Source organism: Paraburkholderia sp. 22098 (genome assembly GCF_052045935.1).
GTDB lineage: Bacteria > Pseudomonadota > Gammaproteobacteria > Burkholderiales > Burkholderiaceae > Paraburkholderia > Paraburkholderia caledonica.
Map to the genome: position 1 here is coordinate 1 of NZ_JBQEPV010000021.1, position 90,575 is coordinate 90,575.

General features: G+C 59.4%; 71 protein-coding genes, 7 pseudogenes and 1 other annotated feature. Of the genes and pseudogenes, 57 read left to right on the top strand and 21 right to left on the bottom strand.

Features of this window, described 5'->3' with window-relative positions; translation table 11 throughout:
- Nucleotides 1-296 (bottom strand): annotated as a pseudogene (locus tag ACTJLB_RS30055) (TRAP transporter substrate-binding protein); the annotation flags it as partial.
- 196 nt (nt 297-492) lie between these two features.
- Between ACTJLB_RS30055 and ACTJLB_RS30060 the strand changes: the two are divergent.
- The 4 genes from ACTJLB_RS30060 to ACTJLB_RS30075 all read left to right on the top strand — a co-directional run bounded on the left by ACTJLB_RS30060 (nt 493) and on the right by ACTJLB_RS30075 (nt 4,188).
- Complete coding sequence (locus tag ACTJLB_RS30060; protein ID WP_440785388.1) at nt 493-1,401, top strand: LysR substrate-binding domain-containing protein; 909 nt, start codon at nt 493-495, stop codon at nt 1,399-1,401.
- Nucleotides 1,402-1,582: 181 nt separating this feature from the next.
- Nucleotides 1,583-2,941: an NAD(P)H-dependent oxidoreductase gene (locus tag ACTJLB_RS30065; RefSeq protein WP_440785389.1), complete on the top strand. Its 1,359-nt coding sequence runs from the start codon at nt 1,583-1,585 to the stop codon at nt 2,939-2,941.
- Nucleotides 2,942-3,010: 69 nt separating this feature from the next.
- Complete coding sequence (locus ACTJLB_RS30070) at nt 3,011-3,298, top strand: putative quinol monooxygenase (protein WP_408470111.1); 288 nt, start codon at nt 3,011-3,013, stop codon at nt 3,296-3,298.
- Entirely contained in the window at nt 3,295-4,188 is an 894-nt protein-coding gene (locus tag ACTJLB_RS30075) for an NAD(P)-dependent oxidoreductase (RefSeq protein WP_440785390.1), read from the top strand. The genes ACTJLB_RS30070 and ACTJLB_RS30075 overlap by 4 nt, the downstream gene beginning before the upstream one ends.
- 253 nt (nt 4,189-4,441) lie before the next feature.
- Here ACTJLB_RS30075 and ACTJLB_RS30080 read toward each other — a convergent pair whose 3' ends face one another.
- Complete coding sequence (locus tag ACTJLB_RS30080; RefSeq protein WP_408470116.1) at nt 4,442-5,464, bottom strand: DUF535 family protein; 1,023 nt, start codon at nt 5,462-5,464, stop codon at nt 4,442-4,444.
- A gap of 355 nt (nt 5,465-5,819) precedes the next feature.
- Here ACTJLB_RS30080 and ACTJLB_RS30085 point away from each other — a divergent pair, with 355 nt between their 5' ends.
- The 11 genes and pseudogenes from ACTJLB_RS30085 (at nt 5,820) to groL (ending at nt 13,481) form a co-directional block, all read left to right on the top strand.
- Nucleotides 5,820-6,974, top strand: a complete 1,155-nt coding sequence (locus tag ACTJLB_RS30085; protein WP_440785391.1) for a DUF3182 family protein — start codon at nt 5,820-5,822, stop codon at nt 6,972-6,974.
- On the top strand, nt 6,971-7,735 hold the full coding sequence (locus ACTJLB_RS30090; protein WP_440785392.1) for an alpha/beta hydrolase family protein: 765 nt from the start codon (nt 6,971-6,973) through the stop codon (nt 7,733-7,735). The genes ACTJLB_RS30085 and ACTJLB_RS30090 overlap by 4 nt, the downstream gene beginning before the upstream one ends.
- 392 nt (nt 7,736-8,127) lie before the next feature.
- Entirely contained in the window at nt 8,128-8,337 is a 210-nt protein-coding gene (gene ligD, locus ACTJLB_RS30095; RefSeq protein WP_440785393.1) for a non-homologous end-joining DNA ligase LigD, read from the top strand.
- Nucleotides 8,324-8,464, top strand: coding sequence for a non-homologous end-joining DNA ligase LigD (gene ligD / locus ACTJLB_RS30100; protein ID WP_408201332.1), 141 nt, complete (start codon nt 8,324-8,326; stop codon nt 8,462-8,464). The genes ligD (ACTJLB_RS30095) and ligD (ACTJLB_RS30100) overlap by 14 nt, the downstream gene beginning before the upstream one ends.
- A gap of 29 nt (nt 8,465-8,493) precedes the next feature.
- On the top strand, nt 8,494-9,063 hold the full coding sequence (locus ACTJLB_RS30105; protein ID WP_440785395.1) for a hypothetical protein: 570 nt from the start codon (nt 8,494-8,496) through the stop codon (nt 9,061-9,063).
- Between the two features lie 30 nt (nt 9,064-9,093).
- Nucleotides 9,094-9,523: pseudogene (locus ACTJLB_RS30110) on the top strand (DUF1810 domain-containing protein).
- A gap of 127 nt (nt 9,524-9,650) precedes the next feature.
- Nucleotides 9,651-9,788: a hypothetical protein gene (locus tag ACTJLB_RS30115; protein WP_440785456.1), complete on the top strand. Its 138-nt coding sequence runs from the start codon at nt 9,651-9,653 to the stop codon at nt 9,786-9,788.
- A gap of 82 nt (nt 9,789-9,870) precedes the next feature.
- On the top strand, nt 9,871-10,320 hold the full coding sequence (locus ACTJLB_RS30120) for a hypothetical protein (protein ID WP_440785396.1): 450 nt from the start codon (nt 9,871-9,873) through the stop codon (nt 10,318-10,320).
- A gap of 377 nt (nt 10,321-10,697) precedes the next feature.
- Nucleotides 10,698-10,967 (top strand): annotated as a pseudogene (locus ACTJLB_RS30125) (site-specific integrase); the annotation flags it as partial.
- A gap of 530 nt (nt 10,968-11,497) precedes the next feature.
- Nucleotides 11,498-11,788, top strand: coding sequence for a co-chaperone GroES (gene groES / locus ACTJLB_RS30130; protein ID WP_006047749.1), 291 nt, complete (start codon nt 11,498-11,500; stop codon nt 11,786-11,788).
- 52 nt (nt 11,789-11,840) lie between these two features.
- Nucleotides 11,841-13,481 (top strand): chaperonin GroEL, encoded by a 1,641-nt coding sequence (gene groL, locus ACTJLB_RS30135; RefSeq protein ID WP_020069817.1) that lies wholly within the window; start codon nt 11,841-11,843, stop codon nt 13,479-13,481.
- Between the two features lie 163 nt (nt 13,482-13,644).
- Here groL and cysC read toward each other — a convergent pair whose 3' ends face one another.
- The 3 genes from cysC to ACTJLB_RS30150 form a co-directional block, all read right to left on the bottom strand.
- On the bottom strand, nt 13,645-14,256 hold the full coding sequence (cysC, locus tag ACTJLB_RS30140; protein ID WP_440785398.1) for an adenylyl-sulfate kinase: 612 nt from the start codon (nt 14,254-14,256) through the stop codon (nt 13,645-13,647).
- Between the two features lie 18 nt (nt 14,257-14,274).
- On the bottom strand, nt 14,275-14,574 hold the full coding sequence (locus tag ACTJLB_RS30145; protein WP_440785399.1) for a hypothetical protein: 300 nt from the start codon (nt 14,572-14,574) through the stop codon (nt 14,275-14,277).
- A 977-nt stretch (nt 14,575-15,551) separates the two neighbouring features.
- A complete protein-coding gene (locus ACTJLB_RS30150; protein WP_440785400.1) occupies nt 15,552-16,412 on the bottom strand; it encodes a hydroxymethylpyrimidine/phosphomethylpyrimidine kinase in 861 nt (286 codons plus the stop codon).
- A gap of 285 nt (nt 16,413-16,697) precedes the next feature.
- Between ACTJLB_RS30150 and ACTJLB_RS30155 the strand changes: the two genes are divergently transcribed.
- The 8 genes from ACTJLB_RS30155 to ACTJLB_RS30190 all read left to right on the top strand — a co-directional run bounded on the left by ACTJLB_RS30155 (nt 16,698) and on the right by ACTJLB_RS30190 (nt 23,737).
- On the top strand, nt 16,698-16,868 hold the full coding sequence (locus ACTJLB_RS30155; RefSeq protein WP_006047743.1) for a rubredoxin: 171 nt from the start codon (nt 16,698-16,700) through the stop codon (nt 16,866-16,868).
- A 244-nt stretch (nt 16,869-17,112) separates the two neighbouring features.
- Complete coding sequence (locus tag ACTJLB_RS30160) at nt 17,113-18,522, top strand: hypothetical protein (protein ID WP_440785401.1); 1,410 nt, start codon at nt 17,113-17,115, stop codon at nt 18,520-18,522.
- Nucleotides 18,523-18,786: 264 nt separating this feature from the next.
- Entirely contained in the window at nt 18,787-19,365 is a 579-nt protein-coding gene (locus tag ACTJLB_RS30165) for a YqgE/AlgH family protein (RefSeq protein WP_020069822.1), read from the top strand.
- 10 nt (nt 19,366-19,375) lie between these two features.
- Nucleotides 19,376-19,816, top strand: a complete 441-nt coding sequence (ruvX, locus tag ACTJLB_RS30170) for a Holliday junction resolvase RuvX (protein ID WP_020069823.1) — start codon at nt 19,376-19,378, stop codon at nt 19,814-19,816.
- Nucleotides 19,803-20,342, top strand: coding sequence for a bifunctional pyr operon transcriptional regulator/uracil phosphoribosyltransferase PyrR (pyrR, locus tag ACTJLB_RS30175; RefSeq protein ID WP_020069824.1), 540 nt, complete (start codon nt 19,803-19,805; stop codon nt 20,340-20,342). Before ruvX ends, pyrR begins: the two co-directional genes overlap by 14 nt.
- Nucleotides 20,343-20,428: 86 nt before the next feature.
- A complete protein-coding gene (locus ACTJLB_RS30180) occupies nt 20,429-21,454 on the top strand; it encodes an aspartate carbamoyltransferase catalytic subunit (RefSeq protein WP_440785403.1) in 1,026 nt (341 codons plus the stop codon).
- A 93-nt stretch (nt 21,455-21,547) separates the two neighbouring features.
- Nucleotides 21,548-22,828 (top strand): dihydroorotase, encoded by a 1,281-nt coding sequence (locus ACTJLB_RS30185; RefSeq protein ID WP_440785404.1) that lies wholly within the window; start codon nt 21,548-21,550, stop codon nt 22,826-22,828.
- 69 nt (nt 22,829-22,897) lie between these two features.
- A complete protein-coding gene (locus ACTJLB_RS30190) occupies nt 22,898-23,737 on the top strand; it encodes a lysophospholipid acyltransferase family protein (RefSeq protein ID WP_440785406.1) in 840 nt (279 codons plus the stop codon).
- Nucleotides 23,738-23,749: 12 nt separating this feature from the next.
- Here the strand turns inward: ACTJLB_RS30190 and ACTJLB_RS30195 are convergent, their stop codons facing one another.
- The gene (locus ACTJLB_RS30195) at nt 23,750-24,634 is read right to left on the bottom strand and encodes a symmetrical bis(5'-nucleosyl)-tetraphosphatase (RefSeq protein ID WP_440785407.1); all 885 of its coding nucleotides are present in this window, start codon (nt 24,632-24,634) and stop codon (nt 23,750-23,752) included.
- Nucleotides 24,635-24,837: 203 nt separating this feature from the next.
- Here ACTJLB_RS30195 and ACTJLB_RS30200 point away from each other — a divergent pair, with 203 nt between their 5' ends.
- From ACTJLB_RS30200 to ACTJLB_RS30260, 13 genes are all read left to right on the top strand, one after another.
- On the top strand, nt 24,838-25,749 hold the full coding sequence (locus ACTJLB_RS30200) for a GDP-mannose 4,6-dehydratase (RefSeq protein ID WP_440785408.1): 912 nt from the start codon (nt 24,838-24,840) through the stop codon (nt 25,747-25,749).
- Between the two features lie 407 nt (nt 25,750-26,156).
- On the top strand, nt 26,157-27,218 hold the full coding sequence (gene rfbB / locus ACTJLB_RS30205) for a dTDP-glucose 4,6-dehydratase (protein WP_440785409.1): 1,062 nt from the start codon (nt 26,157-26,159) through the stop codon (nt 27,216-27,218).
- A gap of 10 nt (nt 27,219-27,228) precedes the next feature.
- Nucleotides 27,229-28,122, top strand: a complete 894-nt coding sequence (gene rfbA, locus ACTJLB_RS30210) for a glucose-1-phosphate thymidylyltransferase RfbA (RefSeq protein WP_440785454.1) — start codon at nt 27,229-27,231, stop codon at nt 28,120-28,122.
- The gene (gene rfbC, locus ACTJLB_RS30215; RefSeq protein WP_440785410.1) at nt 28,107-28,658 is read left to right on the top strand and encodes a dTDP-4-dehydrorhamnose 3,5-epimerase; all 552 of its coding nucleotides are present in this window, start codon (nt 28,107-28,109) and stop codon (nt 28,656-28,658) included. Before rfbA ends, rfbC begins: the two co-directional genes overlap by 16 nt.
- Complete coding sequence (gene rfbD, locus ACTJLB_RS30220; protein WP_440785411.1) at nt 28,651-29,550, top strand: dTDP-4-dehydrorhamnose reductase; 900 nt, start codon at nt 28,651-28,653, stop codon at nt 29,548-29,550. The genes rfbC and rfbD overlap by 8 nt, the downstream gene beginning before the upstream one ends.
- 54 nt (nt 29,551-29,604) lie before the next feature.
- On the top strand, nt 29,605-30,600 hold the full coding sequence (rfaE1, locus tag ACTJLB_RS30225; protein ID WP_440785413.1) for a D-glycero-beta-D-manno-heptose-7-phosphate kinase: 996 nt from the start codon (nt 29,605-29,607) through the stop codon (nt 30,598-30,600).
- A gap of 31 nt (nt 30,601-30,631) precedes the next feature.
- The gene (gene rfaD, locus ACTJLB_RS30230) at nt 30,632-31,618 is read left to right on the top strand and encodes an ADP-glyceromanno-heptose 6-epimerase (RefSeq protein WP_440785414.1); all 987 of its coding nucleotides are present in this window, start codon (nt 30,632-30,634) and stop codon (nt 31,616-31,618) included.
- Between the two features lie 2 nt (nt 31,619-31,620).
- A complete protein-coding gene (locus tag ACTJLB_RS30235; RefSeq protein WP_440785415.1) occupies nt 31,621-32,520 on the top strand; it encodes a glycosyltransferase family 2 protein in 900 nt (299 codons plus the stop codon).
- Nucleotides 32,521-32,580: 60 nt separating this feature from the next.
- Complete coding sequence (locus tag ACTJLB_RS30240; RefSeq protein ID WP_440785416.1) at nt 32,581-33,363, top strand: ABC transporter permease; 783 nt, start codon at nt 32,581-32,583, stop codon at nt 33,361-33,363.
- A gap of 9 nt (nt 33,364-33,372) precedes the next feature.
- The gene (locus ACTJLB_RS30245; RefSeq protein ID WP_440785417.1) at nt 33,373-34,122 is read left to right on the top strand and encodes an ABC transporter ATP-binding protein; all 750 of its coding nucleotides are present in this window, start codon (nt 33,373-33,375) and stop codon (nt 34,120-34,122) included.
- 103 nt (nt 34,123-34,225) lie between these two features.
- On the top strand, nt 34,226-36,016 hold the full coding sequence (locus ACTJLB_RS30250) for a glycosyltransferase family 2 protein (RefSeq protein ID WP_440785418.1): 1,791 nt from the start codon (nt 34,226-34,228) through the stop codon (nt 36,014-36,016).
- Between the two features lie 30 nt (nt 36,017-36,046).
- The gene (locus ACTJLB_RS30255) at nt 36,047-39,478 is read left to right on the top strand and encodes a glycosyltransferase (RefSeq protein WP_440785419.1); all 3,432 of its coding nucleotides are present in this window, start codon (nt 36,047-36,049) and stop codon (nt 39,476-39,478) included.
- Nucleotides 39,479-39,480: 2 nt separating this feature from the next.
- Nucleotides 39,481-41,421 carry a glycosyltransferase family 9 protein gene (locus ACTJLB_RS30260; protein ID WP_440785420.1) on the top strand — a complete coding sequence of 647 codons (1,941 nt, stop codon included), beginning with the start codon at nt 39,481-39,483 and terminating at the stop codon, nt 41,419-41,421.
- 66 nt (nt 41,422-41,487) lie between these two features.
- Here the strand turns inward: ACTJLB_RS30260 and ACTJLB_RS30265 are convergent, their stop codons facing one another.
- Nucleotides 41,488-42,663 (bottom strand): acyltransferase family protein, encoded by a 1,176-nt coding sequence (locus tag ACTJLB_RS30265; protein ID WP_440785421.1) that lies wholly within the window; start codon nt 42,661-42,663, stop codon nt 41,488-41,490.
- Between the two features lie 784 nt (nt 42,664-43,447).
- The gene (locus ACTJLB_RS30270) at nt 43,448-44,230 is read right to left on the bottom strand and encodes a sulfotransferase family protein (protein WP_440785422.1); all 783 of its coding nucleotides are present in this window, start codon (nt 44,228-44,230) and stop codon (nt 43,448-43,450) included.
- 202 nt (nt 44,231-44,432) lie between these two features.
- Here ACTJLB_RS30270 and ACTJLB_RS30275 point away from each other — a divergent pair, with 202 nt between their 5' ends.
- From ACTJLB_RS30275 to ACTJLB_RS30300, 6 genes are all read left to right on the top strand, one after another.
- A complete protein-coding gene (locus tag ACTJLB_RS30275; RefSeq protein WP_440785423.1) occupies nt 44,433-45,206 on the top strand; it encodes an N-acetyltransferase in 774 nt (257 codons plus the stop codon).
- Nucleotides 45,207-45,290: 84 nt separating this feature from the next.
- Nucleotides 45,291-47,057 (top strand): glycosyltransferase family 61 protein, encoded by a 1,767-nt coding sequence (locus tag ACTJLB_RS30280; RefSeq protein WP_440785424.1) that lies wholly within the window; start codon nt 45,291-45,293, stop codon nt 47,055-47,057.
- A gap of 19 nt (nt 47,058-47,076) precedes the next feature.
- The gene (locus ACTJLB_RS30285; protein ID WP_440785425.1) at nt 47,077-47,523 is read left to right on the top strand and encodes a sugar 3,4-ketoisomerase; all 447 of its coding nucleotides are present in this window, start codon (nt 47,077-47,079) and stop codon (nt 47,521-47,523) included.
- Entirely contained in the window at nt 47,520-48,626 is a 1,107-nt protein-coding gene (locus ACTJLB_RS30290) for a DegT/DnrJ/EryC1/StrS family aminotransferase (protein ID WP_440785427.1), read from the top strand. Before ACTJLB_RS30285 ends, ACTJLB_RS30290 begins: the two co-directional genes overlap by 4 nt.
- A gap of 33 nt (nt 48,627-48,659) precedes the next feature.
- The gene (locus ACTJLB_RS30295) at nt 48,660-49,616 is read left to right on the top strand and encodes a glycosyltransferase family 2 protein (RefSeq protein WP_440785428.1); all 957 of its coding nucleotides are present in this window, start codon (nt 48,660-48,662) and stop codon (nt 49,614-49,616) included.
- A gap of 33 nt (nt 49,617-49,649) precedes the next feature.
- A complete protein-coding gene (locus tag ACTJLB_RS30300; RefSeq protein WP_440785429.1) occupies nt 49,650-50,231 on the top strand; it encodes a GNAT family N-acetyltransferase in 582 nt (193 codons plus the stop codon).
- Nucleotides 50,232-50,423: 192 nt separating this feature from the next.
- Here the strand turns inward: ACTJLB_RS30300 and ACTJLB_RS30305 are convergent.
- From ACTJLB_RS30305 to tnpC (ACTJLB_RS30325), 5 genes and pseudogenes are all read right to left on the bottom strand, one after another.
- Nucleotides 50,424-50,938 (bottom strand): annotated as a pseudogene (locus tag ACTJLB_RS30305) (integrase core domain-containing protein); the annotation flags it as partial.
- Between the two features lie 178 nt (nt 50,939-51,116).
- A pseudogene (locus ACTJLB_RS30310) lies at nt 51,117-51,347 on the bottom strand (transposase domain-containing protein); the annotation flags it as partial.
- Nucleotides 51,348-51,410: 63 nt separating this feature from the next.
- Nucleotides 51,411-52,181 (bottom strand): IS21-like element helper ATPase IstB, encoded by a 771-nt coding sequence (gene istB / locus ACTJLB_RS30315; protein WP_440785431.1) that lies wholly within the window; start codon nt 52,179-52,181, stop codon nt 51,411-51,413.
- Nucleotides 52,178-53,824, bottom strand: a complete 1,647-nt coding sequence (gene istA, locus ACTJLB_RS30320; protein ID WP_440785432.1) for an IS21 family transposase — start codon at nt 53,822-53,824, stop codon at nt 52,178-52,180. The genes istB and istA overlap by 4 nt, the downstream gene beginning before the upstream one ends.
- Before the next feature lie 146 nt (nt 53,825-53,970).
- Nucleotides 53,971-54,441, bottom strand: a pseudogene (gene tnpC, locus ACTJLB_RS30325) (IS66 family transposase); the annotation flags it as partial.
- A 511-nt stretch (nt 54,442-54,952) separates the two neighbouring features.
- Between tnpC (ACTJLB_RS30325) and ACTJLB_RS30330 the strand changes: the two are divergent.
- Nucleotides 54,953-55,960, top strand: coding sequence for an acyltransferase family protein (locus tag ACTJLB_RS30330; RefSeq protein WP_440785433.1), 1,008 nt, complete (start codon nt 54,953-54,955; stop codon nt 55,958-55,960).
- Between the two features lie 508 nt (nt 55,961-56,468).
- On the opposite strand, the gene tnpC (ACTJLB_RS30335) is transcribed toward ACTJLB_RS30330, so the two are convergent.
- The 4 genes from tnpC (ACTJLB_RS30335) to ACTJLB_RS30350 form a co-directional block, all read right to left on the bottom strand.
- Nucleotides 56,469-58,049: an IS66 family transposase gene (tnpC, locus tag ACTJLB_RS30335; protein ID WP_440785435.1), complete on the bottom strand. Its 1,581-nt coding sequence runs from the start codon at nt 58,047-58,049 to the stop codon at nt 56,469-56,471.
- A 63-nt stretch (nt 58,050-58,112) separates the two neighbouring features.
- Nucleotides 58,113-58,451: an IS66 family insertion sequence element accessory protein TnpB gene (gene tnpB, locus ACTJLB_RS30340; RefSeq protein ID WP_440785436.1), complete on the bottom strand. Its 339-nt coding sequence runs from the start codon at nt 58,449-58,451 to the stop codon at nt 58,113-58,115.
- Between the two features lie 210 nt (nt 58,452-58,661).
- Nucleotides 58,662-59,836 (bottom strand): IS3 family transposase gene (locus ACTJLB_RS30345; protein ID WP_440785437.1). Its coding sequence is split into 2 segments (ribosomal slippage): nt 58,662-59,563 and nt 59,563-59,836, totalling 1,176 coding nucleotides; the frame shifts between segments, so codons are not numbered across the junction.
- A gap of 47 nt (nt 59,837-59,883) precedes the next feature.
- Nucleotides 59,884-60,111 carry a transposase gene (locus ACTJLB_RS30350; RefSeq protein ID WP_440785438.1) on the bottom strand — a complete coding sequence of 76 codons (228 nt, stop codon included), beginning with the start codon at nt 60,109-60,111 and terminating at the stop codon, nt 59,884-59,886.
- Nucleotides 60,112-60,165: 54 nt separating this feature from the next.
- Between ACTJLB_RS30350 and ACTJLB_RS30355 the strand changes: the two genes are divergently transcribed.
- Nucleotides 60,166-61,535, top strand: a protein-coding gene (locus tag ACTJLB_RS30355; protein ID WP_440785439.1) for an IS3 family transposase whose coding sequence is annotated in 2 segments (ribosomal slippage) — nt 60,166-60,634 and nt 60,634-61,535 — 1,371 coding nt in all. Because the reading frame shifts where the segments join, the coding sequence is not laid out codon by codon here.
- Between the two features lie 202 nt (nt 61,536-61,737).
- On the opposite strand, the gene ACTJLB_RS30360 is transcribed toward ACTJLB_RS30355, so the two are convergent.
- Nucleotides 61,738-62,844 (bottom strand): AGE family epimerase/isomerase, encoded by a 1,107-nt coding sequence (locus ACTJLB_RS30360; protein ID WP_440785440.1) that lies wholly within the window; start codon nt 62,842-62,844, stop codon nt 61,738-61,740.
- Nucleotides 62,845-64,096: 1,252 nt separating this feature from the next.
- On the opposite strand from ACTJLB_RS30360, the gene ACTJLB_RS30365 reads away from it, so the two are divergent.
- From ACTJLB_RS30365 to ACTJLB_RS30380, 4 genes are read left to right on the top strand one after another with little or no spacing between them, the layout of a single operon-like run.
- Nucleotides 64,097-64,942, top strand: coding sequence for a glycosyltransferase family 2 protein (locus ACTJLB_RS30365; protein ID WP_440785441.1), 846 nt, complete (start codon nt 64,097-64,099; stop codon nt 64,940-64,942).
- Nucleotides 64,939-65,910 carry a UDP-glucose 4-epimerase family protein gene (locus ACTJLB_RS30370; RefSeq protein WP_440785442.1) on the top strand — a complete coding sequence of 324 codons (972 nt, stop codon included), beginning with the start codon at nt 64,939-64,941 and terminating at the stop codon, nt 65,908-65,910. Before ACTJLB_RS30365 ends, ACTJLB_RS30370 begins: the two co-directional genes overlap by 4 nt.
- Nucleotides 65,904-66,926: an MraY family glycosyltransferase gene (locus ACTJLB_RS30375; RefSeq protein ID WP_440785443.1), complete on the top strand. Its 1,023-nt coding sequence runs from the start codon at nt 65,904-65,906 to the stop codon at nt 66,924-66,926. Before ACTJLB_RS30370 ends, ACTJLB_RS30375 begins: the two co-directional genes overlap by 7 nt.
- 11 nt (nt 66,927-66,937) lie before the next feature.
- A complete protein-coding gene (locus ACTJLB_RS30380; protein WP_440785444.1) occupies nt 66,938-68,821 on the top strand; it encodes a polysaccharide biosynthesis protein in 1,884 nt (627 codons plus the stop codon).
- Nucleotides 68,822-69,259: 438 nt separating this feature from the next.
- Nucleotides 69,260-69,376, bottom strand: a sequence feature (AL1L pseudoknot).
- 1,167 nt (nt 69,377-70,543) lie between these two features.
- Here the strand turns inward: ACTJLB_RS30380 and ACTJLB_RS30385 are convergent.
- A complete protein-coding gene (locus tag ACTJLB_RS30385) occupies nt 70,544-71,839 on the bottom strand; it encodes a helix-turn-helix domain-containing protein (RefSeq protein ID WP_440785445.1) in 1,296 nt (431 codons plus the stop codon).
- A gap of 2,685 nt (nt 71,840-74,524) precedes the next feature.
- On the opposite strand from ACTJLB_RS30385, the gene ACTJLB_RS30390 reads away from it, so the two are divergent.
- Nucleotides 74,525-75,571, top strand: a complete 1,047-nt coding sequence (locus ACTJLB_RS30390; protein ID WP_440785446.1) for a hypothetical protein — start codon at nt 74,525-74,527, stop codon at nt 75,569-75,571.
- Here the strand turns inward: ACTJLB_RS30390 and ACTJLB_RS30395 are convergent.
- Nucleotides 75,565-75,960 (bottom strand): transposase, encoded by a 396-nt coding sequence (locus tag ACTJLB_RS30395; RefSeq protein WP_440785447.1) that lies wholly within the window; start codon nt 75,958-75,960, stop codon nt 75,565-75,567. The two genes, ACTJLB_RS30390 and ACTJLB_RS30395, sit on opposite strands and share 7 nt — an antisense overlap.
- A 225-nt stretch (nt 75,961-76,185) precedes the next feature.
- A pseudogene (locus ACTJLB_RS30400) lies at nt 76,186-76,948 on the bottom strand (glycosyltransferase family 9 protein); the annotation flags it as partial.
- Between ACTJLB_RS30400 and ACTJLB_RS30405 the strand changes: the two are divergent.
- The 8 genes from ACTJLB_RS30405 (at nt 76,887) to ACTJLB_RS30440 (ending at nt 90,505) form a co-directional block, all read left to right on the top strand.
- Nucleotides 76,887-77,027 (top strand): hypothetical protein, encoded by a 141-nt coding sequence (locus ACTJLB_RS30405; protein WP_440785457.1) that lies wholly within the window; start codon nt 76,887-76,889, stop codon nt 77,025-77,027. The pseudogene ACTJLB_RS30400 and the gene ACTJLB_RS30405 overlap by 62 nt on opposite strands.
- A 470-nt stretch (nt 77,028-77,497) precedes the next feature.
- Nucleotides 77,498-77,911 (top strand): hypothetical protein, encoded by a 414-nt coding sequence (locus tag ACTJLB_RS30410; protein WP_440785448.1) that lies wholly within the window; start codon nt 77,498-77,500, stop codon nt 77,909-77,911.
- Nucleotides 77,912-81,169: 3,258 nt separating this feature from the next.
- A complete protein-coding gene (locus ACTJLB_RS30415) occupies nt 81,170-81,466 on the top strand; it encodes a hypothetical protein (RefSeq protein ID WP_440785449.1) in 297 nt (98 codons plus the stop codon).
- 1,036 nt (nt 81,467-82,502) lie between these two features.
- Entirely contained in the window at nt 82,503-83,684 is a 1,182-nt protein-coding gene (locus ACTJLB_RS30420) for an integrase domain-containing protein (RefSeq protein ID WP_440785455.1), read from the top strand.
- A 162-nt stretch (nt 83,685-83,846) separates the two neighbouring features.
- A complete protein-coding gene (locus ACTJLB_RS30425; RefSeq protein ID WP_408492804.1) occupies nt 83,847-84,242 on the top strand; it encodes a hypothetical protein in 396 nt (131 codons plus the stop codon).
- A 1,513-nt stretch (nt 84,243-85,755) separates the two neighbouring features.
- Nucleotides 85,756-88,437, top strand: coding sequence for a type VI secretion system Vgr family protein (locus tag ACTJLB_RS30430; protein ID WP_440785450.1), 2,682 nt, complete (start codon nt 85,756-85,758; stop codon nt 88,435-88,437).
- Nucleotides 88,437-90,152 carry an esterase/lipase family protein gene (locus ACTJLB_RS30435; RefSeq protein ID WP_440785452.1) on the top strand — a complete coding sequence of 572 codons (1,716 nt, stop codon included), beginning with the start codon at nt 88,437-88,439 and terminating at the stop codon, nt 90,150-90,152. The genes ACTJLB_RS30430 and ACTJLB_RS30435 overlap by 1 nt, the downstream gene beginning before the upstream one ends.
- Before the next feature lie 83 nt (nt 90,153-90,235).
- Nucleotides 90,236-90,505 (top strand): hypothetical protein, encoded by a 270-nt coding sequence (locus ACTJLB_RS30440; protein ID WP_440785453.1) that lies wholly within the window; start codon nt 90,236-90,238, stop codon nt 90,503-90,505.
- The last annotated feature ends 70 nt before the right edge of the window (nt 90,506-90,575 follow it).

The window sequence follows — 90,575 nt, forward strand, 5'->3', positions numbered from 1 at the left end:
TTGAGCAACTCGACGGCGCCCGAGCGCGTCTGCGACAACAGGTCGGTGTCCGAGCCGAGTTGCGATGCGGGGAAGAAGCGGATCTCGAGCCTGCCGCTGCTCGCCTCGCGAATGCGATCAACGGCTTCCTTCAGCCGCGCATTAATCGGTTGATTAAGGGATTGCCCGGTAGCGAGCTTGTAGGTGAACTCGGCAGCGCGTGCAGGCCGGGTCCATATTGTTACCAGCGGAAGGGCGGCCGCAGCCTTCAACACCGCGCGTCGCGAAATGCGGCGCGGCGAGTTCGACGTGCTCATGATGCTGTCTCCATTTATATGAACTTACCGTGGCGCGCCACTTTGTCGGTATGGCGTCGAGGCACGTCGCGATGCTTGGTTCGTTGACTGCTTATCCAGGCACCGCCGGTCCTGCATGTGCAAAATATATGAGGCTTGTTGGTGAAGGACAATTCAATTATTTTGCGAAAAGGTGTAGCCAATCTAAAGGGTGATCATGTATCTGCCACTGCGGGCCATCAGTGTTTTTCATGCTGCGGCGAGTTCGGGAAGCATCTCTCGGGCAGCAGCGGAATTAAACGTCACGCCATCGGCCGTCAGCCAACAGATCCAGTCGCTTGAAACGCATCTGGGCACGGCGTTGATGACTAAGGTTGGGCGAGGCGTTGCATTGACCGAAGCGGGCGAGCGCTACTTCGCGATGATTTCAGAGGAGATCGACCGCATCGCGGACGCGACTCAGCGGATACGCGGGTTGCGCTCCGTTACGCTCCTGACCGTGCGCGCCACGCCAACGCTCTCCACCAAGTTTCTTCTGCCGCGTCTGCGCTCGTTCCTCGACGGCCATCCCGATCTTGAAGTGCGGCTGAACGGCACCAATGAAATGACCGACTTTGCGCAAGAAGCAGTCGATATCGAGATCCGTCACGGCACCGGGCAATGGCCGGGCGTTTACGTGGAGGCGCTGACCGAGGAGTCGTTCCTGCCGGTCTGCTCGCCCGCCTACTGCGCGCCGGCGAGTCTCGACGCCGCCGATCTGCAGCGGCACCGCCTGATCTACTCGATCAAGTCGCAAGTCCAGTGGCCGCACTGGTTCTCGTTGGCGCGCGCGGCGCCGCTCGATCCCGGACAACGCGTCCTGTTCGACCACAGTCACATGGCAATCGATGCCGCCGTCGACGGCATGGGCATCGCGCTGGAGAGCACGCTCATGATGTGGCGGGAGCTGCGCGACGGGACGCTGATCTGTCCTGTGCGCGAGCCGCCCGCCATCCGCCTGACGACGCAGTGGATCGTCTGCCCGCTCGAGCACCTCCACAAGAAAAAAGTGATCCTGTTCCTCGATTGGCTGCGCGCCGAGCGCACCGCCTGGCAATCCGGTTCCCAACTTCCCGTCTCCCGGTGATGTTGAAGCCAGGCTAACAAATCGACTCGGAAATGTTAATTGTTCTGGCGCAAGGCCCTGACTACACTTGCTCGCAAGTAAGGCGCACCGCTGTTCTGCCTTCGATCACGCCAACCCCGGCCACTCACCGCGCGCCGCGCTCGCGGCCACGATCCACGGTCTCGACAACAAAGGATTGCAAATGAATCTCTCCAGTCTGCTCCAGGCACGCAACGCTTCTGGACGTCCCGTTCGCGTCGGCCTGATCGGTGCCGGCAAGTTCGGCTCGATGGTGCTATCGCAGGCGCGCCATATCGAAGGGCTGCACGTCGTGGGCGTCGCCGATCTCGACGTTGGCAAGGCGCGCGCATCGCTTGCACGGGTTGGCTGGCCGGCCGAGCAATACGGCGCACGCACGCTCTCCGACGCTGCGAAGACCGGCGCCACCTGTGTGCTCGACGATGCCGCCGCGCTCGCCGCCTGCGGCGAGATCGAATGCATCATCGAAGCGACGGGCCACCCGATCGCGGGCGTGCGTCACGCGCTGGCCGCAATCGAAGCCAACAAGCATGTGGTCATGGTCAACGTCGAGGCCGACGCGATGTGCGGCCCGCTGCTCGCCGCGCGTGCCCGCGAGCGTGGTCTCGTCTACAGCATGGCGTACGGCGACCAGCCCGCGATCATCTGTGAGCTCGTGGACTGGGTGCGCTCCTGCGGCTTCGAACTGACATCGGCTGGCAAGGGCATGAACTTCGAGCCTCGCTACCGCTACTCGACCCCGGACACCGTGTGGAGCTTCTTCGGCTGGACCGATGAAGAAGTCGCCAAGGGCGATTTCAACCCGAAGATGTACAACTCGTTTACCGATGGCACCAAGGCCGCGATCGAAATGGCTGCGGTTGCGAACGGCACGGGCCTCGATTGCCCGGACGACGGCCTCGCCTTTCCGCCTGCGGGCCTGCACGATCTCGCGCGCGTCTTCCGGCCAGCGGAAGACGGTGGTCGCCTTTCGCGCAGCGGTCTCGTGGACATCGCCGCCAGCCAGGAACCGGACGGCCGCGAAGTGTTCAACAACATCCGCTATGGTGTCTTTGTCACGTTCAAGGCACCGAACGAATACGCGCGTGCGTGCTTCAAGCAGTACGGCCTGCTCGTCGATCCAACCGGCTGGTACGGCTCGATGTGGCGCCCGTTCCACATGATCGGCCTCGAAACCAGCGTGAGCGTGCTGTCCGCCGTGCTGCGCGGCGAGGCGACGGGCTCGTCGAAGGAGTTCCGCGGCGACGCCGTGGCGACTGCCAAGCGCGACCTCAAACCGGGCGAGTTGCTCGACGGCGAAGGCGGATACGCGGTCTGGGCCAATGCGATCCCGGCATCGAAGAGCCTTGCTATCGGCGGTCTGCCGATTGGGCTTGCGCACAACGTCAGGCTGAAGCGCCCGGTCGCCAAGGACACGATCGTGCGCTTCGAGGACGTCGAACTCGAACGCGATCTCGATGTCGTCGCGCTGCGTCGCGAGATGGAGCAGAGCGCGCTCGGTAAGCCGGCGAAGGCAGCGTGAGGCGCGCACATCATGGCATCGGTTCGAGAGAGTGGAGAGTCCAGCGTGGATAGCGGAACCGAAGCGTTCGTGGTCATCGCCGAGTTCGAAGTGAAGGCCGAGCGTGTTGGTGACTTCCTCGCGCTCGCGCGCGACGACGCGCGGCACTCACTGGCCGACGAGCCGGGATGCCGGCAGTTCGATATCGTCCGGCTCGACGAACTGCCGGCGCGCGTCATGTTCTACGAGGTGTACGACGATCGAGCCGCGTTCGACGCGCACTTGCGGACGCCGCACCTCGATCGCTTTCGGGCCGGCTTTCCCGCGCTGATTGTGGCGGAGCGCCCGGTGCGCTTCGGCCATCGCGAGCCTGCATGATGCGCACGAGCCTTGCTGTGGGCTTTATCGGCACCGGCATCATGGGCTTGCCCATGGCCCGGCGCGTGGCAGGCGCCGGGTACCGGGTCGCGGCGTGGAACCGCACCCGGGACAAGGCGGTGCCGCTCTTCTCGGTGGGAATCGAGGTGGTCGGTCATGCAAGCGAAGCCGCGCGCGACGCGGATGTCGTCATCTGCATGCTGAGCTCGGGTCCCGCATGCGACGACCTCCTGCTCGGCGACGACGGGATCATCGCCAACATGCGTGCGGGCAGCGTGCTGATCGTGATGAGCTCGATTCCTGTTGAGACGGCGCAACGCCACGCCGGGGTCGCGGCGGCACGCGAAATCGGCTATCTCGACGCGCCCGTTTCAGGCGGGGAGAAAGGCGCGCAGGACGGCACGCTCGCGATCATGGCCGGCGGCGAGGTGGAGGTGTTCGAACGCGTGCGCTCCGTGCTGCAGACGATGGGCCGTCCGACGCGCATCGGCCCGGCGGGCACGGGTCAGCTCGCGAAGCTCGTCAACCAGATGATGGTAGCGAGCACGATCGCTACGGTCGCCGAAGCGATGCTGCTCGCGGAAAGCGGCGGCGCCGATCCCGCGCAAGTCCGCGCGGCGCTGCTCGGCGGGTTCGCCGACTCGACGATACTCCGCCAGCACGCGGCACGCATGATCGCGCGAGACTTTGCGCCGGGCGGCCCGGCCAAGTATCAAATCAAGGATACGAAGACCGCGCTCGGTTTTGCGCAGAGCGTGGGGTTGGAGTTGCCGGTACTGGGGCTCGTCGATGGGCTCTTCACCGACATGGTCGAGCATGGCGACGGCGATCTGGACCACAGCGCACTTATTCGAGAACTGCGTAGGCGCAACGGTTTGCCGGTGTCATGACATTGTGACGAACGGATTTTGATTCAAAACGAACCATGTGTCGTTGGACGATCAGGCCGGTATTGATATATACCAAGCTGTATCCGCACGCTTGCGCCGTGTACCCACGCGCGGCTTATTTCCCAATTGGAGAACGTTCACCAAGTGATCGTTCGGCCGTTCAGACGTCCGATCCACCCCAACAAGCGGCGAACTCATTCGCGAGGGTGAACGTTGCTTCATCGGAGCCTGTGCCGACGTTCATCGTTTCAAATCAAGTCGCCGAGTCGCCGCAAATACCAGGTGCTAGTGGCTCTTGCCGACACGGTTGATGTCCATCGTGTAGCCTGCATGTCGATGCATGCTCGCTGCTCTGGCCGTAAAGTCCCGTCTCTTTGACCTGTCCCATTCCTGACAGCTCCGGTCCTAGGCTCGCCTGAATCTGCGCCAACACCTCCGCGATCAAAGCATGTTTCCGCCGGAACGCGGCTCGTTTGTTAGAAGGCACCTGACCGATCTCCCGATGGTGCAGGATGCGAGGTAGGATGAAACGAGCACCACACTCCACGCCACCCATTTCACGCCAGAAAGCGTCGTAGTCCGCGTGAAACCCCTCATCCCGAGCGTGTGACACGTGCGAGCTCTTCGCGACAGCTGCGAGCACCGGGATGTTCAGCAAGCGGCACAACTCGCAAAGCGCCTCCATCACGGCCGCTTTGGGACGAAGACCATGACATGTTTTCGTCGCGTCACGTACACGTTCCCGATCAATTCCGGCTGGCCCCTGTAGGCCGCCAATCAAAAGCACCCACGAGCGGGTCTCCGCCGTGTACTCGATGCTTACCGTGGCCCACGCAAGATCGACCCTTGTCTGCCGGTCCATCCACGCCACTGTCAGCAGGCCCTCCCGCCAGCATCGCGTGGGTTCTCGCAAAACGATGTCGTATTGAAGCGTGGACGACAGTGAGACCGATTCACCAAGCAGGTAGATGCGGGCCGTGAGCGCGTCGCCCAGCATTTGCTCCATCGCCGCATAGTGTCCGCAAATCAGCGCGGCCCGACTGCGGGCGGACAAGTCCGCCTGCCCGAAACGATGGAATGGTTTTTCTACGAAGCGCCGGTTGTGGACCGCGAGATCGGTCAATAGCGATCGCCTGCTCAGCGCCTGAAACCAAAGCCATGCCGCGCGTGGATAGATAACGGAATACATCAGAATCCGAACCCTTCGGAAAAGGGACTGTGGTCTCGTCGCAAAAACGGCCTTTCGAAGTAGCGCGTACTTGCTTGAAAATGTCATCAATCGGTCCAACAGCGGGATGGCGCTGCAATGTCAGTGGCAAGTGTCATATGAGCGAGGCTTGGTCCCGTGCGGCGCCAAGGGGACAACAGCTTTTTTCATGTTTTTTCGCGCCCGATTTCCGCGGGCGACGGTGGGCTGCTGGCCGCGATTGTAACTGAAATATTACGAATTATTACGGGACCGCCCTTGGACGTCCCATTAAGAGCCGGAGTCCAAACCGGCGAGCAGAGACACGGCGCGGACGGGCTAACGGAAGGCACAGCTTTTGCTCGCTGCAAAAATGACGGCCTTGCCCGTTCACGTGAGCGCCAACCACATACGTCGGCCGTGCGACGGCGCAAAGGAGCACGAAGTGGACCCATCGGTGCTTTCGCCCCCTGCGATACCACCCGTTCCCGTTGTGCTGGTCCATCTGGAGGAATGCAGGGCAGCGCGGGCTGGTCACGAGGTGGGCACGCTTCGGGAACTCGCCAGGCAGATTGCTGAGCTGAAAGGCACGGGGGTTGCGGGGGAGTCCGACCCAACGCTTACTTGTGCTGCCCATCGTTACCTGATTCCGGACCACACGCTAACGCTTACCGAAGCGCATAGGCTCGGCGTGCGTTCGGTTCGCGATCTGTTCGGCGGGGTCGTGCCGTTCCCGTTCGTCGCGACAAAGCTCATTGCACACCCGTTGACCGAAGACGCCCAAGTCGCTCCGCCTGGTTGGTCGAGGTTGTTCGGCGAGCACACTGCCTCGCTGGTTCTGCCGGGCTACTCAGCCTTTTCGCACGATGACGCTCGCAACGCGGCTCGCCGGCTGTGGCGGGATGGGCTCGTACGGATCAAGCGGCCATCGGGAATTGGTGGAGCGGGCCAGTCGCTGGTCGCGAATATGGATGAACTCGAAACGGAGCTTGCGGCGCTCGGCGAGGCGGCGTTGCGAACTGAAGGCATCGTCGTGGAGCGCAATCTCGATCCGATTGAAACGCTGAGCGTCGGCCAGGTCACGCTTGACGAACTCGTGGTGAGTTACTACGGCGTGCAGCATCTGACCATGAACAACCACGGGCATCGCGTGTATGGCGGCACGGATCTCATCGCCGTGCGGGGCGGTTTCGACATGCTTGCGCGGCTCGACCTGACAAGCGACATCAATGAGGCCATCCGCAAAGCGCGTGCGTTCGATGCCGCCGTGCAAAACGATTATGCGGGCTTCTTTGCATCGCGGTGCAACTACGACGTCGCGTGGGGCACCGACGCGCAAGGCGCGCGCCAATGCGGCGTGCTCGAGCAGTCGTGGCGGGTCGGCGGTGCTACGGGCGCCGAAATTGGTGCGCTACGCACGTTCAGGGCAGATCCGTTGGCGTATGCGGTGAGCGCCTCGACACGCGAGATCTATGGTGACGATGTGCAGCTACCGGACGGCGCCTCGATCGTTTATCAGGGCGTCGATCCGCACGCGGGCGCCATCACGAAGTACTACACGGTGGATCGCCATATATTGCAAGGGAGTGCCGACAGATGACAGCAGAACGTTACGGCGTTCAGATAAAGCTGGAGCGCGGATACCTCGACGGTACCGTCCTCGCGCCGAAGACTGCCGTCCCGGGTGTTCTTTTCGTGCATGGCTGGGGGGGCAGCCAGGAGCAGTATCTGGAGCGCGCCAGGCAGGCGGTGGCACTGGGCTGCATTTGCCTGACGTTCGATCTGACGGGACATGGACGAACACAGGACGAACAGCAGAACGTGACCCGGGAGACCAATCTGCAGGACCTGCTCGCTGCATACGATGCGCTCGTTGCGCACCCGTCGATCGACCGTGACGCGGTCGCCGTAGTGGGCAGCAGCTATGGAGGCTATCTCGCGACCATTCTGACCGAGCTGCGACCCGTGCGTTGGCTGGGTCTGCGCGTGCCGGCGCTCTACCTCGACGACGGATGGAATACACCAAAGCGCGCCCTGCATGTCGAGCACGACCTGGTGGCGTATCGCAAACGGGTTGTGGCGTCGTCAGACAATCGCGCATTGCGGGCGGCCGCCCGCTTTGGCGGTGATGTGTTGCTCGTTGAATCGGAGCACGACAAGATTGTGCCGCACCCTGCAATTGCCAGCTATCTGCAGGCGTTTTTGAATGCCCACTCGCTCACCTACCGGATCATCGCTGGAGCAGATCACGGGCTGTCGGACGACGCCAGCCAGCGGGCCTATGCCAGCCTGCTGATGAACTGGCTGACGGAGATGGTTGCCGGCGAGCGCGCAGGTGACCGGGGAGGCGCGCCACATTAGGCACGCCATGGGAAGCGCACGGGTGTCCCGGCGCCCGACTGCGATGAGCCGGAAGGTCACCCTTCGGGCGAAGGCATTCACTCCCCGCCTTCCGCTCGCTGTACTGAATGGCGCGGTCTATACCTGGATTCGCACATTTTTTCCGTGTGCTCGAGCGTGGTCGGGGCTCCCGACGGTGTTAGCTCGATGACTGCGCCGCAGGGAACTGTAGGTCGTCCAGAATCCGAAGAAGCGCCGTGATCCGTGTGTGGTAGGTTCGGTGATCGTGAGCCCATTCATGAGCTTCGTGGTCACCTTCAGCTTCCGCCTGCTCAGCCATCGTAAGCAGGCGCGTAGCTTCGACGTGAGCCTGACGGAGTCTTTTCGCCTTTTCACCCTCGCCCTTTACTGCCATGCTCGAAGCCGCCGAGCTTCTAAAGGACGTGCTGGACGAAGTTGGCCTGCGCTCTTTTCCCAAGACGAGCGGCGGGAAGGGCTTTCGCGTCGTTGTGCCGTTGACCCGCCGCCAAGGGTGGGACGAGACCAAAGCCTTCGCGCACGCGGTACCACCGCACATGGCGCGGGTCGCGTTCCGCAAAGGTTTGTACCGTGCTCGGGCCTAAGAATCGCGTCGGAAAGATTTTCATCGACTACCTGCGCAATAGGCGCGGCGCGAGCACTGTCGCTGCGTTCTCTTTACGCGCCCGGTCGGGGATGGGGTATCGATGCCGGTTTCGTGGGACGAACTGAAAGAGGTAAGTCGCGGTGACGAGTGGACCATGCAAAAAGCCATTCAGCGGCAGCGTTCCCTCAAGGTGGACCCTTGGCAGGGGTACTGGCAGATCCGGCACGGCATCACTGCGGCGATGCGACGCGCGTCGCCATGGACGCGAGGCGTCGATGAGGCCGCAGGAAGGAGCGCACTGCCTGGTTGTGTCCTCTCGAAGCGCTGCATCATAGGGAAGCAGGCACTAACCATGCTCGTCTTTCACGGTGTTGGACCATGGGGATGCATCGTGAAAAGACATACGATATTCAACCTGTTGTGCCCGTGCGGACATCGGGGCTGCATCGTGGAAAGCGCAGACGAAAATGCGGTGCCAGCATGGCACTTCAACTTCGTAAGGAGCCTGTCGCACGCTGGCGATTACGAAGGCCTCGACCCGATATTCGCCGATGTAAAGCCCGCTTGCCCCGCTTGCGGAAAATCGCTCGGCCCAGAACATGTCGTCGCGCGCGTTGAGAAAACCAGTGCCGTCGGCGACATGCCCGGCGCCACCGCAGTCAACCTTATGTCCGACAGTTTTCGAGCTGCCGCGAGCCCGAGTAGCAGTGACGTCGCAGGCTGAATGGGAAGTTGACGGAAGGAGGGCTTCGCTATGCGCGACCGATACGATCTACAACGGTTCGTGGACGCGCAGCAGCCGGTGTATGGGCGAGTGACCGACGAACTGCTCGCCGGCGACAAGCGCAGCCACTGGATGCGGTTCATCTTTCCGCAGATCAAGGGGATCGGCAGTAGCCCGACAGCGCAGCGCTACGCGATATCCGGGCTTGATGAGGTGCGCGACTATCTCGATCATCCCGTGCTCGGCCCCCGTCTGCGGGAGTGCACGGCGATCGTCAACGGCATTGAAGGCAAGACGCTCGATGAAATTCTTCGGCTATCCGGACAATCTCAAATTCTGCTCATCGATGACGCTGTTTGCCGGCGCCGCGCAAGACAGTGCGCTATTCAAAGCGGCGCTTCGAAAGCACTGCGGCGACGAGCCAGATCCGCTCACGCGCGCGAGACTGGTGGACGGCTGATTTCGCAATGCATGCGGCAAGTACGCGTGCGCGCCGGCGAGTGGAAATGCCGCGCAGTTCTACGTACACACCATATCCGGGTGCAGACATTCTTCAAGTCCGTTGTCAACAAAGAAAAGGAGGTTGTATGGCAGACCAGCATAAGCCCGGCGAGACGGTGAAGGCGTCCGCTATCTACAAGGTCGTGAAGGAGGGTGGTGGTGGCCCCGAATTCGAAGTCACGTGCGTGGAAGGCGAGCACTTTCCGCCGACGGGTGGCCGGTAGGGTGATCGACTACATCGTTGGCAAGGTCGGATTGATTGCGCGCCGCAGTCCAGTTCTGTGGACTGCCGGCGCGCTATTGCTTGTGAACAGCGCGATGTCCTTCGCCAAACGTCCCGTCCACATTCCATCCCAAACGCATTATTCGACGTCAGTTCTTTTCTATTCGTATCCCGTCGCTGCATCACCGGCCTACACGCTGTTTCGCCACGTACGCCGCTATGTGGTCCAGAATGCGATGCAATGGAGTGCTGTGGCTTACGGGCCGCCCAATATCAACAATATCGTGCAAGGCAAACAGCGCTTCCGTTATGGGAATGCGCCGGGCAACCCTTACCTGGCCCCGCTCGACGGCGCTCAGGCCGCCCATTCACCCTTGCCCCTCTTTGGCTTCGGCCTTCCGTCCGATCCGCAGAGCGTTCCGCCCACTGCCGCAAGCGGTGACGACGACTGGAGCTTCAGGGCCAATCCGCTTCTGAACCTCAATCACGCGCATGAGCGCGGCGCAACCTTCTCGATTCGACACGACTTCTGAAGAGCGGCATTTACCATCGCGTGAATAAAAACGGCGGTGCAGGAACGCGGCGCTCGCCATTTTTCCCGTGCGAACATGACGGCCGGGACGCCGGCACACTCCAACCGCCGGAAACCTCCCCGGTATGCCGGTGATGTCAATGCCGCTCACCCTCCGGCATTGCGTTTCATGGCATGAAAATGCCGAGTGGCCGCATCCTTCATGCCGCGCAACGGAATGGTAGCCACGCCGACTGGCCGGCCGTTAAACTTCGTTGGAGTAAACCCCTCGCGCGGCATGAGCTTCGATCGGCGGTAACAGCAATGGAGAGGGAAGCGACTCTGTTTTCATTTCGAAAGGCGAGGCAATCCGCTTCGTCGTTCAGCGGGAGCAGAGTCATGACTCACACCCTCCAGCCTGTCAGTGCGCTACGTCAGCGCATGACCGACGACATGCGCATGCGGCAGCTCGCACCGAAGACGCAGGCCAGTTATCTGCGCATCGTGCGCGAGTTCACCCGGTTTCCCGGGCGCTCGCCCGATACCGCCACCGTCGAGGACCTGCGACGCTACCAGTTGCACCTGGTCGACCACGGCGTGTCGCCGGTGTCGCTCAATGCGGCGATCACCGGCCTGAAGTTCTTCTTCGAGATCGCGCTCCACGAACCTTCGCGATTCTTTTGCTACTACGTCCGTCTTTGAGCGGCGTGCCGCGAAGGCCAACTCGTCGCAGTTCCGTCGCCTCGCTGTCTTCCTCGAAAGGTGCCATCCCCATTCGTGCGCCGAGGCGCGACGCGCATCAACAGCCCGAGCATCCTGCGCCTGGCGCTAGGGTGAGGGTTTTACCTAGGCTGGGGAGATCGCCCAGCGAGCGCGACCCAGCGTCGTCAGATTGGGCGTTACGTGGGACTGTGCGTACGACGCGGCCGAATAACAGATTCGACTCTAAGTCATTGTTTTTTTGGAAAGTCATCGGCTGATTCGGTAGGCCGAGTGCACTGGGAGTTCAAACTTAAGTGAACGAAGTTCGAAGTTGAGTGAATCTCGGCATCAACTGTCCCCACATTCCTTCTTGAATTTGTCACCACCCGTCCATATAATTAGCACTCGCTGCACGAGAGTGCTAACAACTTCGCCGGTTGGCTCGGCCAGCCGGGTTTTCCAAGCGTTCTTCAGTCTCAATCAAGAGAGGAGTATGTATGAACCTTCGTCCTTTGCATGATCGCGTGATCGTCAAGCGTCTGGATCAAGAAACCAAGACCGCGTCGGGCATCGTGATCCCCGAAGCCGCAGCAGAAAAGCCGGATCAGGGCGAAATCCTGGCAGTCGGCCCGGGCAAGCGTGACGACAAGGGCGCACAGATCGCCCTCGACGTGAAGGTTGGTGACCGCGTCCTGTTCGGCAAGTACGCAGGCCAGACCGTAAAGGTCGACGGCAACGAACTGCTCGTGATGCGCGAAGAAGACATCATGGCCGTGGTGAACAAGTAAGCGCAAGCCGCTACTTCCCCGGTTATATCCCAAGAATTCAAGGAGTTAGAAGATGGCAGCTAAAGACGTCGTATTCGGTGATTCCGCCCGTGCCAAGATGGTCGAAGGCGTGAACATCCTCGCGAACGCTGTGAAGGTCACGCTGGGTCCGAAGGGCCGCAACGTTGTCCTGGAACGCAGCTTCGGCGGCCCGACGGTCACCAAGGACGGTGTGTCGGTCGCAAAAGAGATCGAACTGAAAGACAAGCTCCAGAACATGGGCGCGCAAATGGTCAAGGAAGTGGCTTCCAAGACCAGCGACAACGCAGGTGACGGCACCACGACCGCAACGGTTCTGGCTCAGTCGATCGTCCGCGAAGGCATGAAGTACGTTGCATCGGGCATGAACCCGATGGACCTGAAGCGCGGTATCGACAAGGCCGTGGGCGCCGCGATCGAAGAACTGCGCAAGATCAGCAAGCCGTGCACGACGAACAAGGAAATCGCACAAGTCGGCGCGATTTCGGCAAACAGCGACTCGTCGATCGGCGATCGTATCGCTGAAGCAATGGACAAGGTCGGCAAGGAAGGCGTCATCACCGTCGAAGACGGCAAGTCGCTGCAAGACGAGCTGGACGTCGTCGAAGGTATGCAATTCGACCGCGGCTACCTGTCGCCGTACTTCATCAACAACCCGGACAAGCAAGTTGCCGTGCTCGAGAACCCGTTCGTGCTGCTGCACGACAAGAAGGTCTCGAACATCCGCGATCTGCTGCCGGTTCTGGAACAAGTCGCCAAGGCTGGCCGTCCGCTGCTGATCATCGCAGAAGACGTCGAAGGCGAAGCACTGGCAACGCTGGTGGTGAACAACATCCGCGGCATTCTGAAGACGGTTGCCGTGAAGGCTCCGGGCTTCGGCGATCGCCGTAAGGCCATGCTGGAAGACATCGCGATCCTGACCGGCGGCCAGGTCATCGCTGAAGAAACCGGCCTGACGCTCGAAAAGGCAACGCTGGCAGAACTGGGCCAGGCGAAGCGCATCGAAGTGGGCAAGGAAAACACGACGATCATCGACGGCGCTGGCGAAGCTGCAAACATCGAAGCGCGTGTCAAGCAAGTCCGCACGCAAATCGAAGAAGCTACGTCGGACTACGACCGTGAAAAGCTGCAAGAGCGCGTTGCCAAGCTGGCAGGCGGCGTTGCAGTGATCAAGGTTGGCGCTGCGACCGAAGTCGAAATGAAGGAAAAGAAGGCACGTGTCGAAGATGCACTGCACGCAACGCGCGCAGCTGTGGAAGAAGGCATCGTTGCTGGCGGCGGCGTTGCGCTGATCCGCGCACGTACGGCGATCGCAGGCCTGAAGGGCGCTAACGCCGATCAGGACGCAGGTATCAAGATCGTTCTGCGCGCAATGGAAGAGCCGCTGCGCCAGATCGTCACGAACGGCGGCGAAGAAGCCAGCGTCGTGGTGGCGGCAGTCGCTGCTGGCCAGGGCAACTATGGCTACAACGCAGCAACCGGCGAGTACGTCGACCTGGTTGACGCTGGTGTCGTGGACCCGACGAAGGTCACGCGCACTGCACTGCAAAACGCAGCATCGGTGGCAGGTCTCCTGCTGACGACCGACGCAGCTGTTTGCGAACTGCCGAAGGAAGACGCACCGATGCCTGGCGGCATGCCCGGCGGCATGGGCGGCATGGGCATGGACATGTAATTTCATGTCCGCTCGCCGGTTGCGCCTCGCACAGAGGTTCGATCGGGAGCCCATGGAAAAGCGCGCCGCGAGGTGCGCTTGCCAAAGAAAAAACCCGCAGAAATGCGGGTTTTTTCTTTGGTTCGGCGTTTACGGGAGAGGGAAGGCGTTCAGCGTCTTACGACTATGCCGGCTGCGCCAGGCAGTGCTCGCGCAAGTGCCGGGAGATGCCCGCTACGCTTTCGGCCGGCGTCAACGTTGCGGTGTCGATCGTGATATCCGGATCGAGCGGTACTTCGTAGGGCGCTGATACGCCGGTGAACGACGCAATCTCGCCGGCCAGCGCCTTAGCATAGAGACCTTTGGGGTCGCGTCGCGCACATGTTGCGAATGGTGCCGACAGGTAAGTCTCAATGAAATTGCCGGCGCCCACGATATCGCGCGCCATCGCCCGGTCGGCCCGCATCGGCGAGATGAGTGCGGTAATAACGATGAGGCCTGCGTCGTTCATCAACTTGGCGACGTGTGCGACGCGGCGGATGTTTTCGTGGCGGCCCTGCTGGCTGAAGTCGAGGTCGCTGCCCAAACCGTGGCGGATGTTGTCGCCGTCGAGTACGTAGCAGGCCTGGCCTTGCGAAACGAGTTGCCGTTCGAGTTCGAACGCAATGGTCGACTTGCCTGCTCCCGAGAGGCCGGTGAGCCAGATGGTGACCGGCCTTTGGCGGAGAATCCGCATTCTGTCCGCGAGCTTGATGGTGCCGTGGAAGCGTTGTACGGGGCCGCAGGGTTGCTCCATTCTCTTACTCCTCAAAACTTAAACGCAGTGCCAACCTTGGCGCCATACGCCGGCGTTGTGCCGCCGTTCCGCCGAATCGGCGAGGGCGAGGCGGAATCCGTCGGCCGCGCCTGGCGGTAAAGCGATGGAAAAGCCGGCGTAGGCGCTCGGATAGCCCGCTTGGGCGCCGTCCGGCCTATCGCCACCGCTCGAGCCGCGAGCAATGACTTCGTTGCCGATCCGCACCTCGAGCGATACCTTTTGTTCCGGATGACTGAGGTTCACCGCCCAGCCGGAGACAATGCCGTCGCGCACCGAGTCGACAAATCCGTCGTACATGTCCGCAATCGTTTGCGTTTCGCTGTATGCGAGCCGCAATATTCGTCGATCGGCGCGAGGGTAAAGCGGCCGATCACGCCATGCACCTTCGCGAGAAACGCTTCGTCGAAGCCGAACACCACCGACTTATGCAGATTCGAATTCTCAAACCGATTGATCTCTGCCTGGATCACCTTGACCAGTTCAAGCTTTCGCAATGACGCTGCCGGGCCTGTGCGCATCGCTTTCATCTGCGCGCTTGCATGCTCGAAAATCGCGTAATTGAGGCTGTTGTCTTGGACAGAATTTCTGTCTCGCGCTTTCGCTCAGCTGCCCAGTGTTTTTCGACTAGCCGCTCGTCGTGTTCGTCTCAAAGTAAAACGGCAATTTCAATCCGGTCTTTGCACAAAGCCGGAGTAGAAATTCGCTCATGTTTTCGCAAATACCCACCGTACTGCAGTGATGCCGCAAGTTGGCTGTCGCAATCTCGAGACTGAGCTTGTCGGGCGTCGAATGCCCGCTCAGCATTCTGCATAAAGACATTCCTGCCGCCCAGTCATTCGCTCACCCACTCGTCAAGGGAGAGCGCGCCGCGCCGCACGAGCGCTTCCGTCGCCGACACACTGGCGCCGCGCGAGAGGACCACGCATGGTGCAATAGCCGGGTGGGGTCTTCAGGCTTCTATGGAGGCCGTACGGCTGGTGGCCGCCGCAGATGCCTGTTTCGAGTAGCCTGGCGGGGCGACTAACCCAACCTTCTCCGTCCCATTCGAAGACGACGAATTGGTCTTTACCTTTGTTGAAGTCGAAGTACGAGATCACCGTCGGTTTCCCGCTCTTGAGCGGGTGGACGAAAAACGTGGGTGCAAACATATAACGATATAACGAATTGCGAGTTGGAAGTGTAGCCCGCGCGTTGTCCCGGCGTTGTAACGTTTGATTACGCGAATAAGGTTCTCTGAACGTTCGCCGCGACGCGCGACTGACGTCGAAATGAGGTCAGTGCCGGGCTTCCCCAGGCGCGGCATCCTTTGCGCTAGCCGGCGGCGCCTCCTCGTCGCTGCTACGAGCCCAGAAGAACCGGTCCGGCATATACGCGCCCATGCCCGGTCGGAACGCGGCGCGCACCGCCTGGTACAGATACTCCTGAGCCTCGCGCACGGCCTCGGCCGGTTCCTGGCCATTGGCGAGGAGTGCCGCGATGGCCGAGCCGAGCGTATCCGTCAGGCCCATGATGCGGTGACTGCCGCGATCCCACATGTCCTGGCGCAACTGGCCGTCTTCGCTGAAAAGCGTATTGACCAGCCGGTGCGTGCCAGTTTCCGTCGACAGAATGTATTCGCAGCCCTGCGACAGCAGATGCGAGATCGCGGCGTCGAGGCTCGGTGCTTCGGCGTCGCCGTCTGGCTGAGCGAGCGCGAGCAGGGTGGCTGAGTCGGCAACCAGCAAGGTGGTTTGCGGCGCGAGCAGGTCGGCAATGGCTTCACGCAGTTCATCGGCGGCGAGGACGTGCTCGTCGTCGAGTGTGAAGTCGGGGGCAAGAATTAGTGGAATGTCGTCGTAATCGGCCACTACTTCGGCGATCGCGCTCACTACCTCGGCGCGCGTGCAGGCGCCCACCTTGAACGCTGCAATCGGCATGTCCTCGAGCAGCATGCGCGCCTGGGTCGCTACAACCTCTGGGTCGAGCCCGTTGACTTCGTCGCAGCTCGCCGAGTCGCGCACGGTATAGCCGGTAAGCACGGAGACGCCATGACAGCCCATGCTGGCAAGTGTCATCAGGTCGGCTTGCAGGCCAGAGCCGCCGGTAGGATCGGAGAGGCCGAAGGTGAGGACGATCGGAGGCGTGTCGCTGGGCATGAAGATGTACGAGGAGCAGTATTTTTGGCGCGGTGAGTGCGCAAGCGGCTCAATTATGCGTCCTAAAACGGCGCAGGGGCGTTTTTTCGCATCGCGGGTGGCTTCGTTCCCGGCTTCCGGGCTAACCCGTGGCGCGACGTCGCACGCAGCGGCACTTTTCCCATCCAGCATTGCCGAAGGTCGTTGCGCAAAGGGACTGGGCGTTTTGCGATTGCTAGGCATTGGGGCGGCAACACGGTACCATCATGGCTCCTGTTTCCACGGACTTCACGACGCGATACAAGAATGGAATATCAAAGCTGGATGTGCCTGATTTGCGGCTGGATTTACGACGAAGAAGCCGGTTTGCCGGACGAGGGCATTGCGCCGGGCACGCGCTGGGAAGACGTTCCCATCAACTGGACGTGCCCCGAGTGCGGCGCGCGCAAGGAAGACTTCGAGATGGTCCAGATCTGAAGTCGAACGGCGGCCGGCGTCGCCCCGCCGGGGTGTGGCATGGCGGCGGAACGTCCTCGTGCTGGCCGTGTCCCAACCGCAGGTTGACGTTGCGTAGTCTGTCATGGCGCATTGGTCGTTCTGCATGTGTCACTGTGCAGAAGTCATCGCGCATTTGTCATTGTTCAGTTGCCGGTCCGCGCGTTAGGCGCTCAGTCTGCGCGCGGCGCCCATCGGCGGCCCGCCGACTTTCCGTCGCCAACTCATGACTCTTCGATCCGCAGCACCTGTTTCCTTCGACGCATTGCCCAACCCGCGCGGCGGCGCTGTTCGCCCGGCGGAACTTGCGCTAGCCGAAGCGCTGCTGGCGTTCGAGCAGCACACCGGCTGCACCACCGCGCTGGTGCGCGCCTCGCACGCACTGCGCAGCGCGGGCTGGCTGAGTGCCACGCGTTTCGCCGACGCGCTCGTGCGTCTTTCGCCGCTGGCCGCGGGCGATCCGGCCGAGGCCGATAACGTGCGGCCGGCGTTTGGCGCCGCGCTGCGCGACTTCCGTGCGGCGCTCGAGCGTCACAATCTGCGCGAGCTCGCCTGTTCGCCCACGCTCTTTTGTCATTACCGCGAGTTGTGTGCCGATCTCGGCGAACACCCAACTGCTTCTCCGGTGGCTTTCGAAGACCTCGCGCTGACCGCGCGGCCCGTGCCGCCCGTTTCGTTTCATGCACAGTCGGCCGAGCAGCTGGCTCATCTGCGTGCGCGCTATGAACGCGCGCTGCTCCCGGTGCTGCGCTCGCAGCCGGATACCGGCAGCGTGGCGGCGCGAGCGGCCACCAACGCCGCGCTCGACGAACTCGACGCGGTGTTCACCGAACTCGCCGGTCCCGATCCCTATGACTTCTGGCGTCTTGCCAAGGCCTGCGCCCGTGCATTGCGGGTCAGCGGACGCGCGGCGGGTGAGCCCGACGCGCGGCGTTTTTACGCGCGCTGCAATCTCGCGCTAGCCGACCATGCGCGCGGCATCGAGCGCGCGCAGCGCTCGCTGGTGCGAGCTACCCTCGCGCTGCTGTGGCGCGATTACGCACTGTTTGGCGCCGCCGCTGAAGATGCCGACCAGGTCGAGGTGCTGCACGATTACGGCTTGACGGTCGATTGGCACGTGGCAGGCACGCAGGCATCGGAAATGCTTTGGGAAGCCGGAGCCGTGGAGGCGCAGTCATTCAGCGCACGCACTTCCATGACACGCGAACTGGGCGTGCTGAGCGTGAACACGCATGCGTACGAAGATTTTCTGCAGACGGCCGACGCGGCCATCTCCGCGCTCGCCGAACATGCGCGCGCCGCGGATCAGCCTGAGAGGGCCGATCCGAGCGAAGCGCTCCAGGCGGGCGACGCCGCGTACCGACTCGGGTCCGCAGCTTGCGCGCTCGGTCTCGGCCATGTCGCGCTGCTGGCCGATGCGCTGGGGCTCGCCTGGCGCCGTCGCGCTCATGCCGGCGTGTCGACGCCTGCGGTGCGTGCGCATGTGATCGTCGACGCGCCCGCGGCCAGTGCGCTGGAAGGCGCGGCCGAGGCATTGCGCGCCACGCTGCACAAGGTGGCGGCGGGCGTGGCGCCGCCGGCCAGCGGCGCGGCGCTGAGCGCGCTTACGCGGGCGATCGAGCAGGGCGGCGCGTAACGGGCGTCACGTGCGCCCGGGCCGCGCAGCGAGCGCATGAGGTACGCAACTACGCAGGCAACGAAGCAGGCAACGAAGTAGGCAACCAGGCGGGCTACCAGGCAGTCAAGCGCGCAGGCCCAAGCTGCACCGTGGCAAGGCCCGCGTGCGTGATAGAGTGCAACATGAATCGCCGTCGATGGCTTGCGGCACGCTCCATGACTCGCGTCGCCAATCCACGCTCAAAGCCCGCCATCCTGCACCGTCTTTGCTAAAATCCGAACTATGTCCAAGAGTACCGATCGCATCAATCTGACCAACCAGTTCCTGATCGCCATGCCCAACATGGCCGATCCGACGTTTTCAGGAACGGTGGTCTACCTTTGCGATCACAGTGAGCGCGGCGCGCTCGGCCTCGTGATCAACCGGCCGACCGATATCGACCTGGAAGCGCTCTTCAGTCGCATCGACCTCAAGCTCGAAATCGAGCCTCTCCTTCATGTTCCCGTGTATTTCGGCGGCCCGGTGCAAACCGAGCGCGGCTTCGTGCTGCACGACCCGAAAGACGGCAACACTTATACGTCGTCCATGTCGGTGCCCGGCGGTCTTGAGATGACCACGTCAAAAGACGTGCTTGAGGCGGTTGCCAGCGGCACCGGGCCCGAACGTTTCCTGCTCACGCTCGGTCATGCCGGCTGGGGCGCGGGTCAGCTCGAAGAAGAGATTTCGAAAAACGGCTGGCTGACGGTCGAGGCCGATCCGAAAATCGTGTTCGACGTGCCGGCCGAAGAGCGTCTCGAAGCCGCGCTGGCGCTGCTCGGCATTTCGCTGTCCATGCTGTCGGGCGAGGCGGGGCACGCATGAGGGGCGCCGCATGAGCCTGCCGGCCGGACGTGAGGCGACGCTGCTTGCGTTCGACTACGGTGAAAAGCGCATCGGCGTGGCGGTCGGCAATTCGCTGACGAAGAGCGCGCGGCCGCTCGTCATCGTGCAGAATCGCAGCCGCGAATTTCGCTTCGCGGAGGTCGGCAAACTGATCGCCGAATGGAAGCCGGACGCGCTCGTCGTCGGCTTGCCAATGCATCCGGACGGCACGCCGCACGAAATGACGCAACTCGCCAAGCGCTTTGGAAACCAGTTGAACGGCCGCTTCAATTTGCCCGTCACGTGGATCGACGAGCGTTATTCGTCGGTCGAGGCAAAGTCGGGTATCCGCGAGGGCAAGGGCCGTGCCGACATGCTCGACGCCGAAGCCGCCAGCATCATCCTTCAGCAATATCTAGACGGACTTTCCGACAATCATGAGTTCCATTGACGCCGAAGCGCTTTATCGCGCGCTGCTCGACCAGATTCGCGCCGCCTACGGCGACGAGTTCGGTGCGGCGCAAAACGGTGCCGAGGGCGCCGTGCTCGCCGGCATTTACAGCGGCGGTGCGTGGCTCGCCGAACGGCTCGCGCATGATCTGAAGCTCCCGAGTTTCGGCGTCGTGAATGTCGCACTGCATCGGGACGACTACGCGAAGAAAGGTCTGCATTCGCAGGCGAGTCCGACATCGCTGCCGTTTTCCGTCGACGGCCGCCGCATCGTGCTGGTCGACGACGTGCTGTACACCGGCCGCACGATCCGCGCAGCGCTCAATGAACTCTACGACTACGGCCGCCCGGCGGCTGTCGAACTGGCGGTGCTCGCCGATCGCGGCGGGCGCGAGTTGCCGGTAGCGGCACGCTTTGTCGGCGGCGTGGTGGATGTGCCCGCGGACGCGACGCTGGTGCTCGCGCGCGACGAGAGCAGCGCAGGCCAGCCGCGTTTCACCTTTCACACCGAAGCCCGCGCCGATTGAGCACGGCATCGGGCGCGAATGCGCACGCACCGCGACTCGCAGCCCGCCGCACACACGTTGAAGTCCGTATCTCCAGCAGGTAACTCATGAACACCGCGAACCAGGCCTCTCACGACCAAGTCGATAGCGCCACCGAGCGCTTCCGCTACGGCTTCCTGAGGGGCAACCCGCAGCTCACGAAAAACGGGGAGCTCAAGCATCTGTTATCGATTGAAGGTTTGCCGAAGGCGATCGTCAACCACATCCTCGACACGGCGAGCCAGTTCGTCAGCGTGACGGATCGCGAGGTCAAGAAGGTCCCGCTCCTGCGCGGCAAGTCGGTCTTCAATCTGTTCTTCGAGAATTCGACGCGCACACGCACCACATTTGAAATTGCGGCGACACGTTTGTCGGCCGACGTGCTGAATCTGAACATCAACGCTTCGTCCACGAGCAAGGGCGAATCGCTGCTCGACACGATCAACAATCTGTCGGCGATGCACGCCGACATGTTCGTCGTGCGTCATGCGTCGAGCGGCGCGCCGTATCTGATTGCCCAGCACTGCGCACCGCACGTGCACGTGATCAATGCCGGCGACGGCCGTCATGCGCATCCCACTCAGGGTCTGCTCGACATGTACACGATCCGCCACTACAAGAAGGACTTCACGAATCTGCGTGTGGCGATTGTCGGCGACATTCTGCATTCGCGCGTCGCGCGCTCCGACATTCACGCGCTGACCACACTCGGCGTGCCCGAAGTGCGCGCGATCGGCCCGCGTACGCTGCTGCCGGGCGGCCTCGAACAAATGGGTGTGCGAGTGTTCCACAACCTCGACGAAGGGCTGAAGGACGTCGACGTGATCATCATGCTGCGTCTGCAGAACGAGCGGATGAGCGGCGCGCTCCTGCCTTCGGCGCAGGAGTATTTCAAGAGCTGGGGCCTGACGCCCGAGCGGCTCGCGCTCGCCAAGCCCGATGCAATCGTGATGCACCCGGGCCCGATGAATCGCGGCGTCGAAATCGATTCGCAGGTGGCCGACGGTCCGCAATCCGTGATTCTGAATCAGGTGACGTTCGGCATCGCCGTGCGCATGGCGGTGATGGGGATTGTCGCGGGAAATAACGATTGATCCGGCAAACGCATGCGTGCGGACCCAGAACGACGCACGCGCGGCAGACGACGCAGAACCTGGCCGAATCCGGCTGAAACATTAAGGTAGCGCATGACGATTCATATTCAAGGCGGCACGCTGATCGATCCGGCAGCGGGTACCGAACAGCAGCAGGACGTTTTCATCGAGGCGGGCAAGATCGTCGCGCTCGGCAACGCGCCCACCAGTTTCGAGGCGACGCAAACCATCGACGCGCGCGGTCTGCATATCGCGCCCGGTCTCGTCGACCTGTCCGCGCGTCTGCGCGAGCCGGGCTATGAACACAAGGCCACGCTCGAATCGGAAATGGCCGCGGCGCTCGCTGGCGGCGTGACGAGCCTCGTGTGTCCGCCGGACACGGATCCGACGCTCGACGAACCCGGTCTCGTCGAAATGCTGAAGTTCCGCGCCCGTAATCTCGATCAGGCGCATGTGTATCCGCTCGGTGCGTTGACGGTCGGCCTGAAGGGCCAGGTTATCACCGAAATGGTCGAACTTACGGAAGCTGGCTGCATCGGTTTTTCGCAGGCCGACTCGCCGGTGGTGGATACGCAAGTGCTGATGCGCGCGCTGCAATACGCGAAAACCTATGGCTACACGGTGTGGCTGCGTCCCGTGGATGCCTATCTCGGCAAGGGCGGCGTGGCGGCGAGCGGCGCGCTGGCGTCGCGGCTCGGCCTCTCCGGCGTGCCTGTCGCGGCGGAAACGATCGCGCTGCATACCATCTTCGAACTCGTGCGTGTGACGGGCGCGCGGGTGCATCTGTCGCATGTGTCGTCGGCGGCGGGCATCGCGCTCATGCGCGAGGCCAAGGCCGAGGGCTTGCCGGTTTCGTGCGACGTCACCGTGAACCATGTGCATCTGATCGACCTCGACATCGGCTACTTCGACGCGCAGTTCCGGCTCGACCCGCCGCTGCGTCAGCAGCGTGATCGCGAAGCGATCCGCGCGGGTCTCGTCGACGGCACCATCGACGCGATCTGCTCCGACCACACACCGGTCGATGACGACGAAAAGCTGCTGCCGTTTGGCGAAGCCACGCCGGGCGCTACCGGCCTCGAACTGTTTCTGTCGCTAACGGTGAAGTGGGCCGACGAAGCCGGTGTGCCGCTTGCAAAAGCGCTCAACCGCATCACCGCGGCGCCAGCCGCCGTGCTCGATCTGCAAGCGGCGGGCAGCGTTGCGGTAGGCAGCGTGGCCGACCTCTGCGTGTTCGACCGTCACGCGCATTGGCGCGTCGAGCCGCGTGCGTTGAAGAGCCAAGGGCATAACACGCCGTTTCTCGGTTACGAATTGCCGGCTCGCGTTCGCGCGACCATCGTGGCGGGCCGCGTCGCATTCGAGCAGCGCTAACGTGCCCGGCATGGCTCACGCATTGGTCAGTCTGGATTTCGCATCGACCCACAACGGAAAGCTCCGAACATGAAGCTCGCGTTACGCAAGGCTCGTCTCATCGCGCATCTGCTGCATGGCATGTGGATCGTGGCGACGCGCTTTCCGAAAGCTGACGCGGACCGGCGTCACGCGCTCAACCGCGAATGGTCGCTCAAGATGCTGCGCCTGTGCGGCATGCGGCTCGTCGTGCATAACGACGGCGCACGGCTCGATCGCGGTGCACTGGTCGTGGCCAATCACATCTCATGGATCGATATCTATGTGATCAATGCGTGGCGGCCCACCCCGTTCGTGTCTAAGGCTGAGATCCGCCAATGGCCGTTGGTCGGCTGGCTCGCGCAGCAACTGGACACCGTGTTCATACAGCGCGAGAAGCGCAGCGACGCAAAGCGGATCATGCATGAGCTGTCCGACCGTTTGAGCGCGGGCGAGCTGATGTGCGTGTTTCCGGAAGGCACGACGTCCAATGGCCTCGCGCTGCTGCCGTTTCACGCGAATATGTTTCAGGCGGCGGTGTCGGCCGCAGCGCCGGTGCAGCCGCTTTGCATCATGTACGAAGACGCGCACGGCCGGCAGTCCACGGCGCCTGCCTATATCGACGATGTCTCGCTCGCGGACTCGCTAGATATGCTGCTGCGCGGCGGGCCGTTGACCGCACATGTGTACGTGTGTGCGCCGCTTGCGGCGGGCGCGGACCGCCGTGCGTTGGCGGCGCAAGCGCAAGGCGTGATCGAAGCGGCGCTGCGGGAGATGCAGGGCGGTGCGGCAACAAGCGGCGCGCTCGTCGTGGAGCAGGCGGAATCGTCCGCATCCGCCGAAACAATGATTGAACCCGCCGACAGCTCGGCCCGCTCGCCAGGCGTCTAGATCCCGTACCGCCTAATTGCCCCCGCTCGACCGGCAGTTGTCGCATTGGACCTGAGTGAGTGTGCGCTGCCCCGGATTCTGCGCGAGCCGCACCGCTGACAGCTTTTCGCCCCACACGCAGCCAGAGTCGAGTCCGATCAGGTTGTCGCGCAACATCAGCCCTAGCGCCGCCCAATGGCCGAACACCACGGTCACGTTCGCAGTCTTGCGCCACGGCACGTCGAACCAGGGCATGCAGCCGGGCGGCGCGGCGTTCAGGCCGCCGCTGCTGCTGAAGTCCATCGCGCCTTCCGCATTGCAGAAGCGCACGCGCGTCAACGCGCTGCACGTGACGCGCAGCCGTTCGATGCCCTTCAGGTTCGGCGTCCATAGGCTCGGCTCGTTGCCATACAGGCCCGCGAGCGTCTCCTTCCAGTTCGGCTCGCGCAGCGCCCGCTGCAATTCGTCGGCCAGTTCGAGCGTGAGGCTCACGTCCCATTGCGGCACCACGCCCGCATGCACCATCAGCATGCCGTTCTCGAAATGCGCGATAGGGCGGTGACGGACCCAATCGAGCAGATCGGCGGCATCGGGCGCGGCCAGAATGTCGTCGATCGTATCGCCCTTTTTGGACTTGCGAATTCCCGCCGACACCGAGAGCAGATGCAGATCATGATTGCCCAGCACCGGCACCGCGCGATCGCCGAGCGCGATGATGTCGCGCAGCGTGGCAAGCGATTCGGCGCCGCGGTTAATCAGATCGCCCGCGAACCATAGTGGCGTGCCGGCTGGCGGCGCGGCCTTCGCGAGCAGTCGCTGGAAAGGCGTGCGGCATCCTTGCAGATCGCCGAAGGCCAGAGGCACGGGTTGCTGCTGCAAAACTGACGAAGGGGATGAAGGCGCGGTGGAGGGTGTCATCGAGGGAATGTTTGCGGTTCGATACACGCGGCGGCGCACGGAGCGTGCCGCGTTGGGCAATGCAGCAAGCGAGCGTGACATAATAGCCCGTTTGAAGCGCCGGTATCGCGCCACGCTCGCACTGCCGCTGTTGTCGTGGCACGCAATGAACGACCGGCGCGATATTGCATCACAACAAGATGACTCTCGTGAACGGAGAAAGCATGTCGTCTTCCCATGCGAAGCAACGGGTCCGCACGCTCGTCACCGGGGCGAGCGGCTTCACGGGCCGCTATCTGGTCGATAACCTGCTTGGTCGCGGCCATACCGTGATCGAAACCTTCGCCGGCCGCGGCGAGCGGGAAACGCCCACGCGTTTGAGGCTCGATATCACCTCGCCCGAAAACTGCCGGCGCGTGATCGAAACGGCGCGGCCCCACTTTATCGTTCATCTCGCTGCGATCAGCTTTGTCGGTCACGACGATCCGCTCGACTTCTACCGCGTCAACGTGATCGGCACGCTGAACCTTCTGGAGGCGTGTGCGGCGACCGGCCATTCGCCGCGCAAGGTGCTGATTGCGAGCAGCGCCAATGTGTATGGCAACGTGACGAGCGATGCGATCGACGAAAGCTTTCCGCTCACGCCGGTCAATCACTACGCGGCCAGCAAGGCGGCCATGGAAACGATGGTGCACACCTGGTTCGACCGGCTGCCTATCCTGATCGTGCGTCCGTTCAACTACACGGGCCGCGGACAGGCGTCGAACTTCCTCGTACCGAAGATCGTCGAGCACTTCGCGCGGCGCGAGCCCTCTATTGAACTCGGCAATATCGATATTGCACGGGATTTTTCCGACGTGCGCTACGTGGCGAGCGCTTACGAGGCGCTGCTCGATTCCGAGGCCGCCTCCGAGACCGTGAACGTGTGCACTGGCACGCCCTATACGTTGCGCGAGATTCTGTCGGCCGCAAGCGACCTGACCGGCCATGAGTTGCAAGTGCACATCAATCCCGCTTTCGTCCGGCAAACCGATGTCAAAGTGCTCGCCGGTTCGCCCGCGAAGCTGCGCTCGTTAGTGCCCGAGGTGCAAGCCATCCCATTCATCGATACGCTGCGCTGGATGCTTGCGGCCTGAGCGCGTGAAGCGGGCGCTCCGTGTGCTTCAACTCCACCGGGCCTGGAAGCGGCGCGGCATACACCCGTTCCCCCTTCGACCCCGTTCCCGATCACGCCGCTGTGCGTAGTGAGGAGGTCGCGTCTAGACCTCGTGTTGTGCGCGCGGTGGTGATGCGGTAAATGCGATGTTTGGCACGCGACTTCGGCAAAATATACCCGACGACAGACGTCAAGCTGTTTCAAGCTGTTAGGATTCTCGTTTTTGTTCCGTGCAGCTATATAATCTGGGGTTCATAAGATCGGCGTCTGAGCGTCTGCCTGCTGTGCGCTGGCAGCGGGCGGCGAATTAATTGGACTCCACAACGCGGGGCGAGCGGGACGGCGAATCAATGCCGGGGCTATCGCCAACATCTGGAAGGGAATTACATGATCCTGGTAACGGGCGGTGCCGGCTTTATCGGCGCCAATTTCGTGCTCGACTGGCTGAATACGTCGGACGAAGCGGTGCTGAATGTAGACAAGCTGACCTATGCCGGCAATCTCGGCACGCTCAAGTCGCAACAGGACAATCCCCGGCACGTGTTCGTGCGCGCGGATATTTGCGACCGCGCCGCAATGGACGCGCTCTTCGCCGAGCACAAGCCGCGCGCTGTGCTGCACTTTGCGGCCGAAAGCCACGTGGACCGTTCGATTCACGGCCCGGCCGATTTCGTGCAGACCAACGTGGTCGGCACGTTCACGCTGCTCGAAGCCGCGCGAAGCTACTGGAACACGCTTGGCGACGCAGACAAGGCCGCATTCCGCTTCCTGCATGTCTCAACCGACGAAGTCTTTGGCTCGCTTTCCGCTACCGATCCGCAATTCTCCGAGACCACGCCGTACGCGCCGAACAGCCCTTACTCCGCGACCAAGGCTGGCTCCGACCATTTGGTGCGCGCCTACCATCACACGTACGGCTTGCCCACGCTCACTACAAACTGCTCGAACAACTACGGTCCGTACCAGTTCCCCGAAAAGCTGATTCCGCTGATGATCGCCAACGCGCTCGGCGGCAAACCGTTGCCCGTTTATGGCGACGGTCAGAACGTGCGCGACTGGCTGTATGTCGGCGACCATTGCAGCGCGATCCGCGAAGTGCTCGCGCGCGGCACGCCGGGCGAGACGTACAACATCGGCGGCTGGAACGAGAAGAAGAACCTCGACGTCGTGCACACGCTGTGCGATCTGCTCGATCGCCTGCGCCCGAAGGCGGGCGGTTCGTACCGCGACCAGATCACCTACGTGAAGGACCGCCCGGGCCACGACCGCCGTTATGCGATCGACGCTCGCAAGCTCGAACGCGAACTCGGCTGGAAGCCGGCGGAAACGTTTGAAACGGGTCTTGCAAAGACGGTGCAGTGGTATCTCGACAATCAGGCGTGGTCTGACGAAGTCGCTTCGGGAGACTACCGGAAGTGGGTTGAGACCAACTACGCGCAACGCGCGTAAGGGCACGGCAATGGCGCGCAAAGGCATTATTCTCGCGGGCGGTTCGGGCACCCGGCTCTATCCGATCACGCATGTCGTCTCGAAGCAGTTGCTGCCTGTCTACGACAAGCCGATGATCTATTACCCGCTCTCCACGCTGATGGTGGCGGGCATTCGCGACGTGCTGATCATCTCTACGCCGCAGGACACACCGCGCTTCGAAGCGATGCTCGGCGACGGCAGCCAGTGGGGCATGAACATTCAGTACGCGGTTCAGCCTTCTCCGGACGGTCTCGCGCAAGCGTTCATCATTGGCCGCGAGTTCGTGGGCAACGACCCGTCGGCGCTGATTCTCGGCGACAACATTTTCTACGGCCACGACCTCGCAAAGCAGCTCGAGCGTGCAAACAATCAGGCCGAAGGCGCGACCGTGTTCGCGTACCACGTGCACGACCCGGAACGCTACGGCGTCGTCGAGTTCGACCAGCAGTTCCGTGCATTGTCGATCGAGGAAAAGCCCACCAAACCGCGTTCGAATTATGCGGTCACGGGCCTGTACTTCTACGACAAGCAGGTATGCGACATCGCGGCGGACACCAAGCCGTCGCCGCGCGGCGAGCTGGAAATTACCGACGTCAATTCGCGTTATCTCGCCAATGCCGCGCTCAACGTCGAGATCATGGGGCGCGGTTATGCGTGGCTCGACACGGGCACGCATGATTCGCTGATCGAAGCCGCCACCTTCATCGCGACGTTGCAGAAGCGCCAAGGTCTCGTGGTCGCATGTCCCGAGGAAATTGCGTACCGCCAGCACTGGATCGGCGCCGAGCAGTTGCTGGCGCTCGCCGCGCCGCTCGCGAAGAACGCCTACGGCAAGTATCTGCAAAACATTCTTACGGATCAAGTTGCATGGCCATCCAAGTAACCGCTACGGTGCTGCCCGAAGTCAAGATCATCGAGCCGAAGGTATTCGGCGATGCGCGCGGCTATTTCTACGAGAGCTTCAATGCCGTCGAGTTCGCGGAGCACGTGCATAGCGGCGTGACGTTCGTGCAGGACAATCATTCGCGCTCCGCGAAAGGTGTTCTGCGCGGTCTGCATTATCAGATTCAACATGCGCAGGGAAAGCTCGTGCGTGTGGTCGAGGGCGAAGTGTTCGACGTTGCCGTGGATATTCGCAGGAGTTCGCCGAATTTTGGGAAGTGGCTGGGCGTGACGTTGTCGATGGAGAATCATCGGCAGCTGTGGGTGCCGCCTGGCTTTGCACATGGTTTTGTGGTGCTGTCGGAGTCCGCACAGTTCCTCTATAAGACGACGGACTACTGGTTCCCGGAGCACGAGCGCAGCATCGTGTGGAACGATCCGGACATCGGTATCGAATGGCCTGTCGATCTCGAGCCGCTGCTTGCGGCGAAAGATGCGGCGGGGAAAACGCTCGCCGAAGCGGAAGTCTATGCGTAAGGGTGTGATGGATCAGCAAGCCACCATTCTCGTGACGGGTGTCAACGGTCAGGTCGGGTATGAGCTGCTGCGCTCGCTGCAGGGGCTCGGGCGCGTGGTGGGGCTTGATCGTGCTGCGCTGGATCTCGGTAGTCCGGACGCGATTCGTCGCGTCGTGCGCGAGGTGAAGCCGACGATCATTGTCAATCCGGCCGCTTATACGGCGGTGGATAAGGCGGAAAGCGACCTCGAAGGTGCGCAGCGCCTGAACGTGCGGGCGCCTGCCCTGCTCGCAGAAGAAGCGAAACGCTTGGGTGCCGCGCTCGTCCACTACTCGACGGACTACGTGTTCGACGGTACGAAGGACACGCCTTATGTCGAGACCGATTCGGTCAATCCCCAGAACGTCTATGGCAAGACCAAGCTCGAAGGCGAGCACGAGATCGGGGCCAGCGGTTGCGATCACCTGATCCTGCGCACGAGCTGGGTGTACGGCACGCGCGGCAAGAACTTTCTGTTGACGATGCTCAAGCTAGGGGCGGAACGCGACGAACTCAGCGTCATCGCCGATCAGATTGGTGCGCCGACGTGGTCGCGTACGATCGCTGCGTTGACCGCTCACGTGCTCGTGCAGGCGACGCGTGCCGGGGAGCGCGGTCAGTGGTGGGCGCAACAGTCGGGTGTCTATCATCTGACGGCGGGTGGCGCGACATCGTGGCACGGATTTGCCGAGGCGATCTTCGAACTGTCGTCGCTCGCGAAGCGGCCCGTCGTCAAGCCCATTCCCGCATCATCGTATCCGACTCCGGCAACGCGTCCGGCCAACTCCCGCATCTCCAACGACAAGTTTGCTGCGGCGTTTGGCGTGCGTGCGCCGGACTGGCGTGAGGCGCTGACGTTGTGCATGCAGTAAGGGCCAGGCGCATTCAGCGCCCTGTGCAGCGATTCCTCTTTCCCCCGGAAGCCTATGTCCGTCATTGAAAGCGTCGTGATCAGACCGAAACTGGAACACTCGCTTCCAACAGTTTCGCGCGAGCGGCTCGCCGACGCTTCGGTGCTGGTGGTGGGCGACGTGATGCTCGACCGCTACTGGTTCGGCGACGTGAATCGCATTTCGCCTGAAGCGCCGGTTCCCGTCGTGCACGTGCAGCGCAGCGAAGAGCGGCTAGGCGGTGCGGCGAACGTCGCCTGCAACATCGCGGGACTGGGCGCCGACGCCGCGTTGCTATGCGTGGTGGGAATGGACGAACCGGGTGAGCGGCTCATGACCCTGCTCACTGAAAGCAACGTCAAGGCATGCGCCGAACGCGACCGTTCGATCTCGACGATCATCAAGCTGCGCGTCATCGCCCGGCAGCAGCAATTGGTGCGCATCGACTTCGAGGAAACGCCGACGAAAGAAATCCTACTCGCCGGCCTCGCGCGCTTCGACGCCATGGTCGAGCACTCGCGCATCGTGCTGCTCTCGGACTACGCGAAGGGCGGGTTGACACACGTTTCCAGCATGATTGCGACGGCGCGCCGTCTCAACAAGCCGGTGCTGATCGATCCGAAGGGTAGCGACTGGGAGCGCTATAGCGGCGCGAGCCTGATTACTCCGAATCGCGCGGAACTGCGCGACGTGATCGGCGCGTGGTCGTCCGAAGCGGATTTGACCGCGCGCGTGACGCAACTGCGCAAATCGCTCAGCATCGAAAACTTGCTGCTCACGCGGTCCGAGGAGGGCATGACGCTCTTCACCGAACACGATCCCGTGCACGTTCCTACGGCCGCGCGCGAAGTGTTCGACGTTTCCGGCGCCGGTGACACGGTCATCGGCACAGTCGCGGCCATGCTGGGCGCGGGGGTGCCGCTGCTCGACGCCGTTGGCTACGCCAATCGCGCGGCAGGCGTGGTTGTCAGCCGGGTAGGCACCTCGCCCATCTCCTACCACGACGTGTTCGCCGACGAAGCAGCGGTCTGACCGCTTTGTCCTGAACGAACCCAAGAAAACTATGACCATCATTGTGACCGGCGCGGCCGGCTTCATCGGCAGCAACATAGTCAAGGCGCTGAACGAGCGCGGCGAAGACCGCATCATTGCCGTCGACAATCTCACGCGTGCCGACAAATTCAGGAATCTCGTCGATTGCGAAATCGACGACTACCTCGACAAGACCGAATTCGTCGAGCGCTTTACGCGCGGCGACTTCGGCAAGGTGCGCGCGGTGTTCCACGAAGGCGCCTGTTCGGACACGATGGAAACCGACGGCCGCTACATGATGGACAACAACTTCCGCTTCAGCCGCGCGGTGCTGGACGCGTGCCAGGCGCAGCGGGCGCAGTTCCTGTACGCGTCGTCGGCGGCGATTTACGGCGGCTCGGCGCGCTTCGTCGAAGAGCGCGAAGTGGAAGCGCCGCTAAACGTCTACGGCTATTCGAAGTTCCTGTTTGACCAGGTGATCCGCCGCGTGCTGCCGACGGCGCAAAGCCAGATCGCGGGCTTCCGCTACTTTAACGTGTACGGCCAGCGCGAGGCGCACAAGGGCCGCATGGCGTCGGTGGCATTCCATAACTTCAACCAGCTCCGCGCGGAAGGCCGCGTGAAGCTGTTCGGCGAGTACAACGGCTACGCGCCCGGCGAGCAGACGCGCGATTTCGTCTCCGCGGAAGACGTGGTAAAGGTCAACCTGTTCTTCTTCGAGCATCCGGAAAAGAGCGGCATCTTCAACCTCGGCAGTGGCCGCGCGCAGCCATTCAACGATATCGCGATGAGTGCGATCAACACGCTGCGCGCGATGGAAGGCAAGCCGGCGATGACGCTCGACGAGCAGGTGAAAGAAGGGTTAATCGAGTACGTGCCATTCCCGGACGCGCTGCGCGGCAAGTATCAGTGCTTCACGCAAGCCGATCTCACCAAGCTGCGCGCGGCGGGCTACGACGCGCCGTTCCTGACGGTTCAGGAAGGCGTCGATCGTTACGTACGTTGGCTGGCGCGGTAACGGTGTCGGCGCAGTTACAGCCTGGCATCGTCGTGGTTTTCTATCACCCCGACGATGCCTGTATCGAGCGAGCCAATCGACTGGTCGATTTTGGCCAATGCGTGGTGGTCGACAACACCGAGCGCGTGCGTACGGCAGAAGACCTAGGGCTGAAGCCGGGGATCGCGTACATCGCGAACGGCGCCAATCTCGGCATTGCGACCGCGCTCAATCAGGGCGTGGAGCAGGTGCGGCGCGCAGGTTGCCGCAGCGTGTTGCTGTTCGATCAGGACAGCGAACCCTCCGTGCATCTGCTCCGCGAGTTGCCGGCCGTGCTGTCGCGCGAAGTCGAAGCCGGACATCGTGTGGCGCTGATCGGGCCGGCCTATGAGGACGTTCGTCTGGGCGGGATCGCGCCGTTCGTCCGTTTCGGGTTTCCCGCCTTGCAGCGCGTCGCGGCAGACGGCAAGAACTTGATCGACGTCGATTTCCTGATCACGTCGGGGTCGTGTGTGAATCTGGACGTGTGGCCGGAGATCGGTCCGATGGACGATTCGCTGTTCATCGATTTCGTCGATCTTGAATGGTGCATTCGGGCCAGCGCCGCAGGTTATAGCGTCGTGGGCGCGCCTTGGCTGCGGCTGGCTCACAAACTGGGCGGCGAACCGGTGAACATACTGGGACGAAGCTATCCCAGCCATTCACCGATGCGTCACTACTACTTGTTCAGGAATGCCGTCGAACTGATGAAGAGACGGTACATTCCGTGGAAATGGAAGGCGAACGAGCTGCTGAAGCTGCCGTTTCGCTTGGCGATATATGGTATCTGGCTCAAACCTCGCCGGCGCCATCTTGGGATGGCGTTGCTTGGTTTATGGCACGGACTGAGGGGCCGCAGCGGCCCGCTTGATTCCGCGCGTTGATAGATAGGCCTCGCGAAGCAGACACGCTTACGCGGGCAGTGAACTCCCTCGACTATAGCTATGTTCAACTTGATATTTGCAGACCTGAAGCAGAGTATGGCGTCCTACCGGTTGTGGACGTTGCTCGGCTGGCTTGAAATCCGTCAGCGCTATGCGCGCTCGCGTGTGGGGCCGTTCTGGCTGACCATCAGTATGGGGGTCATGATCGGCTCGATCGGCGTGGTGTACGGCTCGCTGTTCGGCCAGAAGATGAGCGACTATCTGCCGTTTCTGGCGATCAGCCTCGTGATGTGGACGATGTTCGCGCAGACGGTGCAGGAAGGCAGCATCGCCTACATCAACAGCGCGACCTATATCCGCCAGGCGGCCACGCCGAAGCTGATTTACGTCTTCCAAGTCATGTGGCGCAACCTCGTCATTCTTGCCCACAACTTCATCATCGTGCTGATCCTGCTCGCCGTCTATGGCGTGAAGGACTGGGCGGTGCTGCCCGTCTTCATTCCGGCGCTGCTGCTTTACCTCGCCAATGCGCTGTGGGTCGCAATGCTCGCAGGTCTGGTGTCGGCACGGTTCCGCGATTTGCCGCAGATCATTTCGGCGCTGGTCCAGATTGCGTTCTACGTGACGCCGATCATCTATCGCCCCGATTCGCTCAAGCGGTTTTCGTTTATTGTCGAACTGAATCCGCTCGCCCATCTGATCGAACTGGTCCGCGCACCGCTGATCGGACAGATGCCGTCACCGACGACGTGGTTCGTCGCGCTCGGTCTTGCGGTCGTGGGCTGGACTTTTGCGCTGGCTATGACCGGGCGCTATCTCAAACGCATTCCGTATTGGGTCTAGGAGAGCACTGTGGCATTTATTGAACTCAAAGGTGCATGTCTGGACCTGCCCATCTACGACGTGCAGGGCCGCTCGCTCAAGAAGCAGGTTCTTCGCATGGGTCGCCGCAACACGATCGCCGAAGACAGCGACGGCGTCGTCGTCGTCAAGGCGCTCGACAATGTCGATCTGCGTTTTGAAGCCGGCGACCGCATCGGTTTGATCGGCCGCAACGGCGCGGGCAAGTCGACGCTGCTGCGCACCATGGCGGGCATCTACACGCCGACGCGCGGCACAGTCGAAAGCAACGGCAAGATCGTGCCGCTACTCGATATCAGTCTCGGCATGGACGACAACTCGACCGGCATGCAGAACATCCGTCTGCGCGGTCTGCTGCTCGGCATGACGGACACGGAAATCAAGGCGAAGACCGAAAGCATCGTGCAGTTCTGCGAGCTGGGCGATTACCTCGATCTGCCGCTGCGCACCTATTCGAGCGGGATGCGGGTTCGTCTCGCGTTCGCTGTGTCGACGGCCGTGGACGCCGAAATCCTGCTGCTCGACGAAGTCATGGGCGTGGGCGATGCAGCGTTCATGCACAAGGCGCAAGAGCGTCTGTACGACCTGCACAGCCGCGCCGAGATCGTCGTACTGGCCATGCACGCAAATTCAGAGATCCGACGCGTATGCAACAAGGCGCTCTGGATGGACGGCGGCCGCGTGCGGGCGTTCGGTCCGGTCGAGAAAGTCGTCGCTGCGTACGAAGAGCAGGTTGGCTGACATGCGCTGGCATTCCGTGCCTGGGTCCGCATGCCGTGCCTGGCGCGCAGCCCATCAGGCAGTGCGCTCGCGCGGCGGAGTGTTGCCTGTAGCACGGGCTGCAATGGGCGTGCTCCGTCGGCAAGGCCTGGGCGGCGTGCGCAGTCTACTCTCGCGGGCTGCCAACGCCGACGATTACGGGGCGTGGATCGCCCGTTTCGATACGATCGACGCCGCCGCCCGTGCTGCGCTGCGCGAAAAAATCGCGGGGCTTGCAACGCGCCCGCGCATTTCCATCGTCGTGCCGGTGTTCAATCCGCAGGCGGAGCACTTGCGCGATATGCTGGATTCCGTGCTCGGACAGATCTATCCCGACTGGGAACTGTGTCTTTGCGATGACGCATCAACCGAACCTCACGTCGCGGAAATTCTCGCGCAATACGCTGCAGCCGATGCGCGCATCAAGACGACGCGGCGCGAAGTCAACGGGCACATTTGTGCGGCTAGCAACGATGCGCTCGCGCTGGCGACCGGCAGCTTCGTTGCGCTTCTCGATCATGACGACCGGCTGGCCGAACACGCACTGTACATGGTCGCGCGCTATCTTCAGCGGCATCCCGAGGCGAAGCTGCTGTATAGCGACGAGGACAAACTCACGCCCGGCGGAGAGCGCATCGAACCGTACTTCAAGCCGGACTGGGACCCCGTTCTCATACTCGGCCAGAATATGTTTTCGCACCTCGGCGTCTTTTCGACGGCGCTGATGCGCGAGGTCGGCGGATTTCGCGCGGGACTCGAAGGCACTCAGGATCACGATCTCGTTTTGCGTTGTGCGGAGAAAGTGGACGCTACCGCCATCGTTCACATTCCTCACGTGCTTTACCACTGGCGCATCAGCAAGCAAAGCACGGCGCGCGAAGTGGCGGCGAAGCCCTATGTTCGCGAGGCCGCGAAGCGTGCAGTGAAGGAGCATCTGCAAAGAACGGGCCGTGCCGCCGACGTCGAGTGGCTGCGCCCGACATCGTCGATGTTGCGTGTGCTTTTTCCGGTGCCCCAGCCGCAACCGCTTGTGTCGGTCATCATTCCGACGCGGGATAAACCGGACCTGCTGGTCCAATGCTTCGAGAGCCTGACGCAGCGGACTCGCTACGCGAATATCGAAATCCTGATAGTCGACAATGGCTCGACCGATGCGCGCGCACTGACGTTGTTGTCGCAGTACGCAGCGATGGAAAACTGTCGCGTAATACGCGACGACTCGCCGTTCAACTACTCGGCGCTCAACAACCGGGCGGCGGCACTGGCGCGCGGCAGCGTGCTTTGCCTGTTGAACAACGATATCGATGCGCGCGATCCGGCGTGGCTGTCGGTCCTGTGCGGCTATGCGATGCAGCCGGGCGTCGGCGCCGTGGGCGGCGCGCTCTGGTATCCGAACGAACGCTTGCAGCACGGCGGTGTCGTGCTCGCGGGCGACGCCGTCGCGGGCCACCTTCATCACATGCTCGGCCGCGAAGAAGCGGGCTACTTCGGTCGCGCGTTGCTGGCGCAACAGGTTTCCGCGGTGACTGGCGCATGCCTGGTGGTCAGGAAGGCGCTCTTCGAGCAGGTCGGCGGTCTGGACCCGGATAATCTCGGCGTCGCGTACAACGATGTCGATTTTTGCCTGAAGTTATATATGGAAGGCTATCGTAACGTGTTCGTGCCCTACGCCCGCCTCTATCACCACGAGTCCGCTTCCCGTGGTGCAGACCGGACCGGCGCGCGCGCCGCACGACTAGAGCGCGAAGCGGCATGGATGAGACAGCGGTGGGGCGTTAGGCTGGTGAGTGACCCGGCCTACAACCCAAATCTCGAAATCGAAGGCGGGCACTTTTTCCGATTGTCGGAATCGCCGCGTATAGGTCAGTTTGACTAGGCATCTCTAGCGGAATCAGCAAAAAGAGTTATGAAATTCACCGGCGAACGCTTTGTCCCAGATCAGAAGGGCAACATCGAGCTCGAACACGTGCACCGGTATCTGTGTGCCGCTGAGCTTTGCAAAGGTAAGAACGTGCTGGATATCGCCTGCGGCGAAGGCTACGGCTCGTCGCTGCTCGCCCGCGGCGCGGCCTCTGTCATCGGCGTCGATATTGCCCAGGAAGCGATCGATCACGCGTCGCGCCATCACGCGGCTCCGAACCTTCAGTACCGGGTGGGCTCGGCGGCGAAAATGCCCGTCGATGACGCGTCGGTCGATGTCGTGGTGAGCTTCGAGACGATCGAGCATCACGATCAGCACGACGAAATGATCGCGGAAATCCGGCGCGTGCTGCGACCCGGCGGCCTGCTGATCATGTCGAGTCCCGATCGCGTGGTCTATTCCGACATCCCCGGCTTTCACAACGAATATCACGTCAAGGAATTGACCCGTGCCGAGTTCGAGGCCTTGGTGCGCGCTTCATTTACGCATGTCGCGATGTATGGACAACGCGTGGTCTACGCATCGGCGTTGCTGGCCGAGCACGACGGCCGCATCGAAAGCTTCCGCAAGTCGACGGACGGCGTCGAGCAATGCACCGGCTTGGTCGCACCGATGTATCTGATCGCCGTTGCATCCGATGGCGAGCTGCCCGCGCTGGCGTCCGGCGTGTTCGAGACCGACATCGGCGAGTCTGATGCCGTGGCTCAACTGAAGGCTACCATCGCCGCGCGCGACCACGAGATTTCCGAATTCCGCGAAGGCCGCACCGCGCTCGAAGCCGCGTTCCACCAAGTTCGAGGCGCCGAGGAAGAGGCCCGGGCTGCGTATGCGCGCACCGAACAAGCCCGCGCTCAGGCACAGGAAGCGCTTGAGGCGGCACGAGCGCATATTGAAGCGCAAGCGGCGCAACTCGAGCGTGCTAACTCCACGGCGCATTCGCTGCGCGGCGCGGCCCGCAAGCAGCAAATCGAGTTCGCACGTTTGCAGGCCGAGAAGCAGGGACTCGAAGCTTCGCTCAACCGGCTCGGCGCCTCGGTCGAGCAGCTCAACACAGCCGTGCATGCTTATCGCGAGTCGTTCAGCTGGCGCATCACCGCGCCCGTCCGTGTGGCGAGCCGCGTGGCGCGGCGCGCACGCAGCGCCACGCGCGCGCTTTACCGCTTGATGACCTCCGCGGGCACGCCGGCGTTCATGCCCGTCCACGAAATGGAGTCGACAGGCGGCAATGATTTCATCTCGACGGGCGCCGATCCGCAGGTCGCCGTTGCGCCGCACTGGGCGGGATTGCGTGCGGGCTGGGCGGTCCTGACCGTCGATATGGATTCGAACGAGCCGAGCCTGAACCCGGTCCTTTACGCCTTCCACGGCGCCGACGGCGCGCAGGTTTCGTCGTATGCCATGCCAGGCTACGGCAAGGGGCGCGAGAAGCGCCTGATCGTACTGCCGCCGGACGTGCGTTCGCTGCGTTTCGATCCGACCGATCGTCGCGATGTCCGTTTCAGCCTGAAAGACGTGTCCGTGCGCAGCATCGGCCGGCTGGGTCTGTTGCGCTTGGGTTATGCGGCGCTGTCGCGGGCGCAACGCGCGCAGGTCTGGCGCGCGCTGGTGGGCGGAAAGCTGCGGCTCGCCAAGACGCTTGTGCGCTCAGGCATTGTCGGCAAGTACGACAAGGGCGAGTATCGCGCGTGGGTGGAGACCTACGACACGCTGACCGAACCGGATCTCGTGCGCCTGCGCGAACTTGGCGACGCGCTTGCGAACAAGCCGCTGATTTCCGTGGTGATGCCCGTCTATAACACGCGTCCGAAATATTTGCGCAAGGCGCTCGACAGCGTCATCGCGCAAACCTATCGTCACTGGGAGTTGTGCATCGCCGACGATGCCTCGCCGAATCCGGAAATCCGCGCGGTGCTGGAAGAATATATGCGCCAGGACGCGCGCATTCGCGTTGTGTTTCGCGAGAAGAACGGCCATATTTCGGCGTCGAGTAATTCGGCGCTAGAAATCGTCAAGGGCGAGTTCGTCGCGCTGATGGATCACGACGACGCCATTCCCGCGCATGCGCTCTTCATGGTGGCCGACGAAATCAATCGTCATCCGGACGTTGATCTCATCTACACGGACGAGGACAAGGTCGACGAGAATGACCAGCGTCACGATCCGCACTTCAAGACCGACTGGAATCGCGAGCTCTTCTACTCGCAGAATTTCATCGCGCACCTCGGCGTGTACCGGACGTCGATCGTGCGGCAGATCGGTGGTTTCCGCGCAGGCTTCGAAGGCAGTCAGGACTACGATTTCGCGCTGCGCTTCCTCAAGCACACGGATGGCCGGCGAATACGGCACATTCCTCACGTGCTGTATCACTGGCGCATTTTCCCAGGGGTGACAAGCTTCTCGACCGATAATCCCGATGCCTCGATCGACACCGCGCAGCGCGCGATGGTCGAGTATTTCGCGGATGTCGAACCGACGTCAGAAGTGGTCGGGATCGACAGCTTCCCGGGCTGGTGGCGTATCAAGCGCCAGCCGCCCGCCGAGCTGCCGCGCGTCTCGCTCATCGTGCCGACCCGCGACCGTCTGGGAGTGCTGCGCGCTGCAGTCGACGGGCTGATGCATGAAACGAATTACGAGAACCTCGAAATCATCGTGGTCGACAACGACAGCGAAGAAGCCAAAACGCTCGAGTATTTCAAGGAAATCAAGCGCGACACACGCGTGAAGGTGCTGCGCGTGCCGGGTGCCTTTAACTTCTCGGCTCTGAATAACGCGGCCGTGGCGGTTTCGACGGGTTCGGTGATCGGGTTCATCAACAACGATATCGAGATCATCCATCCCGACTGGTTATTGGAGATGGTCACACAACTGGCGCAGCCGAACGTCGGTGCGGTCGGCGCAAAGCTCTACTACGCCAACGATACGATCCAGCACGCCGGCGTCGTGCTCGGTCTGTACGGCGTGGCCGCGCACGGACATCGCCATTTCCCGCGCAATTCGATCGGTTACTTTGGCCGTCCGATGCTGGTGCAAAACATGACGGCAGTCACGGCGGCCTGCATGCTGGCGCGCAAGGATGTGTTCGAGCAGGTGGGCGGTTTCGATGAGATAAATCTGACGGTCGGCTATAACGACGTTGATCTGTGCCTGAAGATTCGCGAGGCCGGCTACGACATCGTCTATACGCCGTTCGCCGAGCTGTACCACCTTGAATCGATTTCGCGTGGCGCGAATCTTTCGGCGGCGCAGATCGAGCGCGATGCGCGCGAGCGTGCGTATATGCTGACGCGCTGGAGCGACGTGATCGCTCACGATCCGTTCTACAGTCCGAACCTCACGGTTACAGCGGAAAACTACGGCCTTGCCTTTCCTCCACGAGCGATGAAGTGTTGGAGAGCGACCGGTACGCAGGTGCAATAAACATGAAAGCTAGTGCAAAACGGGGATTGAGGCGGATCATCAGACGTACCGCACCGGGGCTTGCGGATCGCCTGAGTGTGGTGTTACGTGCGACGCGCGGCTCGGCGGTGCGCAACGCGGCGCGGTTTGGGAACCTGATAGCGCATGTACAGGACAGTCAGACGGCATTCGACGAGCGCGCGCACATCGCTGATGCCGATTTGAGCGCGCTCGCCGCCAATACGTCGATCGTCATCGTCGGCGTTGCGCCGTTCGACAACGTCTCGATCTTTGTCGATGAACTTCGCAAGGAAAAGCTGGACGTCGCCGAAATCGTCGTGGTCGATGCGACGGCCGAACAGCCGCGTCTCGTGGCGATCCGCGATCACGTTGCGTCGTGGCTGCGACGCCTACCGCTCACGCGTTTCAAGGTGGCGACGTACACGCTGCAGGACGTGCGGTTCGCCGAGGCGTTCTCGCAAGGCTGGCGCGAGACGCAGCACGAGAACGTATGGATCGTGGGACGCTACGACGTACCGCTCGACGGCTGTTTCACGTATCTGCTCAAGACTGAGCTCGAGCAGAAGCGCCGCGCGGTGATCGTTTCGGGCGCCGTCGGCCCGGATGCGGCCCTGCGCTCGATTACTGTCGACCCAGCGCCGGTGCGTGCCCAGTCAGCCGAAGTCCTTGACGAGGAGCAGAGCGCCGCGTTGCTCGCGCGCGCTGTCACGGCTAACAAGCGCAAGACCGGGAAATTGCCGCCGACCGAGCCGGTGCGTGAGTTTTCCGAAGGGATATTCGGTGGCCCGCGCGCATTGCTGGCTGACGATTCCGGCCAATTGCTCGACACACGTTTCTTGGGCAATCTCGCAGTGACGGACTTCTCGCGAAGGCTGGCGGCGAGAGGCGTCAATATTGTGCGCAGCGGTTGTGCGTACTCACGCTCGATGCTGGCGAAATTGACTGATGCCGGCCCGTCCTGGGAAGCAATCTACGATTTGCGACGCATCGATTCCAACGCGGCATCTACCGTTTGCGACGAAAGCGAAGTGATCGAGATCGTGTGCCCGTTCCATCGCGGCGACATGGTCATCGCCGCTCAAGTGGCGGCTAGTGGGGCGGAGGCGGGCAAGCGCGTTCGGCTGCATGTCGCGGAGCCGCTTGTGTCGTGGGCGAAAGAGTTTCCGGGAATTCACGTCGAGTCGATCCCGGTGCCGGTTGCAGCGGCCGAAGACACCTATCGTGTGCTGCTGGACTCCTACCAGTATGTGTCGTTGCGCCCCGATGCGGTGCCGCGCGTCGCACGTTGCCATCCGGTCCGGAGCTTGTCGGACACAGGCCGCAATCTGGTCGAATACATGTTGGAAGAGGCAGGGCTGCCGCTGGAAACGCGCTTGCCCAATTTGCCGCCGACCAGCACGGATGCACACCGTGTTCGCGCGCGAGAGATTGTCGGCGCCATTGGCGAACACGTCGTTTTCGTGCACCCGCTTGGCGGGTGGAGCCTGAAATCGATTCCTCCGCACATCATGGCCGGGCTGGCGGAAGAAGTGCATCGCGCCGGATTCAAGCTCATCCAGATTGGTGCGGCGAACGATCGCCGGGTCACTCACACCGATGGCGCGATCCTCGAGAATTTCATGCCTTCGCAATGGAAGGAAATTCTTCCACTCGGCCGCGCGTTGATCTGTGTCGATTCATGGACGTCGCATTTCGCCGCGATTCTGGACATTCCACAAATCTGCGTCTACGGCTCGACGCATCCGGATCACGTGAGCTCCAAACGCTGGTTCCGCAGCCAGAGGAGTCCTTGCCTGAATCTCGGGCCTATCGTAAATTGCTCGCCGTGTAACTCGCTGACCTGCATTGCGTACCCCGACCGCGACTACTGCACGGGCTACACGGTCGACCGGCCCGCGTTGCAGGCGTTCTTCTCCATGTTGCCGGCCGTCAGCGAACATTGACGGCATGCTTCTGCAATCTTCGCCGTCGAGGCTGAGATTGCAGCCGCGTCGCAGTGCATTGCAGATTCAGAGTGCGGGCGATCGTTCTGCCTTCGTTGCGGCGCTGGAGAGGCGGATCGGCGGAAACTCGATGAGCCGATAGGTCAGCGTGGCGAGCAGCACCGTGATCGCAGCCACGCCGGCGCCGATGCCGAGATAGCTCGCGTGAGAGATCGACGCGATCGGTACAATGTGATTGACGAGCCGTGCAACCAGATAGAGCACCCAGTTGTGGAGCAAGTAGATGCTGTAGCTCAGCAGGCCGAGCAGGCGAGCTGCCTTGTTCGTCAGGATGCCGAACAAACTGTTGCCGCCCGAAATCACAAGAAACGGCACAAACATCAACGCGGCGGCGCTAGGCGAGTAGATCAACGGTTGCCCGGTTACGACAGCAGCGATGCAGGTGATGAGCAGCGCGGTGCCGACCGTGCTTCGGCACAGATTCTGAATGGCGGGAATGCGCACTGCCATCGCCGCCGCGCAACCCGCGACGAAGTACCATTCGACTTGCCCCGGCGAAAAGAGAGCAATGCACGCACATACGCCCAGCGCGACCAGCCACGTTCCCCAACGAAGCGCGAGTGCGCCGATCATCGGTAACAAGAGATAGAACTTCCACTCGTAGATCAACGACCAGAAAACAGTGTTGATGAGAGCCGTCTGGCTGAAGCCGTTGATCGGCGGCACGCCGGGGAACGTGAAAAGCAGCCACGACATTATCTGGGCCGTGAGGTCCGAAAGCGGTACGTTGAGCCGGAAATGGCTCAGTGCCACGGCCGTCGCCACCACGAGACCGGCGCTCACGAGATACATGGGAACGAGGCGGCGGACTCGATTCTGGTAGAAGCGCGTGGCATCGAAGCGCTCCTTGCTTTCAATTATCCGGCCCCAGAAAAGGAAGGCCGTAATCATGAAAAACATCCCCACCGAGCCGCGACCCAGAAACGTGCTGAACCGCGACGGCGTCAATTCCCATTGGCCGGTCAGGAAAAAGTGGTGATTGATGTGGATGTGATGCAGCACGACGCCCATCGCCAGAAAGCCGCGCAGACCATCGATTGCGTGAAAGCGCGACGACGTGATTTCACGATCCATCGCGCGTGCATAGAAGCCGCAAAAGCGATACGTGAGTTGTGCGACGGCAAGCGCGACGACGACAGAGAATAACGAGCCGAGTGCGATATCAGTTGATGTGAGCGGCATCTAGGCGAGGTTAAGTGAGATGGCATTCGACAGGCACTGCCAAAGCGCGATGACGATGGCGCTGCGAAGAAAGGCGCTCAGCGTTGCCCAGATGTCCCTCTGTTACATCGCAGCGAGAACGACATCTTGCTCTCACTCCTTTTTGTTCGCGCGACGCACGGCTCGATTGTAACTTCTGACGGAGGACCTTGGGCGACCGATTCACGATCAGCGGTGTACAGGTCATGCCTGGACTCGTTGAACGTCAGCATTTTTGATAATTTTTTGTTTGTAGAGCGCCGGGTGTCGGCAAAGCTGTTGCCAAAACGGCAATGCATGGACGAACTCAAGGTCGAGGTCGTCAGGCTGGGCGAATCAGTCAGTTAGCACGAAGCTGCGCGATGGTTTGAAGTATCAATGCATCGGCGCTCGCCCCGCTGATAGATACACTGCCCCCGGTTCGCACCATCAACACCTGACCACTAGAAGTGTTTCGACAATCGGTTCGATCCGCACAGTACGTCAGGATCGCATACTCTGATTCTCTAACGCCCTGCCCGCTCATCGGATCGAGGAATACCGTTGGCAATCCGTACGACAATGCGCTTGAAGTAGTATTGAAGCGTTGACGTAGCAAGCGGGCGATGACTCCACAGCGATCCTCCGAATGGACCTTTCGCGGCACAGGCCACATCGAGCAATCCCCTCCCGGGGGCAGCTCCTCGCAACGCCGGAGGTTTCCAGATCAAAGTCGATGAATTTCGGAAGGTCTCGGCACGACATTAGTTAGACCAGACGATACAGCCTATCGCCACCATTTATAAATTTGATTGTATCCGGCGAAAGCCTCTTGGATCCGTGTACGTTCGTCATCACCAAGCGCTGTCGGCTTCACTTGGCTTGATCTAATCGGATTTCCATAATTATCGGAGTAAGTGGGGTCGCTTCTGTCGATAGTAAATGACGTTTTTCGAAACCCCGTTCGGCCTATTTTGTATCCAAGATAGTTTTCAAGCACCGAAAATTCCTGCTCATCGAGAGCTACGATTCTTTCAAATCTGACGAAATGGATTTTGCCCTGTTGCGCCATTGCTGACTGCGAAACGCGCCAATAATAATTATATACCAAGGCAACCAATGAATCCAACGTTTCCTTTGCGCCTTGGCGATTTCGAACTTCTAGAAACGAAGCGATGACATCTCGCGGGTCTCTAATCGCGCAAATCACTTTAGGATTTTCGAAAAAATGTGAAATGTAATCTACATAAATAGACAGGTCAGGGTCTTTAAGAACCAAATTCTTGTGTGAGAAGTCTTTGAAATGGCTTTGAGCCGTCAACACAAATTTTTCGATACTCGGTTCAAAGATGGTCGCTAAGTGCTCGTTCGACACTGCGTAGGCGTGGAATCTGGCTTTGTCCGAATAATTCACCAGATCATGATAGTACTGGATTAACCGGGTGATAAAAGTGCATTCTGGCAGCATAGGGAAGGCCGTCGGCCCTTCGCTCAGCAGACTGCTCAAAAGTGTCGTCCCGCTGCGCGGGGCGCCGATGCAAAACGTCAATTCAAATGGAAATGTGAGCATATTTCGTGTATCTTACTTTTTCTTCCGCGTGGCCACTGGCAGCCAACAGTGGACTACAAGACATAGCGAGTCGGGCGGCCGGCTCGACGCTAAGGCTGCTGTCCAAGCCTCCGTAGACTAGTTGTCAAAGCCACGGCCCGCGGCGACCCCCGGGGCCGCTTAGGATTGCGGCCGGACGCGATGCCTTACTTACAAATACGCAATGATACACCCGACGGCAATTATCTCCGCAGGCGCAAGGATTGGGGCGGGCGTGAGGATTGGACCTTACACGATCATTCACGAAAATGTGGAGATTGGGGAAAACACTGAGATCGGCAGTCACTGTGAAATCGGTTGCCCCACGATGTTGTCTGATGGGCGCACTCTCAAGATCGGGAAAAACTCGTTAGTCAGGTCGCATAGCATTTTCTACGAGGGCTCGGAATTCGGTGAACAGTTAGTGACCGGGCACAGAGTGACCGTTCGAGAACTTACGATCGCTGGCCTCAACCTGCAAATCGGCACTTTGTCCGACGTGCAAGGAAATTGTCGAATCGGTGACTATGTGCGGCTACATAGCAACGTTCATGTCGGCCAGAGATCGGCGATTGGCAATTTCGTATGGCTATTTCCTTACGTTGTTCTCACTAATGATCCGCACCCCCCGAGTGAGGTATGCATTGGGGCAAAAATATCAGACTACGCTGCGATCGCTACCATGTCGGTGATCTTGCCGGGCGTAACCGTGGGGGAACGTTCGTTGGTAGCGGCTCATAGCTGCGTCAAGGCAGACGTAGCAAGCGACACAGTTGTCGGCGGGAGCCCTGCAAAATTCCTATGTGCTACGAGCAGAATTCGGTTGCAAGACGGAACTGAACGCAACGCATACCCTTGGACTGCCCATTTCCACCGTGGTTATCCTGAAGCGATGGTGAAAAGATGGACTGAGCAGATCCGTTCGGTGGATAGTTCTGACTCGACGACTTTGCGGTAGCGCCGCAAAGGCCGCTACGCAAGGATTGCAATCAAGATATGAAACGTCGTGCTCCAACGAGTGATATCTGGCGCGAAACGCTATATGAATGTCGACGCTAGCGGCGGCGCCAATGCCATCCGCACGAACCTCGGTAATGTAGATAGTAATCTTGCGGAAATCTCCCAAATGGAAGAGAGCAGTGACATTGATATTTCTGAGCAACTCCATTGTCTGTTTTTTCGCGATTGGTATCTGACGGAAAACCCAGACGTCGCCGCGGCTGGTATTGATCCGCTTCTACACTTTATGGAGCATGGCGCTCTTGAGGGACGCAGGCCATCTCCATATTTCGACGTCTCATGGTATCTGGACCGGTACTCGGATGTCCGTGAAAACGGCATTAACCCGCTAGTGCACTATGTGCGCGATGGCGCGGCGGAGGGGCGAAATCCCAATCCGTATTTCGATACCAAATGGTATGCGACGAACTATGCGGACGAAATAGGGCTTGGTTGTAATCCGCTTGTGCATTTCGTTGAGGTTGGTGAGGCGAAAGATTATCGCCCGAGCCTGAGGTTCGATGCGAAATGGTATCGGCGCGTCAATCCGGACATCGAATTTACTAAGCTAAGCCCGTTTGCACACTTTCTACTGTACGGGGAGAAAGAGGGGCGCGCGCCGTCCAGCGGCGACAATCATTTCGCGCGCGCATGCGATCTTGCCAGCTTTTTATCGTCGTTGGCTCCTGCGACGAAAGCGGTCCTCGCTAGCGTCGAGATGGACGTCACTTCGCTAAGAGCCGCCTTGACGACCACGAGGACACACGCAACGCACGGCGGAATTCAATGGTTCAAAGCGTCTGCTGAAGGCAAGGGAACGAGTGTTCCTTCGTTTCCCGGCCAGCCGTATGTGGCCCACCTACACAACGTGCGGGTCGTGGCCGGCACACGTTACATCGTCTCCGACGGCGACGTAATCCTGCATGACGAGGAGGCCGCGTTCGGCAGGCGCGAAGACGCTGCGCTGAAGTACCACCGCGCAAAGCGCCTCCCCGGCGGAAAGCTTCTGTTGCAATTTGATGCCCGTCAAGCGGCGTGGATCGATTCGGGCATTAGCGTAATGCATGAGTACTCGAACAACTATTTCCACTTCGTCGCCGAAACTCTTCCACGGATCGTGTTAGCCGAAGAATCGGAAATTCCGTCTGCCGTGCCAATCCTGTACGAATCGAATTTGCATCGGACGATGGTGGAGTTGTTGACGTCAGTCTGCCCGGCGTTCCGTCCATTGTTGCCGTTGGAGCCAGGGACGATGTTTTTGGTTAAAGAGTTATACCAGCCCTCCGATCTGACGTCTGTCGTCGATGCGTATGAAGGTGGCGAGTTGGCCGCACAGGCGATGCTTGACGTTACGAGAATTCGGAAAGCAGTAGCTACTTGCAAGTCAAAATTCAGTGACGGTTCGACTACAAGACGACGGAAAATTTATGCAGGGCGATCTTCCAGAAACCGCCACCTGTTGAACCAGCGTCAGTTGGAAAGTGATCTGGCTCGATTAGGTTTCGAGATTCTGCGATGTGAGGATCTGGACTTGGCGACGCAGATCCGGATATTCAACGAAGCAGAGGTAGTCATCGCCCCAACGGGTGCCCAAGTAACCAATATGGTTTGGAGCCCTCCCGGAGCCCGCTGGATAGTCCTTGCATCGGACCATCCGCATCACCAGCTTTATCTATGGGAACTGCTCGGAAAGGTTTCGGGAGCGGTTGTTGATTTTTTCCAGGGTCCTCGTGCTTTCAATCGCGACGATCGTTTTAGTGTGCACGACGACTATACAATCGACGTTAAACAGCTCTTGACTTTAATTTAATTAATTTAATGTTCTAAGAATGAACAACAAACTACCGGCCGCTGCGTCGCTTGATGAAGCAATTTCAGTTATTCATCTCCCGAAAATTACCGATCCGAGAGGCAACCTCACGTTTGCGGAAAGCTTTCGTCACATTCCGTTTGAAATACAAAGGGTTTACTACCTATACGATGTTCCCGGAGGGGAGTCCCGAGCGGGACACGCCCATTACGCTTTGCAGCAGCTGGTCATCGCCGTCTCCGGAAGCTTCGATCTGCTGGTAGACAACGGTTATGAAAAAAAGACTATTACATGCAACAGACCATACCAGGGAGTATTGTTGAACTCTCTAGTTTGGCGCGAGCTTAGTAACTTTTCTTCGGGCGCGGTTTGCCTAGTCTTGGCTTCAATGCCTTATGAAGAGGCGGATTACATCCGCGAATACGAAAAATTTGAGCAAGCGGTTGCGCAACGGAACCAATTATGATCCCATTTTTTGATCTCAGCGAAGTGCACGGCGAACTCGGTCAAAGCCTGACCACCGCTTTCGAAGAAGTCATGAGCCGCGGCCATCTAATAATGGGGCGCGAGCTTGAAGCGTTCGAAGATGAGTTTGCCCAATACTGTGGTTCGAAGTACTGCATCGGAGTCGGTAACGGGCTAGATGCCTTGACGCTTTCCCTAAGAGCGCGAGGCATCGGTCCAGGCGATGAAGTAATCGTTCCTTCGCAGACCTTCATCGCTACTTGGTTAGCGGTATCTATGGTCGGCGCAACGCCCATAGCGGTCGAGGTCGATGCGTCGACCTATACTTTAGATCCGCAAAGAATCGCGGAGAAATTGTCGCCCCGTACCGCTGCGATCATTCCCGTTCATTTATACGGACTTCCCGCAAATATGAGTGCGATTCGACAGCTGGCGGATACCAACAAATTATTCGTCCTCGAGGATGCGGCTCAGTCACACGGTGCCATGTATGAAAACAAGCGGTGCGGTGCGCTTGGGGATGCTGCGGCGTTCAGTTTTTATCCAACGAAGAATCTGGGCGCGATGGGGGATGGAGGCGCAGTCGTAACGGACGATAAAGCGCTCGCCGACAAAATCCGTATGTTGCGGAACTATGGTTCAACGGTGAAGTACGTTCATGAAACGGTTGGGGGAAATACGCGCCTGGACGAACTGCAGGCAGCATTTCTGCGGAAAAAACTGCCACTATTGGACGGTTGGAACGCAAAGCGTGGGGCGATCGCGAAGCGATACTCTGAAGCGTTGGCCTCTCTCGATGAGATAGTGCTTCCGACGGTTCCAACGGATCGGACGCATGTATTCCATCTATATGTGATTCGCTCGAAACGTCGGGATGCGCTCGCGCAAAGCCTTCAAGACCGGGGTATTTCGACTGCCGTTCATTATCCGATTCCACCCCATTTGCAAGCGGCGTTTTCTGGCTTGGGATATGTTAAGGGCTCTTTGCCTATTGCTGAAGCCACCTCTGAGGAAAGTCTCTCACTGCCGATGTGGCCACACATGCCTTTGGAGGTTGTCGACGCAGTCGCCCATTGCGTGCAACAATTTTTCGCAAAAGCGTGACACGGAGTTGTGACGCAATTTGGAAGCCCTCACTTGACGAAATCAGCACCGCTAGCATCTATTATTATCCCGATTTTCAACCACGCTCGATTCGCAGTTGAGACGGTTCAGAGCGCTTTGGACCAGACCTATCCGAATGTAGAGATCATCGTGGTCGATGACGGATCAACGGACGATGGCGCACTGCGCGTAGCGACTCGATTTGCAGATCGAATTTCCATCGTCCGGCAGCGCAACCTCGGTCCTAGTGCTGCCGTCAATGCAGGGGTGAGGGCGGCCAGCGGCAAATACATCGTGTTGTTAGGCGGCGACGATACTTGCGCGGCGGACCGGGTAGAGCACCAAATAGAGATTCTGGAAGGATCACGTAACGATATCGTTTTCTGTCGTCCAGTGTTGATTGACGATGGTAGCGAGCGCATATCCGATGACAGCGAGCCAGTATTTTTTAGAACCGATGTGGATTCGAACATCTCGTTGGAAGAGCTGTTCTTCAAGGAGAATTTTCTTTGTGCTTCGACGGCGACCGTGCGTACGGAAGTTTTTGGTCAACTTGGAAAATTCCACGAGGGACTTATCCAACTGCAGGACTACGAATTCTGGCTGAGGGCGCTTGCACAAGGGCTGCAGCTAAAACTGTTCGACTATCCAGTAGTTTGTTATCGGCGTCACGGAAGTAACCTTTCATCGGCCACACGGAGCGGCGCTGCGGTTGCTGAAATGCCGGTTGTTCTCTTGCGGACTCTAAGACAAGGTAAGCCGTCAATAATACGGAAAGTGTTTCGGAAGTTACTACCGCAGAATGTGTCAGTCGACACGGTGCTCAGTGATTTTGAGGTATGTTTGATCTTGTTGGCCCACCCCCGACGGGAGGTTCGAACGAGAGGATTGGAGTTCGCAATCGATCTGATGGAAAATTCAGAGTTTATGCAAAGTTCGATGGGCAGGCGATTAAACGCTTTTCGATTTCTTTACAATTCGTCAGCATAGTTCAATAGGCAATTTTTTTTGGAATGGTGTTAAATGAATTTTGAGAAGAAAAAGCCGGAAATAAAAAGGGTGAAACGCATGATAGGCAATAAAATTGCTTTACGCGGTGTAACCCGCTCGGATGCCTCATTTATCCTGTCGCTGAGGACCGATCCAAAAAAAAGCGCGTTTTTGTCGAAGGTAACCGAAGACCTAACTGCTCAACAGAAGTGGATTGAACGTTATTTGTCTGACTCCGGGCAGGCTTACTTCATAATAGAAGACCACAGTGGGCGAGAGTTAGGTACCGTCAGGCTGTACGACGCCAGAGGGAATAGCTTCTGTTGGGGAAGTTGGATTGTTGTCGAAGGCGCGCCATGGGCTGTTTCAATCGAATCTGCGCTTATTGTCTATAAATTTGCGTTGGATTTCCTCGGTTTTCAATGTGCACACTTTGAAGTAGATAAGAGAAACTCATCTGTTTGGACATTTCATGAGCGTTTTGGTGCCAAGCGTGTGGAGGAAACAGATATCGAATACAAGTACATGATCGATACCCCCTCGATTAGAGCGTCACTCGATCGTTACAGACGCTATCTTCCCGGAGATCTCGCGATTTGTCCGAGCTCAGATTAGAGGCTGGGCCGGTTGCGTTTAAGCCTGTGTTTGTACGGCGGCGCGCCTAAGGAGCATGTTCCCTCGCTGTTTCTTGAGACGGAGGGCCTCGGGAGCGCTCGGGTAGTGATGATATTGTTGGTGCCGGCTGGATCAGCCCCCGTACCTCCGGACACTGCCTCACCTTGACTTGATGATTCAGTCGTGCGCCGGGAATTCGCGTAGCGAAAGGTATTTCAACGCTATGGTGACGCTGCTCGTTGTAGTGCTCGCGGGCAACTGCAAGATTGCGAGCCGCCGTCGCAGCGTCAGGCTTGGGCATGAAGCTGGCATAATCTTACTTCATCATTTTCGCGAAACTTTCGGCCACGCCGTTACTCTGCGGGCTGCACGCATGCGTCGTCAACGGCTGCAGGCCTATGTCGGCAGCGAAGTCGCGGGTCTTCTCTGCGAGGCAGCACGAGCCGTACCCGTCAGCCATTCGATTTGCTTGGGGCCTTTACAATGCTGCCAAAGCGATGCTCTACGGCCGCAAGCATGACGTCGCGCACGATTTCGCCGCTGTGGCCGCCGGTCGTCGCCACCTAACTCATCGACTCGCGGTCGCTGCAATTCAATGCGAAGGTCACGCGCAGCGACTCGCCGTCGTTGCAGCGAAACTCGAAGCCGTCAGAACACCAGCGCTAGTTGCTTTTGGCGACAGCGACCTTGCCGTCATGGCGGCGCTGCGAAGTAAGCGTGGCAGCAGCGACGTCTTGACCGCAGATTGTGATTGTCACGCTGGGCTGCGGAGGTAATCGCGTGGTTCGCGATTCCGTAACTGTCTGACCACGACCGTTCTTGACAGCATGTTGATATCGGACAGTTGAACGCAGCGCGCTGAGTTCAGGCGGCGTCGTGGTGAAGCTAATCAGCGACGACCCATGGCAACAGTTCGTCGACGCGATTGACAGGATGCTTGGCGATGCGAGCGATGACGTGGCGCAGGTAGGCCTCGGGATCAAGGCCGTTCAGTTTGGCGGTGCCAACCAGGGTATAGATTGCGGCGCCACGTTCGCCGCCGCTGTCGGAACCGAAGTGCAGGAAGTTTTTTCTGCCGAGAGCGACGGCACGTAAAGCGCGCCCCGACGGGCAGTTCAAACTCCTCCACTTATGGGCAGTTAAATTCCCCCACCCCGTGAAGCAGGACGTGGACGTTATTTAGCTCTCTTTTGTTTTTCGCGCAAGGGTTTCGGCGGCCTCTTTGAGTCGATAGCTGCGACCGTCGAACTCGAGCAGGTGGCAGTGATGCATGAGGCGGTCGAGGATTGTGGTGCTCATCGTGTTGTCGCCAAGGTAAGCGCCCCAGTCCTGGACGACGCGGTTGGACGTCACGACGACGCTGCGACGCTGCTTGTAGCGTTGGTGGATCAACGTTTGCAACAGCGCGCCGGCGTCGTCGGGAATCGTTCGTGACAGGAACAGGTCGTCGAGCACGAGCAGATCACCATCGAGGATGGCGCGCAGGCGCGTTTCCCGCTGCGCGGGTGGACTGAGAACGTAGCGGTTGAAGAAGTCATCGGTCTCAAGGTACTGCACCTTGTAGCCCTGCAGGACGGCCTGGTAGGCAATGGCCTTTGCAACGTGCGACTTGCCAGTACCCGGTTTGCCGATGATCAGTGCGTTGCTGCCTTCGGCGATGAACTTCAGTGTATGCAGCTGGAAGCATGCCTGACGCGGCAGTTTGGGATTGAACGACCAGTCGAACTCGGTAAGCGTCAGCTTCTCTTCAAGTCCCGACTGCTGGTAGCGGCGCTCAATGAGCCGCGAGTGCCGGCGATCCAGTTCATCCTGCAGGATCAGTGCGAATGTTTCGAGAAACGGTTGCTGGGTGCCCTGCGCCTGCAGCACACGTGTCTCAAGCGTGTCGCGCACGCCGGACAGGTGCAGCAGTCTGAGGGCGCGTTCGATGTCCGGGAGTGCTGTGGTCATGTGGTCTCTCCGTTGGTGGAAGTGAGGGATCCGGCGTTGTGCGCAGCGCCGGCGCTGAACAGCTCGCTGTATTCGGCGGCCGGTCGGATCAGCGGGTGCTCCTGCGTCAGCGGCAAGGCGAGTTGCGGCGCGCTGTCGAGGCGCTCAAGGGCCTGCTCGAACAGCCGCTCAACAATCGCGCGCACCTGCCGGTACCGGTAGACGTGATGGCGCAGCGCGTGATCGCACGCCTGCTCGACGAGTCGGGCGGGATACCTCTTCGCCAGTCCGACGATGCCCCACATGCCGCGATGGCCGACACGACCCTCGGCGTCGAACATGTGCTGGCAGAGCGCCTTCGTTTGCGGTCCGATGTCGCCGGCACTGGCGAGTGCAATCCGTGTCTGGCGTGACGGGTTGAACGGGCGCTCGCTCTCGGGAAGCTCGAGCGAGCCTGGTAGTGAGGCGCGCGCGTGGGTTCGCAGCAGTTCCTGCGTTCGGCGATCACGGATCTCGATGGTGGTTTCGTAAATGCGCACGCACACAAGACTGCCGATCGGCGCGGGCCGTGCTGCGTAATTGCTGCGATCGACGCTCACTGTCGTGTCGTCCCAGACGGTGCGCACGACCTCACTGAAGTAGCGGAATCCGGTTGCCGGCAACGGCCTCAGGTGCGGCTTCTCCTCCTGGAACATGGCCTCGACCTGTCGCCGCGCGCTGCCATGGATGCGTTTGGCGGCCCAGTTCTCCTCCCAGTGCATCAGGAATTCGTTCTGGGCCTCGAGCGACTCGAAGCGCCGGCCAGTCAGCGCCGTGTTCTGCGTATGCTGGATCGCGTTCTCTACGGCACCCTTTCGATTCGGATCCCGTACCCGGGCAGGATCGGCGACCACGCCGTAATGCCCGAGCATCGCGGCGTAAAGCCGATTGATCTCCGGCTCGTACAGGTCGGGCGTAATGACGCCCTCGCGGAGGTTGTCGAGCACGACATAGCTGACTGCGCCACCGAAGTACCGGAAGGCTTCTTCGTGCAGCTGTGCCCAGACCTGTTTGCTCGACTTCCAGACCACGCGCCGGAAGCTGCGCCGGGAGTATCGCAGTGTCATCACGAACAGCCGTGGGCGCCGGAAGCGACCCGTCTTCGGATCGCGCGTAAGCGCGCCTTCGCCGTAATCAACCTGGGCTTCTTCGCCGGGCACGAACTCGAGGCGGTCGAACTGCTCGGGTTCGACGTGCCGAAGGGCGCGCACGAAACGCTTGACGCTGTCGTAACTGGCGGTAAAGCCGAACCGGTCGACCAGATCCTGGTAGATGGCCTGGGCGTTGCGCCTCAGGCGCACCTGCTGCTCGATCCAGTCGCGATATGGTTCGCTCGCCGAGCGTGCGAAATTGAAGGGTTTGGCTGGCGCGGCAGCATCAGAAGCCGGTGGGCGCGGGGGTGGAGGAGTTTGAGGTGGAGGAGTTTGCGCGCCCACCGGCTGTGCCGGACCGGCGGGCACCGTGGGGGAATTTGCTGTCGCTGCACGCCGGGACTCGAAGATCGCCCGGTAGCGACGGATAGTCTTGCGATCAACGCCCGTGAGCTCATAGATCCTGCGTTGGCTCACCTCGCGTTCGAGCAACGTGAATATCGTGCTTTGCAGATGTTGCTTCAAGACGTTCACTCCCTGATCTCCTTCTTGTTCGAAGGAGAAGAAAATAGACGTCCTGCAACATCGTTAGCCGCCCGCTGAAAAGTTCAGCCGGCGGTTCTCAGGTGGAGGAGTTTGAACTGCCCATACCCGGAGGAGTTTGGGTGCCCGTCGGGGAAAGCGCGTTCGGCTGCGTTGTTATCGATTTCCACGGCACCGTCATCGATGTACAGCGTGAGCGCTGCCCACTGATTCAGAGCGTAGTTGATGGCTTTGGCGGTATCGCCTTTCTGCGACACCGTAGCCAATGTGGAGCGCAGCCAGATCTCGAAGGCATCGAGTAGCGGCCGCGCCTGCTCCTGCCTGACACGTCTTCGTTCGTCCGGTGGCTTGCCTCGAATTGCGGCCTCAATTGCGTACAGTTCGCCGATCCGGCGCAACGCTTCAGTGTTGACTTCGTTTCTGCGCGCGACGAACAGATCGTGGAATTTGCGACGCGCGTGCGCCATGCATGCAGCCTCCCGCACATCACCACTTTCGTAGATCGCGTTGTACCCCGCGAACGCATCGGCCTGCAACGTTCCCCTGAAGTCCTTCAGATGGGCCTGCGGATGTTCTCCAGCCCTTGTGGGACTGTATGCAAACCAGACCTACCCCGAGAAGCCGTCGTGCGGCGATACCTCGCTGTCAGGCGACAGCGGTGGTGCAATCATGCTCAGTACGCTCCCGCATTTGTCGCACTGAGCTTTCGTAACGCGTTGCGGCCGATCGCCCGGCCGCCCTCCGATCAAGAGCGGGATAAGAGATCCATTGCCGCAAATTTTGCACTTCAGGAGCACTTCTTGGAGCTGCAAGGCCGTTTGGGACAGACATTATGCGCCGGTTGTCGGATGCGTGCGTTGAGGCAGCGCATCCACGCGTCAGGGGTGAGCAATTCTCGGTACCATGACGAAGGCCCGAATCATGCTAATCAACGCGCACGGAGGTGACCCATGTTCGAATACCGCAACCCTAAAGCGATTCTGACCGGTGTACTGCCTGATCCCGCCCAGCGCAGCGAGCACGGGCACACTCTCCCGGATGACTGTGGTCGCTTCTGCGCGGTCACTGGCTATCCGAAAATAGACGTTTAGGCGAAGCTGGCACTTGCGTGGGCGTGGAATGCTCGCCAAAGCTATACCGGTGCGTAACAATTTCAACCAGATAAGGTTCTGGCTCGCGACGGCTGTTGTCGGATCACACTGCTACCCATTGCTAGGTTACGAGGAACCGAACTCGTGGGGTATGAGTGTCGGCGGGGCTGCGGTGATGTGGTTCTTTGTCATCAGCGGTTACTTGATCACCCAGAGCTGGATGCGCACACCATCGATACCATCGTTTATGGCGAACCGTGCTTTGCGCATCGCTCCAGCGTGGATCGTCTCGGCCGTCATCTCCTACTGGCTTTCTGCGCGCTTCAATGGGTACGACGCGAACAAGATCCATACAGTCAACGGGACCTGGTGGACGCTTCCGTGGGAGTTAGCATGCTATGCCGCGGTGATGGGACTGGGCTTTATCGGCGCGCTAAATCGTGCGTCGTATGCCGCTATCCTCGGCGCTATCTGGGTCGTTTACTTCGCTCATTGGCACAGCGGCTCACCAACGCTAACCGTGGTTGGAACGTTTTTTCTGGTTTTTGCCATGGGCGGCTTCATCGCCATTAACGAAAAGCATCTACAACTGGATCGGACTGCCCTTTGGTGCGCCATCTGTATAGCACCGTTTATTTTCGAGCCCCTGCGCACTTGGCTGTTCGCCGGCATTGACCTTATTCCATTCTATTGGGGTTTCGGTGTGCCTGATGTTCAGATAAGACAAGTCGCATTGATGATCACGGTTCCGTTCATCGTCATTTGTCTAGCCAAGTGCGCAAAACCGTTGCCGTTCTGGCGTGCCGATTTATCGTATGGAATCTACGTTTATGGGTGGCCGGTGCAGCAGTCAGTCATCTACTGGACCAGGAAACACGGCATGCCGATCGTCCACCCCTATGGCGTGTTCTTGATCACGATGGCAATCCTGATACCGCTGTCAGCCCTTTCATGGTACTTGCTTGAGAAGCCTGCATTGAGCTTGAAAAGATTCATCCGGCATCCGCAGACCGACGGCAGCAACAGGGCGCATTAGTATAGGTTTGCGCCGACTGAAACCCCGTATAGGGTGCGAGACGCCCTCGCCATGTTGCCCAAAAAGATGGATCAAACCTGTACCCTTGGAACAGCAGCGTTCCAATGCCAGCAAGGCTTTGTGACCGGTCGCAAAGTCTGAAAGGGGAACGGGGTGCCTGCCGCATCGCTTTGATTCTTTTGCGTTTTGTGCCACCAGCCTTGATAGGTCAATAGCCACTACAGGCTAGTCGCGCAATCTGACCGGAAGCCGGCTTAACGAACAGCCACGTGCCTAGAACGAACCTCGCCGCAGACGTCACCCGGCAAACTCGGCTGCCCAGAACCATCTTTCTCCTTTAGTCGTGGCCTGCTTGATGGCACGGTCCGCGTCCAGACCATCTTCGTCCATCAGTTTGATGCGAGCGAAAATCTCGGCATGTGGACCGCTGAATCGTAAGCGGCTGGCCAACTCACCTTGATTGTCGTTGAAGCGTAAGCGCCCGGCAAACCCGTCTTGACGAATTGAACTATCGGATAGGATCCGCCGGCTGCCATCGATGAGGCAGCAATGCTTCGATGTCGCTGGCCTTTTGAGTCGGCAATCGCGTGAGGACTTCTTTCAGGTAGGCATGCGGTTCGTGCCCATTCAGTTGCGCTGAACGCAGCAGACTCATGATGGCTGCGGCTCGTTTGCCGGCTCGAAGCGAACCCGCAAACAGCCAGTTCGATCTGCCGATAGCCCAAGGGCGTATCTGGTTTTCGACCCAGTTGTTGTCGATAGGCACGTGACCGTCTTCGAGATAGCGGGTCAGCGCATCCCATCGTTTAAGACTGTAATCCAGCGCTTTGGCAATCGCCGAGCCTTCCGACACCAGCTTGCGCTGCGCGATCATCCATTCGTGTAGTGCGTCGCAGACCGGTTTGGCCCGTTGCTGTCGAAGCTTTTGGCGTTCGTCGGCTTGCAGCACTGCAGCGTCGCGCTCGATGTCGTAAAGCGCAGCGAAGAACGGCAGCGCCTGCGCGGCGATCTGACTACTGTGATTGACGTGCAGATCGAAGAACTTGCGTCTCGCGTGCGCCGCACATCCAATTTCAGTGATGCCCTGCTGGAATCCGGCCTTGTAGCCACTGTAGTCGTCGCATACCAGTTTGCCCTGCCAGTCAGCGAGGAACGCGCGGGCATGTTCGCCTGCACGGCTGTCGGCGAAGTCGTAGACCACGGCGCGCAGTTCACTGTAATGCGTGGGTGTATACGCCCACAGATACGCGCGGTGTGTCTTGCCTTTGCCGGGACTGAGCATCTGTACCGGCGTCTCATCTGCATGCAGCACACCCTGCTGCAGGATTTCCTGATGCAGCGCGTCGACCAGCGGTTGTAGCTGCACGCCGCACATACCGACCCAAGCGCCCAATGTCGAGCGCGGTATCGCGACGCCCGCTCGCGCAAAGATCTGCTCCTGACGGTACAGGGGAAGGTGGTCGGCGTACTTGGCAACCAGCACTGACGCCAGCAGTCCCGCAGTCGGGATGCCCTCGTCGATGACATGCGCAGGCACCGCAGCCTGAATCAGGGTTTCGCAGTTTCTGCACACCCACTTGCCACGGATATGCCGCTCCACGGTGAACACACCTGGCGTGTAATCCAGCTTCTCGCTGATGTCCTCGCCGATGCGCACGCGCTCGCAGCCACACTGGCATACGGTGCTCTGCGGATCGTGGCGAATCTCTGTGCGCGGCAATTGTGCCGGCAGCGCTGCTCGCTTCGGTTGCTGGGGTAGCGGCTCGGATGTGGCTTGTGGCTGCAGTTGCTCGAGCTCAACTTCAATGGCGGCAAGATCCGCGTCGATCGCCTCATCCAGCAGGTTCATCTGATCGCTGCTGAGTTGCTCGCTGCGCTTGCCGAACTGATGGCGTCTGAGAATCGATATCTCGTGGGTCAACTGGTCGATTCGGGTCTGCCGGTAGAGTAGCTCGCGCTCCTTCTCACCGACCTCCCGGGTCTTCTCCTCAATCTCCCTGTCCCGGTCCTCGACGCGCGCGATCAGCTGTGTGGCAAGCGCACGCAACTGTTCCGGGCTAAGAGCGTTGAGGTCGGCGGGCAGGTCCATGCAGACGAGTCTGCCAGAACCCAGGAGAGCACGAGAGCGCGACAGTTTACGTCCCCGGCTGTCTCAAACGACACGGATCACACCGTCCGCGCCGATGCGCTGCCATGGCAAGCCCACCACCAGACCGGCAAGTTGTTCCTGTGTGAGCGCATGCTGCTTTGGTTCGCTACCAGCGCGCGGCCACGCGAACTGCCCCTGATTCAGCCGTCGCGCTGCCAGCCAGATGCCAATCCCATCGTGAACCAGCATCTTCAGGCGGTTGGCTCGCCGGTTGGCGAACAGGTAAGCATGGTGCGGATGCGCAGCGCCGAACACGGTGATCACCCGACCCAGCGCCGTATCAAAGCCGGCCCGCATATCCAGCGGATCAACCGCCAGCCACACCTGATCAATGCGGATCATGCGAGCCACTCGCGCAGCCAGGCGGCGCACTGCGCTGCCTCTGAGGTTGGCCAGCTAACCGTTATCGACAGGTCCGCGCGACGCACCTCGACGCGAATCTCAGCTGTGCGCGTGTTTCGCGTCTCAAGAGGCAACGGTACAAATTCCGGTGCTGGAGTCGCTACCAGTGGAGTTGCCTGAGGTCGGTCGGAATCCGTGGACGCCAACGGGTTAAGCAGCGATTTTACTTAAATAGAATCGCTGCGCGAAAGCGGCCGGCGACAGATAGTCCAAACGCTCCTGTGTGCGCTGGCGGTTATAAAAGATCTCGATGTATTCCGTGATTTCTTTCTTGGCCTGACTGCGGGTTACGAACCTGCGATGATAGACGAGTTCACTTTTCAGCGAGCCCCAGAATGATTCGATGGGTGCGTTGTCGAAGCAATTTCCGCGTCTGCTCATTGACGCCTGCATTCCGAACTGTCTGAGGAGCTTTTGATAGGCGTGAGCGCAGTATTGACTGCCGCGATCCGTGTGCTGTATCAGACCGGCCGGTGGTCGGCGTGACGCGACAGCACGAAATAGTGCATGCATTACCAGCTGTTTTGTCATGCGCTCGCTCATCGCGTAGCCGACTACCTCTCCGCTAAACAGATCTTTGAGGCCGGCCAGATACAGCCATCCTTCATCGGTCGCGATATACGTGATGTCACCGCACCAGGCCTGATTCGGCCCGCTTACCTTGAAGTCCTGATTCAGCAGGTTCGGTGCAACTGGCAGGTTGTGCGTCGAATTGGTCGTCGCCTTGAACTTGCGCTTTTGCTTGCATCGCAGGCCGAGCTTTGCTCGCAAGCGCTTGATGCGATGAACGCCGATCTGAACACCGTGATTCGCCAGATCCTTTTGTAGCCGCTCCGGACCGAAGGTTTGTCGAGTTCGCTCGTGAGCGGCGCGCACCTGTGCTTCGAGTTGGAGCTCCTGCTCAGCATGCAGCGACACAGGCCGTGTGCGCCAGGCATAGTAGCCGCTGATGGACACGCCCAGAAACCGGCACATCGGCGGCACGGGGTAATGCTGTCGCATCTGTTCGATAACGCCGTACCTCACCGCGACTCCTTCGCGAAGTACGTTGCAAACTTTTTTAAAAGGTCGCGCTCCATCTTTACTTCTGCCAACTCTCGCTTGAGCCGCCCCAGTTCCGCTTCGATCTCTGTCAGTGGTTTCTGGCTTTGTCCGACGTTCTCCAGTTTGCCATCCTTTGCCGCGCGAACCCAGTTCGCCAACGTCTTCATCGAAATAGACAGTCGACGCGCCGCTTCGGACACGCCAACGCCGTCAGTCATTGCCAGCTTTACTGCTTCTTCACGAAATTCCTTCGTGTACACGGCTTTGGGGATTCGGTTCATCAATGCCTCCATTCCTCAATTCTACGGAATGTTGGCGTCCACTTTTTTCAGCCGACCTCAGCCATGTCGCTACGTGCCACCAGCACACAATCGTTCGTTTCGGCCTGCTCGACCCAACGTCGAAGCAGATTCGCGTTCAGCTTGTGGTGCAAAGCGATGGCCGCGAGCGATACCCCGGGTCTCTGGCAAGCTGCTACCACCTGAGCCTTGAACTCGATGCTGTAGCGCCGGCGTCGTCGACGGCCAGGTGTTGCTGCTTCTTCAATAGTGTTCACGTGTCCACCTATTGAACTGACCCCGCAAAGTTAGACACTTTTGCAGGGAGTCTTGTGGGCAAGTATTCGGAAGAGACGAAGCTCGCGGTCGTCGAGGATTATTGTTCGGGAACGGCGGGGCTCAGAGTCGTTGCTCGCCGCCACGACGTGAATGTTGCGTCACTGCGCAAATGGGTGGCTGGTTATCGTTCGCATGGTGCTGCAGGCGTCAGGGAAAAGGTGCGGGCTACCTATAGCTTAAAATTCAAGCTGTCGGTGTTGCGACGCATGCGTGACGAGCGCCTTTCCTATCGGCAGGCCGCCGCGCTGTTTGACATTCGCAACTTCAATATTATCGCTACATGGGAGCGCAACTACGATCAGGGCGGACTGGAGGCCTTGTCTCCGCACGCTTCCTTACGCCGCAAGAAGATGACAAAGCATCAGACCACAGAATCCCCGGGATCATCAAAGGGCGACGCCAGGCGAACTCGCGACGAATTGATAAAGGAACTGGACAATCTCCGCATGGAGAATGCCTATCTAAAAAAGCTCAATGCCTTGGTTCAAACGACCGCGCAGCAAGCGCAGCGCAAAAAGCACAAATCGTGATCGAGCTAAGGCACCAATACCCTCTTGCCGGTCTGCTCAAGCTAGCAGGCTTGGCGCGCAGCACTTTCTATTATCAACAGAAGGCGCTGCAGGTGGCCGACAAGTATGCTGACCTCAAGGCCCGGATCAAGACGATCTTCGACAGGCATAAAGGGCGATATGGCTACCGTCGCATCACCGCTACGATTCGGCAAGAGGGCCTCGCCGTCAACCACAAGACGATCCAGCGTCTAATGGCTGATTTGCGACTGAAGTCGAGCGTGCGAGTCAAGAAGTATCGCGCCTACAAGGGCGAGGTAGGAAAGATTGCGCCAAATGTTCTCGAACGTCAGTTCGACGCAGAATCGCCGAACCAGAAGTGGGTAACAGACGTGACCGAATTCAACGTTCGTGGGGAGAAGCTCTATCTCTCGCCAGTGCTTGACCTTTACAACGGTGAGATCGTTGCTTACCAAACGGCACGACGTCCCTTGTTTGACATGGTAGGCAACATGCTGAAAAAAGCATTCGGGCGGCTCAAGCAGAGCGACAAGCCAATCTTACATTCCGACCAGGGCTGGCAATATCAGATGGCCGTGTACCGGCGCCTTCTTGAGAACCGTTCGATCACACAAAGCATGTCGCGCAAGGGCAACTGCTATGACAATGCCGCCATGGAGAGCTTCTTCGGCACCCTCAAAGCGGAGTTCTTTTACCCCAATAAATTTGATAATCTTGACGAGCTGGAGGTCGGCATAAAGGACTATATCCGGTACTACAACAATGACCGTATCAAGCTAAAACTGGAGGGCATGAGCCCCGTAAAATATCGGACTCAACTCGGTCAGGCGTAGCCATTTAACCGTCCAACTTCTGGGGGTCAGTCCATATTTAAGTGAACACGATGCTCCCAAGACTTTCAACGTGACTCAAGATGGGATGGCCGGGCGCTTACGTTGAAGCGCTTGGGGAGTATCGTGTCCACTAAAGTGGACGTATGGATACCACCCATTCCAGTGGATAACGAACAACCTCGCTATTATTTGCTTGTCGCCTTCAGACGGGCAACGCGTTGAAAGCGGTTGCAAGGTGATAAGGTGTTGTTGATGGCATGTCCGCCCGGGCTGTTTCGCCCGTCGCAGTCATGCATTCGACCCAGCCTTGTGGGCGCAGGAAGCGCTGCTTGAACAGTTCCATTTGCCGCGGCAAGGTCGCACGGACAGTCGGCTCTTCATGGATGGCAAGCGCCCTCAGATACTCTGTTTGCGCCCAGATGCGCTGAGTCGCGTCCTGAATGCGCCGTTCTTCGTCAAGCGACGCGCATACTCCTCCTGTTCGCTCATTTACACCGTGGCGTTGTGCGAAGCTGAAGGCTCGCGATACCGTCTCCGCCAGCCCCGTACCTTCGAAGAGCGGGCCCGCTTGGTTGACCAACCAAAACCATTCGAACTGATGCCCTGGCTCAAGGCGATTGCCTTGCGTGCCGACCGGAAATTCGGCAATGCAACCTGATTTCGGATGCACGAAATGGCGCGACACCGCCCCGGCTAGGCGCAGAAGTGTTGCATCGAAAGCATGGTCGTGCGTCGCGTCGCGGGCGACCAACCAAGCTTCGGTAAGATGCATCAATGGGTTCTGCGCCGGTAAGCCGGTTACTTTTGCGAAGTCTGCGGTGAGTGCCGCGTTCAATAGGTCGTCGTCCGCGGCGAACTTCGCTTGTATCAGTTCTGACGTGCCATACACGATTTCGAGAGCGTCGTGACTTCCGCAGCGCCGCGCATACTCGGCGCACGCAAAAACAACGAACGCGTGCGTGTACAGATCTTTGGTGGTGTCGAGCGGCACGCCTTGTGCGTCCACGCTGTAAAACCAGCCGCCGCGGTGGATGTCCCGGAAAGTGCGTGTCAGAGAATGAAACAGAACGTGCGCGTGAGCGGCATCTCCGGCTTGAGAGGACACGAAAAGTTGTCGCGCACAGGCCATTGCCCGATAGCGTTGGGGCGGCACTGGACGATGATTTACGTCAAGCGCCTCAAACGGCAATTTCAGAGCAGCATTGAACCCGGGCCCTCGCCACATAGGGAGAATGACACCGCTGAAGTGATCGCGCAGTGCCAGGGCGAGCGCGGACGTTGAGGCGGCGGTAGGGGTCGTGCTGAGCATAATTGCGGCGGTCCAATTTCGTTTTCGCGAACGAGGATCTTTGAAGCGAGGCTATTCAGCATTCTCGGATAGTGGGAGACGTCAGTTTGCGGCAGTCGTGCGCCTACTCAGAAGCCTATTTATTAGGTGAGCACCAGTTACTTAGGTGTAGCGGCAGGCCAGTCGACCCTTCAACGCAGCGCCAGCGGACAAAAACCGCGCATGATGGCGACCCGGTACTAGCACAAATCGGCAAGCGGCGATGCATGCGCTGCACTCCGCCTTCGCAAAAGGTCCGAAAACCACATAATCAAGCAAAGAGCAATCCGCCTCGGGATAGACCGCGGATTGTACATGGTATCGAAAGCAGCTAGCGCGCCGGTTTGCGCGAGGATGTTTACATCGAACAGAGGCAACGGCTCCCGAAGGAGACGAGGTGCTAAGCCGCTACAGAATGTGGCGGAGCTAACGTCAGCGGTAATTTTGAAGATTGCAACGGAACCTATTTGAAGCGGCCAATTTCGCCTGGACCGGTCGATTCTCGCACCGATTCTCCTCCTGCAACCCAAAGCATTGAACCAACCGCTTGAATATTCCGGGACCAGCAATGGCCGCTGCGATATGAGGCCTGATTGCAACATGCAAGCTGAACGATATCAATCAGCGCGGCTACCTCGATCACGTCCTGATCCACATCGCTGATCACAAATCAATCGCATGCACAAACTACTGCACTGGAACGTGTCCGAGAGATTGCCTACGCAATTCACTCCGCCGTCTGTCGCAAGCAGATCTATGCGCCGTCTTCCGTAAGCTATCCGGGACTGATCGGTCAATGCGCTGCTGCTCTGACCGGAGTGTCACACGCGCGCGATCGTCGACAAAGGCCGGCGTGAGGCGCTTGCGCCGAGCCTCACATATAGATTGGCGGCGAGCCAACTCGCCATATTTGCCCGCGTATTGGTTAACGGCAGGAGTTGCTGCGACAGGCCCGCAAGGAGCGGGCTTTCTAGCACAGGCTCTTGCCGCAAGAACGCGCTGATTGATGCGTTATCATAGGCCCCATGAGTCGTCTCTTGTAAAGCCTAAGTGCAATACGCTGATTCGTGAGCCGTCCATGGCGCGCCGGGCTATCCGCCAATGGTGCAGTCATACCGCTTCCAGCCGCAGCACACTGAAGAACATAGTTGCCGAGGTCCGAACGTTTGATCAAAACTTCCGGGCTGTAGGGGCCAGAGCGAGTATGGTTCTCTTGGCACGTAATTCACCACGCATGAAACCTCGAAATACGCCGTCTTCCGAATCCAACGTCTTGTCGATATCAATCGTCGTTTATCGACCGGACATTCAGCAATTGAACTCGACGCTCGCTGACCTCAGCGCTGCATGTCATGCAGTGTATGCAAAGCGGCCAGGACAACCGATAGCCCTTTCCCTTATCGATAATGGAGGCTTGCCTGAAGGTTCGGCGTGTTTAGATGGATTGAGGGCAAGTGGTGTGGTCTGCACTGTCATTACCGGGCAAGGCAATGTCGGTTATGGTCGCGGTCACAACCTCGCCATCCAGCGGAGTACGAGTCGGTACCACTTGATACTGAACCCGGACATCGATCTTGCGCCAGACTCCCTCCAGCGAGCGTTGGACTTTCTCGAGGCACAGCCGGAAGTGGGTCTTCTAACGCCTTGGATCGGCGACGAATCCGGTTGTCAACAGTTCCTGTGTCGGCGCTACCCGACATTGCTGGATTTATTCGTACGCGGTTTCCTGCCTACTGCGTTGCAGCGATTGTTTTCGCGCCGGCTTGCACGCTACGAGATGCATGACCAGATAAATGACCGGGACGTCGTGTGGGACCCGCCCATCGTCAGCGGATGTTTTATGCTGTTTCGCACTTCCGTGCTGAAGCAGCTGGCAGGCTTCGACTCACGGTATTTCCTCTATTTCGAGGACTACGACTTAAGTCTTCGCACGCATGCCGTAGCACGTGTCGCGTACGTGCCTAATGTACGGGTGCTTCATCACGGCGGTGGAGCATCGCGCAAAGGTTCCTCCCACATCCGCATGTTCATCTCTTCCGCCTACAAGTTCTTCAACCGCTTCGGTTGGAAGTGGCTATGAGTCACATACTCGTTACAGGAGCCTACGGGTTTGTCGGTCGCGCGCTGAGCCGCGTGTTACTCGATGCGGGGCACACCGTCACCGGCCTTGTCCGGCGCGGCGGGTACCTCGAGCCCGGTGTCGATGAGTGGATCGAGCCTAGCGCGGACTTCGCGGCCATAGAAGCCGGGTGGCCAACTGCGTTCGCTGCAGATTGCATCGTTCATCTCGCGGCCCGTGTTCACGTGATGCGCGAAGTGTCGGCAGGTCCGGAGGCCGCCTTCCACGCCACCAATGTCGAAGGCACGCTTCGCGTTGCGCGAGCTGCCTCGCAGCATGGCGTTCGCCGTTTCGTCTTTGTCAGCAGTATCAAGGCAGTTGCGGAAGCTGATAACGGGCGGCCTCTGACCGAAGACGATTTGCCAGCTCCTGAAGACCCTTACGGCCGCTCCAAACTTGCCGCCGAACAGGCGCTCGCCCGCTATGCTCGTGAGACGGGATTGGAGCTGGTGATTGTGCGGCCGCCGCTGGTGTACGGGCCCGGAGTACGCGCCAACTTCCTGCGTCTGATGCAAGGCATAGGAAAAGGCGTGCCGCTGCCCCTTGGCGCCGTCCATGGACGACGCAGCCTCGTGTACGTCGAGAACCTCGCAGACGCGTTGATGCGTTGCGCGACGGATCCGCGCGCGGCAGGCCAATGCTTCCATGTCGCGGACACGGACGCGCTTACCGTCGCTGAACTGTGCCGCGCGCTGGGCCGCCACTTGCACAAGCCGGCGCGGCTGCTTCCGATACCGGAGGAATGGCTACGTCTGGCCGGCCGACTGACAGGCCGTTCGGCGCAGGTGGATCGGTTGGTCGGCGCGTTGCAGGTGGATACGGCTCGAATTCGTTCGGTGTTGAACTGGACCCCGCCGTATTCCACCGACGAAGGGCTGGCCGCGACCGCCCGCTGGTATCGCACCACGCAAGGAGGCCGAGGGTGCTGACCTACCTTGCCACGTTGCCGGCCTGGGCGGCTGCGGCGCTGATCGCACTCACATCCGCTTGCACATGTGGAGCGATTCTCTGGGCGTTGCTGCGCACCGGACTCGCCTGGCGTCTCGCCACGGATGTGCCCAACGACCGGTCGCTTCACAACGCGCCTACGCCGCGAGTCGGTGGCTGGGGCGTGGTCCCCGTCGGCGTCATTGCGACCTTGCTGCTCGCGCCAGGCCTTTGGTTCTCGGCGGTGGGCGCTGCCTTCCTGGCGGCTGTCTCCCAGATCGACGACCGCCGAGGGCTGCCGGCGCGGGTCAGGTTTGCTGCGCACGTGTTAGCGGTTGTCGGCCTGGTGTCTCTCTTCACCGCCAACGCGCCATGGTGGGGTTTGGCAATACTTGCCTTCCTGATGTTGTGGCTCGTGAACCTTTACAATTTCATGGATGGCGCGGACGGGCTGGCCGGGGGTATGACCTTGTTCGGCTTCGCCGGCTACGCCGTGGCTGCTCTGCTAAGCGGCCATCCGGCGCCGGAACTGGCGTGGTCGTCCGTGGCGGTGTCTGGGGCGGCGCTGGGTTTCCTCTTTTTCAACTTTCATCCTGCCCGGATTTTTTTGGGCGATGCAGGGTCCATCTCTTTGGGCTTTCTGGCGGGGGCATTCGGCTACTGGGGCTGGCGCGGGGGCGTCTGGCCCATCTGGTTTCCAGCGATGGTGTTTGCGCCGTTCATCGCCGATGCGTCCGTGACACTCGCACGGCGCCTCCTGCGGGGAGAAAGATTCTGGCAACCGCACCGCGAGCACTACTATCAGCGTATGGTGCGAAGTGGAGTCGGCCACGCGAGGACAGCTCTGGCGTGGTATGTCGTCATGGCAACTGGCATAATGCTTGCTGTATTTGCGCTGGGACGCGCTGCTATCGTTCAGTGGTCCATCGTCGCCGGTTGGATGGTGGTTCTTTTTCTGGCGAGTGTGGTCGTCGATAGACGCTGGCGTCGTTACCAATCAACACTGTCAGACAAGTAAGGTTGCCGCTGATGTTAAGAAACAAGGCCACTTGGCTATCTTTCAGCGCGTTCCTTTTCGATCTATGCGCGGTTGCCGGATCGTGGCTCATCGCGTATCTCCTCCGTTTCAACGGCTCGATCCCGGACGAATTCCGCGCCGGCGCCTTGCGTTCCCTGCTGTGGGTGCTTCCGGTCTACGGCGTGATGTTCCGCATTTTCGGGTTGTACCGCGGCATGTGGGTATTCGCCAGCTTGCCCGATCTCGTTCGGATCTCGAAAGCCGTGAGCGCCGGGGCGCTGATTGCCATGGTTGTCTCGGTACTGGTACAACCTTCGCCGATCGTGCCGCGCTCGGTCCTCGTCGTATCGCCGCTCTTCCTGTTCCTGGCCATGGGCGGATCGCGAGCCCTCTACCGGGCGACCAAGGAGTTCTACCTTTACGGCGGCCTCGTCGCGCAAGGCAAGCCGGTCGTCGTGCTCGGCGCGGGAAACGCCGGTGCAAGCCTCGCGCGTGAATTGTCGCGCTCGAGCGAATGGCGTCTTGTCGGCCTATTGGACGACGATGTGTCCAAGCATGGACGCGAAATATACGGGTACAAGGTTCTCGGTTCTATCAGCGAATTGCCGCGCATGGCCGAGGAGCTCAAAACCGAATACGCGATCATCGCTATCCCGTCGGCATCTGTGGACGTCCAGCGTCGGGTTGCCACGCTCTGTGTGCGCGCCGGCGTGCGCGCGCTCGTGCTGCCGGCATTGACCGCTGTCAGCCAAGGCCAGGCCTTCCTTTCCCGCGTCCGCCAGATCGATCTCGAAGACCTGCTCGGCCGTGACCCGGTCATGATCGACACCGACCACGTCGAAGCGCTCCTGAAAAACCGCGTCGTCATGGTCACGGGCGCGGGCGGCTCCATCGGCTCTGAGCTGTGCCGGCAGATTTTGCGCTTCGGCCCGGTCCAACTGGTGGCGTTCGACATCTCCGAGTTTTCCATCTACCGGCTCAATGAAGAGCTGACCGACAGGTATCCGGGAGTCTCCGTGGTGCCGATCATCGGCGACGTGAAGGACTCGCTGCTGCTCGATCAGGTCATGGCGCGCTACACGCCGCACATTGTTTTCCACGCCGCGGCCTACAAGCACGTGCCGCTCATGGAAGAGGTGAACGCGTGGCAAGCCGTGCGCAACAACGTGCTGGGGACTTATCGCGTGGCGCGCGCAGCGATCCGTCACGACGTCGCGCACTTCGTGCTGATTTCCACCGACAAGGCCGTCAACCCGACCAACGTGATGGGCGCCAGCAAGCGTCTTGCGGAAATGGTGTGTTCGTCGCTGCAACAGCAGGGCACGCGGCGCACGCAGTTTGAGACCGTGCGCTTTGGCAACGTACTCGGCAGCGCGGGCAGCGTGATTCCGAAGTTCCAGGAACAGATTGCGCGCGGTGGTCCCGTCACGGTCACGCATCCGGAAATCACGCGTTTCTTCATGACGATTCCCGAAGCGTCGCAGCTCGTGCTGCAAGCGTCGAGCATGGGACACGGCGGCGAGATTTTCATTCTCGACATGGGCAAGCCCGTGCGCATCGCCGATCTTGCGCACGATCTCATCCGGCTGTATGGCTTCACCGAAGACCAGATTCGCGTGGTGTTCACGGGCCTGCGCCCGGGTGAAAAGCTCTACGAGGAACTGCTCGCCGATGACGAAACCACCAGTCGCACGCCGCATCCTAAGCTGCGTATCGCGAAGGCGCGGGAAGTGCCGGATAGCCTGATCGACAATCTGCTGCCGTGGTTGATGCAGCACCGCGTGCCCACCGACGATGAAGTAAGACGCGACCTGCGCCGCTGGGTCGCCGAATATCAACCGGCGGTGTCGACTGCGCTACGCAGTGTGCCTGGTTCGATTAAACAAGCTATATAAATCGAGCGCGCTCTCGGTCGTGTGTGCGATCTCAGCGGTTCCGGTTCATGGGGGCACCAGGCGTGACATCATCGCCAGGTTGCCGTGTCCCACCACGTTGACACTTGAGTGAAGTCCTACGCTCAAAGCTGACGCGGACGCTGAGCCTTTTTGTCGGTTGACCCTGCCCATTGCTGCGGTCCTCTGGTCGACAATCGTCGTGCCAACTCGCTTGCCGCGAACCGCACCACGCAGGCCCTGCGGTTTCATCAGCCGACCAAGTGTGCGGCGCGCCACCATCCTTTCGATTCATCTGTTCGACACCTTCGGTACGCTGCGGATCAGCACGTTGATCTGCCAGACACGTTGGATCTCAAGCTGCAAAATCTCATTTTGTTTCCTTCAGGCGCAGCGTTTGAGCGATCCGTGAAGCCGTGGCGCCTCGCTTCGGTAGCCCGACAGGGCGGTCCCGCAAGAGCTTGCGGATCGGCTTGACCCCGAAACTGTCGCCATGCTGACCAACGAAAGCCTACAGCGCTCGAAGCAGCGTTCGACTTCCGCGTGAGCGAAAAAGCGCGCTCCCTACCATGAGAATTTTGTCGGCACGACGTAGTTCCTTTGGCGATCGTGGTTGTCCGCGGTGAACATTTGTCGGAGAACGTCGTCCGTGCCGGAAGCGGCGCTTCGCACTTTCCCGATACGGCTGTAAGTGCTCAATAGGCGAGGGCCCGACACTGCTCTGAATAGGACTGGGACAAGACTGGCTCAGATTTGTCCCTCCGCACTCTCACGTCGGGAGTGCCTTGACTTTTCAATGACCTCGGCATCATGGAATCACCACAGCCGATCTCATTGAAATATGAACTCTTCGAGTAAACGTTACGTAGTATCAGTGATCAATATAGGACTTCTAAATACAGATGATATTGGAAAATGCTGCGGCATGCGTTCGAGCAGAGTGATTTCAACCATCCTGCGGGACACGAAGCCGAATCTAGTCTCATCGCGTGATCTAGACTTGGGCGCTGATCGGAAAACGTGCACGTGTGAACCGTCGTTTTCCGATGCGAGGCAGTGCCGGGAAGTGTTCAAATGAGAACGCATCGTCCTGTTGCGCCGACACTTGCACATCGCAAACTGCCAGCGGTTCTCGCCGATGCCGAAATCGCGCATCTAGAAGCCGTCGTGTCGTATCTGTTCAACTCGCAGGAGCAAGACTTGCCCGAGTATCTAGATTCTTCATACTGGATCGCTCGTGTCGAAGCAATCGACCAGCGCTTCCAGCTCGTTCCCGCGCAAGTGCGACGAGTTGCTGCGTTGCGAACCAGGTTTCTTAGCGCGGAGGAGTGGAAGCCGGAACGGTGTTCGCGCACGTGCCGAGCCTGCGGCCAGTAATATCAGTGAAGACCACGCCCGTGTCCAGCAACATCAAGGGAGCCATCCGAAATTAGCGAGCATCGTGCGTCTTGCTTCTGCACAAAATAATGCGGAGTTTTCTACTAGTACATCGTTTGTAGATATTTCCAAAAACACCCTGCAAGATTTCCGGCTCCGAATGGGCACCGCGGCAGCATTGCCGCAAGCACTATTTGCGCGACCTCGTGCCACGTCAACCTCAGGTCGTCGAGGCGGATCAGCGGGCCGCTTATCATGACGTCGTGATGCGAGTATGCGAAGTTGCCGCAGGCATTGGACAATAGGACAACTGAAACCACTCCCATAAGAGGAGAGCACTGTAGGCCTTTACTGGCGGTCGCGTTCGAGCAATCTGTAGAGAGCTTGCGGTGAAATTCCCAACATAGCGGCGGCTTGGCGCTTGACTCCACCCGCCTCCTCAATTGCTTGTTTCGCTGCCTCCGGCGTCAGTGCGGGGCTTCTTTTCGATGTCGCAGCTTTGTGCGCCGCCGGGTAGGAGGCGCGTTCAAGCAGTCTGTAGAGAGACTGCCTGCTAATTCCCAGCTTTGCGGCAGCCCGACTCTTCACTCCACGCGCGTCTACAAGTGCTTGCTCAACCACCTCCTGCGCGAGTCGGGCTCTTTCCAATGCCGCAGCTTCATGCCTCGTCAGGTAGGCGTTCGCGTTCAAGGCGCGGCTGCGCCCTGCGACTTCCACTACACACTGCCTGGCTTTTCTGTGTAGTTCAACTGAGGCCGACTCCTCGTGTCGTTTGATTGGCGCAGGCACGCTTGCCAGTGTCTTGTACATTTCCTGGAGAAACTGATGCCGCAACCCGCGACTCGTTACGCCATGGCCAGACCGCGTGATGCCGTGCTTGTGCAGGACATGGTAGTAGTGATCGCGCCACTGCTGCTTCGTGTATCCGTGCGGGATGGTAGAGCCGGTATATGGATTTGATAATGCGGCCGCTTCCTCGAGCGCCGCGAATCTTAGGCTGATCGGTACAACGCGATCTCGCCCACCCCTCGTGCTGCCCGTGACACCTAATAAGCCGTCATCGCGTATGGCTTCCTTGGGGCGAAGCAGGAAGCTTTCCTCTACCCGCAAGCCGAACTGCGTCTGAAGCTTCAGTTGCACAGCGACGTTGCGGTCGGTGGCTGCCACCTCTTTGATCTTCATGTCGGCGTCGATGCCGTTGGCTTCCCACGACTCATCGGCTGGGGGCGCTTGCCACAGCACAAGGTTATGCTCTTCCCTGTCGACATAGTCTGCGAGTGCGCTGACCAGATCAGGCTTACTCATCCAGTCGGCGATGGCCCGCAGGTGGGTCAGTTTGTTCTCGATAGTGCCGCCGGTCAGCTTCCGACGCACCCAAAAATTCACCAAAAACTCTACATGCTTGTGCTTGAGTGAGTATGGAGACTGCAACGCGAAGCCGTTTTGTCGCAATTCTTCGAATGACTTGCCGATCGCCATTGTTCGGCGCTCTTGCGTTCTTATCGACAGTTTCCTCGGGCCGACCTTTGCAGCGTTAATGGTGCGGCTTACATTTCGCTCGAGCAGCTCTATGAGCAGCGCCTTCAAGTCGGCGGGCAGTCGGCATTTATTTAAGGCCGCGCGCACATCGAAGATTGCAGACATTTACACCTCATTCGTTTGTCGGAGAACAAATCAGTGCCCGCCATTGATGCCGAGCCGCTGCGGCCAACGGATCCCTTTCTTTTGCCATGGTTCCCTACCTTCAGTCGTCCTTCAGGCCCGTGTCGGCGATGTCCGGGCACACAAACCAGCGTCAGCTGTCAAGCGTTCGCCCCGTGAGCCAAACCGGTCGCAGGTCGTTGACCCTTCACAAAGAGAACAGCGCTTGACACGCCAACTGTATCGGTTCGATCGGATAACGAGCGAAGCGAATGATCAAAATTTAGCGCAGCTTTCGGCGGGTGCAGTAAGCCTTCAAAGGCGTGAAAAATCCCCATGTGCTACGTAGAAGAGGAGAAGGTCAATAGGCTGGGCATCGAAGGAATTGTTTGCTCCCACCTCCGGCTCGCTGTCTCGGCCACTTCACGTTGACTTGATCTTGCGCCGGGCATGGCACCCTGCAGTTATCCAGAGCCGTCCTGCGTAGCGACGTATTGGACCTGCTGCGAGGTGGTGCGTCACCGAAAGCGCCGTGCTGGACCCCGAGGCAAGACGGGCGTGGCAAACGCCCGCTTTAGTCTATCCGCTCGCTCGGTCAACGGAGCACAAATGGGACGGACAAAATTTCAGCACTTTCTGGCCGGAATTACCGCAGTCTCTCCCGCGCCGTTGCCGGGGGATTGAAGTGCGGTCGCTGAAGGACAAGTCGCCAGGCAAGCCTTGTGAAAGGAGAAACGCCGTCGTGAATTTTCGGCATTAGCCCGCTCGTATGCAATCGCTGCTGGAAGGATGAGCGGCGATGTAGGTGTCGTTCGCCTCGGGCTCGTGCCAGAGCGTCCGGCGTGCTTGACCCGGTGACTTGGATAGACTGCCGTGTTGTTTCTGCATTCGGCGTGTTCGCTGTCGAACAATACGGCGTGATGGGTATGGTCGCGCGCTCGGCGAGTTAGGACGAGCTTTCAGCCATGAGAAGCCCGGGGTAGTCTACACTGAGACCTTGCCATTGCGCACGGCAAAACCCGCGGTCTGGCATCTCGGAGTGGCGCTGAGCCCATACCAGTGTAACGTCGAATGGTTCGCCGCGTTTTTCCACTCTCGCTGCGCGGCCGATCCAGCGCTACCTGAAGGCATCCTTCGAGGTAGGGATCTGCGTCGCCTCATGCGCACGCGGCTGCACCGTTTGTGCAGTAGGCACTCACGGTATCTGGACGCTGGAAGAATCGTGGCGCATCTTCAGTTGCACAGAGCGGACCGGGCGAAAGTTGATACGTGGCAGCGTTAGGTCACTACAGACGATCCTAGCTCGAGCTTGCGTCGAAAGCTGCGCATTTCTTGAAGCTTTGTGGCTTAAGGTCGTGAGCCGGCTCGTCAGACCGTCGTGCCCCGATTAAAGAAATTGCGAGAGTGGCGGAACGTCAGCATAAATTCACCGACTTCTCGCGAACGCTGCATGAAGAACTTTGGCCTAGTGCTTCGAGAGGTTTATTTGATTCACGGAGACCTGACAATGCTAACGTCCGACGGGTTTTCGGGGCTTAGTCAGATGGTGACGGCACGCCGTCTTGACTAAGGTGCAGTTGTCGTTACACATATCCAGGAACCTTGTCGGAATCTCCGAGTGTTGCCGGATTTCGATGGACTATGAAGCCGGGAAATTGCGCTTTGCGACGCAGTCCGAGGAGGCCAGGAGCTATGGATCTTCTATTGGATACACTGCCCCCGACGAGAGCTTCTTGCGCGCCCTGTTGACCGAGTTCAGTTGCTGGGTTGAAGCGATTGCGCGTACTGACGGTGACGACTGCGAGCTTGGGTCCCGCGTCACAGCATCACTGCCTGTGCTAAGTGAATTGCGACACTCGTTCGCATCGGGCGCGAGCGTCAGCGTTCCCACGAGCCGCCTTCCGCGTTCCGTATAGTGGACAAACGTCGCGGATCTGCTTGTCGACTCTTTTCTGGTACGCGACGTGAGCTGTTGTCAGCGGATGACTGAGAATGACTGCTAACGCCGACGTGAAAACGACAGGTCGCCGGACTCAGCCAACGTCGATTGCGACGATGCCACTGGACGACTATGCCAGCGCAATCTGTCAGTCGTGATCCAGTTGGAGCCTCAAGCGGCGTTTGCCCAGTGGGCGAAAAAAGCATGCTGTTCTGAACATCTTCAAGCAACAGTGCGCGAACGCGATCGTCGAGCGCCACTGTCGCGTTCACTGCATCGGTGGCGTAACACCCTCAGCGGCTTCCGATTTGCGAAACTCTTACGCCGTTGATCAATCAATCGGGATTTCGCAAATCAGCCTATTTCATCAATTAAAACAGCACGATGCGGTGGTGGCAGCGTTGCTGTCAGGACCGTGAGCCGGCTAGCGGGGCGATAGCCGACGCGCGCAGAGTCCAGTGCCGTCCACTCCGAAAGTGCGCCGCCGCGGTAAATCATTCGGTAGCCGGGAGCATGGATCCGGGCAAGCGTGCCACTTTCGCACGCAAACTGGCAACGTGGTCCAGCGCCCGTGTGCATGTCGTGGCTCCAGTGGCATGTGACTGCCCGATGCTTCGATCAGTCGTAGTCCCTTTTCGAAAGACGCTGTTTTTGACACACCTTTTGGTCGCCATCTGACCGGCAAGTCGCGTATCGTAATGTTTTGCCTGCAGAGCACCGCAACACCGAATTAGACGTGAGGGAAAATTATGACCCGTGATGGACTGCTTCGACAACTCAAAAGGCGCAATTGCTTCATCATTTCTCATTATTATAAAGACGGACTCGCGAAGGGGAAATGGACTACACAGAAGGGTGCACTTGATGCGCTGGGCGTTAGTCAGGCGGAACTGTCGCTGGCGCTTAGACTGAATACCCTGCCCGCAGGGATAGTCGACTTGTTCGAGTCGGCCACTGAGGTAACGCCTTATTCGGTGCGGGTGATACGCGACGTTATCGCGCGAGACGGGCTTCAGACCGTGCTTGAGCGAATCGGACAGCATGTTGCAGCAGGCAGAAAGCTTCCGGCCAAAGCGTTGCTTGCGACGATAAAAGGGCAAATGTGTGCCGCCGGGCGCGCGCTGGACCGATCCCGTAACCTCGAGAACAGTGTTCCCAAAAAGACGCCTGACTCACCGAAGAACATCTCCTCCCGATATCACCTCGGTGAGGCCAGAGGGGAATGGACCAGTTACAGCGCCTGCGCCCGCGCGCTTGGCATTTCCCGAAAGAACATACGCGATGCGGTGCATATCAACGCGCTTTGCAGTAGCTTGCCAGTTCATTTCAGTGAGGCCCAACTCACTTTTGCTGTTGGGCGGGCACTTCTCGCGCTAGACAAGGAGTTCGGCCGGCAGGCACTGTTGCGGCGTGTGCTGACACTAGGTCTTGAAGTGGAAGGGGTAACGCCGGAATCTGTTCTTCGCGAGTTGAACGGCGAGACCGTTCAGCCATCCGACCTTTCTCGCATTCGCATCAGGAAGGGCAGGGGACCAAAGCGGCTTATTATCGAGTGCAACAACGCAGGCCTGCTTTTTGGGTACCGACGCGAACTGGAGCGTGTAATTCGCAAAGCGCTAAGAAAAATTTCTGTTATTCCCGACAGCATTGAGAAGAATCGCTCGCTATTCGACGATCCGCAAATTAAAAAAGCGGGGCGGAATGCGTTAAAAATCCTTCCCCCGTCAAGATCGGTAAAGCAACTCAGCGAAGGCCATTCGTCGACCGCTTGTCGAACAGAAGGGCGAACTTATTGATTGCCTGCGGTCAGGCGACGGGCGGCATCCTCCAATTCCTTTCGAGGCGGACGCTGCTGGTACTGCTTGATCTCCGCCTGCACTTTGGCGGTGACGATCGAAATGAACTCGGGGGACACTTGCAAGCCATACAGCTCCGACAGATAGCCCCGAACCTCGCGCGCATTAATGTGGCGCGCATGCATGCTAATGACGTGATCGAAGCTTGCCCGCCGGCACTTATATTTGCGTATCAGGGTGCGGGTCGAACATCGACTCCCGATCGCGGGTATATCCAGATTAGCTCGCCTCTGGGCGTGATGACCGCATTTGCGGCTGTCTCTGGTGATGATTTCTAGCTCTGTCTTGCTCGGCTTCACTGTCCCGGTGTTTAGTCGGTCCAGCCCCACACTCTTTCAGCGCGGCCTAACCCAGCGCAGCATGCACGAGCTCTCGGGTAACGATTGCAATGAAAAGCGGCAAAAGACTGCGTAATGCGTGTAATGGTGCGATGGGGCACTTTGCACGCTGCATGTTAGGCAGCCATCCGCACGCGATTCGCCCACGTACCGGACGGTGACATTCCGACGCGTCACGCCCTTATCGCGAGCAGGCGATTGCACGGCGAGCCGCGCTTAAGCCGCGACCGAGCCTTGCTGCACGGCGAAAACCTGCGGCTCCCTATGCACGTAGTCGATCGCGTCGAGCACGTCGCTGATGGGCGGCACCGAAAAGCCGTCGCCGACCGAGATCAGGCGGACCGGCGCTTCCATGCCGCAGTGCGATAGTGAGGTCGCCACGAAGACCATGACGGTGCGCTTTTGCAGTGCATGGGCAAGGAGGACAAAACCGGTGTCCGCGCCGAGCGCCAGCGCGCAAGTGTCGATCATTTGCGCGATTTTGGGCTTGCTCATTTCCGCCAGAACTTTGGAACCGGGCACCTGCGCGACGTTCGTTCGGCGTCGCTGCGCTTGCGCTCGGAACCCCACGGCAGCACCACCCGGAAGCCGCGTTGCGCGAGTTCCCTGCCGACCATCGCCCAATGCGCGAGCGGCCATCTCGTGTCGTCTTTCGACGTTGCGTGAAAAAGTGCAGCGACGGGTGCGCGCTCGCCTGTGAACGGCGCCTTTGCCTGATGCGCACGCCGTGCCACGCATTGCCTTGCGGACGCGGACCGGAGCGCCTGTTATAGGCAAACGCGGCACCGCGCTCGCCAAGATCCTGCGACTGATAGCCGATGCGCCGCGGCGAGCGGGCGAGAACCACGATGAACGCGCTTTTGTACACGCCGTGAATGTCGATGATGTAGTCGTAGCGATGCGCACCCAGTTCTGCGATGGACGCCGCGATCGCCTTGAAATCAGCCCAGCGGCTCGCTTTCTTGGAGCGGCGCGGCGGCGAGGTCTCACGCTGCCATCGTCTGATTGGCTCGCAGTTCAGTTTCCAGTTCCCGTTTCCCATCCTGCAGGAGCGCTAACAGCCGTCGTCTGGGCGGCAGGTAATAGGGGCCATGAACGACGCTCTCGACTTGCTTCTTTTATGAAAGGGTTGCCTTGACTTCTGACTGCAAATGGCAAGCTGGAGTGGTCGGCAATCCTTTCGATCTACGACGCAACGTCACGCCCAACCGCTGTTGAATCGACGCTTGCTCGTCAGGTGCCCAGATCGTGAGTGAACCGCCGTCCGATAACCCCTGCAGTCCACGAAAGGAGATCAAATGAAACAGGGCAAGGCGCTGTTTTCTGTTGCGAATGAAGACGCATACTATGCTGCCGGATGCTTCGACGAACTGGCTCCGGGTTCCAAGTCCGCCGGCAATCTCGACGCCTGGTAGCGCTGCAACGCTTTTTGACAAGGCAAGAGACAAACGGCGTCGATGCGCCATCCCGCGCATTCGTCGTACGCCGCGGCGTGATGCTTGAGCACGCGCCCGGAACGCGTAATCCGATGACGTGGGTGGATTGTCTTGCCGTGACTGGGTTCGGATCATTTGTCATTGGCCGATACGATTGGACGGGCACTGTAAAGCGCTCGTTAAACGACGACGAACTGCTCGTCCATGACAAGGTCGGTGTCGTTTCTGTCCAGACGTCTCCACTACGCAGGGCAAAGCCCGCTGTGCGACACCTGCATGCGTTACTCGCCGAATATGGATGTCCGGTTGAGTCCATTGCAGTTTTCGCCCCTTCGCAGTGCGTGCTCGATCCTGCGCTGCCCGAAGCGATCCTGTATCCATCTGAACTTCACCATTTTATGCGCACGCGATTGAACCGTTTCCGCGCGAGCCATCTTCAGCATCTCGATGCCGTGAGACTCGCCGCCCATTTGGAATTGCGATGTGTGGATTGGGGCGAGAGTTGACACAGGCAAACGGTGGTTGCTGAGCCGTCGGAAGAAGAGCGTGCTACGCAGCCCTCCGATGCGCCTCCGTGATCTCAGGCGCGAACAGAAGACACAGAGCCAGCATCGATGGCCGTTTCTATCGCAAGCGGCGCGTTGGCCTCCATCGATTGCGACCGACCTCAGTAGTTGCTCTGATCGATGGCCTGAATGCGCCGCTCGATCATCGCGTGGACGGTACTTTTTCGGTCATCGTCCCGGTCACGAATGTCGAGCGAAGCTGTCAATCATCCCGATCGCAAAGGCGTGGAGTAAGGATCAGAGGCAGCAGTTCGGTCGCTTCTGTCACGCGCTCTCTGTCGCTTCGCTGGTGGGTTTCCTTGGGTATTGGCACTCAATCATCAGTTAGACGCGGGCGCTATTCTGAACGAGGCCTCGCTTGCGGCGATTGTGCTAACCTTTATTGAGGGCATGGATTTCATGAACGGAGAATCACTATGGGCTTTGGTGTAGTTGCGCTAATCCTGACGATTGCGATTTGTGCGTATGGCAAGCACATGAGTGACCTCGGCCGCAAGGCGGATCGCGAACGCCGGCGTCCGCGCGTTCCACGCTGATTATTGACGCGGACCGGCTTTCACTGTTCCATCTTCTGTTGAAGGCTGCACCTTCGGGTGGCCTTTTGCTTTTTATGGCCCGTTTATGTCCGAAGCCCTTGATTTGCCGGCCGCACCGGCTTTGTATTCGCGCATTCTCATAAACTCAATCCGTTTGCCGCAGCCGGTTGTCCCGACGGATCGATACGCGCAATACAAGGCGGTTCCATAAATTACAAGGTCAGTGCGAGCAAGCGTTGGCTTGGAAGCCTTGCTGGACAAGGGGCGGCGGGTTTTTGCGCGTCGCGAGGACCGTTAGCCGGCTAACGGTCCTTTTGCGTTCATTAGGTCGAAACGTTTGCGCGAGTTTCATGCCTTTATGAGATTCTCCCGTAGAGCCGTCCCGAGTTGGAGGCCGTGTAGGCGTGACGAGGCATTAACGTCTGTGTCGCTCGGAAACCTGAGGCTGGTCCAGGCGAGGCGCCAAGCCGATTGCCGTGTGAGCTTCGACTTCATCTAGAAAAGCCAGGACGGCATCTCGTTGCATCCTACCTTACGGACGCAACAAACTTTGATTGTGAACCGAGCAGCCACATTCGCCCGGCACCTCGTTAGATACGCCAGAGACATGCCTGATGACGCCGCAATCCCGCGGGGATGTCGACCTGAGCGGGAGTTCCGGCAAACGTACGATCATGGTGGAATCAGCTGCCGGATGCAACGCTATGCTGGACGAAAAGCTATGCGTTTTTGCGGAGCTTTTCGGGTTAAGACCGTCAGCCGGCTGGTCCAGGCGTCTGGATTCGGGGAGGTGACGCGCGCACTGTGCGCATCGAGAAGGGCTCGTTGTTTCAACGCGAAAGCGGATCATGATCTCGCTCGGCTCCCTCAGCCCAAGATCGAGTACGTTGCCGAGCTAAGGTCTTCGTTGCCCTCCTGAGTCGACCATTTCGTACCACGGTAGGGAACGGACTGCGTCAAACGTCCTGTCATTCGCGCGCGGGTCAGTTGTGCAGCGCTTCCTTGACTTCCGCCTGCCGTGTGTATGATGAACTAACAAAAATTACTTCAACGTGCCATGCAACGTATGACGCGGCGTCACCGCAATGTGTTGAAGAAAAAATCTCATACTGCACTCTTCGCGCTAGCGTTTTTGCCGTCGCGGGTCTGCGCTCAAGGAACCGACTTTTGCGACCTGGTGCTTGACATCGCTAGGCGGTCGGGGGCATACGGTGAAGTACAGATCATCGGCGATCCAATACGCCAATCGCTCATATCGCCGGCGTCATAACCCGGCGCCGAATGCGGCGCCCTGAAACGGTAGTACGCTACGTCTGCAATACCGACGTCCTCGATGCCGGATAATCTCGGCGTGCGCGCTGTTCGTTGAACTGAATGACCTTGCCGGTTCTAATCCATGAAGAGGCCCGTTGCGTCGGGGCGCCGCTTTTTGATTGCATGTCATGCACAAGGCGGCAAGCAGCGTCGCCAGCAGTGGGCCGTTTCTGCCACGCACGTCCTGCTGCTTTTTCCCCTGAAGGCACAGTATGGAGGCCATTTGACGCTGGCCTGCGCCGCATCACACGACAAGACGAGGTGTTGTCAACAGTTTCGTGCTAACGTTCACTCATGAAGTGATTTCGAGCGAAAAGGAATGAGCATGGATATCAGCTTTGTAATACTAGGCGCCGCAGTTGCCATGTGTGGACTTGGCGCGCTGATGGAGCATAACGCGCGCAAGGCTAAGCGGCAACGACGTCGTCTGCGCAATACTCACTAGTCATCGAGTATAGGCTTCCGCTGGGGTAGTCGCCCTTCAGTCCTGCTTGTGCCCATGAGATGTTTTGTCTGGTAAGACGACGCGTACCGGGCCGCCGGCGCGATCTACGCCGGATCTTCAACGTGCTGGCTCTTACTCGAGTTCGAGTTTTGCGAGGGCGCTGCGGGCAGACTTACAGTCGCATCGCCCATCGCCGGTTTTGCTGTCTGTACCGCCCATGTAGTTCAAGCCATGATTTATCCCAGACCGGAGGGCCGGATCTCATCCAGCCTGCGGGAACGCTTCCGCAACCAACCATGAGCAAGCCGGATTCATGTATGCAGACCATTTCCGGTCATCACCACGGGCTTGCGAGGGGCGTCGGATGTATATGCATGAAAACCTTGCTCACGGCTGGCTCAAGCTCCAGGCCGGATTGTCTGATCCTCTGATTACGGCACAGCCTTGGCAGGCTATAGTTCGCCAGCGGGGTACGCAGCACGCGAAGGCTGCCGCATTTCGTGCCTCCCTGTCCGCTGGTCGAACGCAGTCTGAGCGTCAAGGCCAATAAATTGAATCGAAGATCCTTTACTCAAGGCATCTGCGGCGAAGAGCACGGTGCGGATTTCCAGAGTTGGTCCTTCCGTCGTGTGACGTTTTGAAGCGTTCGAGGTCACCGGTGATGACCAACGCTTCGGACATCATTTGTCTGGAACGGCGCGGCAAAATATCGGCATCTCCAACCGCTTGACCAGTCTGCGCTGCACGGCGCAATCCTGTCGCTCACGGCCTTTGCCGAAAAGTCAGCGTGCGGGAAAGTCCGGCGAAATGAAGCACTCATGGAAGCGGTGCGCAGCTTATTGCTTGTAAAAAAGAATGTCATCGCTTCGGTGGCACCGCGATAATTTGAAACGACTTTCCTTAATGAATTCCACGCGATTGCGCGACAACGAGCGCTCAAATTCCGTGGAAGAAACGACACAATCGAAGGCGCGCGTGCCCGACCTCGTCCGCCTGGGTCCTGCCAAAAACGTGGACCTCAGGCCGGGCTGTGGCCGGCGGCGCCTGTTCGCGAACAAGGCGCACGACGACGTGGTGACATTCCTTTATATCAGTGGCGCCGCCTGGAACCTCCCCCCGCGCTTCGTCAAGTCTGTCCTTGATCAGGGCATGTGGCGGCCCTACATGCTCGACGATTCGATCCTGCTCCGCGGTACCTGAGCTTGCCGATGACCGTTTCGCTCGTCATCCGATCATGTTGCGGCCGGCATCGCATCCATAGCGTGCCCGAGCGGCACATCGTCTGATAGAGGCGCACGCCCCTTGCCGCGCGCTTGCGCCTGTCCTCCTTTACCGGAATGGACAGATCTGACTCCTGGGACGGCAGCGGCGCTTGACGTTGCTGACCGAAGATGTCCAGTTGCCATCCGCTGATTTGCTCGCTTCTCGCCGCGAACACGCGCTGCAGCGCGTTGTTCTCCTTGGTCCGAAATTCGGCAGCACCTGCTAGTTTTCGCCAGAGGCGAGCCATCTTCACTGAGCGCAACGCCTTGGCCGAAAGCTACCGCAAAATCGCGACCTTTTCGCCCGAACTCTCGCGTCGAGAAACTTAATATGACTACACCTATCTGCGTCAGTGACGCATCGACCTGAGTGCAGCGCACTCCATTTCCTGAGCTAGTCGCCCGGTGGGGCGTCCACCTTCTGCATGGCAGTTAAGCCAGAGCCGGCGTCGCAGGTCGCGTTGGGGAAACTGAGTTCTCCGCGACCCGCATGGCGGCTGGTCTCCTGACCAGATTGCAATTCTGTACTGACTGAGAACACGTTCGTGCGGACATCGCGAACGTCCAGACCTGCTTTCCGTCAACGGCGTAAAGCCATGCCTGACTCACGCGATCCGATATCAATGCGACCGTGGTGAGCAGGCTCTCCGAACGGGAAATCACTTGCACGTTATGTGCGGATTTCTAATCCCATTCCTCTCGGCCCGCGCAGCCGAAAAAGAAAAGCGCAACAGGAATTGCCTGGCTCGACAGACGTGAGTCTGCGGTCGGGTAGCCTCGTGTCGGCCGATGCCGGCTCGAGGATCACCAGGCGGCAGTGCTTCCCTGCGCCGGGTGAATCAACTCTCTGATCTCTAAGATCCCGGAAAGCAAAGCGTGCAGGTCCTCATCAACCCGCGGCGTCCTCTTGATAGGGGAGGATGCCGCCTTTCACGAAAACGACTGTGAAGATCCAACTGAACTTCTCGGCGCTGATGGAAAACGCGGGGCTCCCGCAACGGCTCACGAATGAACTGGCGGAGCTTTTTCAACGACATTTAACAAAAGCGCACAGCAAAACCCGCGTTACATCGAACGCCATATCAATCAAGACCCAAAAGTATCGCGTCCAGAGTCTGGTCGCCGGCTTCCGCGAACTTCGAAAAGGAGGCTTCGCCATCCAGTCGCCGTGGAACCTCGCAGAGAAACACATCGGCTATCTCGTGACCCTCTGGATCAACGAAAAGAAACAATCGCCCGGGACGGTCGAAAACAAGCTCACCTACTGGCGTACGCTAGCCGCGTGGATGAAAAAGCACCAGCTCGTCGGCACAATGGACGACTACATCAAGCGTCCCGAAGGGTATCGTCGCTATTACGTTGCGCGGGAGGACAAGTCATGGGAGGCGGCGGGAGTCGAGCTCGATGACGTGATCGCCCGACTATGCGAGCGCGACCGGTGGGTCGCCATGCAGGTTGAGCTTCAGGCGACATTTGGCTTACGTGCGCAGGAAAGCATGCTCCTGCGTCCGCTGCAGTGTCTTCGAATTTCAGGCCACCTCCAGGTAATCGATGGCACCAAAGGCGGACGTCCGCGAGCCGTTCCCATCGATGCTGAGTGGCAATACGAGGTGCTTATCCGCGCCGCAAGGCTCTCGAACCCCCGCACGGGGTCAATGATTCCGGAGCCGTGGTCATTGAAAAAGTGGTATCGCCACTTCTACCACGTCTTGCAGAAAGAGGGGATCACCCGCAGCGCCCAGGGCGTCACGGTTCATGGGCTTCGCCACGCGTACCTGCAAAAGATGTACGAGCGGACGACCGGCGTACCCGCGCCGATCAAACGGCCCGACCACCGCCCTGATCCAGCGCTTCACCAGGCGGCGATGCAGCGGCTCGTCGAGGCGGCAGGACATAGCCTCGCCGCGAAGGCGACTGCCTACATTTCGACTTTTGCCGCGGTCGAACGTCTGTCGCGGCCCGTCATTTCCGCGGAACAGGCGATAGCGGCCCTTACCGCGGCAAACGGTAACAAGTCAGAGGCGGCCAAAAACCTCAACATCTCCCGGCAGGCACTCTACCGGATCCTGGCGAAGTGCGCCCATCTGCCCACTGCGCCGCTTTCGTGTGGGGGCTTGATCGTCTTGGGCGATTCACAGGCCGACCTCCAGCGTTGACTCAGGTCGGCAACAGTCGGCGAGGCGACCGTGACAGCCGGCGGGAAAAATCAACGGAGCGGGCGCCTTGGGTATCTCGAGACGTGCTCTTTATCGGCGCGTTGACCCGACCGATTCGGTCAAATGCCGCCCATTTAGCGACTCTCCACAATTGGTGGCTCGATGAAAATGGAAAAAGCGTTGGAAAAACAAAAGAGTGGCCGACCGCGGGCAGAGCCCCTGCTTTTAACGCGTGCAGCAGGGAACGGAAACACAGCTTCTGAAAAGCCATTCGACCAGCGGACTTGTCAGTGTGTGGTACGTGACGATGACGCCGGGGCGAGCAAAGTGAGCAGTTTAGGTAACGGCTCTTCCGCGGTGGCGGTGCACGGCGCGGATGGATTCGACATGACGCATGTCTTCCCCGGTACGCGGCCGTCCAAGCCCAGCTCCAATGCCTTGAGCACCGTGAGCGCCGCCGGTTTTGCGAACTTTGTGTGTTTGGTCGGTTATTGCGTTTTTCGCAAATCAGTCCGTTTTGCCAACCAAATCAGGACCATGCGGGCGGGCAGGTTATGAACGCACGAGCCTGATCCGGCTAACACGGCGGCAGATGTTTTGGCACGCGAACGTCTGCAACGATGCGGCGCAAAGCGACTTACTGCGGACTCGCCGGACGCGAGATGTGGGATCCGTGCGCTTCCTTTCGCATGAGGGACGGCAGTGCGGCCTTTCGGACGCTGGGCAGGTCGCTCGCGAAACGTGCGAAGAGCTCGACGGCTTTGCATCTCGTTTTTTGAAAGACGGTGTTTTCATTGCGTTCTTCCGTCGCCATTCGCAGCGCAAGTCGAGTTTGGTATTGATTGGACCGCAGACGACTGCAATACAGGTGTTGCAGAAACGGCGCCTTGCTGTGATGCCCCGGTCGTATATCGTTGCTTGCCGGCACCATGCAAGATCTGCGATCCATCATGGAAGGCGCAACGACTGCGTTTGCTTGCACCTGATGTCACTGAATCGTATTTCCAGCGAATGGGGACGTGTACCTTAAAGTCGTGACGCTGACATCGATCGCCTCCTTCACGCGACATTGAGAATGAAGACAAAATCTGCTCCACACCGAGGATGCGTTGAGTTGTTGATGCGTATCAATGACTGGCCATTGCACGCGGGTCCCCCGCTGCGGTAACTGACGGCCGCTTCGCTGGTTGATGGACGCGGATCCGCAAGGGGGCGCTGTCGTGTGCCCGAATACAGGGCGGGAGCTATCGTGGTGAGGCGTTCGTATAGCTGCTTTGCCGTGATGCTTGGCTCGGTTTCAAGCCATTTCCTGTATCTTTGGTCAGGTATGTTGGAACGGATGTTCGCGAGTGCGCTAGTCGTGTGGACCGCGAGCTTTGTGGCGGGTGTTCGTCGGATTTTTCCTTCCTGCCACACTGTTCCAAGACTTGATAGGACATTCGGGCGTGATACTTCAATCGTTGTCTTCTTCGAGTCTTGTGGAGTATCAGATGCGCCACATTGCGCAACGCGTGGTTGGACTTGGCGCATTGGATGCAGCAGGTCCAACGGATGGAACGTATGAAATCGCGCATGAAGGCGATGCTTGGCTCCCGCGGGAATAGATGCTGCCCGCCGAACTCGCTCAAGCGGGGTCAAGGGAGCTTCATAGCGCCTTGACCAACTGCGCCAGTAAATCGCCGTTTGCCTTTGCCCGTCCGGAATGCTGCCAGCCCAATATGATTGCACACTGCGACTATGCGCACATAAATCGCTGAGTGAGGTAACAGCATGATCTTGCCAAGCGGTTTTCTAGCTGGTCGTCCGATTACTAGCCGTTTTTTGCGATTCTGTTGCATGGATTGCGCAGTCTAATTGCCATTTTTTAAATATCGGAATCGTAATCGACTTACTATGCCGACAGCGTATCCGCGAATTAATTTAACGCAAGCTACAGATATGCCACTCGCATATTAGATTCAAATTCATGCCGCTTTACAATTGCTGACATTGAATGACTGGTCGATTCATCTGAAGTTTCGTAAAATCGCGCAGAGCGCGGTCGCTCGATCAGCCATTAAAAAGAGGCAGTATGGGAGCGCAGGACATAATCGGGGCAGTAACCGGCGGACTCGTCCAGGGTGACCGCCTCCTTAGACTGGATAGCTCGCTGGGTAATAGTATTCTGCTCCCGCAGCGGGCTGTCGGTTATTCGCGGATTGGCCGCCATTTCGATTTCACCGCCGATGTCGTTTCCACATATGCAGCGATCGAACTTAAAATCCTGATCGCCCAGCCTGTCACGCTTTGGATGCAGCAGACTGACCGGTCCTATCTGCCTTACCACGGCTATGTACACACCGCCCGCCGTCTTGGATCGGATAGCGGTCTCACGAGTTATCAGATTGGCTTCGCATCGTGGATGCACTTTCTGCGCTTTCGCAAGGATGCGCGGATTTGGCAAGACAAGCCCGCGGACGAAATATTGACCGAAGTCTTCAACATGCATCCGCAGGCCCAGGGAGCATTTCGTTTTGTGTTGAGCAAGCCGCTCCCGTCGCGCTCGTTCTGCATGCAATACGAGGACGACTGGAACTTCGTCCACCGGCTGATGGAAAGCGAAGGCTTGTTCGGCTACTTCGAACAGGGCAGCGACGGCAAATCGCATACCCTTGTCGTCACAGACAATCTGGATACATTGCAGCCGCTTTCGCCCCAAACCGTCGAGTTCTATCGCGCGGGCACGAATAGCGAAACTGATGCCCTGGTGCAGTGGTCGGGCACGAGAACACTCCAAAGCACAACACTCACGACCCGCACCTTCGATTACAAGGCGCCGGCTTCGTCCGCGAGCCCGAAAGGCACAAATATCCCGACGCTTCCCACGCAGGGAAACCTGCCTCAGCAAGCCGAGGTATATGAATATACGGGCGCTTATACCTACGGCAATCAGGACCGGGGTGTTGCCCTCTCAAAAATCCGCATGGAAGAATGGGAATCGCGGGCGAAGCGCTTTTACGGTGCCGGCGGTGTGCGGCGGATGGACGCCGGTCGCTGGTTTGAACTGGATGACCACCCGGATCACGCCACGGATAGCGGGCAGAACAGGCAATTCGCAATTATTGAGGCAGCGTGGTTCATTGAAAACAACCTGCCGGTGTCCAGTCAGGCCGCCGATTTCCCGCACAGCCTGAAAGGCGAACTGGCGACGGTCAGATCGAGTCACGCATCTGAAGAGGGGTTGAAGGTCAGGCATGCCGATGGCAGTGAAGGCTTTTTCCTCGTTGAAGTAGAAGCGCAGCGCAAGGTTGTGCCGTATCGTAGCCCGTTTGAACATCACAAGCCGGTAATGCACTTGCAGTCGGCGATTGTCGTCGGACCGGCAAACGAAGAAGTCTATACCGACCAACTCAATCGCATCAAGGTCCGCTTTCATTGGGACCGGCTCAATGACGGCGACGAAAAAGCATCATGCTGGGTGCGGGTTGCCATGTCCGATACCGGTGGCGGATACGGAGGCGTGCATGTCCCAAGAGTCGGCGAAGAGGTTCTGATCAACTGGGTGGACGGCGATTGCGATAGGCCGCTAGTCACCGGCCGCGTCTATAACGGCGCGACACGACCGCACTGGCATTCCAACGGGTTGCTCTCTGGCTACAAGTCCAAGGAATATCAGGGCAGCGGCTACAACCAGATGGTGATGGATGACTCGACGGGCCAGAACCGCGTCCATCTCTACAGCAGCAGCACGAATGCGCATTTGCACCTGGGCTACCTGGTTGATCAGACGGCCAACACACGCGGGCCCTATCTGGGCAACGGCTTTGACCTGAAGTCCGACGCATACGGCGCAGTGCGTGCGGGGCAGGGCCTGTATGTTTCCACGCATGCGAAATCAGCAACGAGCCAGCAACTCGACGTGCGCGAAGCGAACTCGCAACTGGTGAATTCGGAAAGTATGCTTGAAGCGCTGTCTGATGCGAGCACAACGCACCGGGCGGAAAGCCTCAAGGAGGGCTACGACTCGCTCAAGTCATTCACCGACGCGATACAAGGCAGCGTTGCAGGATCAGCGTCGGGCGGCAAGACCGCAGGCGGCGGCACGGGCAATGCCAATGCATTCAAGGAGCCCGTCATGCTGTTTGCGAGTCCGTCTGGTGTTGCCCTGTCCACGCAGAAATCGGCCCATGTGTCCGCGGACCAGCACATTAACTTCGTGAGCGGTCAGAGCACGCACATCGCGACTGGCAAATCGTTGATCGCGAGCATCGCGGAAAAACTGAGCCTGTACGTACAGAACGCCGGGATGAAGCTCTTCGCGGCTAAGGGCAAGGTCGAAATTCAGGCGAACTCGGACAACATCGAATTAACCTCGCAGAAGACGTTGAAGCTGCTTTCGGCAACGGAAAAGATCGAAGCCGCCGCAAAGCAGGAGATCTTGCTGACGTCAGGAGGTGCCTATATTCGCGTCAGGGACGGCAACATCGAGATTCACGCGCCCGGCAAGATCGATATAAAGGGTGCCGGGCACTCGTTTAGCGGGCCTACGTCACATGCTGAACAAATGAACACCTGGCCAGATATGCCCAACGATGAGCAGTTTATTCTTCGTCATCGGGGCACAGGCGAACCCATGGCGAACCGAAAATTCCAGATTACGCGTGGTGATGGGACTCTTATTACCGGTCGCACCGATGCGGAGGGACGGACGGGCATACAGAAAAGCTCGTCCTACGAGCAACTCGTCCTTAAGTATCTTCCTGAGGTGGACTAATGGCCGATCAGAATCGAACTCTGGTTCACTATCACGACGACGACGACGGCTTGCCTTGCTGGTTATCTGAGACCTCGCCGGTCAGCATGACCGCGCGCGCAGAATGTCTGGTACCTCCCGACCGGATAATCCCGGTTGTGTTCGTGCCCGGTATCATGGGGTCCAACCTCAAAGCCATTGACGCGTCGAAAGCACAGCAGGTTTCGAACATATGGAGGCCAGATGCCACGAGCGCGGTCCTCAAGATCATCAAGCTCAGCCCTGCCGACCGTCAGATTGTGTTTGATCCCCGAAACACCAAGGTTGATGACGATCTGGTTGTGAACGGGACCAGAGTCGTTAAGCCCACCAATGGGTTCAGCGATGCACTGCTAAAGACTCGCGGGTGGGGCACGGTTTACTGGAGCAGCTATGGGCCATTCCTGGAATATCTCGAACGCGAGTTGAACAACGTGGTGAAGTGGAATCCCGCGTTCAAGCAGGTGCTTCCTGAAGCCAGCTGGTTGCCTTTTCAGGGGGACGGCATCAATGTCCAAAGCGACGATAAAGCCCATCCGTTGAAGCTCGGCACCGACGAATTGAAACAGGTCGGAAAATACTGGTATCCCGTGCACGCGGTCGGATACAACTGGCTGCAATCGAACGAGCAGTCCGGAAAGTACCTCGCCCGCGAGATTGACAATATCCTCGCTCACTATCGTAGTAAATGGGGAAGTAAGGCCGTTAAAAAGGTCATTCTCGTTACGCATTCGATGGGAGGCCTCGTTGCGCGCGCTGCGGTGCATCCGAAAATGGGTGACGCTCAGGACCGTGTCCTCGGCATCCTGCATGGCGCGATGCCGGCACTGGGCGCACCGGCTGCCTACAAGCGAATGAAAGCAGGCAATGAACGCGCTAGCATGTCCCCGGTTAGCTTCGCAACGTGGCTTTTCCTCGGAGCGTATGGTTGGGATGTGACGCCGGTATTGGCGCAGGCGCCTGGCGGTTTGCAGCTATTGCCGAATCAGGATTATCCGGGTGGGTGGCTGACGATCAAGGTCAATAGCGACGTTTATCGCATCGATGGCAACCCGTACAAATCAATCTATTCGGAAAGAGATAAATGGTGGCGCCTGGTGAATCCGGCGTGGTTAAATCCCGCCAACATAGGTGGCGCACTTACGCCAACGGGGCAAACACGAGCCGGCGGCGGCGACGATGTTGCGTGGGCGAAATACATGAATTGTCTGCGGAGCGCCGAGGATTTTCACGCAACGCTCCAGAATAGCTATCACCCCCAAACCTATGCATTTTACGGGGCCGATTCGGCGCACCAGTCGTGGGGGAAAATCCAGTGGAACATCGGCACTGAGCGCTATGTCATGCGTGGTCCGATGTCAGTGTTCGACACAGACGCCGAGCTCAAGACGTTGGCGCTGAATGGCAAACCCCGAAACGACGACGGTGCGGGAACGGTCGAAGCGACTGCCAATGCCTCGTGGATGGGAGACATTCACGAGCGATTCGAAATTCAGCCTGCAGGATCGAACGGTGACGGCACCGTACCGCACGAGTCCGGGCTCGCGCCCGGAAAAAACGGCAGTGCTATCGAGCAATTTGCGCTCAAGGGTTTCGATCATCAGGGTGCGTACATGACGGAAATACATGACGTGATGGCCGTGTCAAAGTACGCGATTGCCAAGATCGCGCAGAAGGCCGATTGGGGAGATGCATGAATCGTACGAGCCTTGTTGTCACAGTATTGACAGTATCATTTCTAATCCCTTTGCTGGGTTGCAGTAACCGTCAGGATCCCGCCATGAGTACATCTTCTACCACCGCCAACGCTGCGCCGCTCAGGACGGTGTGTGTGGGACGGTACACAATAGATATCCCCCATTCGGCAACGAATGTGCGTCTGGTACAAAGCTTTAAGGGTATCAACATCGATGTGTTCTACCCTGTGAATCAGCAGCAGCTTCATGACGAAGCGGCGCGTAAGATTGCAAGCGACGCCGAAGTAACCGACTTCCAGCCCAATGGGCCGGCCCCGGCGAAAACCGGACATGAGGTAACGCTTAAACTTTGAGGTAGTCTTACGCCTATGTTTAAGCCCAGCTCTAACGTGGAACCCATTGAAGTTCTGACCCAGCCCGAAC

Coding starts and splice junctions, on each gene's coding strand:
- ACTJLB_RS30060 (WP_440785388.1), top strand. CDS start 493: ATGTATCTGCCACTGCGGGCCATCAGTGTTTTTCATGCTGCGGCGAGT.
- ACTJLB_RS30065 (WP_440785389.1), top strand. CDS start 1,583: ATGAATCTCTCCAGTCTGCTCCAGGCACGCAACGCTTCTGGACGTCCC.
- ACTJLB_RS30075 (WP_440785390.1), top strand. CDS start 3,295: ATGATGCGCACGAGCCTTGCTGTGGGCTTTATCGGCACCGGCATCATG.
- ACTJLB_RS30080 (WP_408470116.1), bottom strand. CDS start 5,464: ATGACATTTTCAAGCAAGTACGCGCTACTTCGAAAGGCCGTTTTTGCG.
- ACTJLB_RS30090 (WP_440785392.1), top strand. CDS start 6,971: ATGACAGCAGAACGTTACGGCGTTCAGATAAAGCTGGAGCGCGGATAC.
- ligD (WP_440785393.1), top strand. CDS start 8,128: ATGCTCGAAGCCGCCGAGCTTCTAAAGGACGTGCTGGACGAAGTTGGC.
- ACTJLB_RS30105 (WP_440785395.1), top strand. CDS start 8,494: ATGCAAAAAGCCATTCAGCGGCAGCGTTCCCTCAAGGTGGACCCTTGG.
- ACTJLB_RS30115 (WP_440785456.1), top strand. CDS start 9,651: ATGGCAGACCAGCATAAGCCCGGCGAGACGGTGAAGGCGTCCGCTATC.
- groES (WP_006047749.1), top strand. CDS start 11,498: ATGAACCTTCGTCCTTTGCATGATCGCGTGATCGTCAAGCGTCTGGAT.
- groL (WP_020069817.1), top strand. CDS start 11,841: ATGGCAGCTAAAGACGTCGTATTCGGTGATTCCGCCCGTGCCAAGATG.
- cysC (WP_440785398.1), bottom strand. CDS start 14,256: ATGGAGCAACCCTGCGGCCCCGTACAACGCTTCCACGGCACCATCAAG.
- ACTJLB_RS30145 (WP_440785399.1), bottom strand. CDS start 14,574: ATGTACGACGGATTTGTCGACTCGGTGCGCGACGGCATTGTCTCCGGC.
- ACTJLB_RS30150 (WP_440785400.1), bottom strand. CDS start 16,412: ATGCCCAGCGACACGCCTCCGATCGTCCTCACCTTCGGCCTCTCCGAT.
- ACTJLB_RS30155 (WP_006047743.1), top strand. CDS start 16,698: ATGGAATATCAAAGCTGGATGTGCCTGATTTGCGGCTGGATTTACGAC.
- ACTJLB_RS30160 (WP_440785401.1), top strand. CDS start 17,113: ATGACTCTTCGATCCGCAGCACCTGTTTCCTTCGACGCATTGCCCAAC.
- ACTJLB_RS30165 (WP_020069822.1), top strand. CDS start 18,787: ATGTCCAAGAGTACCGATCGCATCAATCTGACCAACCAGTTCCTGATC.
- ruvX (WP_020069823.1), top strand. CDS start 19,376: ATGAGCCTGCCGGCCGGACGTGAGGCGACGCTGCTTGCGTTCGACTAC.
- pyrR (WP_020069824.1), top strand. CDS start 19,803: ATGAGTTCCATTGACGCCGAAGCGCTTTATCGCGCGCTGCTCGACCAG.
- ACTJLB_RS30180 (WP_440785403.1), top strand. CDS start 20,429: ATGAACACCGCGAACCAGGCCTCTCACGACCAAGTCGATAGCGCCACC.
- ACTJLB_RS30185 (WP_440785404.1), top strand. CDS start 21,548: ATGACGATTCATATTCAAGGCGGCACGCTGATCGATCCGGCAGCGGGT.
- ACTJLB_RS30190 (WP_440785406.1), top strand. CDS start 22,898: ATGAAGCTCGCGTTACGCAAGGCTCGTCTCATCGCGCATCTGCTGCAT.
- ACTJLB_RS30195 (WP_440785407.1), bottom strand. CDS start 24,634: ATGACACCCTCCACCGCGCCTTCATCCCCTTCGTCAGTTTTGCAGCAG.
- ACTJLB_RS30200 (WP_440785408.1), top strand. CDS start 24,838: ATGTCGTCTTCCCATGCGAAGCAACGGGTCCGCACGCTCGTCACCGGG.
- rfbB (WP_440785409.1), top strand. CDS start 26,157: ATGATCCTGGTAACGGGCGGTGCCGGCTTTATCGGCGCCAATTTCGTG.
- rfbA (WP_440785454.1), top strand. CDS start 27,229: ATGGCGCGCAAAGGCATTATTCTCGCGGGCGGTTCGGGCACCCGGCTC.
- rfbC (WP_440785410.1), top strand. CDS start 28,107: ATGGCCATCCAAGTAACCGCTACGGTGCTGCCCGAAGTCAAGATCATC.
- rfbD (WP_440785411.1), top strand. CDS start 28,651: ATGCGTAAGGGTGTGATGGATCAGCAAGCCACCATTCTCGTGACGGGT.
- rfaE1 (WP_440785413.1), top strand. CDS start 29,605: ATGTCCGTCATTGAAAGCGTCGTGATCAGACCGAAACTGGAACACTCG.
- rfaD (WP_440785414.1), top strand. CDS start 30,632: ATGACCATCATTGTGACCGGCGCGGCCGGCTTCATCGGCAGCAACATA.
- ACTJLB_RS30240 (WP_440785416.1), top strand. CDS start 32,581: ATGTTCAACTTGATATTTGCAGACCTGAAGCAGAGTATGGCGTCCTAC.
- ACTJLB_RS30250 (WP_440785418.1), top strand. CDS start 34,226: ATGGGCGTGCTCCGTCGGCAAGGCCTGGGCGGCGTGCGCAGTCTACTC.
- ACTJLB_RS30255 (WP_440785419.1), top strand. CDS start 36,047: ATGAAATTCACCGGCGAACGCTTTGTCCCAGATCAGAAGGGCAACATC.
- ACTJLB_RS30260 (WP_440785420.1), top strand. CDS start 39,481: ATGAAAGCTAGTGCAAAACGGGGATTGAGGCGGATCATCAGACGTACC.
- ACTJLB_RS30265 (WP_440785421.1), bottom strand. CDS start 42,663: ATGCCGCTCACATCAACTGATATCGCACTCGGCTCGTTATTCTCTGTC.
- ACTJLB_RS30270 (WP_440785422.1), bottom strand. CDS start 44,230: ATGCTCACATTTCCATTTGAATTGACGTTTTGCATCGGCGCCCCGCGC.
- ACTJLB_RS30275 (WP_440785423.1), top strand. CDS start 44,433: ATGATACACCCGACGGCAATTATCTCCGCAGGCGCAAGGATTGGGGCG.
- ACTJLB_RS30280 (WP_440785424.1), top strand. CDS start 45,291: ATGAATGTCGACGCTAGCGGCGGCGCCAATGCCATCCGCACGAACCTC.
- ACTJLB_RS30285 (WP_440785425.1), top strand. CDS start 47,077: ATGAACAACAAACTACCGGCCGCTGCGTCGCTTGATGAAGCAATTTCA.
- ACTJLB_RS30290 (WP_440785427.1), top strand. CDS start 47,520: ATGATCCCATTTTTTGATCTCAGCGAAGTGCACGGCGAACTCGGTCAA.
- ACTJLB_RS30300 (WP_440785429.1), top strand. CDS start 49,650: ATGAATTTTGAGAAGAAAAAGCCGGAAATAAAAAGGGTGAAACGCATG.
- istB (WP_440785431.1), bottom strand. CDS start 52,181: ATGACCACAGCACTCCCGGACATCGAACGCGCCCTCAGACTGCTGCAC.
- ACTJLB_RS30330 (WP_440785433.1), top strand. CDS start 54,953: ATGCTCGCCAAAGCTATACCGGTGCGTAACAATTTCAACCAGATAAGG.
- tnpC (WP_440785435.1), bottom strand. CDS start 58,049: ATGGACCTGCCCGCCGACCTCAACGCTCTTAGCCCGGAACAGTTGCGT.
- tnpB (WP_440785436.1), bottom strand. CDS start 58,451: ATGATCCGCATTGATCAGGTGTGGCTGGCGGTTGATCCGCTGGATATG.
- ACTJLB_RS30360 (WP_440785440.1), bottom strand. CDS start 62,844: ATGCTCAGCACGACCCCTACCGCCGCCTCAACGTCCGCGCTCGCCCTG.
- ACTJLB_RS30365 (WP_440785441.1), top strand. CDS start 64,097: ATGAAACCTCGAAATACGCCGTCTTCCGAATCCAACGTCTTGTCGATA.
- ACTJLB_RS30370 (WP_440785442.1), top strand. CDS start 64,939: ATGAGTCACATACTCGTTACAGGAGCCTACGGGTTTGTCGGTCGCGCG.
- ACTJLB_RS30380 (WP_440785444.1), top strand. CDS start 66,938: ATGTTAAGAAACAAGGCCACTTGGCTATCTTTCAGCGCGTTCCTTTTC.
- ACTJLB_RS30385 (WP_440785445.1), bottom strand. CDS start 71,839: ATGTCTGCAATCTTCGATGTGCGCGCGGCCTTAAATAAATGCCGACTG.
- ACTJLB_RS30390 (WP_440785446.1), top strand. CDS start 74,525: ATGACCCGTGATGGACTGCTTCGACAACTCAAAAGGCGCAATTGCTTC.
- ACTJLB_RS30405 (WP_440785457.1), top strand. CDS start 76,887: ATGGACGCCGCGATCGCCTTGAAATCAGCCCAGCGGCTCGCTTTCTTG.
- ACTJLB_RS30410 (WP_440785448.1), top strand. CDS start 77,498: ATGACGTGGGTGGATTGTCTTGCCGTGACTGGGTTCGGATCATTTGTC.
- ACTJLB_RS30415 (WP_440785449.1), top strand. CDS start 81,170: ATGAATTCCACGCGATTGCGCGACAACGAGCGCTCAAATTCCGTGGAA.
- ACTJLB_RS30420 (WP_440785455.1), top strand. CDS start 82,503: ATGGAAAACGCGGGGCTCCCGCAACGGCTCACGAATGAACTGGCGGAG.
- ACTJLB_RS30425 (WP_408492804.1), top strand. CDS start 83,847: ATGAAAATGGAAAAAGCGTTGGAAAAACAAAAGAGTGGCCGACCGCGG.
- ACTJLB_RS30430 (WP_440785450.1), top strand. CDS start 85,756: ATGGGAGCGCAGGACATAATCGGGGCAGTAACCGGCGGACTCGTCCAG.
- ACTJLB_RS30435 (WP_440785452.1), top strand. CDS start 88,437: ATGGCCGATCAGAATCGAACTCTGGTTCACTATCACGACGACGACGAC.
- ACTJLB_RS30440 (WP_440785453.1), top strand. CDS start 90,236: ATGAGTACATCTTCTACCACCGCCAACGCTGCGCCGCTCAGGACGGTG.